Genomic DNA, 97,553 nt, shown 5'->3' with positions numbered 1-97,553 from the left:
AAACCGGCGGACGCTCCACTTAGCAATCGCGTCGAGCTGTTCAGATGAACCGAGCCACCTCTCGGCACTCGTCCAGTCGCGTCGCAGGGAGTTGCTTAAAGCATCCGTTCCTAACGCGGTCACGAAGGCGACCCGTCGGCCCAGTCGTGCCAAATGCATTGCCGTATTCAGCGTATCGCCGCCGTAGCCCAGCGCCCAACCCGAGGTCCCCCTGGGTCTGGACGTCGACAATTCCAGCATGCCCTCACCTACGACCATGATCGTTCGATTCATCTTCGTCATACCTTTTGGCCTACCACATATCTGAAACTGGCCTGCCATAATATCTCATGCTAGGCAGGCAATTAAGAGCGAAACTAGGCCATGCGGTCAGACGCGTATCGAGAGGGGAAACTGGCGGGTGATGATGATCGAAACGATGCGCTGGTTCGGCCCGTCTGATCCGGTGAAACTACGCGATATCCGTCAGGCCGGGGCGAGTGGTGTCGTGACTGCGTTGCACGAGTCTGCCAATGGCGATGTCTGGACGAAGGAGGCAATCGAGGCACGCAAGGCCGAAATCAAGGTAGCCGGCCTCGACTGGTCCGTGGTCGAAAGCCTGCCGGTGCACGAGGCGATCAAGACGCGCGGCCCCGATCAGGATGCGCTGATCGACAATTACCGGCAGAGCCTGACCAATCTGGCGGCGTGTGGCATTCGCACGATCACCTACAACTTCATGCCGGTAATCGACTGGACCCGCACCGACCTAGCGTGGGCGATGCCCGACGGCGCGCTGGCGTTGCGCTTTGAACTGGACGCGGCGGCGGTGTTCGACCTCCATATCCTGCGCCGGGCAGGGGCCGAGCGCGACTATGATCCCGCACTGATCGAACGCGCCGCGCGCCGGTTCGCCGGCATGGACGCGGACGCACGCCACCTGCTGGAAAGAACCATCATCGCGGGACTGCCCGGCAGCGAGGAGAGCTTCGACGTCGACTGTTTCCGCAAGGCGCTCGCCCAATACGACCATGTCGATGCCGAAACGCTGCGCGCCAACCATGTTGCGTTCCTCGAAGCGGTCTGCCCGCTGGCAGATCAGCTCGGCATCCGGCTGGTCGTGCATCCCGACGATCCGCCCTTCGCGCTGTTCGGCCTGCCCCGCGTGGTCAGCACCGAAGCCGATGTGACCGCGCTGTTCGATCGCGTACCCAACCCGTCCAACGGCCTGTGCTTCTGCGCCGGATCCTTTGGCGCACGCGCCGACAACGACCTGCCCGGCATGATCGAGCGGCTGGGCGAACGGATCGGCTTTCTCCACCTCCGCTCGGTCCAGCGCGAGCCTGACGGTGCCTTTCATGAGGCCGCGCACCTCGCCGGCGACGCCGGCATGGTCGCGCTGGTGGAGGCGATCCACAGATTGCAGTCGCGCGAGGGCCGCTCGATCCCAATGCGCCCTGATCACGGCCACCAGATGCTCGACGACCTGTCGAAAAAGACCCTGCCGGGCTATTCGCTGCTCGGGCGAATGCGCGGTCTCGCCGAACTGCGCGGGCTGGAACGCGGGATTGCGCACATGGCGGCGCAACGTTGAGCCGTACGCTCATCCTCTCGCCCGACTGCCTGTTCTTCAGCGATCCCGACCAGCGGTCGATCGCCCGCGCCCTCTATCGCCTGTGAGGTTGTCTGCCGCCACCATGTCCCGGCTACCGGCCACCGTCGCGCGATACGATTATGACCGTGCGGCGCAACGCATCGGCATCGTCCATCTCGGCATCGGTGCGTTCACCCGCGCGCATCAGGCGGTGTTCACCGACCGCGCAATGGCGGCGGGCGACCGCGACTGGGCCATCGTCGGCGCGCCGTTGCGCTCGTCCGCCGTCCGTGACGCCCTGGTGCGGCAGGACGGGCTGTTCACGGTCACCGAAACGGGCGCGGACGGGGCGCGATCGCGGTTGATCGGTTCGGTCCGCGACGTGATCGTCGCATCGGACCCGAACGATGACCTGCACCGTGCGCTCGTGTCGCCCGACGTCGCGATCGTGACCATGACGGTGACCGAAAAGGGCTATCACCGCCGGGCCGACGGATCGCTCGACGTGGCCGCGGTCGAACGATCGCCCGGCACGCTGTACCACCATCTCGCCCGCGCCTTTGCCGGCCGGCGCGATGCCGGCCTTGGCGGGTTGTCGCTGTTGTCGTGCGACAACCTCGCCGATAATGGCGGCGTGCTTGCGGCCTCGCTCGGCATCTGGCTCGATCATGTCGATCCGTCGCTCGGCCGCTGGTTCGAGGGCGAATGCACCTGCCCCTCGACGATGGTAGACCGCATCGTGCCGGCGATCACGCTCGCCGATCTCGACCGGACCGAAGACATGCTGGGCCTGCGCGACGAGGCCGCCGTGCTGACCGAACCCTTTGCGCAATGGGTGATCGAGGACAGGTTTGCCGGCCGCCGCCCGCGCTGGGACGCGGCCGGCGCGCAGATCGTGACCGACGTCGCCCCGTATGAAACCGCCAAGCTGCGGATGCTCAACGGTGCACATTCCGCGCTCGCCTATCTCGGTCTGCGTGCTGGCCTGACCTATGTTCACGAGGCGATCGCCGATGCGGCGATCGGTCCGATCGTCGAACGGCTGATGCGAAACGAGGCCGCCGCCGGCCTGGATGCCGCGCCGGGGCAGAACCTGTCCGCCTATGCCGACGCGCTGCTCGCCCGGTTCGCCAATCCGACGCTGCGTCATGCGCTGCGCCAGATCGCAACCGATGGGTCGCAGAAGATTGCCCAACGCTGGCTGGCGTCGCTCGATGCCAACGGGGTGCAGGGACGGACCTGCCCCGAGACGCTGAAGGCGCTGGCCGCATGGATGCTGCACGTTCGCGGCGATAACGGCCCGGTCGACGACCCGCGCGCCGCCGAGTTCGCGGCCGCATGGGCCGCCGCCGGACGTGACGGCATCATCGGTGCCATGGTCGGCGATCATGGCCTGCTGGCTGGCACATGGCACCCGCGCGCGTGCGACAGGGCGCTGCTGGCGGAAAATCTCGCGACATTCGATACATGATGACCAGCCGACAATCGCAAGGGAGAGCGGGCGTGGACGATTCAATGCAGGCGACGGATCGCGGCCCGCACAAAGCCGGCGGCAACGTCCGCTGGGTCATATGCGCGCTGCTGTTCTTCGCGACGACGATCAACTACATTGATCGTCAGGTCATCGGCATCCTGAAGCCCACGCTACAGGGCGAACTCGGCTGGTCCGAGATCGACTATGGCATGATCGTGTTCTGGTTCCAGGCCGCCTATGCCGTCGGCCTGCTGGCGTGCGGGCCGCTGATCGACAAGGTCGGGTCGAGGTTGGGCTATGCTGCGGCGATCACGCTGTGGAGCCTCGCCGCCATGTTCCATGCGTTCATGCGCAGTCCGGGCGGCTTTGCGCTGGCGCGCGCCGCACTGGGTCTGGGCGAGGCCGCGAATTTCCCCGCCGCGATCAAGTCGGTCGCCGAATGGTTTCCCAAGAAGGAACGCGCGCTCGCCGCGGGCATCCTGAACGCGGGTGCCAATGTCGGCGCGATCGCGACGCCGATCATCGTACCGATCATCACGCTGGCCTATGGCTGGCGCGCGGCGTTCATCATCACCGGGATGCTCGGCTTCGTATGGCTGGTCGCGTGGCTGATCTTCTACCGCGCGCCCGAGCGGCATCCACGCGTCTCGGCGCAGGAGCTTGCCTATATCGGTGCCGATCAGGACAATGACGCGGGCGCCGCACCGATCCCGTGGCGCCGCCTGTTCCGCTATCGCGGCACATGGGCCTTCATCAGCGCCAAGTTCCTGACCGATCCGGTGTGGTATCTGTTCCTGTTCTGGCTGCCCGATTTTTTCGCCAAGCGCCACGGCCTCGACCTGAAGACCTTCGGTCCGCCGCTGATCGCGGTATATCTGCTGGCGGATGTCGGCAGCATCGGCGGCGGCTGGCTGTCGTCGGCGCTCATCAAGCGCGGCTACAGCGTCAATGCCGGTCGCAAGCTGGCGCTGCTCGCCTCCGCAGTCCTCGTCGTGCCGATCGTGTTCGCCAGCACCGTGTCCAGCCTCATCGCCGCCGTCGCGATCATCGGCCTTGCCGCCGCGGCGCATCAGGGCTGGTCGTCCAATCTCTATACGATGGTGTCGGACACCTTCCCGAAAAGCTCGGTCGCCTCGGTGATGGGCATCGGCGGTGCCGCGGGCGCGGTCGGCGGGATGATCATGGCGCGGTATGTCGGCGAGGTTCTGGAGCGTGTCGGCAGTTATGCGCCGGTGTTCATCTGGGCCGGCAGCGCCTATCTGGTCGCGTTGCTGATCGTGCACATCCTGCTACCCAGATTGACCGTGGCACCACCGCAGGGCTGAGCGCCTGCATGTCGTTCAATAGCGTCTGAGCTACGCCATTCGCCGGATGCGCACGTCGTTGCCGGCGTGAGGCAGATCGAGGGTGCGCTCGCTCCCGACACGGTTTCGCCCGTGGCGGGGTCGAGCGTCTGCGCGACAGCGATCCGTCGATGGTGTTCACGCCTATTCTGCGTGAAGGCACCGGGAATGACGCCGGTCGTGCGCAGGGACGCATTCGGGGCAGGGCGGTCGTGGTTGCCGGGCAGACCGGGACGACACCGGTCCGGTCGGCATGACGGCATGACATGCGTACCGATTCAGGCAGCCCGTAGCCGGTGGCCGCGATGCTCGCCGGGCGAAGCCGTGGCCGCGTTCGGGGCAGCCCTGGTCAGCAGCTGCATGAACGTCGGTGGCGTGATTCCGGGTGCGGAACCCCGTCTGCCGGCGTTGATCGGAAATGCTTTCGGTCCTTGTTGCCGGTCGCAAGGGGGCATGCGGCACGACACCCGGATGTCGTCACGATACGGGGGCGGTATATACCGCCGATTCCGAAAACCGACCACACCCCACAAAGTCTAGTCGACAAAAAACCCCGACACCACATGGCTTGGTGTCGGGGGAAGGGGACCCGTAAAGTGTATTGAAAAAGTCGGTCTATTAGTAGCGGAACCTGAAACCAACGGTCACGTTCCGATCATAGATATTTTGATCCATGAACATTTCTTCGAACTGCGCATAACGCGAGTCGAATGCCTTGAAGATGTTCGTAGCCTGAAGATAGGCCGTCATCCCCTTTTTGAATTCATAATTTATCGACGCGTCGACAAAGGTGGCGCCATTATACCATGTCGCCAGCCGTGCGTTGCTGATGGTCGGCGGTGCGGCGTTGTATGCGGCGATCAGCGCGGGATCAGGCGTCGACAGGGCGACATTGGGGGCACGCTGCCCGCGGACGTTCGAGAAGCGTTCCGATCGCCAGTTCGCCGCCACCCGTGCCTGAAGGCCGTACTTCTGAAACCACAGGGCGTAATTTACCGTATATTCGGAGAAATTCGGCAGCGGCAGGCTGTTTCCGTAGAAGTCGGTGTCGAAGCCCTTCGACTGGCCATAGGTGAAGTTCGCATCGGTACCAAAGCCGCTCAGGACGCCGGGCAGGAACGTAAAGGGCATTTTGACGCCCCCTTCGACACCCTGGGTGTACGTGCCGCTGCCATTCACGACCTGCGTATAGATTCCCTGCCGCCGGACGACGCCATCGGCATCCGGCCCTGGTGCCGAGAACGTCTCGGTCCGGGCGAAGGACGAGATATCCAGCCGGTAGACCGCCAGGTTGAGCAGCATTTCCCGTGTGGGATACCATTCGACGCCAAGGTTGTAGTTGGTCGACCGCCATGGCTGCAGGTCCGGGTTGCCGCCACTGGCCGAAAGGAAGATGTTGAATCCATCGGGCAAGGACGGGTCCGTACCGTTGTTCGCATTGCGGCCGATCCGGATCTGCTGACCAAGAATGTTGACGTCCGGCCGGGTAACCGCCTTGTTGACGCCAACCCGTAGCACGACGTTGGGTGCCGGCAGGATACGCAGGTTGAAGTTCGGAAGCGTATCCGAATATTTCCGCTTGAGCCGTTCGGGACCAAGATCGAGCAGAACCGACGTGTTCGCGACGCGCTGGTTCACATCGATCAAACGACGATCGATCGTTACGTCGCTGTCGACCTGCCTGACGCCGACGTTGCCGAAAAATGTCCAACCGAAGAACATCTCGCCCGAAAAATCGAGCTGCGCATAGAATTCCTTGGTCGAAACGCCGTATTTATACTGCTGGCTCGGATCGAACGCCTGCAAAGGCGAATATGTCTGCCCCGCGGCGTTGGTATAGGTAGGAAACATCCGCGACCATGCCCCCAAAGGGTCGGTGCCGAACAATGCCCTCGCTTCCGGCAGCACTACCGATGGAACGGAGGTCAGGCCGAGTTTGGTGTAGCTCCGGTAATATTGCGCCGGCCATGCTGCTTCGATGTCGGGCGCGATACCGGAGATCAGGGTGTCGCGGAACGGCGTGCCGATCGGCGTGGCACTGATATTGGGCGACGACGAATATTGCGCACCGGGTGTGCCCGAATAGGTCGGGGCAAACATAGTATAACCGGCGCTCGCTATGTCCTGCTTGCTGTAACGACCGCCGAACTTGATGGCATCGACAATCGCAATGCGCTGCTTCCAGATGCCATTTGCCGTCGCGCTTAACAGGCGTCCGTGCTGGTCGCTTCCGTTGGCACCGATGTTGTTCAGCCTGAGCTTCGTCGCATCAAACCCCCCGTCCTGCATGTCAATGAAGGGCTGCGGGCCGGTGAAATCGAATCCCATCAGGTAGCCCGGCCATGCGGTAGCGCCCGTTGCGGTCACGGTCGTGCAGTTGATCGTGCATCCTGCCGGCGACGAGATCGTCGTCGGGTTGTATTCGCCATCGATCGAAGCGTTTTCCGTACTGCGGCGGTTCTGGGATGCCTGTAGACGCAAGTCACCCGAGAAATGGCTGTCGCCCTTGTAGTTCAGCTTCAGCATCGTGTTGCGGGATGTGCCAAAAGCGGAATTGTCGCCGGTGCGGCTATAGACACGCACGACGCGCTGTACGCCCTTTTGCACTACCCCGTTCTCACTCACCACCATCGGCGCAAGCCCCGGCTTGAGCGTATCGAACAGCGTACCGCTGTTGTGGAAATAGAAGTTGTGATAGTAATTATTGTCTTCGATTTCCGACGCGAAGGTCTCTGCCGATATCGTCAGATTGGGCATGATTTCATATGCCAGCGATGCGGACAGCGCCGTCCGCTTGCGCACCAGTTCCGCGTCGTTGATGCCGATAATCCGGGGCATCCAGACATAGTTGCCGGCGATCAGGCATCGCAGGTTGTTCTGATCGTGATACAGCTTCACGCCGCGCGCTTGGGCGGCCGTCAGCGCGCGGGGATCGGTGCCGGGTACGATGCCGGTCGGGAACGGGAAGGTCGCGCATGCCGAACCCTTTCCGGTCAGATCGTAGAACCCCTGCGATGGATCGGTCGGATTCTTCATCACGCCGTCCGGGGTGATACGATCCCAGTCGTTGTTGTTGTTGTTGCTGTTGTAATTGGCGCGGGTCGCCTGCGACTGGTTGATCGCTACGAGCGCGGCCCACCGGCCATCCTGGGACTTGTAACCGGTAATCAGGGAGGCATTCGCATTCAGTTTCTGCGAATAGGAACCCCGCTGACCTTCGATGACCCCGGCGATATTCCAGCCCTTGCGCTGGCTCAGAGGCTGCCGGGTTCTCAGGTTGATCGTACCGGCAATGCCACCGGGCAGAATATCGGCCGTGTTCGACTTGATGACGTCAACGCCGGAGATGAGCGAGGCGGGCAGATCGTCATAGTTCGGCTGCGTTGAAACGATATTCCCGGCACCCAGGAACATATCGCCGTTCAGGGTGCTCATTACTTGGGGCAACCCGCGCAGGCTCACCGAAGCGCCTTCACCGGCCGTGCGCGACACCTGTACGCCGGTAACGCGTTGCAGCGAATCGGATATTGTTACGTCGGGCAACCGGCCAATATCCTCGGCCACAATGGAATCGACGAAATTATCGGCGGTCCGCTTGATGTCGATCGATTTGAGCTGCGACGCCCGAACGCCCGTCACGACGATCTCCTGCGCGTTCGCCGCTGTGGCGTCCGCAGGCTTGTCACTCGTGCTATCCGCCTCGACGGCAGCGGCGTCCGACGCAGCATCCGGCCTGACCTGACCATGCGCACCCGCCGCTAGGAACAGACTTACGATGCTGGTGGAGATCTGAAATCTAATCCTCGAGCCGCGTGTAAGCATTGACCGGTACCCCCCCTTTTTTGTTGACGCCATTGCCAATTCTGAACGTAGGCATGGTGACGTTGTCCCGCGATGTCAGCTATCATGGGACCATTGGCATGACAATATTAATTTATATTGTCATGCCATATTGGAAAGGTGCCTTACCGAACGGCGGACGGCGGCATGCAAGTACCGGTAATTCAAAGATTATTGACGGAAGTGTGCGCATGGAACCGTCGCAGGCCCGGACGAAAGTACTGGAGGCTCTCAGCCCGGTCAGTGTGGGCGATGTTGCTGGATGAGCTTCGCGAACTTCCGCAAGCCGATCGCATCGGCAGCGGATGGAGAGATCGCGTTCGCAAGCGTCAGCATCCTGAGCATCCCGCCGCCCATGACATGGGCCTGACGTCGCTGGCGGATAGTGGCGAGAATCTCGCGCGCGACCACGTCCGGCTCGCAAAGATCGACGCCCATCTTGCGCCACATGTCGAAAAACGGCGACTCGGATTCGGTGTTGGAGGGCACGGGTCCGAAGAACGACAGCATGACGTCGGTCCCGGCAAGCTCGCGGTTTGCGCCTTGCACATAGCTCGCCAGCGCGCCGCGGGTCGCCGCATATGCACTCATGAACGGCAGCGCCACCCGGCCGTCCATGGCGCCGCCGATGTGGACAACCACGCCGCCGCCGGCCTGCTTGCGCAGTTCGGGCAGGAATGCCTGTGTCACGAAGATTGGCCCCTTCACGTTGACGGCGAGCAGATCGTCGATGTCAGCCGACGTGTATTCCTCGATGGCCTTGCGTGGCGAGACACCCGCAAGGTTCACGACCGCATCGACCCGGCCGAGGTGCTTGAAGGCCGCCGCCGCCAGCGCCGCCATACTCGCGGGATCCGTGACGTCCGCGCTCTGGTAGATCGCCGAGCCGTCGTCGCGGCCGGTCAGCGCAGCGGCGTCATGCTCTCGCCGCGCGGCCAGTACCAACCGGAAACCCTCGCCCGCGAGGAGCCTAGCCAGTGCGTGGCCAAGTCCTCCGGTCACCCCGATCAGAACGGCGGTGGGCGCATCCTTGCCGTGCGTCGCCGTGGCTGGCGCGGTTCCGGTAGCGCTGCCGGCAATCGCCGGGGCGTTTGCGCTCAGTTGCGTCATTTTTTCATTCCTTTTGATGAAAATATGGATACTGAAATAGTATCTATTAAGGGTAAAAAACTAACCGGAATAGGTGAAAACTAACCGGGCCTCGCCCTGATCCTCGACACCACATCTGCTAGCGTCGTCTGTCGCAGATGCCCGTGGACCGCCTCATGCGTGCCAGCCAGCACGTCGCTCATGACGTCCTTGATGTTGGAACTCACGATACATTCCCGCCGGACAGGATAGCCGTGAATGCCGAAGGCATCCGGGGGATTCACCGCCGAGTAGATATCGAAGAGCGAAATGTTTTCCGGGCTTCGCGCCAGGCCATAACCGCCTGACTTGCCGACCGTCGCGTCGGCCAGTTTCGCCTTCGAGAGTTTGACGAGGATTCTTTTAACGAAAACCGGGTTCGCATTCACGCTGCCGGCAAGGACTTCTGATGCGAAGATTCCCCCGTGATGTGCGATTGCCGCCATCACGTGGACCGCAATCGAAAATTGAGTATTTACCGATGCCATATATAGACACTATATTAGTATCTGCTCCGGGGCAAGTGCCGCGCGCTGGCAGGGCGCAGGACGCGGGGGAGGAGAAGTAACCGACAGGGGTGCTACGGTACGGACGGTCGGACCACGGGCATTTGCCAAGCCGCGACCGTACCGGTCCGCACCTGCCGACCGAACCGCGAATTTGCCGTCTGGAGGGTTGGTTTGACGGGCCGATGTTATCATATCTGCCGCTTCGCAATCCATTCGGGGCATCGCGCGCGAGCGGCTCGACCGCCCATGTTCCCGGACACTGACAGGAATCACCACAGTCGGGTTTTAAACTATTGCCTTGCGCGGTCGGCAGTATGCGATCAATATTGGCCTGACAAATCGGAAATCCGAGTCATACAGAAAGGCGGAAGTGGGCAACTGGCATCGGGGTGACATCGGTCGACGCCTTCTGGTTTCTGGCGCTTCCAATAATGCGATGATCTGCTTACCGGCCAAGCAGGCGCATGGGCAGGCGACCGGAAGCGCGGGTTCCGATAGGGCCACGACCGCCGTATTGTGCGACTGTCCTTCCGCAAACGGATACAGAAGCGCAAGCGGCAGATGCTGCGGTTCGGCGGAACTGCGTATCGTCCTGCAAACGCCGCGACCGTGCCGGTGTGCCGAACAATTCCGGCCTCGTGCCGGTACGGTGCCGGGGTCGTCGCGGTGCTGCGGCCCGTCCGCGCGCCTGCCCGACGGGTGGCGCCCCCAACGGCGGCGGATGTCCGCCTGTGCGGCGCGGATCGTGGCATGAGCGGTGGCGTGGTCACCCTGCGGCGGTACCCGACCAAGCCTTTGCGAGAACGCGGAGGGCATGCGCGACGGGAATCTTCCACCATGCGGAGCGGTTCGATCCGGGACGAAGCGTTCCTTGGCCTGTATGGCTGGTCGGTCGATCCGCTGGTCGCGGATATGTGATCGAACGCCTGGGGGAGCCGCGTCATGCCGCCGGTCCCGACGCGGGACAGGTAGCCATGGGCAACATGATATCCGGTCGCTGACGCGGCCGGTTCGGGGGGCTGGACCGAAACCAGTCGAATACAGGTCTGAATTAAGGCCGAATGCAGGAGAGTATGGATGAGCAAGTTGTACGTAGCGATCGCGACCGTTGCCATGATCGGCGCGCCGACAATCGCGCAGACGGCGACCGGCGATCGGGTGATCGCGTCGGTCAAGGCAACCGACTGGGCCATCACCGGCGACAATCAGGCGCACGAACGCGTTGCCGACGCCAAGGCCGAAGGCGGGACCGCGATTCGCATCACCGTCCCGAACGATGGCGGTTCGACCGCCGGCGCGGCCGTGCAAACCAAGGTCAATACGACGATCACCACCGGCGACAGGGTCCGTGTCACCGCCTGGCTGAAGGGCGTGTCGACCGTCGCGGGCGGACCGGCCAAGGCGATCGTCAAGCTCAAGGATTCAGGGAAGTCCTACGGCATCTACGCCCAGAAGACGTTCGAACTGACCAGCGAGTGGAAGCCCTATTCGGCTGAATTTGTCGCGACGCGTGATTTCGCCGCCGGATCGACCGCCATGGTCGTGCAGTTTGCGGTAGGCCGGCAGGTCGTCGATGTCGGCCAGGCGACGACGACCATCGTCGCCCAGTAACCGTGACGGGTGGCGGATGCGCCGGCGAGTGAGCAACGCCATCCGTCGAACCGTCGTCTGCCGTCGATACCGCCGCCTGTCGGGTCGTGTCTGGTTTGACACGCGGAACGCGCCCTGCCCGTGCTCGACCGGGCAGGGCGCCGATCGGGCCGTGATCGGACCGTGCCAGTCCATATCGTCTGGCGGACCACCGGACCGAGGACCGCTCGACAATGGTCGTATCCCCATGTCCGTAAAGGGCAATCGCTGCGGGAACAGCATTCGAAGGAACCGGTTCACACTGCGGAAACGCCACTCCCCCTAGCTGGGGCGCGTCCATTTTCCGCATCATTCGATTTACACTTGCTGCTAATCGATCGTCAGGCCAATATGAAAATTGGTAAGCTAATTGTACCATGGAGTGGAGGGTTGGTCTGTTGAATCGCTCAATCAAGGGATCCGTGGCGCGGCTCGTGCGGCGGGCTAGGCCCCGGCCATCGGTTGGCCGCTTAGCGCTTGTCGCCGTCGCCATGACCTGCACAAGTGCAGCGGTGCCGGGTGTCGAGCCTGCTGCGGCGGAATGTCAGGCACCGGTGGCGCCTGCGGGATCGAATGTCGTGTCGTCGACCGAGAAGAGGCATGGCTGGTCGTTGCTGTGGGACGGCCGCACGTCCGCCGGCTGGCGAAGCGCCCATTCCGAATCGTTTCCCGCCACCGGCTGGACGATGTGCAACGGTGTACTGGCGATCAACGGCAAGGGCGGCGGTGAGTCGCGCGGCCCCGGCGACATCATCACCACGAAGCGCTACGGCCAGTTCGAACTCCAGTTCGCTTTCCAAATCACGCCCGGTGCCAACAGCGGCCTGAAGACGTTCGTTCAGACCAACATTTCGCCGATCGACAAGGTGACCGGCAAGCCGACGCCGATCGGGTCGGGGATCGGGCTGGAATTCCAGGTGCTGGACGACGAACTGCATCCCGACGCCAAGCTGGGCCGCGATGGTAACCGGACCGTTGGGTCGCTGTACGATCTGATCCCGGCACCGAAGGACAAGGCCGTCCTGCCGCCGGGGCAGTGGAACCGAGGGCGCATCGTCTCGAGCGGACGGCGTCTCACCTTCTACCTGAACGGTCGCAAGACGATCGATGTGGATCGAGGATCCCCCGCGTTCGCGGAGGCAGTCGCACGGAGCAAGTTCAAGAACATCACCGGGTTCGGCGAGTGGGCCGACGGCCATCTGCTTTTGCAGGATCATGGCGACCGCGTCTTCTTCACCGACCTGAAGGTGCGTGAACTGAAGGCGGCGCGTTAGGGCGGGTGACAGCGGGTGCCGGTGTTCTGCAAAAGCCTGTTCGTGATGAACACCCGGTTCTCGCTGGTCGTACCGAACATCTCGGCCGAATCGGGTGAGTCGCTGGCAATCGATATCGGGCGTCGGCTGGTGCAGGACGAGTGTGTCATGAGCCGGTTCGATCCCGACGCCGAAGTGGCGACCATTAACCGGCTGCCCGCGCGCCGCCGATTGCCGCTGAGCGATCGGCTGTTCGCGATCTTGTCCGATTGCCGTGCGCACTGGATACGCACGCATGGCGCGTTCGACGTCACGCTGGGCGCGACGAACGACAATTGGCGCAGCGGCGGGCGTGGGCCCGGCGCGTCCGCGCCGGGCGGCTGGGATCAGGTCGATCTCGATGCGGATCGCCGCACGATCGCGTTCGCGCAGGCCGGGGTCCGGATCGATCTGGGTGGGGTCGGCAAGGGCATCGCTTTGCAAGGCGTCGCCGGACGGATCGCCGCCGCCGGTATCGACCACGCCTTCGTCAGCTTTGGCGACAGTTCGATCCTCATCATCGGGCCACAACCCGGTGGCGCGGCGTGGCGGATCGGCATACGCGACGAAGGCGAACCCGCCGCCAGCCTCCACGCCTTCGACCTGTATGGCGGGTCGGTGTCGACATCCGGCATCGATCCGATCCGTCCGCACCTGATCGAACCGACGGCGCGCCGTGCGCCACGGGGCTGGCGAATGCTGTCGGTGGCCTGCGCCTGCCCGGTCGAGGCCGAGGTGCTGTCGACGGCGCTCATCGTGCGTCCGGCAAAGGAGCGGGCTGCGATTCTCGCCAATTATCCCTCCGTTCAGGCTGTCGAGTTCAGGCGGCGGACCGAAGGCGGCCCCGTGGCCGCGAAGAAGGTATGGTTTCATGGAATATGACTTTAACGGTCCGGTCGGGACACAGGTGCCCAGGGTGGCGCGGCGTGCGTTTCTGCGTGGCCTTGCCGTTTCGATCGGCGGGGCGGCGGCACTGACCGAAGTCCCCTGGCTGTCCCCGCTGCGCGCAGCCCCGGTGGGGCAGGCGGCGTCCGACCGTGTCCGTCTGGGCATGATCGGTATCGGTTCGCGCGGCGGCCTGCTGATGGACAACCTGATGCAGACGCCGGGCGTCGAGATCGCGGGTGTTTGCGACGATTATGCGCCCAACCTCGAACGGGCGCATGCGGCAACGAAACGCAAGGCGTACGCCACCGCCGACTACCGCGCGCTGCTCGACCGCCAGGATATCGACGGCGTCGTTATCGCCACGCCCTTGTACATGCATGCGCCGATGTGCCTCGCCACCCTCGCTGCCGGCAAGCATGTTTTCTGCGAGAAGAGCCTGGCGCTGACGATCGCGGACTGCAAACGCGTGGCGAGCGCCGCGGCGCGTAGCGCACATGTGTTCCAGATCGGCCATCAGCGGCTGTTCGACGCCCGGTTCCACAAGGCGCTGGGCCATATGCGGCGCGGCGACCTGGGGCCGATCACGCAGATCAGGGCCTATTGGCACCGCAATATCGACTGGCGGCGTAAACCGCCGACCCCGGCGCTGGAGCGCAAGCTGAACTGGCGGCTGTATCGTGCCTATTCCGGCGGATTGATGACCGAACTCGGTTCGCATCATCTGCACGTATCCAACTGGATCTTCGACCACCCGCCACTGTCGTGCATCGGCTATGGCAGCACCAATTACTGGCGCGATGGCCGCGAAGTCTTCGACAATGTCAACGCGATCTATCGGTATCCGGGCGATGTCCAGACGATCTACGATTCGCTGAGCTCCAACCGGCACCACGGCATGGAAGTGGAGGTGATGGGGCCGAAGGGTACGATGGAGCTGGAATCCGGCCGGATGTTCTGGGAATCGCCGCCGCAGGCAGTGACGCCACCCGACGTGGCGAACCTCGTCCGGCAGCTCGAACAGGGCACGGCCGGCCCCATGCCGCTCGCCGCGCCCACCTGGACCCCCGAAACCAAGTCCAACAAGGCCGGTGTCCCCATCCTGGCGAACTGGAAGGGCGACGACGGGACCGGCCTGTCGCTGGCGGCCTTCGCCAATTCGGTGCGCAGCGGCGAGAAGATGCCGGGCATGGTCGATCACGCCTATCGTTCCGGTGTCGCCGCGCTGATGGGGTTGCAGGCGATGCTGGAACGACGTGAGGTCATGTGGCCGGGCAACTATAAAATTTGATATTCCAAGGAGAATGAGGATGCGTAAGGACTTCATGCCGCCAAGTTCGGCAACCCTGGCGAACCGCCGGACCTTTCTGGCCGGGGCGGGGGCGGTGGGTGGCAGCCTGCTGGTCACCCCGTCGATCCTGTCGGCGCAGTCGCGGGGCGACAAGGTCAACATCGCCCTGATCGGCATCGGCGGGCGCGGCAAGGATGTCGCCAAGGACCTGAGCGCCACCGGACTGGTCAACGTCGTCGCGCTGTGCGACACCGAAATGGGTCATCCGCGCACCGCCGACGTGATGGCGATGTTCCCCAAGGCCCGGCAGTTCAAGGACTTCCGGCAGATGTTCGACAAGGCCGGTCGTGAATTCGACGCGGTCAGCGTGTCGACGCCGGACTTCTCGCACTTCCCGATTGCGATGCAGGCCATGTCGATGGGCAAGCACATCTATTGCGAAAAGCCGATGGGCCAGAGTTTCCGCCAGATCCAGCTGATGATGGATGCGGCGGCCCGGTACCGGATCGTGTCGCAGATGGGCAATCAGGGCCATTCGGGGGCCGGGTACTTCCAGTTCCGCGAATGGGTGAAGGCCGGCATCATCCGCAACGTCACGCAGATCACGGCGTTCATGAACAGCCCGCGCCGCTGGCATGGCAAGCAGGTGTCCGACTTTCTGCCCGTGCAGCCGATCCCCGACTTCCTCGACTGGGATGCGTGGCAGGCCACCGCGGCACCGCACCCGTTCAACAGCGGCTATCTGGCCGGTGACTGGCGGTCGTGGTTCGATTATGGCGACGGCGCACTGGGCGACTGGGGCGCGCATATCTTCGACAATGCGCATGAATTCCTGCAACTCGGCCTGCCGACGGAAGTGGAAAGCACGAAGATCGAGGGCATGAGCCGCTTCCTGTTTCCGCAGGCATCGACGCTGGTCTTCCGCTTTCCCAAGCGCGGGACGATGCCGCCGCTCGAACTCAGCTGGTACGAAGGGCAGCAGAACCTGCCGCCGTTGCCGGCGAACTTCGGGGCGTCGGTGGTCGATCCCAACATCCCGCCGCCGACGTCGGGCACCATCGAGACCAAGCGTCTCGCGCCGGGCAAGGTGATCTATGGCGAGGGGCTGACGTTCAAGGGCGGATCGCATTCGTCGGAACTGGAGATACTCGGTCCGGCCGGCAAGGCGATGGCGGGCAAGCTGCCGCCCACGCCGGCCTATGCGTCGAGCCATGCGGGCAATTTCCTGAAGAGCGTGATGGGACAGGAGCGGTGTCATTCCAGCTTCGCGATCGCCGGTCCGCTGTGCCAGACCATGGCATTGGGCAACATCGCCCAGCGCCTCAACGCGAAGTTCAGCTTCAATCCGAAAACCCGGCGGATCACCAACAACCGCGTCGCCGATGCGCTGCTGGACGGCAGCAAGCCGCGGCCGGGCTGGGAGCAATACTACCGTCTGTGAGCGGTTCGACCCCGCCCCGGACGTCACCTGTTGTTCAGGTAGCGTCCGGGGCAGGGTAGCATGTTTCCCCAAGGGTCGCCGTCGCGTGATCCGTTGATGCGACCAAGGACTGCTTATCCGCGCCGGCAAACTTGCTGTGCATGGCTGTGCTGGACCTCTGGTCTGCGGGCGTTGATTTCTACCGGAGCGGTGGACGAGCGGCGTTGCCGTGCAAGCCGTGCCGGCGATACGTGCAGCCCGGTGCCGGGGAGTGTTCGAGCAGGAGTACGTGCCTTGGTAAGACGATCCTTCGCCGGCCTGCTGTGGGCGGCATGCCTGTCCGCCAGCGCGGTTGCGGCCCCGGCCGGGACGACCGACACGATGACGGTCCGCGGGCGGTTCCTCTACACCGCGGCGGGGGAGCGCGTGGTGCTGCGCGGCGTCAACGAGATGTTTTCGGCATCCCCCGATCCCACGGGTGAGCGGACCATGCCGGAGATTGCGAAGACGGGGGCCAACGCGGTCCGCATCATGACCAACCCGCGCTATCCCGCGACCAGTCTCGATACGGTCATTCGCAACGCCGTCGCCAACGGCATGATCCCGATCGTCGAATGTCACGCGGCCACGGGCAAATGGGAAAAGCTGGGCGATTGCGTCGCCTACTGGACCCGCGGGGACATCGTCGCAGTGATACGCCGCCATCGCCGCTGGGTGATGGTCAACATCGCCAACGAGGCGGGCAAGGAGGTCGCGAAGGCCGACTTCCTCGCCGGGTATCGTGACGCGATCGCCCGGATCCGGTCGGTCGGCATCGACGTTCCGCTCATCATCGACGGGTCCGACTGGGGCAAGGAATACCGGATGCTGCTCGACAGCTGGGCACCGCTCAACGCGGCCGATCCCCGCCACGCGATCATCGTTTCCGCCCACAGCTACTGGGTCGGCACCGAGGAGGAACGCAAAACGCCGTATCGCGAGATCATCGCGCGCGTGGTTCGCGACGACATACCCTTCATCCTCGGCGAAGGGCCGACCGGCGCGGGGTGGGACTGCAAGGCTTCCCCGTATCGCTGGGCCATGGGCGCGTTGCAGCAGGCCGACATCGGCTGGCTGACCTGGTCGTGGGGCATGGTGCCGAACGGCGATTGCCGGGCGGAGAACCGCTACGACGTGACCGACGGGGGGCGGTTCGGCGCGTGGAAGTCGGAATCGGGGGAAGCGATGATGATCTCCGACCCGGCCAGCATCCGCAACACGTCGCGCCGGCCCTGCTCGATCGACAAGGCGGGAGCCGGCTGCATTCGGTCGGAGCGGAAGCGCCGCACCCGGTAACGGCGTTGCGGGCGGCGCTTCTGCTGCGACGCCGTGACGAACGTCAGGGCTGGGAATGGCACGGAAATCGAGCACCGAAAGGTGTAAGATTTCCGTCAGGGCAGGAGGCCGCGGGGGTACGAACGCTGCCCTAAGTGTTTTCGGTTTTCGCCTTGGTCCGAGGCGCGTGCAACAGCGTAAGCTGCCCCCTCTGAGTTATGACGGTCTGAGTCTAGGCTGCGTGGACAAATTTGAGCCAGTATCTTGCGGTGGCGAGATGGACCATGCCGAGGAAGCTGCTGGCGAGGTGGTCATAACGGGCGGCGATGGCACGGTTGATCTTGAGGTGGCCGAACATGCGCTCGATGCGGTTGCGCTGCTTGTAGAGCGTCCGGTCATGTTCGATTTTCACCCGGCGGTTTGATCGGCCGACGGGTTTGATATTGCGCTTCGCAAGGCCGGCGCGGATGGCGTCGGCATCGTAGCCCTTGTCGGCAAGCAAGGCATCAGGCGTGCGTTCTGGCAGGACGATCAGGGCGTCATACGCCTTGCAGTCTGCCGCCTTACCGCCGGTCAGGTGAAAGGCGAGCGGTCGGCCGAAGGCGTCAGCTAGGCAGTGAAGTTTACTGGTGAACCCGCCCCGCGAGCGGCCAAGAGCACGTTGATGAGCCCCCCTTTTCCGCCCGCTGCCGACACATGGGCGCGAACGGTGGTGCTGTCGATGCTGTAGTGGCCGATGTCGGCCATGATCTCGGCCAAAGTTACTGCCACGATTTCCCAGACCCCGGCCGCGCTCCACCGACGGAACCGGCGATAGATGGTGTTCCAGTTCCCGTATTTGGGCGGCACGTCGCGCCATGGCGCCCCACACCGTAGCCGCCAGAGTATGCCGTTGACGATCGAACGGTTCTGTTCGGGAGGTCTGCCCCGACCCCGGTTCTGGCGCTCGATCGGCAGCAAATCCTTCAGGATGTGCCATTCCGCCTCGGTAAGATCGCCCCGGCTCAAACCTGCCTCCAAAAGACAGCCTTGAATCAACCGTTCTGCTTCGCGTCAACCAGGATCGGTTGCCGTTACACCCTCCCGAGTGCCAGAACGCATTCCATGAAGAACATCCAGATCATCGATGGCGCCGCGAATGCGACCTTCAGCGTGTTCCAAGCCACAGACGAGGAGTTCGCCGCGATCTTCCCCGACGGGCGCGACATGGAGCGGGTCGAAGACTTGATCGAACGAGTTGGCGAAGAGGCCGTAGGTTCCGTGCTGACGCCTGTTTGGAGCCGCCCAATCCTGAAACGTGAGGCGCTCGGGATCCATGGAACCCTGTTCTACGACAATGACGATCGGCGGGAACACATACCGCCATCGAAGCGCGAGGTGGATTGGGATAATCGCTCAGTCAATCAAGCCCAGAGCAATCTGTTCGCCCAGCACCGGTAATTTGTCCACGCCGCCTAGCTCACGATCGTGCTGTCGAGCAGTCGGAACCGAGTTCTACAGCGGNCCGCAACCATACTTACACAACGCCACACATCACATAGCCCGCGTCCGTCAGGACCGCGGGCCAACTTGCGTTCGGCGCGCTTGCCGGTAGGCGAGCGTGATCCATCGTTCGGATTCACCTTCGTGCTGTCCCATCTAGTCTTCTGCGCGGATCGTCTTGATGTCGCTGTCCGCCGCCCAGCGGTGGACGTCCTCGCGGCGTAGCGCCGTCGCCATCAGGTCGGGAAACTGGTCGGGGGTGCAGGCGAACACCGGGATGCCGAGCGCCGCCACCCGCGCCGAGAGTTGCGGATCATAGGACGGCCGGCCGCTGTCGGTCAGCGCGAGCAGGACGACGACGTTCACTCCCGACACCGTCAGCCGCGCCAGTCGGTCGACCAGCGCACTGGCATCACCCCCTTCGTACAGGTCGGTGATGAGTACCAGATGCGCATTCGCCGGCCGTTCGATCCGGTCCGCGCAATAGGCGACGGCACGATTGATGTCGGTGCCGCCGCCCAGTTGCACGCCGAAGAGCACCTCGACCGGATCGGCCAGTTCTTCAGTCAAATCGACGATCGCGGTGTCGAAACAGACCAGTTTGGTCGCGACCACCGGCAGCGACGCCATCACTGCTGCAAAGATCGAGGCATAGACGACCGAACTGGCCATCGATCCCGACTGGTCGACGCACAGGATCACCTCGTCCAGATCGACGATCCGCCGCTGCTGGCGCAAAAAGCCGATCAGGCGTTCGGGGACGATCGTGCGATGCGCCGCCTGATAATGGCGCAGGTTCGCGTGGATCGTGCGGGGCCAGTCGATGTCGGCGAAGCGCGGCCGGGTGGTCCGTCGCGACCGGTCGAGCGCGCCGCGGATCGCATCGGCGGTTTTTGCCTCCAGCCGGGCCATCAGTTCGGCGACGACCTTGGCGATCACGGCGCGTGCCGTTTCCCGCGTTTTTTCGGGCATCACCCCGCGTAGCGCCACGAGGTCGGCGACGAGGTTCACGTCCGCCTCGACGGTCGCCAGAAATTCGGGTTCGAGCAGCATCTGGCGCAGGCCCTTGCGCTCGAACGCATCCTTCTGGATCACCTGCACGACCGGGGTCGGAAAGAATTCGCGAATGTCTCCCAGCCATTTGGCGACGCTCGGCGCCGACCCGCCGAGGCCGCCGCGCCCCTTCTTTCCTTCGTTTCCATCGCCGTAAAGTGCGGCAAGCGCCTGCGCCATGCGTCGGTCGCGTTCGGACAGGGGGTAGCTGACGTCGTCGCTTTCCTCGACGCCCAACGCCAGCGTCCAGCGGCGGCTGCGTTCGTGGTCCTCCGTCATGCCGCCCCCGTCATCAGCGCCATGATGCGCGCTTCATGCACCGGCCATAATGTCGCGGCGCCCGGTAACAGCCGATAGCCGCGATGGTCCTTGCCCGTGCCCCCGAGCGCCGCATCGAGCAGGCGGCGGCGTTCGTTGCGATCGAGGGCTGCGAACACCCGGCGAAACAGCGGCAGGTTGGCGACGAACGCCTCCTCGTCCAGCCCGCCGAGCCACCCGTCGACCGCATCGCGCAGCACGCTGTCGTGGATCAGCCGCGCCCCGGCACCTTCCAGAAATCCCTCGAAGAACCCCGCTGCCTGCGCGACGGGCGTGCCCGGCGACAGCATCCGGCCGAGCAGCGTCGCGGCATCGGTGGCGGTCAGCCGATCGGCTTCGTAGAGCAGCCGCGCGGCGGTGCCGGCGACGAGGCGGGTCGCCTGATCGTCCTCGCCAAGCGTGGCGAGCGCGTCGTGCCAGCGGGTCACGACGTCGGCGTCGAGCTGGGCGAGCTGGATCGCGCTTTCGGCGGCGAGGATCGCCGCCCGCAACGCGCCCGCCGCATCGTCGTCGAGCCCGCGCGCGGCATAGGGCAGGGCGATCGCCGCCTGCACCACGATGCGCGGCATCAGTCCGCCCAGATGCTCGACCGTTCCGGCGCGCGCCTCGCCATAGCGCAGGATGTCGGCCATCGGCGGGAGTGCCGCGAGCAGCGCGTGGCAATCGTCGGTCAGCGCCGCGCGCCGTTCGAGCAGCGCGATGCCGGTTTCGGTCGCCTGGTCGAGATCGGCGACCATCGCGCTGCGGACCAATGCGGCAAGCCTCCCCAGATCGGCCTCGGCGCGCATCGCCTCCCCCAGCCGCCCCGCCGCCGCCTTGGCGATCGTCGAGCCATGGACGAGGTTCTCGACCAGCCGGACCGCATATTCGGGCTGCCATGCCAGCAGCCAGTTTTCGCGGAACGTCCCCCGGCTGCGTCCGGCATCGGCAAGGCGGCCCCATGGCACGTCGAGCGCATTCAACCGGTGCAGCAATGTCGAGCGGGCAAGGCCACTGTCGCTGCGCAAGTCGAGCGTCAGCGCGCGTTCGAGCGCTTCGGGTTTCAGCCGCGTCGCCTTTTGCTGGCGCTGCAGATCCTCCAGCAGCGGCGCGAGCGGGGTGTCGGCGGGGATGACGCCGACCGCCGATCCGATCAGCAGCTCGGCGGCGATATCGTCCCACACCTCGGCTTCGCCGTTGCACAGGCAGGCGATGGCCGCCTCGCGCAATTCCTCGAACCCGGGATGCGGGCGTTCGCGAAGGGCGGTGAGCGCATGCCCCAGCCGCTGCGCCTCGATCACCGAGGCGGTCGAGACGAAATGGCCGCGTGTCCGCATCACCCGCGCGATCCGCGCGAGCCAGATCGAGTCGCGATCCTGCGTCGCACGGGTGTGCCACAGATGGTCGCACCAGCCGGGCGCGACGACGCCGGCGCCATAGCCGCTCGACCGGGCGAGGCGCGGGGCAGTCCAGGGTGCCCATGTCGCCTTCATCTTCGCCTTCGGCCGTCCTTTCAGCAGCGCGCGGTCGGCGGCGAGGCTGTGCCGTTCGGCAAGCGCGGGGACATGCCATGCCCCGCAAACCACCGCGACCGGGCGATCGCTGTCCTTGGCGGCGCGGGCGATCTCGATCCGCATATGCGCCTCGCGTGCCGCTTCGCGGGGCCCAAGCGGGCGGGCTTCGCGGCGCAGCGCGGTCATCGCATCGGCGACGGCGGCGAACACCGTGGTCGATTCCGGATTCTCCTCGATCACGTCGCTCCACCATGATTCGCCATCGGCATAGCCGGCGGCGGCGGCGAGCACGCCGATCGGATCGTACGCGATCGGATCGTCGTCGGCGGTGATTGGCGCATCCCCCTCCGTCTCCCCGTCCGGCGCACCCGGCCGGTCGGCGGCGGGCAGGTCGATGAAACGTAGTTCGGCACCGTGCGCCACTGCCCAGCGTGCCGCCTGATATTCCGGCGAATAGTCGGCGAAGGGAAAGAAGCTGGCGTCGGCAGGATCGTCCTCGGCATAGGTCAGCAGCGCGACCGGGGTCGCCATCGCCGGATCGGCGAGCATCGGCAACAGGTGCGAGGCATCGGCCGGTCCCTCGATCAGCACCGTGCCGGGTTGCAGCGTGTCCAACGCCTCCACCAGCCGGCGCGCCGAGCCCGGCCCGTGGTGGCGGATGCCGAAAAGCAAGACGTCTGCCGGCATCGCGTCAGATCAGGTCGGTGAGCGAGGCGTAATAGCGTTCGAACCCGCGCCGCTTCTTGAGCACGGTTTCGAGATATTCGCCGAGCACCGCCTTGTCCTGCACCGGGTCCTTGACCACCGCGCCGATCATGTTCGCCGCCAGCGTCTCGGGCGTCAGGCGGCCATCGTTGAAGAAGGTCGCCTGGCTGATCCCGCCGACCATCACCCCGATCGCCTCGGCGGTGGACAGCCCGCCCGACGGGGTCTTGAGCGCGATCTTGCCGTCCTCGGTCGAGCCTGAGCGCAGTTCGCGAAAGATCGCGACGACGCGCGCGACTTCCTCGGCGACGTTCTTCGGTTCGGGCAGGTCGAGGCTGCGTGCCATTTCGCCGACCCGCTTGACGATGATCGCCACTTCTTCTTCGGCGCTGTCGGGCAACGGCAGGACGACGACGTTGAAGCGGCGTTTCAACGCCGAGCTGAGGTCGTTGACCCCCTTGTCGCGGTTGTTGGCGGTGGCGATGATGTTGAACCCACGCCGGGCATAGACTGCGCCGTTCAGTTCGGGGATCGGCATCATCTTTTCCGACAGCACGGTGATGAGCGTGTCCTGCACGTCCGATCCCATGCGGGTCAGTTCTTCCATCCGGCATAGCTTGCCGGTTTCCATCGCGCGCATCAGCGGGGTCGCCACCAATGCCTCGCGGCTGGGGCCATGGGCGAGGAGCTGGGCATAGTTCCAGCCGTAGCGGACCTGGTTTTCGTCGGTGCCGGCGGTGCATTGGATCACCATCGTCGAATCGCCGGTGATCGCGGCGGCCAGATGCTCCGATACCCAGGATTTGGCGGTGCCCGGCACGCCGAGCAGCAACAGCGCGCGATCGGTGGCCAGCGTCGCCACCGCCGTTTCGATCAGCCGTCGGTCGCCGACATATTTGGGGGTGATGACGGTCCCGTCGGCGGCATGTCCGCCCATCAGATAGGTGACGACCAGTTTCGGCGAGAGTGACCAGCCGGGCGGGCGACGATCGGTATCGCCGGCCGCCAGCGCGGCCAGCTCACCGGCATAGGTCGTCTCGGCGGGCAGGCGCAGCGTTTCGCTCATCGGGGCAGTCTCCTGTCATCGAGCGCGGCGTTGAGCCGCAGCATGTCGAGCCGGGGGTCGGACGCGATCAGCCCCGCCCGGCCCAGTCGGTCGAGCGCCCGGACCGCGCCGTCGCGCGACGCGAGCAGGCCGAGTGCCAGCAGGTCGGCGGCGGGATCGCCACCGTCGATCGCGGCGAGCAGCGCGGTGCCGGCGGGGGTGGTCATCGGATCGTCGATCGCGCCGCAGCCGCCGGCGATCGACAGCGCGGTCATGAAGCTCGTGGCCGTCGTGCGTAACCATCGCGTGGCGATGGCATGGCGTTGACGCTGGTCGAGACGCGGCAACAGTGCCGTCAGCAGATGAATGTCGTCCGGCGTCGTCAGCGCGTCGGCGACCGCGACGACGATCGGATCGGGGGCGGAGCGGGCGATCATCGACGCGAAGCCATAATCGTTGCGGTGGTCGTCACGCCAGGCCCATGCCGTGGCCAGTCCGTCGGCGGTCAGGGCGAGCGCATCGGCAAAGGCGTCGAACGCGACCAGATCGAACAGATTGCTCCGGCGGGTCGACTGCGCCGGGGTCTTGATCGGTTGCGGCACCACTATTCTGGTCCGACGCAGCAGCCCCTTCGTCTGGACCGAATGGAAGGCGGCCAGTTCCGCGGCATCCTCGCCACCGGTCGCGCCGTGCCCCATGCGGGCGAGCAACGATGCGGCGAGCGCCTTCACGCGCGGCGCGCGGTCGGTGGCGAGGCTTTCGAGCAGCGGCCGGTCGGCATCGGACAGGCCGGTCGCCAGCGTCTCGATCAGGCGGACGCGGTGGTCGGCGGTTTCCTGACCAAGCTTCTGCGCGAGCAGCGCGGTCGCGGCGGCGGGATCGCGCTGGCGCAGCGTGGTGAAGGCGGCGCGACGCGCGGCGGGGCCGAGCCGATCCCAGCTCGCGGCGTCCAGCTCGTCGGCGGCGGTCGTCGCGTCGGATGCCCAGTCCTGCCAAGGTGCATAGACGGCGGGCACCTCGTCGCCCGGTCTGGGCAACCAGTCGCCGGGATGCAGCGTCCGGCCGCGCGCGTCGAGGAAGTCGAGCAGGTGCCGCCGCATCGGGTCGCGCAATTGCTGGAGCAGCCGCCGCGCGCGCGGCCGCAGCGGATCGGCCAGCGGTGGCTGCGCGAGTTGCGGGATGTCGCCGCGCGGTTGGACCCCGCCCACGGGTTCGGCGATGGCGAGCGTGCCGAGATACTGGCCGGACAGCGCGAGCAGGCGCAATTCGGCTTCGGCAGGGTCCTGCCCGAGCAGGTCGCGCCATGCGTCCGGCGCGACCGATGCCGCGCTGCCACCCATCGTCCAGCGGGTGAGCACCGGCCCCAGCATGTCGAGAATATCGTCAGCCATGATCGACCCGTCCCCATGGCGTCCGCGTCGCCAGCAGATCGATCCGGTTGCCCGACCATAGCGCGGCGGCACCGGTCAGGTCGGTGCCGGCGATCAGCCCGTCGGCGTCGCCGGCGAGCGGCAGGCAGAGGTCGCCATCCCGCTGTCGCCACCACGCCGCACCGGCCCGGTCGAACCCGATGCGGCCGGGCGGGAGCAGGACCGGACGTTCGGTCGCCCATGGCTCGGCGAGCAGCGGGTCGGTCAGCGCGGCGGCGAGTGGGCCGTCGATCGCGGGCCAGTCGAGCGGCGGACCGTCGATCAGCGCCGCCTCGCGCCGGAGCAGCAGCGCACGCAGCGGCGAGCGCGCCGGATAGAACACCAGTTCGGCGGGGAATTGCTCGCCCGGCGTGAACACCGATCCACGACGGCCGATGCTGGCCGGAAAGAAATCGAGCAGCATCGCGAAGCGTGGGCCTGTCCCCAAGTTCAGCAGCCATGTCGTCTGCGATACCAGCCCGTCGCGGCGGGTGTGGACCCGTTCGGCGAGGACTTCCCACACGCTCGACACGCGCGGGGCGGACGGGTCGGCCAGCAGCGTCTCGCGATTCTCGGCGGTGGCGACGGCGCGGCGCAGTTCGGGATCGTTGGGCGTGGCGCGACAGGCGCGGGCGAGCAGCACCAGCCGCGCAAGCTCGACCGTCGCCCCGCGCACCCGGTCGCCCGGTGGCAGCGCCAGCAGCCGCGCGGGCAGTTCGTCGATATGGCCGGCGAGCGCCGCCGCCTTGCCGTCGACCAGCCGTGCGCCGATCCGGCGACAGCGCGTCGTCACCTCATCGACGAACCCGCCCAGCCCGAGGCGCAACTGGTCGCCGACCCATCCCTCCAGTGCACCCAGCGCGTCGAGGATCGCGCGTTCGGTGTCCCCGGCGCGTTTGACGGCGGCGGCCTCGCGCTTCGTTTCAGCCTTGGCGTCCTCGACCGGTTCGGGGTCGATGGTGCGGGCGGCGTGAAGGTCCTTGGGCGCAGCAGGAGCGGCGGTTTTCGTCGAGGGCGCGCGTCGCCGGGCCAGCCAGTCGCCGACCCAGTCGGGGGTCTCGGCGGCAGGGAAGGGGACGATCGCCTCGGCATGGAGCCACAGCAGCGCGAGGCTGTGCTTGCACGGAAATTTGCGCGACGGGCAGGTGCATTTATTGCCGAGGTCACGCAGGTCGGCCATCACCCGGTACGGGTTTGCGCCCGATCCGGCGCATTCGCCCCAGATCAGCGCGCCATCGTCGCTCATGCCCACGCCCGACCATTTGCCGGGTTTGACGAGCCCGGCGGCGGCCTTCAGCGACGGCTGATCGGTGGCAAGCCCTTCCACCGCCTTCAAGTCGATCGCCACGCCACCCCCGGACCTTCGTGTCGCACAATGATAGGCTGGATGCCGGAAAGCTCAACGGGCTTTGCGGCGTGCCCCGGTCCGCAGTTCCACGGTCGTCGTGCCCCGGCCGAGCGCGATGGTGTAGCCGCCGCGCTCCGGCACACCGCGTACCGGGCGATAGGGCAGGGCGTCGGGTGCGCTCGCCTCCACCATCAGCCGCGCCGCCGGAGTATGGGCATCGGCCGGGTCGAGCGTCAGCGTGATCGCCCCGGTCGCGGGCACATAGCGCGCCGAGGCGATCTTGCCCGCCGCCAGCGTGATCCATGCCTTCGCCGGCGCGATGAACAGCCGGCTGCGCGCGCCGTCCTTCGGCATGACCGTCAGCGCGCCGTTCGCCTGCGCGAGATTGCCGCCATAGGCCAGCCAGCCGAAGGTCGGATCGTTGACGACATAGGTCGCCGCCGCGATCGCGTGACCATAGAGGCCCATGCCATAGTCGCCCGAATAGGCGTCCCATTTCAGCATGTCGGGCGCGGCATGGAAGGCGGCGGACGAAAAGCCGTCGCGATCGATGTTGGTGATCCCGCCCATCAACCCGCCATAGGCGACGCGCAGCAGGTGCAGGTCGGCCGGGTCCGCCCGGAACGCATCGAACAGCGGCACCGCGTTCAGCGTCGATCCGTAGTGATGGATCTGCCGTTCGATCCGGGGCACCTTGCCGCCGTAGAGAAAGTCCCAATAGCGCCGGGCGTTGCCGTTATAGCCCCAGTGCGGGATCGTCGGATCATAGCCGAGGATCACCTCGCGCGTCGTGTCCGCCTGTGGCTGGTGGCCGAAATAGCGCATCCACGCATAGACTTCGGGCTGGCCGGTCGAATCCCACGCCATCTCGCTGCCGAAGGGATATTTCAGCGCCTTCCAGTGATCGGCGCGGCCGCGCATCAGCGCTTCCATCGCGGTCGCCTGGGCGGTCATCCCCTCGCGCTTCAGGTCGCGGAGGATGTCGAGGAACACGTCGCCTTCCATCAGCCCGAACTGGGCATAATGCGGGGCGTCGCGCATCATCGCCACCGTCGTCGCGTAGGCGCGGTCGAGATACCAGCGCCAGTCGTGCCGCGTCACCAGCCCCGGATGGTTGCGCGCGGTGCGATACAGCACCCAATGGCCGATCGCGACATGCGGATAATTATAGGCGCGGCCGAGGTCGTTCGCGTCCTTCTTCGACCACGACGTCCACGTCGTCCAGTTCGCCGCCGGGTCATAGGCACCGGGATGCAGCGCCGGATCATAGTAGAACAGGCTCTTGCGCACCGCGCCATCGCTCGGCCCGCCTTCGACCTGCAACCGGCCGGCCACGGTTTCGTCAACCATCCGTTCCAGCTTCGCGACCTCGGCGGCGTCGGGGTGGTCGAGCTGCTTCATCATCGCCGCGACCCAGCTTCCGCCGCCGCCCTCGTCGCTCATCCCCGCGATCCAGACGCGCGGTTCCTGTGTCACGATCGCCTTGGCATCATTGTCGTAGGTCAGGATCGCCGGCGATCGGCCGAACGGGTCGCCCGCCCCCTCGAACCATTGTTTCGTCGTCGCGAAGCGGCCGAGATCGGCCATCGTCCGATCCAGCGGCTTGGTGACGAAATAGCTGACCGTCTGCACCGACCCGTCGGCAAAGCCGATCGACACACGCGCCCGGCCCCAGCCGTTCCCGCGCACCGCAATCCGTTGCCACCCGTTCACCTCGCCGGCGCGGGTGAGCGTCATCGCATCGGCCGGTTCGACCGTGATCCGTGCGATCGGCTGCGGCGCCTTCACGAACAGTCTGGCGTCGAGATCGGTCGGCACGACATAGCCCGGCACGCCGATCGCCACCGGCCGTGCGTTGGCGGCAAGCGTCGTCTCGATCGCGCGGATCGTCGGCGACTGGACCAGCCGCACGCCGAAGCTGCGCCGTTCGCCGGGGGCAAGGGTGAAGCCGGTAGGCCGGTTCCATTGGTCGTCGGCCTTTGCCCATTCGCGGCTCGCATAGGCGGCGCTGGCGACCGTCCAGTCGTAGAAGCCTTCGGAGGTTTGCCCGCGCGGGCTGCGGTCGGTGAACGACTGGCCCTTGGCGTCCTTTTCGCTCGGGATCGGCCGCCATGCTTCCAGCGGCGTGCCGGCTTCGGGCAGGACGAGCAGGGCGGGGCCGGCACCGTTCAGCCGCGTGACCTGAAGATAGCCCGCGTCGCGCCCGATATAGGGGTCGACGAAGCTGGCCTGCGCATGTGCTTCGTCGAGGCTGCGATCGGTGATGATGTTGTCGAACACCATCGGCATGCCCATCGCCCCGACCTCGACCGGGACCGTGCCGGGGTTGGCAAGGACGAAGCGCAGCACCGGCATGCCACCGGTATCGATCCACTGGCGCTCGACGGTGAGCGGGATGCCGTCGCCCATGGTCGCGGTGATGTCCGCCGCCGCGACCACGCCGGGCGCGAGAGGCAGCCCACGGATCGGCCGGCGTTGCCTGGCGGACGCGAAATCGCGCCATTCGCCGTCCGGCGTCCGCAGCCGAAGATGCAGGTCGCCGAGATGGACATAGCCATCGCCGGCGCGTTCGGCTTCGCGGCCGGCGGGCACGAAGTCGAACGCCGGATCGGCATCGGGACGCAGGCTGGCCAGCGTCTGCGTATCGCTGCGCAACCGCACCGCGAAGTTGCCGATGCGATAGGGGGTGGTGGCGACCGGCGGATGGACCGGCGTTGCCACACGCTCCTGCGCCGCGACCATCGCCGCCGAACCGGGCAGGACGGCGGCGGTCAGCAGCAGCATCGCGCATGTCGACGACCGGAGCATGTTCATCGGAACCCTTTTCCCCTTGGGCCGGGGCCGAATCAACCCGCACCAGCTTTCCTTATATCGTATACAGAACTACACCGGTCTGGCGAGGGGGGAGCGAACCGGGTGACACATGCTATCGATCGAGCTGCGCCAAGGCGCGGGCGCACCGGCTGGTATCGGGCCATGGCGACGGCGATGCTGCTACCGGCCGGACTGGCGGCGCAAACCGCCCGCCCGGTGGTCGCGCCGGGCAATCCGATCCTTGCCGATGGACGGACCTATTCGACCGATCCGGCGCCGCTGGTCGATGGCGACCGGTTGTGGATATGGGCCGGGCGCGACGAGGCCCCGCCCGGGGTCAATGATTTCATCATGAACGAATGGCAGGCGCTCGCCACCCGCGATCCGGCGTCGGGCCACTGGACGCATTATCCGGCGATCGCGCGGCCCGAGGTGGTCTTCGCCTGGGCGATGCCGGGGCGGGCCTATGCCGGGCAGGTGGTGATAGGGCGCGACGGGCGCTTCTATCTCTATGCCCCGGTCGAGACCCGCGACGCGGCGCAGCGCGACCGGTTCGCGATCGGCGTCGCGGTGGCCGAGCGGATGCCGGGGCCATGGCGCGACGCGCACCCGACCGGGCCGATCGTGTCGCAGGCGCTGCCGGTGCCCAACGCCATCCAGAATATCGACCCGACAGTGCTGGTCGACGACGACGGGCGGGTGTTCCTGTATTGGGGGACCTTCGGCCAGTTGCGCGGGATCGAGCTGGCGGCGGACATGGTGACGCCGATCGGCTCGCCGGTCGCGGTGTCGTCGCTCACCGGCTTCTTCGAGGCGCCGTGGCTGATGAAGCGGCGCGGCACCTATTATCTGCTCTATGCGGGCAATAATGCAGGGCCGGGGTCGCCCTGCACGCCGACGCTGTATCATGCCTGCATCGCCTATGGCAGCGCGCCCACGCCGCTCGGGCCATGGACCTATCGCGGGGTCGTGCTGCGCCCGGTCAGCTCGACCACCAGCCATGCCGGCGCAGTCGAGTTCAAGGGGCGATGGTATCTGACCTATCATACCGCCGATGCGGTGGGCGGCGGACATTTCCGGCGCAGCGTGGCGATCGACCGGATGACATGGGACGACAGCGTCACACCCGCGGCGATCCGTCCGGTCCGGCCGACCCGGCGGCCGCTCCCGCCGCTCCGGCCGACGCGCAACGTGGCCGGCGGCGCGGCCCCGCATGCGTCGAACGAGCCGGTGCCGGTGCAATATTGGCTGCGCGCGCTGAACGACGGGATCGTGCGCGCCGCACCGCTGCCCCCCGACCTGTGGGCCAGCGCGGCCGCGGACGGCGTGCAACGGCACTGGATCGAATATCGCTGGCCACGGGCGGTGACGCTGAATGGCAGTCGCATCCGGTTCTGGGCGGATCGTCCGGCCGGCGCGGTCGACAGAGTGGCTCCGCCGGCCGCATGGCATCTGGAATATTGGCGCGACGGCTGGCACCGGATCGCCGCCGCCTTGCCCGCCGCCCGCGCCGGCGAATGGCCGTCGGTGCGCTTCGCTCCCGTCACCACCCGCTGTCTGCGTGCGGTGCTTGTCGCGTCGGGCACGGCGGATCGCCATGCCGGGCTGGCAGTCGAGGAATGGGAGGCGCTTGCTCCGCGCGCCGCACCGCCACCGCCGCCGGTCGGCGACAGCCCGGCGTGCGGCTGAACGGTCAGCAGACCTCGGCGGTCGAGGCGGGGACCGGCCCCGGCGGGGTGCGCGCCGGATGCTGGTAGAACACGTCGCCGGGCAGGCGGTGGCGCGTGCCATAGACTTCGCCCAGCACGTTGAAGAGCGCCACATCATAGCCGGCCAGATCGTCGTGTGACAGGATGCGTCGCCCGTCGACCACCGCCAGCCGGTTGGAATTGAACCAGATCTGCGTGCCCTCCGCCCAATATTCGTCGAGCGTGACGGCGGCATATTCGCCCTTCCACATGCCCTTCGCCATCGCCGATCGATAGGCCGCCTCGACCCGCCCATAGAACGCCGGATCGGCCGTCCGCGCGGCGGCGAGGATCGCGTGCGAGAATTCATGGACGAAGATATTCTCGCCGTAATAGCGCGTGCCGGGCGTCCCGAGCAGGTTCTCGGTCGCGGCGCTGGTCAGTTGCCCGCCCATGCCGCGCGCCCGGTTGTTCCAGTATTCGCGGTCGCTCAGCCGGCCGATCCGGTCGGGGTAGAGCTTGCGTTCGCAGATCGTCAGGCGCGGATCGTCGATCGCCGGTTTCTTCCAGTCGCGCTGTTCGGGCAGGTCGAGCGTGCCTTCGTCGACACCCATGATCGCCACCCGAAGGCCCGAGGCGATCATCGCCCGGCGCAGGTCGGGCCGGTCGGCGACCATCGCCACCGCGATGTCGCGCGCCAGCAACAGCGCCTCGTCGGGCACCGCCGCCGACGACAGGATCGGGATGCCACCCGCGTCGATGTGGCGGCGATAGAAGGGATCGAGGTTCAGCGCGGGCGGCGGTGCGTCGATCATCCGCGCGGCATAGCCACTGGGCGGGACCTGCGCCGATCCGCTGCCGCCGGCGACCAGCAGCGGCAGGATCGCCAGCCCGTATGTCCAATCCGCCATCCGCCCGTTCCCCGCCGTCGATCGTCCCACCGGCACGATACGCCGATCGCCCGGCACAGACCATGTTCCAACCCGCGACCATTGGGCGAATGTGCCAGCAGGGAGAGGGCGGACGCGATGCAATTGACTGGCATCGCGTCTTGTATGACAATTCTTTTATGATCGCTCTCCTCCTCGCCGCCCTCGCATCGCCCGCCGCTTCCACCGCGCCCCCGCCGGCCGTGGCGCCGGCCGACCAGCGCGCAGCCCCGCTGGCGCGGGCGGTGGCGCTGGCCGACTGGCAGCTCGCGCGGATGAACGACGCGGCGCATGTCAGCCGCGCGACCGGCGAGACGCGCAAACCGCGCGCATGGGAACAGGCGGTGTTCTGGGTCGGCATGACCGCGCTGGCCGATGCCGGCGCGCCGCCGCGTATCCGCGACGCGATTCTGGCGATGGGCCGCGCCAATGACTGGACGCCGGGCGAGAAGCCCTATTTCGCCGACGACCATGCCATCACCCAAAGCTATCTGTGGGCAGCGGCGCATGGCGCGGGGCCGGCGGCGCGCGGTCCCGCCACCGCGACGTTCGACCATATCGTCGATCGGCCCGCCGTCACCACGCTCGCCTTCGCGGTGCCGCCATCGGGCTATGGCGCTACCGAATGCCTGACGCGCTGGTGCTGGTGCGATGCGCTGTTCATGGCACCGCCCGCGCTGGCCGAGCTGTCGCGCCAGACCGGCAATTCCAAATATCGCGACTTCGCGATGCGCGAGTTCTGGGCGACGACCGACTTCCTGCTCGATCCGGTCGAACAGCTCTATTACCGCGACAGCCGCTTCTTCGAACGTCGCGACGCGAAACAGCGCAAGCAGTTCTGGAGCCGTGGCAACGGCTGGGTCTTTGCCGGCATGGCGCGGACCATCCCCCTGCTGGCGAAGGGCAGCGCCGACCGGGTGCGGATGGAAGCGCTGTTCCGCGCGATGGCGGCGACGCTGAAGCGCGTGCAGAAGCCCGACGGCTATTGGGCGCCCTCGCTGCTTGCGCCCGAGGATTCGCCACCCGAATCGAGCGGCACCGCCTTCTACACCTATGGCATGGCATGGGGGGTCAATGCCGGGCTGCTGCCCCGCGCCGACTATGCCCCGGTCGCGCGGGCGGGCTGGGCGGCGCTCGAACGGTCGATCCGCCCCGATGGCCGCCTGGGCTGGGTACAGCAGGTCAGCGACCGGCCCGAAAGCGTGCAGGCCGACGATACCCAGTTCTACGGCGTCGGCGGCTTCCTGCTGGCGGCGACGCAGATCGCCGCGCTCGACCGCGTAACTCGCTGAGGACGCAATACATGGAACGGCGCGAATTTCTGGGAGCGTTGGCGGGCGGCGGTGCGGCGGCGCTGGCTTCCGGTGCAACCGCGCAGTCCGGCGGAACGCTGCCGACCGGAGGCGACGACCGCGCCTGGCTGCTCGCCCTGCTCGACCGGATGGCGACGCCGATCCTCGGGCCGATGTCGCGCGGGCAACTCCAGCGGACATGGACGCCGGCGGTCAGCCCGACATGGGACGGCCGCCCGCTCAAGGTCGCCTATCTGGAGGCCTTCGCGCGGCTGATCGACGGGATCGCCCCGTGGCTGGCGTTGCCCGACAGCGACGACGCGGAAGGGCGGTTGCGGCGGCGGCTGCGCAACCATACGCTCGACGCCTTTGCCCGCTCGGTCGATCCGAACAGCCCCGACCGGCTCGGCTGGGACATCGGCGGGCAGACATTGGTCGACAGCGCCTATTTCACCAGCGCGCTGCTGCGTGCGCCCAAGGCTTTGTGGGACCCGCTCGATACCGCCACCAAACGACGGATCGTCGAGGCGATCAAACGCCAGCGATCGGTATCGCCGCCCTACCAGAACTGGTTGTTGTTCGCCTGCATGAACGAAGCGTTCCTGTTCTCGATCGGCGAGGACTGGGACCCGATGCGAGTCGACATGACGATCAAGCTGTTCGCGGGCGACTGGTATGCTGGTGACGGCTGGTACAACGACGGCGCGGGTTTCCACTTCGATTATTACAACAGCTACGTCATCCACCCGATGATGGTGCAGATACTCGACGTGCTGGCCAAGGGCGGCGCGAGCTTCAACAACCTGAAGCCGCAGGCCGAATTCGACCGCGCGCTGAAACGGATGCAGCGCTTCGGCGAACATCTCGAACGGATGATCGGACCCGACGGGGCCTATGCCGCGATCGGCCGGTCGCTGACCTATCGCATCGCCGCGCATCAGGTGCTGGGGGTGCTGGCATGGCGCGGCTGGCTGCCCGAAACGCTGCCTGGCGGGCAGGTCCGTGCGGCGACGCTCGCCGCCGCGCGGCGGGTGTTCGCCGATCCGGGCAATTTCGACGCGAACGGCTATCTGACGATCGGCTTCACCCGCGCGCAGCCGACGCTGGGCGACTGGTATTCCAACGCCGGCAGCATGTATATCGCGTCCGAAGGGCTGGTCGCGCTCGGCCTGCCGGCGAGCGACCCGTATTGGACCGCGCCGGCGCTGCCATGGACGATGCGCCGCGCCTATGCCGGGCAGGATTTCCGCAAGGACTATCCGGTGGCCTATTGAGCGCGTGGCCGCCGCTGCGACGCGGTGGCGTTGCGGACGGCGGCGAATTCCGATTCCCTGCGCCACTGCGGCCATGCCGTGCCGTTCGCCAGATCGAAGCCGATCCTGCGGACCAGATCGACATCCGCCGCCGCGCCGCGCAGGTCCCAGTCGGCCGACCACGCATCGCACGTCTGGTGATAGCAGCGCATATAGCCGTCGAGCCATGCCTGCCCGGCGGCGCGCCCGCCCGCGACCAGATCGGGCGCGCCGCTGATCGCCATCAACAACAGCGTCGGCACGCCGCGCCGCGCGAGCGAGAAATGATCGGCGCGGTAGAATAGCCCGCGTTCGGGCAAGGCCTCGGGCGTGACCACCCGGTCCTGCGCCTTCGCGGCGGCGGCGAGCGACTCTTCCAGCGTGTTCTGGCCATCGCCGACCAGCAGCACGTCGCGCGCCGGCCCGGCGGTCTGGAGAATGTCGAGCGTCAGGTTGGCGACCGTCGTGGCGACCGGATAGACCGGGTTCGCGGCATAGGTTTCCGACCCCAGTAGCCCGCGCTCCTCGCCGGTCCACAGCGCGAACACCTGCGTCCGCGCCGCCGGTTTCGCCCGCGCGGCGGCGCGCGCGATGGCGAGGACGCCCGCCGTACCCAGCGCATCGTCGTTGGCACCGGGGCGGATACGGCGGCCCTGCGCATCGGGCGCGCCTTCGCCATAGGCATCCCAATGCGCGCCATACATCACGACCTCGTCCGGGCGGGTCCGCCCCGGCAGCTTGGCCAGCACGTTGCGGCTCGTCGCGCGCGTCACCGTGACCGGCAGGTCGGCGGAGAATCCTTCGCCCGACAGCGCGACGGGACGGAAATCCGATCGCCGCGCCGCCGCACGTTGCTGCGCGAGGTCGAGCCCGGCGGCGGCGAACAGGCGCGTGGCCGCGGCCCCCTCGATCCAGCCTTGCAGCATCACGCGCGGGGCGGGGGGACGGGCGACGTCGTAATTCTCGCCCGCCGGCGCGGTGACGGTCGCCCAGCCATAGCCCGCGCCCGGCGTATCATGGACGATCAGCGCCGCCACCGCGCCGCGCCGGGCTGCTTCCTCGAACTTGTAGGTCCAGCGCCCGTAATAGGTCATCCGCCGGTCGCCGAATTTGCCTTTCGCATCGTCCGCTGCCGTCGCCTCGAAATCGGGATCGTTGACGAGGAACACCGCGACCTTGCCCGTCAGGTCGACGCCCTTGAAATCGTCCCAGCCGCGTTCGGGCGCGCTGACGCCGTAACCGACGAATACCAGCGGCGCCTTTTGCACGACGGCGCGATCGACCGGCCGGACGGTCGAGAGATAGACGTCCTTGCCCGGCGTCCAGTCGACGCCGTTGGCGCGCACCGCGCCCTCGCCGATCCGGGTGCGGACCAGCGGCACCGCCTGCGTCCAGCTACCCTCGGGTCCCCCCGGTTGCAGCCCGGCCGCCTTGAACTGCGCGATCAGCCAGTCGATCGTTTTCGTCTCGCCCGGCGTGCCGGGGGCGCGACCGCCGAACGCATCGCTGGCGAGGACCTTCACATCGGCCGACAGCGCGGCGGGCGATACCGGATCGGGCACCGGCGCGGCGGCGAGGAGCGGCAGGGCGGCGAGGGCGAGCAAGGCTTTCATCACCGGCATCCTACCCACGAAGCGTGGCCGTGGCGAGGTGCGCCGGATCAGGGCTGCGGTTCGGCGCGCAGCCAGCCCGTTATCGAATAGCGTCGCGCCGGCGCGGCGCGCGTTACTTCGCTGACGCTATGGTCCTGCGGCACCGCGAACAGCGTCAGCCGGTTGAACCCCGGCGCTACCGCGCGCAGGTCGCCGTCCTTGCGGTGGAACAGCAGCAACCCGCCCCATTCGGGCCGCCACTGCGGGGTCAGCCCGAACACATAGGCGGCGCGGCGGTGCTTGCCCGTCACCGCATCGTCATGGACCGTCAGGAAATCGCCCGGGGCATAGGCCGTCGCCTGCGCATCGGCGAAGCGCACATCGTCGGCGCCGGTGATCGTCCGCAACGCCGCGAGCATCGACGGCGACGACATCCAGCGCGCGAAGCCGCCGAGCGGGGTATCGTCGGCGTCACGGTCACGCCGCGCATCGGACAGGCGGATGCTGTCGAAACGAAACTGGAATCCCGCGCGGGCGGCGGCATAGACCGCGAGGTTGAGCGCCTCGGCACGGTCCGCCGGGATCGCCGCCCATCCGGCGCGGTCGAATTCGGCCACCCGCTCGCCGCTCAACACCAGTTTTCGCCAGTCGCCGCGCTGCCGCAGATGCGCGGCAAGCAGCAGCGCGGTTGCTGCGCGCAACGGATGATCGATCACCACCCGCCCGTCGCGGCGATAGGCGTCGGCAAGCGCGGCGAGATCGAGAGCGGGGTCGAGCGTGAACATCGGTGCGGGTGGCATGGCATCGATCGGCCCGCGAAAGAAGCCCCGTATCGGACGCTCGCGCCTTGCACCGTCGCGCGGCTTGCGCGAAACCCGGTCCACCATGACCCGTCGTCCCGCATGATCGAGCTGCTCGCGCTCAACCCCTCGCTCGACCGGCCGGCGCTGGCCGCGCAGTTCGCCGCCGCCGGGCGGGTGCAGATCCGCGACGTGCTGACCGACGCATCGGCGCGCGCGCTCCACCGGCTGATCGCCGAACGGACGCCATGGGGCATCGCCTATGGCGTGGGGACGGGCAAGCCGGTCGGCCTGACCGCCGCCGAATTCGCCGCGCTCGACGCGCGCGAACGCGGTGCCATCCGCGAAGCGATCGATACGGCGATGCGCGGGCGGGACTATGGCTTTTCCTATGCGCGCTACCCGGTCCTCGACGCCTATCTCGGCCAATGGGCGCCGGGCGGGGGGCACGACATCCTGCTCGAACATATCAACGATACGCCGTTCCTCGATCTGGTGCGCGGCGTCACCGGCATTCCCGAATTGCGCAAGGCCGATGCGCAGGCGACGCTGTTCGCGCCGGGCCAGTTCCTTGCCGAACACAGCGACAGCCATGTCGGCGAGGGATGGCGCATCGCCTATGTCCTGTCGCTGTGCGCGCTCGACTGGCGGCCCGACTGGGGCGGCTATCTCCAGTTCCTTGACGATGATGGCGACATCGTCGCCGGCTATCGACCACGGTTCAACGCGCTCAGCCTGTTCGCGGTGCCCAGCCCCCATGCGGTGAGCTATGTCCCGCCGTTCGCGCCGGTCGGACGCTATTCGATCACCGGCTGGTTCCGCGACCGGTGAGCGCGGCAATGCTCCGCTCGGCGGCGCTGGCGGCGGCGGCACGGGGCGACGATGCCGCCGCCGCGCGCGGCTTCGCACAGGCGGTGGCGGCGTTTCCGGGCGACGCCGCGCTGCTCAACAGTGCCGGAAATTTCCACGCCGGGGCGGGCCGCCCCGCCGACGCACTGGCGCTGTTCGATCGCGCGCTGGCGCTCGATCCGGCGCTGGGGGAGGCGGCGATCAACCGTGCGGTGGTCCTCACCCGTCTCGGCCGGGCGGACGAGGCGGCGGACGCGCTGACCGCGCGTCAGGCGACGCTCGCCGCCATGCCGCGTTACTGGACCACGCGCGCCGCCGCCGAAACTGCGGGCGGCGATCTTCGCGCCGCCGCCGCCAGCCATGCCGAACAGTTGCGCCGCGATCCCGGCAACCGTCGCGCGCTCCACGGCCGCGCGCGCACTGCGCTCGACCGGGGGGATGACGGCGCGGTCGCATGGTATGACGCGGCGCTGGCCGTGACGCCGGGCGACCCGTGGCTGCTCCACGGACTGGCACAGGCGCTGGAGGCGGCGGGCGACCGGGCCGGCGCGCTCGCCCTGTCGGCGCAACTGGCGGGGCAGCTTCCGCAGTGGATCGACGCGCTCGAACTCCATGCCACGCTGCGCTGGGCGGCGGGCGACCGGGCGGAATTTTGCGATCATTATGCGGCGGCGGTGCCGTACCATGCCGATGGCGCGGCCGAGCGGTCATGGGCGGCGATGCTGGCCGGCGTCGATCGCCACGCTCCGGCGGCCGAGATACTGGCGCGCAGCCGGGCACGGATCGGCGCGCGCGATCCGTTGTTGCTCGACGAGGCGGTCTATCGCGGCGAAGCGGGGGACGATGCCGGCGCGGCGGCAATCTTCGCGACCGCGCCTCCCGCCACGCCCGACTGGCAGATCGCGGCGGCACGACAGGCGCTGCGCACCGCCCGGCCCGATGTGGCCGAGGCGTTGCTGGCGCAGGCGCTTGGCGTTCGCCCGGACGATGTGATGGCATGGAGCCTGCGCGACCTGGCATGGCGGGTGATGGACGATCCGCTCCACCTCTGGCTGCACGGCGATCCGGTGCTGGTGCAGGAACGTCTGCTCGACCTGTCGCACGATGCGCACGCCGCCGCCGTTGCCGTGCTCGACACGCTGCACGACCGCGCGGCGATGCCGATCGGCCAATCGGTCAAGCTCGGCAGCCAGACGCGCGGCGCCCTGTTCCAGCGGGACGAACCGGCGGTGCGGGCGGTGGCGCAGGCGGTCGAGCGGGCGATCGAACGCTATCGCCATGCCCTGCCGGATGCCGATCCGGCCCATCCGCTGCTGCGATCACGTGATGCGCCGTGGCGCGTCGCCGGAAGCTGGTCGATCCGCCTGAGCGGGGCGGGGCGGCACGCCCCCCACGTCCATCCCCATGGGCTATTGTCGTCGGCGGCCTATTTCGCGGTGCCAGCAGGCGATCCCGGTGTGCTCGAACTGGGGCGGCCACCCGCCAACCTGCGGCTCGACCTGCCACCGCTGCGCACCATCGTCCCGCGTGTCGGGCATTGCGTGCTGTTTCCCAGCACCCTGTTTCACGGCACCCGCCCGATCGCGACGGGCAAGCGGATGACCGTCGCCTTCGACGTGGGCTCGCGCTGACACGAAAAAAGGGGCACCCGCGTTGCCGCGGATGCCCCCTTTTCGTTCGTCGTTGACGGCGGCGTCAGAACTGAAGCCGCGCACCCACGAAGAAGTCGCGACCCAGCACGTCATAGGTGCCGGGGAAGGTGTTCGCCTGTTCCTGAAGCGATCCGAGCACTTCGGGCTTCTGGTTGGTCAGGTTGTTGACGCCGATCGTGATCTGCAGCCGGTCGGTCGCCTTGAACGCGGTCGACAGGTCGAAATAGTTCACCGCGCCGATCCGGGCGTTGGGGAACAATGCCGGGTCCTGCGGCGTGCGCACCAGTCCGACGAAGGTGTTGTCGAGGCGACGGTCCTTGACCGGACCCCGGTAACGCCAGCGCAACGACAACACCATCGGCCCGTCCGAGACGCTCAGACGGGCGGTATGAACCCACTTCGGCATCGGGTTGAGCGTCGGTACGTTCGGCACCGATCCTTCGCCGATCGTCTCGCGCTCTGGAATCGCCGCCACCGACGTGCTGCGGAACTTGTCGAGATAGGTGCCGAGGAACGAGACGCTGACGTTCGAGCGATCCCCGCCGGTGATCGAGAAGTCGACCGGCAGCGAATAATCGGCAGCAACGTCGATGCCCGAGGTCTTGAGCGTCGCGATGTTGGCCGACAGCACGTTCGGGTTACGCCCGCCCGACGTTTCGCCGATCGCCCCGGTCGTGGTGTTGCGCACGCCCTGGAAGATCGAACAGATCGGGTTGGTCAGGTTCTGCGCGACGGTGAAGCAGAGCGACAGCGCGTCGTTCAGGCCACCGCCGAAGGTCGCGATCGTATCCTCGACCTTGATGTTGAAATAATCAACCGTCACGTTCAGCCGCGGGATGAAGCTCGGACGGAACACGACACCGGCGGTGTAGGTGTCCGACGTTTCTTCCGACAGGTTGGGATCGCCGCCGAAATTGGCCTGGATTTGTGCGTTCGGCTGTACCGCGCGGGTAAAGACGTTGGCCGCCGGCACGCCGTTGGCGATGCAGAGCTGGCGGACCGCTTCGGTCCGGTTGCCGGCCGCGCCACGATCCGAACAGGGGTCCTGCGCGGCGGGGAAGCCGGTCGAGTTGCCACCGAACAGGTCCTGCACGTTCGGCGCACGCACCGCACGGGCATATTGACCGCGCAGCGTGATGTCGCGGATCGGCGAAAGCTGCGCACCGCCGGCATAGGTCCACACGCCACCGACGGCGTCGAGCGAATAGTCCGAATAGCGCGCGTTGCCGGTCAGTTCGAGCTTGTGGATGAAGCCTTCGCTCACCAGTGGCACGCGCAGTTCGCCGAACACTTCGCGCACGTCATATTCGCCGCTGGTCGGCTGACCCGCGTTGAAGCCCGCGACATCGCCCGACGACAGGAAGGTGTCGGGACGATAGCTCGCCGACATGCCGCGATATTCGACGCCGGCGGCAAAGGCGACCGGATCGACGCTGTTGCCGACCGTGAAGAGGTCGCCGTTGATCGACGCGACGAAGTTGCGGATGTCCGAACGTTCGAGGTTGGTCGAATTGACCGTGACGTAGCGGATCGCCGCCGGATCGGCGAGGCCGAGCCCGAAGACGTTAAGCGGAACGCAGCCAGCGGTCCGCGCTGCGGCGGCACGGCAGCGCAGGGTGCCGTTGACGATTTCCGTCTCGGTCGCCGCCGCGAAGCGGCTGCGCGAGATATTGCCCTGCTGATACTGCTGATTCTCGGTCCGGGCGTACATATAGTACACGTCGAAGCGCAGATTGTCGGTGATGTTGCCACGCAGGCCGCCGAGCAGGCGGAACGCGGTGCGGCTGGCATCGACGTTGCGCGGGCCGGACTGGTTGAAGCGGAAGTTGACGTTGGTGGTGACATACCCGTCGTTGTCGGTATCGAGCGGACGCAGCAGACCGCGCGTCTGTTCGTTGAACCACGGGCTGGCGATCTGCAGGTTCAGCGCCTGGCCGATCGGGGTCGGCGCCAGTTCCTGCGGCACCGAATTCTTGACGAAACCGACTTCGGTATAGCCGGTGATGTTGTCGGCCAGTTCATAGCTGCCATAGCCGCCGAGCAGATAGCGCTCCTGCGGCAGCATCAGATAGTTGTCGGGCGCGAAATTGTAGAGATCGGCCGGATCGTTGAACGCGCGCGTGCCGCCGCCGGTCGGATTGAACACATAGCCAAGCGACGCGCCGCCGGTGGTGATGCCGGGCAGGGTGGCAAGCGGGGTCGACGCCGAACCCTGCGGGATCAGGCCGACTTCGCCACCGCGCGATGCGCAGGTCGCGAGCGCGCCGCCGAAATTGGTGCCGATGCCGGTGGTCGAATTGGTCGATCCGGGAACGATGCAGCCGTCGCCCGCCGCGTTGCGCGAGAAGCCGCGCGCATCCTGGAAGATCGGTTCGCGGCGGGTGTAGTTGGCATAGACCGTCACCGATCCCCGGCCGTCGGCGAACTTCGATCCGACCGCGAAATTGACGTCATAGCGCGCGCCGTCACCCTGTTCGGTCAGCGCATATTGCCCGCCGATGATCGCGCCGTTTAGGTCCTGGCGAAGATTGAAGTTGACCACGCCGGCGATCGCGTCCGACCCGTAGGTCGCCGACTGGCCGCCGGTCAGCACCTCGACGTTCTGAAGCATGAACTGGGGAATGGTGTTCAGATCGACGATCTGGTTGGTGTCGTACGACATCCAGCGGCGACCGTTGACCAGCACCAGCGTGCGCGTGGCCCCCAGGTTGCGCAGGTTGAGCGTCGCTGCGCCGCTGCCGGGATTGTTCGAAAAGCCGGTGGTGCCGGGCACCGCCTGCGGCAGCGTGTTGATGACCTGTTCGACGTTGATCGCGCCGGTCAACTGGAACTCTTCGGCCGACACGACCGCGATCGGGCTGGGCGAGGTCAGGTCACGCCGCTGGATGCGCGATCCGGTGACGACGATCGTCTCGTCGCCCGATCCGTCGCCGGTGCCGGCTTCCTGTTGCAGCCCGGTGCCGACCGTCGGTTCGGCGACCTGTGCCTGTGCCGGCGACGTCAGCGCGATCGCCGCGCCGGCGAATACGGTGGTCGTCAGCAATCGCGAGCGAAATGCTACCATGTAGGATGTTCCCCTGTTGTTTTTCCGATGCGCAGCGTCTGCGCATCAAAGGGCCTGCGTGGCATTGTGCGGTCTGCCGGCCCCTGATCGTTACTAGATCAACTACCCTGACCAATCGCAACCGGCGGAAGGGGAACAATATATATTCGTCACGGATTGTGTCTTTATAGTTACATAGATAATCGAGATACAGGTTTCAGAAACATTCTGTAACAATATGGAAGTATTTATTACTGGATAAGTAAGAATAGCGGTCGGCTCTTTCGACTGCGAAGAAGACGCACTCGATAGAATTTGATCCATGAATGTCGGGTCTTTGATCCTGGCAGTTGCTGGTACAGCATCGGCGCAAGCACCAAGAATACATGATGGGACAGGTTCTACACGCGAGGACCCGGTCGACATGGGCGATCCCCGGCTTTTGCCGGGCGGGCGATACGGCACGGCATCGTCAGGAGAAACCGAGGGCGCTGGCGAAGCGGTGCGCTATCAACCGGAAGGCCGTCGCCAAGTGAAAGCGGCGCACGGTGGTCGAGGGATGTGCAGACAGGTCCAAAGGCCTCACATCCGACGGTGTCGACCATTTTGGAGGCGGTGGTTGTTGCCTTTCGACGGCATCGGCCATTCGCGGGAGAAGGCGACCGATAACAGGGTCGCATCAACTAATGAGGGAGAACCTCGTCACCGGCAGGCATATATGGCTGATGCTTGCGCTGGTGACCCCTACGGGATCAAAAGCCAACATTGCAGAACGGCAGAAAACCGCGGTTTCTTGTGTGGCTTCTCCATGGCCGCTGTACCAGCGACAGCTACCTCGCGCTGTACCTTCGGCATGCCCGCGCCGCGACGACGCCGCGACGCGAGCGACGTACGAGTTTCCGGATGGATTGCCCATCCGCCATTCCAGGTGCTTAGGCGGGCCGTGCCTGTCGCCAGACGAACGGGTCAGGGTATCTGCGTCGGGCGACATAGCTGAGGCTGCTCTGCTCGTAGAGCCAGCGCATGCGGGTGGGTAGGCCATTTGCGTCGCGTGGCCATCGTCAAAAGTTACGCTAGATGTTGCTTTTCGACCGTCTAGGTGTCACATCGCAGCGATGGATCAGAACGATCGCTTCAGGACTGCGCTTTGGGCATTCGTAGGCCGGCAGCAGAGCAAGACTGCTGCGGCCATCGAACTCAAGGTGACCCGCACCGACCTTTATCGATACATTTCCGGGGACACGGTGCCACGGCCTGAACGAATGAGAAAGATGATGTCGAGAATGGCGGCGGGCGTGGTCCCACATGCCTCCGGCGCCATCGATATTCCGCCGATGTCCGAAGAAAACGTTACGCAGATGCGTGACATGCTGTTACACTTGGCGTCACTGCTCGACCTTGACCTGGCGAGCAGGCGCGTCAATGAACGGAAGGGCGGCTGATCGCTTGGATTCGGCCGTGGCGGTGTATCGATGAGTAGAGCGGACCTGGTGATCCAGCTGGCGGAAGCCGGCGCACAGAACGATCATGCCAAGCTGGAGCGGACAGTGGCCGCGCTGGTTGCGGAGGCGCGCGCAAAGCAGCATCATACACTCGCCGACCGACTCTCCAAGGCGCTCGGTGCCGTGGCGCCGCCGTCGCGCCAGGCTCCTCGAGCGGTCGGAGGTACGTTCCTGCCCGACAAGGTCCGCGATCTCGTCATCGAGCGCCCCGCCCGGCGCAGCCTCGACGATCTGGTGCTGCCGCCGGAGGTCGAGGCGCAGGTTCGCGACCTCGTCGAGGAGCAGCACGAGGCCGACCGCCTGCGTGCGAACTCGCTCGAGCCGCGTCACAGGGTCATGCTCGCTGGCCCGCCGGGCAACGGCAAGACGACCCTCGCCGAGGGCATCGCCTCCGCGCTTGGCGTCCCGTTCCTGACCATCCGCTACGACGCCGTGATCGACAGTTACCTCGGCGAGACGTCTGCGCGGCTGAAGCGTGTCTTCGAATTCGCCCGTTCGACGCCCTGCGTCCTGTTCCTCGACGAGTTCGATGCGCTCGGCAAAGAGCGCGGCGACATCCACGAGACCGGTGAGATCAAGCGCGTCGTCTCATCTCTTCTCCTCCAGATGGACGATCTTCCTTCCTACACGGTGATCGTCTGCGCCTCCAATCATCCCGAGCTGCTCGACCGCGCCGTATGGCGGCGCTTCCAGCTGCGCCTCGAGCTGCCGATGCCGACGCGCGCCGACTTCCGGCGCTGGCTCGAGCATGTCGGCGCCGACCGGAAGGCGCTGGGCATCGATCCGGCCGCGCTAGCGCGCGACCTGGAAGGCGGGAGCTTCGCCGAGGCGGAGGAGTTCCTGATGGACGTTAAGCGCAAGATCGTGCTCGCGAAGGGGTCGCCCAAGGCCGTCGTCACGCAGCAGCTGAAGGCGTGGAAGGGGCGGTTCGGCCCCAAGGCGGGAGAGAACGTAGGGGATGGCGCGGGAGATACTGCCGCTCGGGCGGGATAGAACGAAGGAGCACGACTTCATCAAGGGTCAGCCGGACCGGCGCAAGCGCCGGAACGTTCCGGTCGATCAGCAGGTGCAGCGGCTCGGTCCGGTGCTCGAGAAGAGCTTCAGGGACATCCTCGATCGCGACGACATCAAGGTCGCCGACGATCCATCCGCGTTGGCCCCGGAGCGAGCCTTGGTGATGGAGATCATCGGATCGCCCGCGCGCTTCGTCAACGCGGCGAGCAAGGTCGGGCTGGAGTGGCTGGCCGAGGAGGTCGCAGTCCTTCACGGCGTCAGGTCGTACTTCGATCCCGGCTCCGATCCGCTTGAGCAGGATGACGAGGATTCCGGCTTGGACGAGCAGGACGGCGTGCTGACGGAAGCGGACGGCGACTTCCTGCTGGACGACGACGTTCACCCGGCCGACGAGATGCCCGGTACGCTGTATCTGGGCATGCCGACCAAGGCCACGTTCGAGACGCTGCGGAAGCTCTGGGACCTATACGCGGCAAAGAAGAAGCCGCCGGATCACCACGGCGACTGGTGGAAGCTGTTCGGACTGCTGCATCAGCTGCGCCCCTGGGGGCCGCAGGATCGGATCGCCGAGACGACGCGGCGACGCCTGACCGACGAGCGGTACCGCCCAGCGGGTCAGGACCTGCGGCTCGAGGTCGACCTCTGGTACCGCGGCGATGCCGCGCGGCGCGACGAGGCGGCCGCCGACTTCCGATCGGCGGTCGAGACCCTCGGCGGCAGCGTGCTGGACGAGTTCCGCGTCGACGAAATCCGCTACCATTCGATGCTGGTCCATCTGCCCGGTAGCGCCATCGATTCGATCGTCGCGCGGACGGGACCGATCGCGCTGGACGACGACGTCATGTCGATCCGCCCGCAGAGCGCCTTCCGGTTCTCCGTCGAAGAGCCCGTGACCGAGCAGGTTCCGGACGAAGAGGACGGCGACGGCGATCCCGACCGCGCGTCGATTGGCGCGCTGATCGACGGCTGGCCCATCGAGAACCACGTGAAGCTACGCAATCGTCTCGACGTCGTCGAGCTGGACGTCGCCGACAGCCTCGCGCCGGTGACCAAGCGATATCACGGCACCGCGATGGCCTCGCTGATACTGCGCGGCGACCTGCACGAGGACAATCCGCCCCTCCGGCGCAGGCTGAAGGTGGTGCCCGTGCTTGCGCCGGACGGCGGGGTAGAAACACCGCCGCGCGACAGACTGGCGTTGCGGCTGATCTATCGCGCGGTAGAGGACCTGAAGGCCGGAACGGGCGGCCAGGAGCCGAGCGGCCCCGACGTGGTGATCATTAACCATTCGATCTGCGACGAGGCGTTCGGCTTCGCGGGAGCGGTGAGCCCCTGGGGCCGGCTGCTCGATCATCTCGCGTGGAAGTACCGCGTGCTGTTCGTGGTGAGCGCGGGCAACATCGTCGATCCGTTCGATCTGCCCGCCTATCCGACCTCCGCCGACATGAGGAAGGCGTCGGCGGAGCACCGGCAGGCCGAGATGCTGCGCGGCGTCGACGGGGCCAAGGCAAAGAGAACGATGTTTTCCCCTGCGGAATCGGTGAACTCGCTGACCGTAGCTGCCGCACACAGCGACGGGTCGACGCTGACGCTGCCTGCCAACAAGACCGACCCGTACGGTACGCTGGCGGCACCGAACCTCGGGTCGGGGCTTGGTCACGGCTTCAACAGGTCGGTGAAGCCGGACGTGATGCTGCCAGGGGGGCGGCAGGTGGCCCACCCGACGGAAGGCGGCATCCTGCAGGTTCATGGTCGCGAATTTGCCGACTACATCGGCCAGCGGGTGGCGATGCCCGATCCGACGCTCGGGCGGCTGGACTTCACCCGCATGTCGTCGGGCACGAGCAACGCGGCAGCGCTGGCGACGCGCGCGGGCATGCTGATCGGCGACGTTCTCGACGACTCGCCAGCGCTCAACGCGTCTGGACCCTGGTACCGCCGTGATACTGCGCCGTGCGTGCTGAAGGCGCTCATCGCTCATGGAGCCGGCTGGGGCGAACTCGGTCGCACGATGATCGACATCCATGCGCCGGCGGGCCATCACGAGCGTCGCAAGGAGGCGGTTGCGCGTGCCATGGGGTATGGCGCGGTGGATCCCGAGCGCCTCTTCGGCGCTGGTGGGCACCGCGTCACGCTGCTCGCGGAGGATCACATCGTCAAGGACGAGCGCCACATGTGGCGCGTTCCGCTGCCCGACGAGCTCCGGTCCTATGCGGAGTTCAGGCGCATCGTCGTGACGCTTGCCTGGCTGACGCCCGTATCGCCGAACAGCTCGCAGTACCGCACGGTCGGGCTGTCGCTGCTAGGCGGAACGGGCAAGTCGGACCTGTGGGAGGGCGTACACCGCGTCGGCCACCAGCCGGCGATCGGCTTCGGCCGTCGTGGGACCCTGATCCACTCCGTCTACGAAGGCGACCGCAAGGCCATTCCGTTCGGCGAGGACGGCGGGTTCGAGATCAACGTGCAGGCCGTCTCGAAGATGCCCGGCATGACGGCCGTGAAGATACCATATGCTCTCGCCGTCACGATCGAAGTGGCGGACTCCATCAACGCGGACATCTCGGCATCCGTACGGACCCGGGTGCTGCCGCAGGCACAGGTAGGTAGCCGATGAGCGATTTCGACGAGGAGCGCAGCCTCGGGTACCAGCCCGACGATCAGGTGGCCGATTATCTGGAGGCGATCGGCGATACCGAAGGCGCCGCGCTGCTGCGCGAAGCGGGCATTCGTGGCCAGGGGATCGGGCGGCTGCTCGGCAAGGCCTGGAGCCACACCTCGCACGTCGTCGGCTTCGTCGAGGAGAGAAACGCCGGCGAGCCTGCTGCGGCGCAGGTGCCGATCCGGCCCGCCTTCGAGGCCGAGGCGGATCCGTCGCTGATCGGCACCCAGATCAAGGTGACGCTCGACGTCTTCCAGGTTCACGAATACCCGGGCCTGAGCCCGCACAGCGTCCTGTTCGACTTCCAGGGGCGCGACCAGGCTGGAAGCGAGGCGCAGGACCTGCAGTTCGCCAGCGTGCTGAACGTCAACAGCCATGATCGGGCGGCGGTGAATGGCGTGCCGATCTTCACCGGCCTGACCGTCCCCGGGGACGGACTGTCCTTCAAGGCTACGACGATCCGCATCGGCAGCAGCAGCGACCAGGCGATTGTCGACGTCCTTGAAAGCTCGGCGTTCAAGGAAGGACTGAAGCTCATGGGCACCCTGCAGCCCGCGCTGCCGCAGCTTGTCGGCCTTGCCGCCGGAATCACGAAGAACATCTCCAACCGTTTCCTGAACAGGCAGATCCAGAGCTTTGACCTCGGTCTGGATTTCGGGGCGAACCCCTCGTCGATTCGCTTGCGGCGCGGATCGTATGTCGTCGTCCAGGTTCCCGGACGCGACTCATGGCGGTGGGGCGACTGGAGCCTCGACCGGCACACGATGGGCGTCGTCGACTCCGAGGGGAAACCGGCACCGTTCAACGTCATCGTCTTCGGCGTTACCGGCAGCACCTCGACGGAGGCTCGATCCGCCGTGAGGTCCGACGGGCAGACTGCGCTGGACACCTCGAGAAACGCTTGACGCTGGTCTGCAACGCCGGGCCGGCGGCCGATGAGATGAGGCGCTTCGGCCTTCCGGACGCGTAGATTTGTTCCTTCACGGCAGCGCTGCCGGGTACTGACGGCAGCTGCTCGGGCCGGATGCCCCGGATCCGGCGCAAAGAATCTGCGTCCGAGCTGTTCCCGGAATGTTCACTCCGTCCTACAAAGGCGGGATGAACTTACCGCGAGGAAGCATGCCACACCTGACGCTGCACGAGCTGCCGTTCGAGATGGTGTCGAGCGAGGCGCGGCTTCTGGTCGAGACGACGCCGGCCGGCTTTCCGTCGCCGGCGCAGGACGACATGGAGGAGCCGATCGATCTCGCCGCCTGGCTGATCGACCACCCCGCGGCGAGCTACGTCATGCGCGTGGCCGGCCACTCGATGGTCGATGCGGGCATCGCCGACGGCGACCTGGTCGTGGTGAGCCGAGCAGTGGAAGCGCGTCCCGGCGACATCGTCGTCGCGCTGGTCGACGGCAGTCGGACGATGAAGCGTCTCCGTCGGTCGGCGGGACGCCTGTGGCTGGTGCCGGAGGCGGAGGGCTACGAGCGCATCATCGTCGACGAGACGGTCGAGGTGTGGGGCGTCGTAGTTGCGTTGGCGCGGCGGTACAGGCGGTGAGCACGATCGCGCTCATCGACTGCAACAACTACTATGTCAGTTGCGAGCGCGCCTTCGACGCCAGCCTGTCCGGCGTTCCGGTGGTGGTGGCCAGCAATAACGACGGCTGCGCGATAGCCCGGTCTGCCGAGGCGAAGGCCCTTGGCGTGAAGATGGGCGATCCCATCCATCTGATCCGCGACCGCCTGACCAAGCACGGCGTCGTGGTCCGATCGTCGAACTACACCTTGTACGGTGACATGCAGCGTCGCGTCGTCGCCGCGGTGGAGGACTTCGCAAGCGAGGTGGAGATCTATTCGATCGACGAGACTTTCCTCGACCTCGAACCGTTCGCCGACCGCGATCTCGTCGATCACGCCAATGCGATGCGGGACCAGGTGCGGCGCTGGACGACGATTCCGACCTGCGTGGGCATCGCACCCACGAAGACGCTGGCGAAGCTGGCGAACGCCGCCGCGAAGAAGAATCCCCTGTTCGACGGCGTCGCCGATCTGCGTGACGAGACGATCAGATCGTGGGTGCTGGACCGATTCCCCGCTCGCGACGTCTGGGGCGTCGGCAGCGCCACCGCAGCGAAGCTGGCGGACCTGGGCATCGTCACGGCCGGGCAGATCCGTGACATGCAGATGAAGCAGGCGCGTGGTCTGGGCACCGTGGTGCTCGAGCGGCTCGTCGCCGAGCTTCAGGGTGTCGCCGCCAGCGCGGTCGAAGTCATCGAGCCCCAGCGCAGGGGCATGGCGGTGACGCGTAGCTTCGGAACTCCGGTGCACGACATCGATACGCTCATGGGCGCGGTCGCACAGTATGCGATGCGGGCGGGCGAGAAGCTGCGGCAGCATGGGCTGGTCGCCGGCCAGCTGACGGTCTTCTTCCATACCAACCGCTTCAAGACCGGGGCTGGCCAGTACCAGGGGGCGAGGCGGGTCACGCTGCATCCCATGACGGCGGACTCGCTCGAACTGCTCTCCGCCGCGCGGCGGGGCGTGGAGGCGGCATGGCGCGATGGCTATGCCTACACCAAGGCGGGCATCATGCTCGACGACCTGGTTGCCGCCGATCTCCGACCGCGCACCCTGTTCGAGGGCGACACCGATCGGCGCGTGCGGCTGATGACGGCGCTGGACGAGGTCAACGGACGGTTCGGCAAGTTCACGGCGGTGCCGGCGGCGCAGGGGTTCAGGCGGGACTGGAAGATGCGCGCCGAGAACAAGTCGCCGGCGTGGACCACCAGCATCGACGACGTGCCGCTGGTACGCGCCGACTGATCGTGCTGGTCGCGTTCATGTGGCCGACCTATAAGAGCCCCATGACGCTTCGCCGCATCATCCGCGCATCGGCGCTGCTCCTACTCGGCATGATGATGCTCGTGCGCATGGGGCCGCTGTGTGAGTCCATGGCGATGGCTGCGCCTCCGACCTCCGGACCAGTCGCGATGGCGGATTGCGACCGTCCGGCCCCAACCCATCGGTCTGCGGGCAAGGCCGCGGTTGGCGCGTGCGCCGGGGCCTGCCTGGCCACCGAAGCTGATCGGCAGATCGCTGCTGCCGAACCCGGACTGCAGCCGGCACTGCATGCGTCTTCGCTGCATCCGCCGCTAGAGGGCCTTTCCGGTGCTCCGGTTCCACCACCTCCGCGAAGCGCGTGATCGACCGAACACACCAACGATCACGTAATTCGAGGAATGCTTACATGAAGACGATCAGGTTCATCGGCGCGGCTGTCGCGCTCGCGCTCGTTCCCGCCACCGCGTTCGCGGCGGCCGACTGCTGTGCCGACAAGACGTGCTGCAAGGACGGCGCCGACTGCTGCAAGGACGGCAAGGGCGATTGCTGCAAGGACATGAAGAAGGGCGGCGATCACGCCGGCCACGACATGTCCGGCATGAAGATGCCTACGAAGTGAAGCTGCCGGCGGGGGCCTGCGCTCCCGCCGCTCAGTCCTGACCGTCGGGGACGGTGCCGCCGTTGGTCCGCCATGGCCGGTTCCGCCCCGGCAGTCTCAGACGAAGCGTAGCCGCCCGTCCGCGGATGCCGTCGACGGTCCGGTTCATCGCCCGTGCGATGTCGCCGATCTGCTGACGTGCGGCGATGCGTCGACGCAGATCGTCGTCGTCCTCGTCCGACCATCGTCGGGGCGGTCTTCGTGCCGCAGGCGCGTCGTCAGGCATGGACCTCGTGCCCGTCTCCGCATGGTTCGCCCGGTGCTTCGGTCTGCACGGTGACGTGCGAGATGTCGAAGCGCTGGTCCAGCATGGCCGCGACGCCGAGGCGGACGGGGTCCGGATCGCAGCCCTGTCCCAGCGTCACGTGCACGGTGCAGCTGACGTCGTCGTTCGACATCGACCAGACGTGGAGGTCGTGGAGTCCGGCGACGCCCGGCACGGCTGCGATGGCGGCGCGGACCTCGGTCAGCCGCAGGCTTGATGGAACACCCTCGAGCAGCACGTTGGTGGTGTCGCGCAGCAGTATCCACGTCCGCGGCAGCACCCACAGGCCGATCGCCACCGCAACCACGGGATCGATCCAGGTCCAGCCGGTGAACCGGATCGCCGCGGCGCCCGCGATGACGCCGATCGAGCCGATCATGTCGGCCCACACCTCGAGGTAGGCGCCCTTGACGTTGAAGCTCGCATCCTTGCCCGCGGTCAGCAGCCGCATGGATATCAGGTTCACGACCAGGCCGATCGCCGCGACGATCATCATGCCCCAGGACTGGATCTCCTGCGGCTCGGTGAACCGCCTGATCGCCTCCACGAAGACGTAGATCGCGATGCCGAACAGCAGCACCGCGTTGAAGGCGGCGGCAAGGATCTCGAAGCGTCGGTAGCCGAACGTCCGCTTCTCGTCCGGCGCCTTGCGTCCCAGCCGGATCGCAAGCAGCGCGATCACCAGCGCCGCGACGTCGGTCATCATGTGCGCGGCGTCGGACAGCAGGGCGAGGCTGTTGAAGACGATGCCTCCGATCACCTCCGCCACGAGATAGGCGGAGGTCAGGGCGAGCGCCCAGCCGAGCATCTTGGCGTTGGCGCCTGTCGTGTGGTCGTGCGAGTGCCCGGCCGAGCCGTGGTCATGCGCCATGGTGCGCCTCCTCGAGTGTTTTTTGGGTTACGGTGTCGGCGCGTCGCCATCCGCCGAAGCGGGCGTAGAGCGTCGGCAGGACGAACAGGGTCAGCAGCGTCGCCGAGATGAGGCCGCCGATGACGACCGTCGCCAGCGGCTTCTGCACCTCCGCGCCCGCACCGTGGCCTAGCGCCATCGGTACGAAGCCGAGGCTGGCGACGAGCGCCGTCATTGCGACGGGGCGAAGACGGGCTAGCGCCCCATCACGGGCGGCCTGCACCCGGTCGATGCCCCGCGCCATCAGGTCATGGATGGACGACACCATGACCAGCCCGTTGAGCACTGCGATGCCGGAGAGCGCGATGAAGCCGACGGCGGCGGACACGGAGAACGGCATTCCCCGGAGGACCAGCGCCAGCACGCCGCCGACGAGTGCCAGCGGCACGCCGGTGAAGACGATCACCGCGTCGCGCACCGAGCCGAGCGCGCCGTAGAGCAGCAGCATGATGACCGCGAAGCAGACGGGGACGACGAGCAGCAGCCGGTCGCGGGCGGAGGCCAGGTTCTCGAACTGCCCGCCCCATTCGACGTACGTGCCCGGCGGCATCTTCACCTGCGCGTCGATCGCGGCACGCGCGTCCGCCACCACACCCGCCACGTCGCGGTCGCGGACGTTCGCCTGCACCACGACGCGGCGCTTGCCGTTCTCGCGGCTGATCTGGTTCGGGCCGTCGACGACCGCGATGTCGGCGACCGTCGACAGCGGCACGAAGCCACCAGCTGAGGTCGGCACCGGCACCTGCGCCACCTCGGTCAGGTCCGATCGCGACGCTTCGGATAGGCGGATCACCACCGGGAAGCGGCGGTCGCCCTCGAAGATCACGCCCGCCTCGCGACCACCGATCGCGGCGGCGACGGTGTCCTGCACGTCGCCGGCCGTGACCCCGATCCGCGACATCGCCATGCGGTTGGGGCGGATGTCAAGCATCGGCAGTCCTTCGGTCTGCTCGACCCGCACATCGACGGCACCGCGTGTCCTGCGCAGGACGTCGGCGATGCGGTCGGCCGCATCGTTCATGCCGCCGAAGTCGTCACCGAACACCTTCACCGCGATGTCGCCGCGAACGCCCGCGATCAGTTCGTTGAAGCGCATCTGGATCGGCTGGGTGATCTCGTAGGCGTTGCCCGGCAGCGTCGAGAGCCGCTTCTCCATCCGCTTCACCAACTCCTCCTTGGCAAGTCCGGGGTCGGGCCATTCCGCACGCGGCTTCAGGATGACGAAGGTATCGGTGGCGTTGGGCGGCATCGGGTCGGACGCGATCTCCGACGTGCCTGTGCGGGAGAAGGCGAAGCGCACCTCGGGCTGACGCGCGAGCATCTTCTCGACCTGGAACTGCATCGCCTGGCTCTGGTCGACCGAGGTGCCGGGGATGCGGACGGCCTGGACGAGGATGTTGCCCTCGTCGAGTTGCGGCAGGAATTCCTGTCCGAGCGTCGTGAACGCGACGCCGGCCAGCGCCAGCGCACCGACTGCGACGCCGAGCGTGACGCTCGGCCGCCCCATCGCCTTGCCGAGACCCGGCTCGTAGCGGCGACGCAGCCAGCCGATGACCCGGCTTTCCTTCTCGTCGACCGGTCGGCTGAGCCAGATGGCGATGGCAGCGGGCACGAAGGTCATCGACAGGATGAAGGCGAAGACGAGCGCGATGATAACGGTCAGCGCCATCGGCTCGAACATCTTGCCCTCGACGCCGGTGAAGGTGAGCAGCGGTGCATAGACGAGGATGATGATCGCCTGACCGTAGACGGACGGGCGGATCATCTCGCGGGCCGAGGCCGCGACAAGGTCGAGACGCTGTCTAAGCGGCAGCGGCTCGCTGCGGCCGTGCTGGGCGTCGCCGAGCCGGCGGAGCGCATTCTCGACGATGATGACGGCGCCGTCGACGATCAGGCCGAAGTCGAGCGCGCCAAGGCTCATCAGATTGGCCGATACGCCTGCCCGCAGCATGCCCACGCTGGTCAGCAGCATGGTGATCGGGATGACGAGCGCCGCGATCAGCGCCGCGCGGAAGTTGCCGAGCAGCGCGAACAGCACGACGATGACGAGCAGCGCGCCCTCGGCGAGGTTGCGCGCGACCGTGGCGATGGTCGAGTTGACCAGCTCGGTGCGGTTGAGCACCGGCTTGACCACCACGTCAACGGGCAGCGCGCGGCCGATTGCCTTCAGCCGTTCGCCCACGCCGGTGGACACGGTGCGGCTGTTCTCGCCGATCCGCATGACGGCGGTGCCGACCACGACCTCATGGCCGTTCTCGGAGGCGGAACCCATGCGCAGCGCCTGTCCGGTGCGGACCGTGGCAATCTGGCTGAGCAGGATCGGCACGCTCTCACGCGTGGCAATCACGGTCCGCGCCAGTTCGTCGGCGTTGCGCACGCGACCATCCGCACGGACGGCCAGCCCTTCGCCGTTGCGGTTGACGACGCCAGCCCCGGCGCTGGTGTTGTTGCGCTTGAGCGCTGTCGCGAGATCCTGAAGCGTGATCTTCATCGCCGCCATGCGCTGGATGTCGGGGACGACCAGATATTGCTTGGTGTAGCCGCCGAGGCTGTCGACCCCGGCCAGGCCCGCGCTGCTCTTCAGCTGCGGGGTGACGATCCAGTCCTGAACGGTGCGAAGGTAGGTCGCCTTGTCTGCGGCATCGACGAGGTGGTCACCCTCCGGCGTGATGTAGCTGCCGTCTTTCTGAAGACCGGGCTCGCCGTTGCGGTGGTTGACCTGGTCGAGCTCGCGATACTCGACTGTCCACATGAAGATGTCGCCGAGCCCGGTTGCGATCGGCCCCATCTCCGGGTTCACCCCCTCGGGCAGGCTCTCCTCCGCCGTACGAAGCCGTTCGGCGACCTGCTGTCTCGCAAAGTAGATGTCCGTCTTCTCGTCGAACACCGCGGTGACCTGGGCGAAGCCGTTGCGGCTGAGCGAGCGGGTGTATTCGAGGCCGGGAGTGCCGGCGAGCGCGGTCTCGACGGTGAAGGCGACCTGCTTTTCGATCTGGTCCGGCGAGAGCGCTGGCGCGACGACATTGATCTGCACTTGGTTGTTGGTGATGTCGGGGACGGCGTCGATCGGCAGCCGCTGGATGGCGAACACCCCGGCGAGTGCCGAGGCGAGCGTCAGCAGCAGGACAAGCCAGCGCTTTTCGACGGCGAAAGTGACAATACTGGCGAGCATGGCCTAGTCCTCGTCCTTGGCTTCGCCCTTGCCGAGTTCGGCCTTCAGCGTGAACGAGTTGGTGGAGGCGATGCGCTCCTCGCCGGTCAGGCCGGCCATGACGGTGACCGAGCCGCCGTTGGTGCGGCCGAGCGTCACCGGGGTCGCCTCGAAGCCCGACGGCGTGCGGACGAAGACATGCGGCTTGTCGCCGATCATCTGCACGGCGGCGGACGGCACGGCGACGCTGCGATCGCCGGTCGCGGGCAGCAGCACCGAGACGCTGACGTTCTCGCCGACGCGCCACGTGCCGCCAGCGTTTTCGATGGTCGCGATCACCGGCACCAGCCGGGTGGTCTCGTCGAGGATCGGCGAGACGAAGGTCACGCGGCCCTCCTGGCGTCGTCCGGCCGACGCGACCTCGACGCGCGCCCCTGGCGCGACGCGTCCGGCATCGGCGGGCACCAGCGACATGGTCACCGACACCTTGGCCAGGTTCGCGACACGGAAGATCTCCGCGTCGGCGGCGATCTGCTGGCCCAGCGTCGCCGAGCGGGCGATCACCTGACCCGAGATGGGCGAACGGACGGTAATACGGTTGAGGGCGCCGCCGCCGCCACCGGTGGCCGACAGCTGCTGACGGGCGAGACGCAGCGCGATGTTCGCCTCGGTCGCGGCGGTGCGGGCAGCCACGAGGTCCTGCTCCGGCGACACCCGCTCCGCAAACAGGCGCTGCTCGCGTCGGAGGTTCGACTGGGCCAGCTTGGAGCGGGCGCTCGCCGCTTCCACCTCGGCGTTGAGGCTTGCGGCTTCGCGGCTTTCGATGACAGCGAGCGTTTCCCCGCGCCGCACCGGCTGGCCAAGATTGCGCGTAAGCGAGACCAGCCGGCCGCCGATGGCGGCCGAGACCACCTGCACGCCCTGCGGGTCACCCTCGATGGTCGCGGGGAGCTCGATCGCGCCGGCGACGCCGCCGACGGTCGGACGGGTGACTTCGATGCCTGCGTCCGCGATCTGCTGCGCGGAGAGCGTGGCGCTCATCGGATCGCCCGTGGCTGCCTCTTTGGTCTCCCCGGCCTCGCCGGCGTTCTCCGTTGGCTCCGCCGAGCGGTCGCAGCCGGAGACGGCGAGCGCCAGGACGGCCGGTATCGCGGCCTTCATGATGCGGTTCATCGTTGATTGTCCTTGGGAAGCGGCGCGGCGGCGGTCAGCCGATCCAGGCGCGCCTGCGCGTCGTGATGGGCGGCCAGCGCGTCGATCGCGGCCGTGCGGGTTTCGAGCAGCGTGCGTTCGGCATCGAGCAGATCGAGCTGCCCGAACTTGCCTTCGCGGTAGCCGATGCGGGCGATGCGGGCGGCCTCGGTCGCCGCGGCAAGCGCCGGTCCAGCGGCGTTGCGCGCCGTAGTCGCGGCGTTTTCGGCTTCGGCCTGCGCCGTCGCCACGTCCTGCTCGGCATCGAGCAGCGCGACGCGCCGCTGCGCATCTGATTGCTCGCGCTGGGCTTCGGCCACGGCGATGCTGGCGCGCCCGTTGTTGAAGACGTTGAGAGGGATCGAGATCCCGAACACCGCGGCGACGTCGTTGGTCTGCTCCAGTCGCCGCGCGCTGGCGCTGACCGTGAGGTCGGGCACCCGCTGGCTTCGCGCCAGTCGCACTTGCGCGCTCGCCGTGTCGAGGTCGGCGCGCGCCGCGGCGACCGTCAGGGTCCCGGAAGTCGCCATCGGTCGCATCGTGCCGGTCGAAGGCACCGCGTCGAACCAGCTGCGATCGAGCTCTCCCACCGGCATCCCGAGCAGCCGGGCGAGATTCCCGGACGCAGCCACGGCCGATCGTCGCGTCCGTTCGAGCGCCCCCTCGGCGGCAACGCGGGCGACGTCCGCGCGCTGCTCCTCAAGCGGCGATGCGCGGCCTGCCTGCACCCGCACGCGGGCGGCACGCAGCACTTCGGCCGCGATGCCTACCTGATCCTCCGCGATGATGACCCGACGCTGGGCGGCGGCGGCGGCGTTGTAGGTCTGCGTGACCCTCAGCCGCAGGTCGGCGCGCGTGATCTCGGCTTGGAGACCGGCACGTCCGATCTGCGCCTTGGCGACGGCGATGCGGGCGCCGCGCTTGCCGCCGAGCTCCAGCGGCAGCGCGAGGCCGAGCGTCGTCTCCGACGATCTGAGCCCCCGATAGATGCCGGTGCCGGCGACGTTCTCCGCTTCGCCGACGATTGACGGGTTGGGACGAAGGCCGGCGACGAGGCGCTGTGCTTCGGCGGCACGGATGCCGGCCGCTGCAGCGTCCTGGAATGGCGACGACGCGCCCGCCCTGTCGAGCGCCTCGGCGAGCGTAAGGACCGGCGCCGGGGCGACGATCCGGTCGGTCTGGGCCTGCAGCGACGATGCGCAGGCTCCTGCGGCCAGGACGGCCGCGATGATGCGATGCATGGAATGCTCCTGACGGTAGTGCGTGGACGCGCATCCGCGCGCCCGAACGACGCGTCAGGCCTGCGGAGGTCGGAGAGCCGCTTCCGGGTCGTGCCCGCTCAGCGCGCGGCTGAGATCAGCTGGCGGCAAGGTCGATGCCGCGAGGATCGGGATCGCCGCCGTCTCGATGATCGGCGTGTTCACGTGGTGCTCGTGGCAGCTCGCGTGGTGGTGCGGGTAGCCCTTGTCGGCATCAGCCGGGACCTCGTCGCCGTCGCCGGGCGCGTGGGCGGCCATCTCGGTCCTGCTCATCTCGACGCCGCCTGCTTCGGCAGCATGCGCCATGCCGGCCCACGTCGTAAGGACCAGCATCATGCACGCCAGGAAGGGCACGAGCTTGCGCATGCCTTTTCCTATCATTCCGCCGCCACCGTGTAACCCCGTCCATTCGGGACGAGTTCGGATCGCGCCTGCATGATGATCTGCACGCCGCCGCTGATGCCGAGCACGGCCATGATGCCCGCCACGATCAGGTCGGGCCAGGCGGTGCCGGTCCCGAACACGCCGGCTGCGGCGAGCACCACGGCGACGTTGCCGATCGCGTCGTTGCGCGAGCAGATCCAGACCGAGCGCATGTTCGCGTCGCCGGTGCGATAGCGATACAGCATCAGCGCGACACCGGCGTTCGCCACCAGCGCGATCACGCCGACCACACCCATGATCCCGGCCTGCGGCGTACCGCCGTGCCTGACCGACCACAGTGCCGCTGACAGGACGTAGACGCCGAGGATCGCGAGCGTCGCGCCCTTGAGCAGTGCCGCCCTCGCTCGCCAGGCCAGCGCCATGCCGGCCACGCCGAGACTGATCGCGTAGTTCGCGCTGTCGCCGAGGAAGTCGAGCGCGTCCGCCTGCAGCGCCTTCGATCCGCCCGCCACGCCCGCGACGATCTCGGCGGCGAACATGGCGGCGTTCACGCCGAGCGCGATCCAGAGCGCCCGCCGCCACGTGGGATCGGCGGATGTCCCCTTGTTCGATGATGCGCAGCAGCTGCCGCAGGCCATGGTCGTCGCCCTTCGTGTTCGTCGTGCGACGTCTTATATGGACCCTGTAGCTGCTACAGGGTCAAGAGATGAATGCACTGACGATCGGCAAGCTGGCGGAAGCGACCGGCACCAAGGTGGAGACGGTGCGCTACTACGAGCGCGCGGGACTGATCGCCCCTCCGGCTCGGACGGCAGGCAACTACCGGTCTTATCGGCCGGAGGATCTGGAGCGGCTTCGCTTCATCCGCCGCACGCGCGATCTCGGCTTCTCGCTGGACGAGGTGCGCGCGCTGCTCGACATGGCCGTTCAGCGCGATCGGGACTGCGGCACGGTGGACGCACTGGCCAATCGACACCTGGAGGAGATCGACCGCAAGATCGCCGACCTGACGGTGCTTCGGCGCGAACTGGCCGGAGTCATCTCAAGTTGCGCCGGCGGCACCATGGCGGAGTGTCGCATCCTCGAGGCGTTCGCCCCGGGAGCCCGCTGATGAAGGCGGAGGCCATGTACGTTCCCGCCCGAGCCGCCTTCGGCAAGCTCGTATCGGCTGCGGAAGTCGTCTCCGTTGGCGCGAGTGGGATACCCAGCCCCACGCCGCAGCACTACTGGGCATCGGTACTCTTCACCCGTTTGGTGGTGACGGCCAAGAGCATCCAGACGCTGACGCCGACGATGGGCCCGAACACGCACGTGGATTTCAGCGCGGTGGCGTCGATCGCGCGCAATCTGGCCGAATGCTACCTGTTCTTCTTCTTCCTGTGCATCGACGACGTGCCGCAAGATCAGAAGGACTCACGCATCATCCTTCTCAACCTTCACGACGACGGGTCGAGGGCGAAACTGTTCGCAGAGCTTGGTGAGGAGGAGATGGACGAAGAGACGCGTGCACTCCGAAATGTCGTCCGGACCGACCTGGAGACGAGGTTCGCCGCAAATCCCTATCTCGCGGCGCTACCGGAGAAGAGGCGGCGGGAACTCTTGAAGGGCGAAAAGACGCCTTTCGTCCAGGATGACGTGATCGACCGGACCGACCTCGACAAGAAGGGGTTCCGCTTCTTCTACCGGTTCCTGAGCAACCACACCCATACGGGCCCGGTCGCCTTCTACCGGATGAGCGAGCACGGCCGGGGGGCGGGGTTCCGGAACGAGAAGGACACCTTCTACATGGCTTCCGCGCTGGACTTCGCGGCGATGCTGATGAGCCGGGCGATACGTGACATGTCAGGACTGTTTCCAGAGGCCGAGGAGAGAGGGCGTAAGGCGCGTTCGGTTAAGATCAGAAAGCCGGGAAAGAAGGTATTTAGCCGCCGGCGGTGACCGCAGCAGGAGATCATCGTGCGATGGCGATCGCCGAGTGGTCTATGGATGGATCAAGGAGAACCCCGCGCTCCTTGCGTTCTGAATAGCGGTCGACAAGCTGTGTTGAGTGGGGTCGTAGAAGCACAGTGAAGCGCACCAGCTCCTCCATCACGTCGACGATGCGGTCGTAGTAGCTGGAGGGCCGCATGCGATCGTCGTCGCCGAACTCCTTGTAGGCCATCGCAACCGACGACTGGTTCGGGATCGTGAACATTCGCATCCAGCGGCCAAGCAGACGCAGCGTGTTGACGCTGTTGAAGGACTGCGACCCGGCCGACACCTGCATGACGGCGAGAGTACGGCCCTGCGTCGGGCGCATTCCACCCATCGAAAGCGGCAGATGGTCGATCTGGGTCTTCATGACCCCCGTGATCTGGCCATGCCGCTCCGGGCTGCACCAGACGTGGCCCTCCGACCACATCGACAGTTCGCGCAACTCGTGCACCGCCGGGTGGTCGTCACCCGCTATCCTGTCGGGCAGCGGCAGGTCGCTGGGATCGAAGATGCGCGTCTCGGCGCCGAACAGCTGCAGTAGACGCGCCGCCTCCTCGACGCAGAGGCGGGAGAACGAGCGCTCGCGCAGCGACCCGTAGAGCAGAAGGATGCGCGGCGGTAGCTGATCCGACCCGAGACCCAGCGCCGGTCGATCGATGACGAAGGATCGGTCGAGAGCCGGCATGTGCGTCGGATCGGTGATGGTGCGGAGAGGCATGTGGGTAGCTCCAGTATGGCTGGTCGCGGTCAGGCGGCTCGCGGCGCAAGCAGGATCACGCAGGTGCCCACCAGGCACAGCGCGGCGCCAGTGACGTCCCATCGGTCTGGTCGGACACCCTCTACGCTCCACAACCAGAGGAGCGATGCACAGATGTAGATGCCGCCATACGCAGCATACGCTCGGCCTGCCGCGTCGCTGTCCACTCGGGTGAGCAGCCATGCGAAGAGGATGAGCGACCCGATGCCCGGGGCGAGCCAGAGCGGTGACTTGCCCATCCGGAGCCACGCCCAGAAGGCAAAGCAGCCGGCGATCTCGGCGAGTGCCGCGGCAATGTAGACGATGGCGGTCATGCGATGGAGAGCCTCAGGGCAAGGGCGGCGAGCGTGATGAGCAGCACGGGCACCGTCAGCGTCACCCCGACCTTGAAGTAGTAGCCCCAGCCGATCTTGACGCCCTTCTGGTCGAGGACGTGGAGCCACAGAAGCGTGGCCAGCGACCCGATCGGCGTGAGCTTGGGGCCGAGATCGCAGCCGATGACGTTGGCGTAGATCATCGCGTCCCGCACAGTGCCTGTGGCGTGCGACGCGTCGATCGACAACGCGCCCACCAGCACGGTCGGCATGTTGTTCATGACCGACGACAGCACGGCCGCGATGATGCCGGTGCCGAACGCCGCGCCCCAGACGCCGCCTTCGGCGGTGCGGTCGAGCAGCGTGGCGAGATGAGTGGTAAGACCGGCGTTCCGCAGACCGTAGACGACGAGATACATGCCCAGCGAGAAGATCACCACCTGCCATGGAGCGTCACGGATCACCTTGCGCGTCTCGATGACCTTGCCCCGGGCGGCGACCGCCAGCAGCAGCAGCGCACCGACCGCCGCCACTGCGCTGACGGGCACGCCGAGCGGATCGAGCACGAAGAAGCCGACGAGCAGCAGCGCAAGGACGATCCAGCCAGTGCGGAAAGTCGCCGGGTCGCGAATGGCGTCCCCCGGCAGCCGAAGCTGCCCGACGTCGTATTCGGCAGGGATGTCGCGCCGGAAGTAGAGCGTCAGGACGAGCAGCGTGGCGGCGATCGCGGCGAGATCGACGGGCACCATGACCAGCGCATATTCGCCGAAGCCGAGGCGGAAGAAGTCGGCCGAGACGATGTTCACGAGGTTCGAGACGACCAGCGGCAGGCTGGCTGTGTCTGCGATGAAGCCGGCAGCCATGACGAAGGCGAGCGTCGGCTTCGGACCGTAGCCCAGTGCCCGCAACATCGCGATGACGATGGGGGTGAGGATGAGCGCCGCACCATCGTTGGCGAAGATTGCCGAGACGGCGGCACCCAGCAGTACGACCAGTGCGAACAGGCGTTGGCCATGACCGCCAGCCCAACGGGCGACGTGGAGCGCGGCCCACTCGAAGAAGCCAGCGGCGTCGAGCAGCAGGCTGACGACGATGATCGCGACGAAGGTGGCGGTGGCGTTCCAGACGATGTTCCAGACGACCGGGATGTCCGACACTGTGACGACGCCGGCGATCAGCGCGACCGCCGCGCCGCCCACCGCGCTCCAGCCTATGCCGAGGCCGCGGGGCTGCCAGATGACGAGCGTGATGGTGACGACGAAGATGAAGAGCGCGGCGATCATCCCGCCACGCGGTTCCCAGTGGCATCGACGACCTGCTCGCCGTCCTCCTTCGCGAAAGCGCCGATCTGCGCGTCCGGCAGGATGTCCAGCACCGCTTCCGATGGACGGCAGAGGCGCACGCCGAGCGGAGTCACGACCAGCGGGCGGTTGACGAGGATCGGGTGATCCATCATTGCGTCGACCAGATCCTCGTCGCTGATCGCCCCGTTGTCGAGACCCAGCTCGGCGTACGGCGTACCCTTCTGTCGGAGCAGCTGGCGCGGGGTGATGCCGGCGCGCTCGATCAGCTGGACGAGCATCGTGCGGGACGGCGGCGTCTTCAGGTATTCGACGACGTGCGGCTCGACGCCGGAGTTGCGGATCAGCTCGAGCACGTTGCGCGACGTGCCGCAGGCGGGATTATGGTAGATCACGATGTCGGTCATGTCGGTGCTCCGCGTCAGCAGCAGGTGAGTTCGGCGAGCAGTGGCTCGCACAGTTCGGCACTTCCCTGACAGCAGTCCCTGGCCAGGAAGACCATGAGCGCGCGGAGTGCGGCGATGTCCGCCCGCTGGATCTGGTTGCGGCCGTTCTTCTCGGCGCGGACGAGGCCGGCCTTGGCGAGCACGGCGAGATGAGTCGAGAACGTGCTCTGCGTCAGGCCCAGCGTCTCGACGAGTCGTCCGGTGGACAGCCCGTCCGGTTCATGCCGGACGAGCGTCCGGAAGGTCGCCAGCCGGGTCGGGTGCGCAAGGGCGGCCAGGGCGACCAGTGCATCTTCGTCTTTCATCCATCGGCAATAGACGATGGATGCTGTAAGTCAAACCCCATCGGTATTTGACGATGGGTGTCTGGGCAAGGCCATCGTCACCATGGGCATGTCCACGCGGAGACAAGTCCCCAGGCCGGCCGTTCTCGCGTTCAGCTCCGTCGCCGCGCGTACCATGATCGGCAGGTTGTCGAGCATGTCATGGCGCAGGACATGGGTGAGCGGAATGTGCTCGCCTGTCCTGACCGGCGGAAGTGGCATACCCCACACGTGCAGCGTCCCGAACGCATGATGGTACCAGACGCCCTCGCGGAGACGGATCACGCACCTGAGTCCCTCGGGCGCGAGATACGCCTGGATGTCGACCTTGCGATCGGGCGACCGGATGGACTGATCCTGCCAGATCGGCCCATCGACCAGACGCGCGAGGAAGTCTTCCACACGCGTGCCGGTGGCCCCGAGCGCCGAGACGATGACGACCGGCATATCGAGCCGGTCGCCTTCGAATGCCTGGCCGGGGAGAGATTCTGGCCCTGGGGTCAGTGGAACCATGCCGCGCGTCGCGTCCCCCGGAGGGCGGCGGCTCACGGCCGTTCCGCCTCGTCATGGGAGATCGCCAGTGGCCCAGCATGGTGGGGCGGCTCGTGCGACTGCCGTTCCGTGTGACCGGCAAAGACGAGTGTCATGAAGTGCTGCGTCAGTGCGGTGGGACCCCTCCCCGTCACGAGCTCCCCCCAGCTCGTCCAGCGATCCGACCGATCGATCATCCACCGGAACGCCCGGTCGCGCAGCATTGCGTCCGGGAACGGCAGGTGCCAGATGGTCCGGGCCATCGGAATGGCGTCTCTGGGGTTGCGGGTCAGGAGCGATATGCTCTCGCTGCCGAAGATCTTTTCCCGCACGAAGAGGTACGGAAGCGCGCCATCGACCTTCGCTTCGAACAGGTGACGATCGTACTCGTCGTCCATGTACGGATCGCGGTAGAACCGGACCGCCGCAGCGCCGATCGGGATCGCGTTCAGCTCGATCGGGCGGGTGGCGGCGAGCATGCGCAGCACGGCGATGCCCTCGGCGCTCGGCTTGGCGATCAGGGGATCGTTCCGGAAGTCGTTGTCGACGAGGCCTTCGGCCTGCATCCAGTATCTCCAGAAGCGGGCGTAGAGATGGTCGCCGTCGAAGATGGAATACGTCTGCTCCGGTAGGGCGACGATGCCGCGATGCATGGACGCCAGCATCGCGAGCATCAGCTCGAGCTGCTCGTCCTGGACCTGTCCCGGTCCACGGCACATGCGCAGACGCCCCGACCAGAACGCGCTGCGGATCGAAAGCCACGAGCGCCCCTCCTCGTCGATGACGGTGACGCCGCCGCCGGGCGACGTCGCCGTCCGCATCCAGTACCCCCAGGGCAGGTCCGGGGAATGGCGATAGTCGCTCATGGCCGCGCCTCCGCCCTGGCGAGATCCGCGGCGAGCTCGGTGCACCGGTCGAGGACGTATTCCGCGTTCCTGTAGGTCTGCGTGACGCCGAGCTGGCGCGCCTCCGCGGCATGGGCCGCGTGGTCCGGCACCAGGTCGTCCGGCTGGTCGCACGAGAATCCGAACCACCACGCCGTGTCATGCGCACCGGCCACGTCGGGCTTGACGTGGCAGATCGAGACCGCTTCCGGTCCTCGCTCGTCGCAGGCCCTCGCATAGTCGAGGCCGCCGTGGGCGCGCACCTGCTGCGGGGGGACGGCTTCGGCGGTCCACCCGGCCAGCGGGTGGTCGGGCGGCACGGCGACGAAGCCGCCGAGGTGTCCTCCGGGCATGCGGCGGATGATGCATGCGTACCCGGTGTGGGGATCGGTCCAGGCGAGCTTGTCTGCCTCCTGCTGCCACGGACCAGGCGCCTTTGCCGCAAGACCGGGGACGCGGTAGGCCACGTCCATCCGCTGACCGGCTACGACGATGTCGGTCCGGGGCATGATCGCCGGCGGCGTCACGGCGCTGCGCTTAGCCATTTGCGCCTCCTGCGACCGCGATCGCTACCCACAGCCCGCCGGCGACGATACCGCAGCCGACGAGGAGGATGAAGAGCATGGCCGCAAGCAGGGCCGAGGTGCCGAGAGCGCCGGGGCCGCGCGGGATCGTTAGGATCTCGCGGCACGCAGCGAGGGTGGTACCGATCGATCCGCAGCCGGCCAGTGCCACGCCGATGCCGAAGAAGAAGAGCGGATCCATCACGCTTCTCCCGCGAGCAGGGGCGTCTGGTGCCCGCGGGCGGTCTGCCACCAGTCCACGGTCGACAGCGTCGTCTGATTGAGCAGCGAGCCGCGCTCTGCCAGCCAGGTGCTGGCCACCCAGATGCGGGTCTCGGGTTCGCGGGTGATATAAGGTTCTGACAGCGCCTTCAGCAGCATGACGGTCCCGATCGGATTGATCTGCCGGGCGGAGAGAGCCGCGCAGCTGCCGGCGATGTCGTAGCTGATGCCAAGCGCCATCGCGTCCATCGAGAAGAAGAGGTGAGCCAGATCGTTCCACGTCGGGGCGAGCTCGTCCTCGTGGCTCGTCGCCAGCTCCGCGATGAGCGCGGGCGGCGCGAGCCGGCTGACCGAGACGATCGAGACCACGGCGGTCTCGACGATGCGCGCGTCGGCCAGGAAGGTGGTGCAGGAGCTCGTGCGCCACCAGGACAGCGGGCCCGAACCCCTGTCGCCGAGCGCCTCGAGCTGGTCTTCGAAGGCGATGTTCCTCATGTCGTGGACTCCGTCCGGGCGCCGGAATCGAGGCGCCGTGATTTCTGGATGGATCATCTATCCAGAAATCGCAGAACGTAGCGGGAACGATTTCGACTCATGAGGTGAAGGAAAATTTGTGAAAGGACTCCATCAGGCCTTCGGTATGGTCCACTTGTCGTCGATGTGGACGACGATGCCGCCCCTGATGTCGAGCTTGCTGAGAAGTGGCGACACGCTGGTGCGCGAGACCTCTGCGCCGAAGCGATCCCTGATGGCATGGATGATGTCGGCCACGCCGAGCGGTTCGGGCGAGTTCCGTAGCACCTCGAGGATCATGTCTTTGTGCGTGCGGCCGTGCGCCTGGCGGGCGCTGTAGCCGCCCAGGCGTCGCGACGCGCTCTGCCCCGCCCCGAGCGCGTAGCCTTGGCCGAGAGCATAGATCTCTTCCGAGGTGACCAGCTTCTCGAGAGCCTGGTCCATCTCGGCCTCGCTGACGTCCTCCGCGAACCGCATCGCCGCTTCGTCCAGGAGCCGCTCGCGCGAGATGCCTCTGGGTCCAGCACGCGCGACGAGCACGAGCATGGTGTCGGCGATCGTCCGGTCCATCCTGACCGCCCGGTCGACGTCCCCGATATCGCCCATGCCGGTGAGCCGGCCAAGCTCGATCAGCGCGTCGCGCCTGCTGCCGCTCAGCTGGTCCGCGAGGTCCAGCGCCGTGTCGATCTGGGCAGTCAGCGCGATGATGCGCTGCGCCTCTGTCACGATCCGTGACGATAGCTCCCTGTCTATTGGCATGCCTTCTTCCTTTCGAACTTCGGTAACAGAGGACAAGTAGAGGGTGGTCGCCGGAGGATTTATTTTGACTCACGCAGCCGCGATCGTCATGGTCGCGGTATGACCGAATCGCCCCCTGCCGCAGCGACCCGCTACGCCACCTTCGATCTTGACGAGGTGCGCCGTGAGAAGGCGGCTCTGGACGAGCAGATCGCGCGGCTGACGCGGCGACGGGACGGCCTCGCTGGCGTCCTGATGATGGCCGGAGATGCCACCTGCGATCTGGCCGGAGGCGACGTCGCCTGCGTGCCGCCGGTCGCTTCTTCCGGCGGGAAGCGGCCCACGCACCGGGCGATGCTGGTCGACGTCCTGCGGGACGCTCCCGGACCCATGGGCGTGCGCGAGCTGATCAACGCAGTTCAGAACCGGTTCGGCGAGGCCATCCCGCGCACGAGCGTGTCGCCGCTGCTCCGCAAGCTCGCGCGCCGGGAGGAGGTCGAGCACGTGCCGGACCTGGCCAAGTGGCGGATCGGTGCCGCCAGCGGCGAGGTCGTAAGGTTCCGCGGCCCGAAGGTCGCGGCGAGGGACGCGGCGTGACGGCCGCAGTCGCAGGAACGCCGATCGAAGACGCCTAGCGCGCCGCCGATCATGTCCATCCGGAAGGAAGGTGCGGGGCCGCCGTAGGAGCGGCAGGCCCCGCGGACCGCTCTTGCCGGACCCCACCACCGTAAGGAGAAGGTCATGAAGCCGACTTGAGGTTTATCCCGAAGACGACATCCGGCTGAAGCGGCTGCGATCCGAATCGCACGCGGCACCCCGGACGTCAACACTCGTCACGTCCGACCGCGACGCCCGTTTTCAGGATGAGACGGGAACCGTTCACGTTGTGTTCGGTTCTTGGCCGACTCCCATGCGGTCTTCGAAGGACCGTGGAGACCTATGGGTTTCCACGGACGGGATCGGCCGCCTTCCTGTCAGGAGCGGCGGTCGATGCAGCACGACGATGACGACGAGATGGCCAGTGACGCTACCGTCGCACGAGCGCGGCTGCCCGACTGGCCGAGACTGATGCCGCTCCGGCTCGCGTGCGCCTACTTCGGCGTATGCGACAAGACCTTCCGTTCGCTCGGCATCGCGCCGCGGCGGATCGGGCGGCGCGTGCTCTGGGACCGACGCGATCTCGACCGGTTCGCGGACGGTATCGCACCTAGGACGGCGCGACCTACGGACTCGAGCGCGGGCATGCGGGCGATGGAGCGGCGGTTTTATGCGAGAATGAACGATGCCAAAACCGGAACTGCCGGCGGGTAGGCCCGCCTATACCTACGTCGTGAAGGGCAAGTACTGGCGCTTTCGGTACAAGGGCGACAACTTCGCTCTACCCGGCAAGCCGGGCGAGCCGAAGTTCGAGGACAAGTACGACGAATTCGTAGCGCTGGTCGTCAAGCCCGTAACGCTCGCCTCCAGGCCGGGGCGCGGCACCTTCGACTGGGTCATGGCGAAATTCTTCGAAGACGCTGAATTCCGCGCGCTCGCGACCCGGACGCAGAGCAACTACCATGCCTTCGGTAAGCACGTGTCGAAGTATCTCGGCGACTGCATGATGGGGATCACCACCGTGGAGATGCTGGGCGAGGTGCGGAATGCCATGACCCTTGGCTACGCCGACGTCCTGCGTCGCTTCGTGAGCCGACTATATGTTTTCGCGAGTGATCGTGGCTACGTTCTTGCGGGTCTGAACCCCGCGCGCTGCCTCCGCTCCATCAAGCGCAAGCCTAAGAAAGGTCACGAGCCGTGGAGCATCGAGGAGATCAACCTCATGCTGAAGCACGCCGAGGGTGCCATCCGCACGCTGATCATCATCGCCCTCTGCACTGGCCAGCGGCCGGGCGACGTGGAGCGCATGGAATGGTCACAGGTCCTCGATGACATGGTTAGGGTTCGTCAACAGAAGACAGGCGAGCTGATGACGATACCCGCGCATCCTCTGCTGCGGGCCGAACTGGCACGGCTGCGATCGGAGGGGCCTGTCGAAGGCGTGATCGTCAGGAAGGAGTCCGGAGGTCCGATCGGAGATTGCGGATTCGGATACCGGATGAAGAAGCTGGTCAGGAGCATTCCGAACATGCCGCGGCGGACGCCACATGGCAGTCGCTATGCCACGGCGGGACTGCTGCGCGATGCGGGGTGCGACGTCGACCAGATCTGCTCCATCATCGGGCACCGTACGTACGAGATGTCGGTGAAGTACTTCAGGCGGCGGAAGCTCGCGATCGAGGCGATGGGCAAGCTCGTCGGGCACGGCCCCCTGCATGTTCCCTCCTCGCCGATGGTCGTCGCTGGCGTGGCGCGCGCGATTCGTAGTGAAGCCGGTGCGCTGTCGTGCGGATCCGCGGCTACAGCGCCGGTATGTCGCTACCTCGAACCGGTGATGCCTGCCGTATCGACGTGCGAGGCCGTCCTGGTCTGATCCGGCATGCGTCGCAGGGACGGGTCGCGTGGCGCCGCCCCTTTCCGTTTCCCGGCTGCTCCCGGGATGCGGATCCCCTACGTGCAAAACAATCTGCAAACTTCGGCAGGAATGCAGGCCTGAAGCAGCCTTTCACCATAGCCACTAAAAAAAGGGAAGCCGCTGATTTTCGCCGAAGTTTGCAAAGACGATTGGAGTCATCCGGAAATGGATGGGAACCACGATCGGCTGCTCTAACGACGGCTTCCTATGCGAGCGACGAGCTTCCGAACCAGGTCGTCCCAGTCGACTTCCGTCGCTGCCGCCGTAATGGCATCCTAGTCGACGGCTGTGAATACGATCCTGTCCAGGTTACGCTTCAGCGAGGGCAGGCCAACACCGCTGCCGTACTTCCCGCCTACGCTGGTCGGCGCGTGACCGCAGAGCTGGTCGAGGATCCGCTCCTGGATCTCCGCTTCGCGCCCCTCGTCCTTGAAGGTGTGGCGGAACGAGTGGAACACGAGGCGCGGGTCGTCGGCGACGATCTTGTCGATGTACCGTCCCGCTCGACGGCTGGCCTCCTGGGTCACCTTGCTGAAGACGTTCGGCGCCAGATCGGGGAAGAGCAGGCGTTGCCCGGCCTTCCTGAGCGCATCGACGTAGCGTTCGAATCCGATCTCAAGCAGGCGGTCGTGTATCGGCACCACGCGCCGCGATCCCTCGGTCTTGACCGACTTCGCGATCGTGGGGGCGCCGTCGTCGTCCTGGTCATCCACATAGTCGTCGATGTCGACGTGCAGGACGCCGTCGCGCGCGACGATGTCAGCGACGTGGGCCTGACCCATCTCCTCGATCCGTGCGCCGGAGGTCACGCCGAACAAGAAGATCCAGTACAGGGTCAGATCGCTCACCTTGGTGGTGCGGTTGAGCAGTCGCGTCGGCTGGAGAAACAGCTCGCTGCCGAACAGCGTCGCCAGCTCCTCGCTCCGGAATCTGCGTCGACGGATCTTCGGTCGTCCTGCGCCCTCCACGGTAACTCCGCGTCCGACGTTGTGCTCGAGCCAGCCTTCCTGGCTCGCGAAGCCGAGAAGCGCCTGTACCGCGCCGATCCGTTTTTTGACGGTGGTGGCACCCACTTGCTTCAGCGCCGTGCCTGCGTACTTCGCGACGCGGTCTGGAAACGGAAGGATTCGGTCCGCCTTGGGCATTCCGAGTGGCAGGCCGCGTGCAGCGTCGCGGTAGTCGAGAAGCATGTCCTTGGTGAACGACGAGACGGCGATATCGCCGTAGAAGGCCACGAGATCGGCGATCGCGACCTTGGTGTCGTGGATCGTCTGCGGGCGCGGCGTACGGGCGGATGCCCAGCGATCGAGCAACTCGCCGAATCGAAGGCCGGAGTCGAGTCGAGAGCGTGATTGCGCCTGAGGCGGATTGTTGACCGCGTCGTGAAAGCGCCGATTGTCCTCCTCGACCCGGACGTTCCAGGCGTCCATGAGCGCGAACTCGTTCTCGGCTATGCGCTTGATCGGCGGGGTGGCGAACCTGAACAGCGGGTCGAGGATCTCGTCGCATGCCTTGATCCAGACCGATCGGGGCCGGTCGCGCACGAAGTCGAGCCACTGATCGCCGACGAGCAACCTTCCACGCTTCGAGGAAAGGTCATCGGAGCCGCCCGCCAGTATGGGCGTCCCGCGATCGGCGATGAAGCCGTGCATCCGTACGCAGACGTCTTCAAGATAGAAGGTCCGGTTAAGAGAGTAGAAGGGGTGGAAGGGATTCCGGGCGTCATATGTCGCGAGGTACCGCCCGACGATATCGGTCGCACGCTCGGCGGAGATCTCGTCGAGAGATCGGGCGGCGAGCATCCGCTTCTCGGCCTCGTTCATCTTGGCCTGCAGACGGGCGTTCGCCGCGACGAAGAGACGGGCCGCCTCCGCAGGGTCCCTCGTACCGAGTGATTCCTTGTAGACCGGGCCGCCGCCCATCTCGGGACGCAGCCGTTCGGGTATCTGGCGCCGGAGGTAGTATATGCCGCTTGGATGTTTCCAGGGGGTGGCCATCTGAACCATTCGTGTCTCGCTGTACCTGCTCGCTGTACCAGCGGGCGGTGAAGACACCGTAAATCCTGGATTCCTGCCGCTGACAGCGGTGCTGGTGACCCCTACGGGAATCGAACCCGTGCTTCAGCCGTGAAAGGGCCGCGTCCTAACCGCTAGACGAAGGGGCCTTGAAGGCGTGGAGGGCCGGTTAGGGGAGGCCCGCCGATCGGTCAACCGAAAAATTGCGACGATCGCATCAATCGCATCAATCGGCCCAGGCGAGGTCGTCGATATGCAGTTCCGCCGCCGGGCGGCTGCCCCAGTCGTCGAGCTTCGCACGACCGGCCAGCCACAGGCGGCGGTGCTTGGGTGCGCCCAGCAGCGCGCGGCCGAGGTCGGTGTCGGCGGCGCGGAAGGCAACGCCCTTGAACCCGCGCCCGTCGTCGCCGCTCACGATCGCGCGGACATGGCCGTTGCCGACGATGTCCGCCTTGACGATGCGCACCGGCCCCGCCGCGACGCGCGGCTGCGGCCAGCCCATGCCGTATGGCCCGCCGACCGCCAGCGCGTCGATCAACAGCGGGTTGAGCCCGCCCGGTGCCAGCACCGCGTCGACCAGCAGCGCGCGATCCTCGCGGGCGCGCTCCACCCCCGCGTGCAACCGGTCGTGCAGGAAGTCGCCGAGCGCGGCGATCCCGTCCTCGGCGACGGTGACTCCGCCCGCCGCCGCATGGCCGCCGCCCGCAACGATCAAACCGATCTCCTTGGCGGCAAGGATCGCCGCGCCGATGTCGACGCTGGGAATCGAGCGTGCCGATCCCTTGGCCACGCCCTGTTCGTCGATCGCCAGCACCAGCACCGGCCGGCCGAGCCGTTCCTTCAACCGCCCGGCGACGATGCCGATGACGCCGGGATGCCAGCCCCGGCTGGCGACGATCACGCAGCCGCGCCCCTCCTGTCCGGCCGCCAGCAGGTCGGCGGTGGACTGGACGTCGCCTTCGATCAGGCGGCGCTCGTCGTTCAGCCGGTCGAGCTCGATCGCCAGCGCTTTGGCTTCGTCGGGGTCCTGCGTCGTCAGCAGCCGGACGCCCAGATCGGACTTGCCGACGCGCCCGCCGGCGTTGATCCGTGGCCCGAGCGCAAAGCCCAGATCGGTAGCGGTCGGCGCGCGGGTCAACCGCGATGCCTCGATCAGCGCGGCGATGCCGATGTTCTGCCGCCGTGCCATCACCTTCAGCCCCTGCGCGACGAACGCCCGGTTCAGCCCGCGCAACTGCGCGACATCGGCGACGGTGCCGAGCGCGACGAGATCGAGCAGGTCGAGCAGCTTCGGCTCCGCCCGATCCGCGAAATACCCTTTCGCCCGCAGCGTCCTGAGCAGCGCGGCGCCGAGCAGGAACGCCACGCCCACCGCCGCCAGATGGCCGTGCGCCGCCCCTTCGCCCTCGTCGAGCCGGTTGGGGTTCACCACCGCCAGCGCCGGGGGCAGGGCGATGGTGCATTGGTGATGATCGACCACCAGCACCTCGACGCCCGCATCGCGCGCCGCTTCGAGCGCCTCGAACGCCTGCGCGCCGCAATCGACGGTGACGATCAGCGTCGCCCCCTCCGCCTGCAACCGCAGCATCGCGCCGGCGGTCGGGCCATAGCCTTCCAGTTGCCGGTCGGGGATATAGGCGCGCGGAACAAGGCCCATGTCGCGCAGCAACCGCACCAGCAGCGCCGCCGACGTCGCGCCGTCGACGTCATAATCGCCGAAGATCGCGACCTGTTCGCCCGAAACGACCGCCTGCGCCAGCCGATCGGCGGCGCGGTCCATGTCGCGGAAGATCGACGGATCGGGCATGAACCCCCGGATACTGGGGGTCTTGTGCGCCTCCAGCGCGTCGCGCGGACAGCCGCGCGCCAGCAGGATGCGGGTGACGAGATCGTCGGCGACGAACCCGTCGTCGCACACATCCCCTTCAAGGCCGCGCCAGCGCCACGGCTGGCCAAGGATCGAGCGATGCACATCAAGGACGGGACGCATCGCCCCCACCTAGGCGCACGCGGCCCCGCTGTCATCTCCCTCTGGAAATCCGGGGGCGAAGGGCGCAAAGGCGTGTCCATGAAGCGCAAGACCGGACAAGACCGCAGCATCACCGCCCACTGGCGTCCCGCAACGCAGGCCGTGCGCGGCGGCACCGCGCGCAGCGAATATGGCGAGACGTCGGAAGCGCTGTTCCTGACCTCGGGCTATGCCTATGACTGCGCGGGCGATGCCGCCGCGCGCTTCGCCGGCGAACAGGCGGGCATGACCTATTCGCGGCTCCAGAACCCGACCGTCGAGATGCTCGAAGAACGCATCGCGTTGCTCGAGGGGGCGGAAGCCTGCCGGACGATGGCCAGCGGCATGGCGGCGATGACCGCGTCGCTGCTGTGCCAGTTGTCGGCGGGCGATCACCTCGTCGGCGGCCGCGCCGCCTTCGGGTCGTGTCGCTGGCTGACCGACACGTTGCTCCCGAAGTTCGGGATCGAGACGACCGTCGTCGATGCGCGCGACACGCAGGCGTTCATCGACGCCAGCAAGCCCAACACGAAAGTGTGGTTCTTCGAGACGCCGGCCAATCCGACGATGGACGTGGCCGATCTGACCGCGATCTGCGCGGTGGCGCGCGAACGCGGGATCACGACCGTGGTCGACAACGCCTTCGCCAGCCCCGCGCTGCAACGGCCGATGGATTTCGGTGCCGACGTGGTCGCCTATAGCGCGACCAAGCTGATGGAAGGGCAGGGCCGCGTCCTCGCCGGGGCGGTTTGCGGGACGAGCGCCTTCATCAACGACGTGCTGCTGCCCTTCACCCGCAACACCGGGCCGACGCTTAGCGCGTTCAACGCTTGGGTGGTGCTGAAAGGGCTGGAGACGCTCGACCTGCGCGTGATGCGCCAGTCGGACAATGCGCTGGAGGTCGGCCGCTTCCTCGAAGCGCGCGTGCCGAAGATCAACTTCCCCGGCCTGCCGAGCCATCCGCAGCACGACCTCGCGATGCGGCAGATGAAAAAGGCCGGGCCGATCTTCTCGTTCGAGCTGGATGGCGGGCGTACCCAGACGCACGGGCTGCTCGACGCGCTGCAACTGATCGACATCTCGAACAACATCGGCGATTCGCGCTCGTTGATGACCCACCCCGCCTCGACCACCCATTCGGGGCTGGCCGAGGACAAGAGGCTGGAAATGGGCATCGGCGAGGGGATGATCCGCATCAACGTCGGGCTGGAAGACCCGGCGGACCTGATCGCCGATCTCGATCAGGCGCTACGCGCGGTGTCGCTATGATGAAGGCGCTGTTCCCGCACGAGGCGACGACGGCGGGAATCGCCGTGCGGGTATCGGCGACCTATCTGCCCGAACAGTCGCAGCCGCAGTCCGGGCGCTGGTTCTGGGCCTATCACATCCGTATCGAGAACGGCTCCGACCGCACGGTGCAGTTGCTCACCCGCCACTGGATCATCACCGACGGTCGCGGCGAGCGCCACAGCGTCGAGGGCGAAGGGGTGATCGGCGAACAGCCGGTGATCGAGCCGCAGGGCAGCTTCGATTACGTGTCGGGCTGTCCGTTGACGACGCCGACCGGCGCGATGCAGGGGAGCTATCATATGCTGGCGGACGACGGTACGACCTTCGACGTGGCGATCCCGCGCTTCAACCTGCTGGCCCCGGCGGTCGGCGCATGAAGCGTACGCATCTGCCGCTGAACGGCCTGCGCGTGCTCGATGCCGCCGCGCGCCACCTGTCGTTCACCCGCGCCGCCGACGAACTGGCGGTGACGCCCGCCGCCGTCGGGCAGCAGGTCCGCGCGCTCGAGGATACGCTGGGCGTCGTCCTGTTTCGCCGCACCACGCGCGGGCTGGAACTCACGCCCGAGGGCGAGGCGGGGCTGTCGGCGCTGCGCGGCGGGTTCCTGCAATTCGAGGAAGCGGTCCGCGCGATGCAGGCGGGCCAGTCGTCCAAGTCGCTGACCATCGCCGCGCCGCGCGACGTGACCCAGAAGTGGCTGCTGCCACGCCTGTCGCGCATTGCCGCTGCGGACGGCGAGTTGCGGTTCGCGCTGGTCGCCGCCGACGACGCGGTCGACTTCACCGAAGCCAACCTCGACCTCGCCGTCCGCTGGGGCGAGGGGCCGGGCGCGCAGGAAGGCGAGGCGCTCGAATCGGACGGCATGGTGACGGTCGAGCGTGCCGGCGGTGGTGCCGACACCCGCATCGGCTGGCCCGGCTGCTCGCCCGAGGACGCGACGGCGCTGGTTCGCGTCGCCGACGCCGGCCTCGCGATCGACGCGGCGGCGGCGGGGCTGGGCCGCGCGACCGTCCCCGAACTCCTCGCCCGCGACGACATCGCCGCCGGCCGGCTGGTCGTGGTCGGCGAACCGAAGGCCGGTCGGCTCGGCTACTGGCTGGTCGCACCGCTGCCGCAATGGCGGCAGGCGAAGGTCAAGGCGCTGGTGGATGCGTTGGTGGGGTAGCGCGGCTGGCATCGGCGGTTTCGGGAAGGAGAACGGGATGCAGGACGCGGTGATTCGGGACAAAGCCACCTTAGCACGGGTCGTGGCTGCGGCCGGCGGCGGTCCGCATTACGTCTATCTCCTGCGCAAGCCGGACGGGGAACCGTCGTTCGGTGGCGTCGGCACGCCATTTTATGTGGGGATTGGGCAGGGAACGCGGCTGTTCGCGCATGAGGAAGCGGCGCGCGATCCGGCCTGCGCCGGAGCCAAGGCGGATGCGATACGCGCTATCTGGGCCGCAGGCGGCAACGTGATCCGTACGATCGACAGCGTGCACACGGTTGAGCCGTGGGACCGCGAGGAGGCGTTGATCCACGCCATCGGTCGTCTGGCGGAAGGGACCGGGCCGCTGACCAACGCCCAGACCTATGCCCGTTCGCATAAGATCGACGGGATCGAACTGCGCAAATATGCCGCCGATGCGCTCGCTTCGGGCGATCCGAATGCCATTCCGGCAAAGTTCAAGCTCCGGCATACCCGGTTGATGGCCGGGCCGAACGCGCCGCGATCGCGCACTAGCGTTTTTGGCAAGATATACACCGTTGTGGAAGCCAACCCCGGCAGCACCGGTGAAGAGCTTGTCTGGCTGCTGCAGGCGGTGGATTTCACCAGCAACAAGTCCGCCTATACACAAGGTGGGCAGGTTTCGGCGGCATGGTTGGTCGGCTATATAGAAGGCGGATATTTTCGGAGCGATCGCCAGCATCTTCAGGCGTATCGGGAATAGCGGGCGCGGTCACTTGGGCCGGCCGGCCCCGCCGCGCAAAGCCCCCGTTGCACCCCGCCAACCCATTCTACCCACCCGCCGCCTTGCCGAGACGCGCCGGCTACGCCATCTGACCTTCATGCACACCGCCACCGACACGCTCGCCCTCATCGGCAATACCCCGCTCGTCCGCCTCAAGGGGCCGAGCGAGGCGGCGGGGGCGGAGATTTTCGCCAAGTGCGAATTCGCCAATCCCGGCGCCAGCGTGAAGGATCGCGCGGCGCTGTTCATCGTCGAGGATGCCGAGGCGCGCGGGGCCATCCAGCCGGGCGGCACGATCGTCGAGGGGACCGCCGGCAACACCGGCATCGGCCTGGCGCTCGTCGCCAATGCCAAGGGCTACAAGACGATCATCGTCATGCCCGAGACGCAGAGCCGCGAGAAGATGGACACGCTGCGCGCACTGGGCGCCGAATTGGTACTGGTGCCCGCCGCGCCCTATTCGAACCCCGGTCATTTCATCCACACCAGCAGGCGGATCGCTGAGGAGACGCCCAACGCGATCTGGGCGAACCAGTTCGACAATATCGCCAACCGCCGCGCGCACATCGTCGGCACCGCGCCCGAAATCTGGGAACAGATGGACGGACGGATCGACGGCTTCACCTGTGCCGCCGGGACCGGGGGAACGATCGCCGGCGTCGGGCTCGGCCTCAAGGAAAAGGACGAGCGCGTCCGTATCGCGCTCACCGATCCGCATGGCGCGGCACTGTACGACTATTATGCCCATGGCGAGCTGCGCTCCGAAGGATCGTCGGTCGCGGAAGGGATCGGGCAGGGGCGGATCACCGCCAATCTCGAAGGCGCGCCGATCGATACCCAGTTCCGCGTATCGGACGAGGAAGGCATGGAATGGGTCCGCCGCCTGCTCGCCGAGGAAGGGTTGTGCCTTGGCCTGTCGTCGGGGATCAACGTCGCCGGCGCGGTGCGGCTGGCGCGGCAACTGGGGCCGGGCAGCCGGGTCGTGACGATCCTGTGCGATACCGGCTTTCGCTACCTCTCGACGCTGTACAACCCCGAATGGCTGGCGGCCAAGGGGTTGGCGGTCGACAGCGCGGCCGCTTCGGCGTAACCGTTGCGCGCGATGGTGCCGCGAACCGACCAGTCCCAGATATTGCAGCGACTGCGCGTCGGCGCGACCGGGCTCGTGCTCGTCGTGCTGCTGATCGTGCTGGCGAGCGCGCTGTTCCGCTCGGCGATCGACGAAGCCCCGATCGGCGATGACGCCGCGCTGCTCAACGAAGCCGCGAATACGGCGGTCGTCGATGCCGCCCCGTCGGCCAACCCGGATGAGCCGCTGGCCGAACTCGGCGTGTCGCCGGGTGTCGCGCCGGGCAATGCGGCGGCACCCGCACCCGCGCGATAACGCCGTCCCGGTCGGCCCGCCGCTCTTGGGCGTTTATTGATCCAGATTATCCGCAGTTTTCCGCCAATCACGTCGTACGTTCGGGCGGTCGCAATCGGCGGGTGGGGGCTCCTCCCATAAATACCCCCGGCGAATGATGCGACTTGCCATAGAACAAACCAAGTACATCCCATTTGTTTTCATCCTTTTGGCGCTTTCTCCCATTTCTGCCCAATTTTGCCCATTGTTGCCCAATCATGTTTTTGATACGTCCGTATGCGTCACAGGGGGCAGGTCCTGCGATCGTCATTTTCAATCGTGCGGCGTGTATTTGGTCGGACGAGACGGGTGTCCTGCGTAACCGAATAGGGGCTACGTGTCGGACAGGGAACTCTACCTGAGCTATGGGCTTCAGGCGGTCGACGCGAAGGGTCGCGTCGCGGTTCCTGCCAAGCTGCGCTCGGTGCTGGAGAAGAACGCCGACTCCCGCGAACTGCTCATCAAACGCCACGCCAAACATGCCTGCCTCAGCGCGTTCGACGCCGCCTGGCCCAAGATTCTGTATTCGCGCGCGCCGCAGGGCAGCGACGAGGACATCGACACCGACTATAACGTCGCCGGCAAGGCGTTCGGCAATCTCGAAACCGCGCCGTTCGACAGCGCCGGGCGGTTCGTCCTGCCGACCTTCTATCGTCGCCGTTCCAACATCGACAAATGGGCGTTCTTCCACGGGCGCGGCGATACCTTCAACATCTGGGACCCGTTCACGCTGATCGCCGACGAGGGCATCGACGGCGACACGCGCGAGCTGTGCGAATTCCTGATGGAAGAAAAGGGGCTGCAATGACCGCCGCTCCGCATATCCCGGTCCTGCTGGTCGAAGCGGTCGCCGCGCTGGCGATCCAGCCGGGCGAGGTCCATGTCGACGCGACCTTCGGCGCGGGCGGCTATACCCGCGCGATGCTGGCCGCCGGCGCGAGCGTGATCGCGTTCGATCGCGATCCGACCGCTCATGCCGCCGCCGCGCCGCTGCTGGCGGAGGCCGGCGATCGGCTGACGCTGATCGAGGCGCCGTTCTCGGCGATGGCGGGCGAGCTGGCGGCGCGCGGGATCGACCAGGTCGACGGCGTGGTGATGGACATCGGCGTATCGTCGATGCAGCTCGACCAAGCCGATCGCGGCTTCTCGTTCCAGTATGACGGGCCGCTCGACATGCGGATGAGCCGTTCGGGCCAGACCGCAGCCGAATGGCTCAACGAGGCCGCCGAGGCCGAGATTTCCGACGTGCTCGACCGCTATGGCGAGGAACCGCGCCACCGCCGCGTCGCCAGCTTCATCGTCGGCGCGCGCCCGTTCGCGCGGACCGGCGAACTTGCCGCCGTCGTCCGCCGCGCGCTCGGCCACCGTCCGCACGAGAAGAAGGACCCGGCGACCCGCGCGTTCCAGGCGATCCGCATCCACCTGAACGACGAGCTGGGCGAACTGACCGCCGGGCTGGGCGCGGCGGAGCGGGTGTTGCGGACCGGCGGGCGGCTGTCGGTGGTCAGCTTCCACAGTCTGGAGGACCGCATCGTTAAGCGCTTCCTGCGGGAACGCGGCGGGGCGATGCCGGCCGGATCGCGCCACCGCCCGCTGGTGGTGCAGGGGCCGGATGCGACCTTCGGCCACATCGCCAAGGCGGTGCGGCCAAGCGACGAAGAAACGAGTATCAATCCGCGCGCGCGTTCAGCGACCTTGCGCGCGGCCATTCGCACGGCGGCGGCGCCGTGGAGTTCGAACGGGAGTTAGGGTGCGATGGGGACGTTCGGGTTCGGAACGCTCGGGAAACTGGTGATGGTCGGGATCATGGCCCCGGCCTTTTATCTGGTGATTTCGCAAGGGGCGGCGGAGCGCGCGCGCGTCGAGGCGGTCGAGCGATCGATCGTGCAGGCGCGCAAGGAGATTCGCGACCTCGAAACCGAGTTTGATACCCGCGCCAATCTGGCGCAGCTCGAACGCTGGAACGGCGACGTGCTGGCGCTCGCCTCGCCGCGTGCCGAACAATATGTCGGCGGTGAGCATCAACTGGCGTCGCTGCCTGGCCGGACCGAAAGCGGCAATGTCGCGCTCGCCTATGTCGTGCCCGCCGCGCCGATGGAATATATCCCTGCTCCGACCGAACCGGCCGCCGCCCCGGTGACGACGCCTGCCGTTGCCACGTCGGCCGCTGCTACCCCGGCCGTCAGCCCCAGGGCCACCACCCCCGCGCCCGCCGCCAAGGCCGCGCCGCGCCCGACCGGACCGGTCCAGACCGCCGCCGTCGCCCATGCCAAGGCGCGCGCGGTGGCGATGCTCGACCGCACGCTGCTGAGCGACTCCACGCTTGGCGACCTGTCCCGTTCGGCCCGCAGGGAAGCGACGCTCCGGTGATCGTTGTCGTGGCTCCGCCGCTGCACCAGCAACGTTCCGACGGCACGCGCCAGTCGCTGGTGGGCATCGCCCATTACCGGCTCATGGTGCTCATGCTGCTGTTCGCCGCCGGCGTCGCGGTGGTGCTCGGGCGTCTCGCGATGCTCGGGATCGCCGCCGAACCGCATTCGGCGATCGCCGCCGAAGCGGCACTGGTGCCGTTACGTGGCGATCTGGTCGATCGCAACGGCGCGCCGCTTGCCCGCACCATCGATGCGTGGTCGATCGCGGTCCGCCCCGACAAGGTGATCGGCGACAAGCGCGAGCTGGCCAATCGTCTCGCCGAACTGATGCCCGAACAGAATGCCGCCTATTATTATGCGCAGCTCATGGCGGATCGCGGCTTCGTCTATCTGAAACGCCGCGCACTGCCGCAACTGGTGCAGGCGGTCAACGCGCTGGGCGAACCGGGCATCGCGCTCGGCCGCGAGCCCGAGCGGCTCTATCCGCAAAGCGCGATGGCGGCGCATGCGCTCGGCTATCTCGACATGGATGGTCGCGGCGTGCGCGGCATGGAGAAATTCCTCAACGCCCGGTTGATGAATCCGGGCGAGCGCGGCCATGCGGTGGCGCTCAGCCTCGACCTGCGCGTGCAGGCCGCGCTGGAGAGCGAACTCGCCAATGCGATGGCGGTGTTCCAGGCGCGCGGCGCCGGCGGCGTGGTGCTCGACAGCGATACCGGCGAGGTGATCGCCATGACCTCGCTGCCGACGTTCAATCCCAATGCCGTCACCGCCAACACCGGGCAGATGAACACGGTGACGCAGGGCGTGTACGAACTCGGATCGGCGTTCAAGCCGCTGACTATGGCCGCAGCGCTCGATACCGGCGTCGCCCCGTCGCTCGCCAAACGCTATGACGCGACCCAGCCGCTGTTCATCGGGGGTTTTCGCATCCGCGACGACCATGCGCAGAAGCGCTGGCTGAACATCCCCGAGACGCTGGTCCATTCGTCGAACATCGCGACCGCGCGCATCGCCGACGAAATGGGGCCGGAGCGGATGGCGAAGCTGTTCCGCTCGCTCCATTTCGATACCGCGCCCGACATCGAACTGGAAAAGGCCCGGCCGATCTGGCCGCATTTCTGGGCGCGAACCACGACGATGACGACCGCCTATGGCCATGGCATTGCCGTCACCCCGCTGCACCTCGCCAGCGCCTATGCCGCGCTGGTCAACGGCGGCATCTGGCGGCCCGCGACGATGCTGAAACTGCGGCCCGGGCAGGCGCCGGCCGGCCGCCGCGTGTTTTCGGAGGATACCAGCGCCAAGATGCGCGGGCTGCTCAGGCTGATCGTCACCGACGGCACCGGCCGCAAGGCCGAAGCGCCGGGCTTCCGCGTCGGCGGCAAGACCGGCACCGCCGAAACGGTGGGCGCGGGCGGCGGCTATTCGAAGAAGGTCAACGTCTCGACCTTCGCCGCCGTGTTCCCGATGGACCGGCCGCGCTATGTCGTGATCGCGATGCTCGACAGTCCGAAGGGCACCAAGGAAACCTTCGGCTTCACCACCGCCGCATGGACCGCCGCCCCGGTCGTCAGCCGGGTGATTTCGCGCACTGGCCCGCTGCTGGGCGTGATTCCCGATGCGAATGCCGATATCGACATGACGCCACTCCGCAGCCTGCTATGGCATGCGCCGGGTAGCAAGAAAGTGGCGGCGAACGCGGAATGAGACTGGGACAGATCACGGGTGGCGACGAAGCGGCGGTGGTGACGGGCTTTGCGATCGATCATCGCAAGGTCGCCCCCGGCACCATCTTCGGCGCGTTCGAAGGGGCGCGGGTGAACGGGGAAGATTTCATCCCCGCCGCCATCGCCAGCGGCGCGATCGCGGTCGTCGCCCGGCCGGGCGCGCTGGTCGAGGGGGCGCTGCACATCGCCGCCGACGATCCGCGCGAGGCCTTCGCCCGCGCCGCCGCGACCTTCTTCGCACCGTTCCCGCCGACTTGCGTCGCCGTCACCGGCACCAACGGCAAGACCAGCACGGTCGAGATGGTCCGCCAGCTCTGGCGGATGCAGGGCCACCACGCCGCCTCGATCGGGACGCTGGGCGTCACCACCGCCGACGAACGGGTGACGACCGGGCTGACCACGCCCGATGTCGTCACTTTCCTGTCGAACGTCGCCGGCTTGGCGCGCGAAGGCGTCAGCCATCTGGCGTTCGAGGCGTCGAGCCACGGCCTGTCGCAGTACCGCACCGAAGGACTGCCGGTGCGCGCCGCCGCCTTCACCAATCTCAGTCGCGATCACCTCGATTATCATGGCGACATGGCGCGCTATCTGACCGCCAAGCTGCGCCTGTTCGCCGAAGTGCTGGCCGACGACGGGGTGGCGGTGGTGTGGGTCGACGATCCCCATGCCGACCGGGTGATCGATCTGGCACGGGTGCGCGGCAACGCGCTCATCACCGTCGGCGAACATGGCGAGACGCTGAAACTGGTCGGCCGCGATCCCAGCCTGCTCGGGCAAACGCTGACGATCGAGGCGGAGGGCGCGACGCATATCGTCAAGCTGCCATTGATCGGCGCGTATCAGGCGGCGAACGCGCTCACCGCCGCCGGGCTGGTGCTGGCCACCGGTGGCGATCTTGCCGCGACGTTCGCCGGGCTGGCGCGACTGCAACCGGTACGCGGCCGGCTGGAGCGCGCGGTAATTCTCGAAAACGGCGCGCCGGTCTATGTCGACTATGCCCATACCCCCGATGCCCTCGAAGCGGCGATCGCCGCGCTGCGCCCGCATGCCGACAACCGCCTGATCGTCGTGTTCGGCGCGGGCGGCGACCGCGACACCGGCAAGCGCGCGCCGATGGGCGAGGTGGCCGTCACCCGCGCCGACGTGGCGATCGTCACCGACGACAATCCCCGCACCGAAGACGCCGCCGCGATCCGCGCGCAGGTATTGGAAGGCGCGATCGGCGCGACCGAGATCGGCGACCGCCGCGAGGCGATCCGCGCCGCCTGCGCGATGGCGCAGGCCGGCGACATCGTGCTGATCGCCGGCAAGGGGCATGAACAGGGGCAGATCGTCGGTGACATGGTCCTGCCGTTCGACGACGTACAGGTGGCGCGTGACTGCGCCCGCTGATCTCTGGACCGCCGCCGCCATCGCCGCGGCGACGGGCGGCACCGCCTCCGCAGACTTCGCGGTCGGCGGCGTCGCCTTCGACAGCCGCGAGGTCGGCCCCGGCGACCTGTTCGTCGCGCTTTCGGGCGAGGCGACCGACGGCCACCGTTTCGTCGAACAGGCCTATGCGCAGGGTGCCGCCGGCGCGCTGGTATCGCGCGCCGTCGACGGGCCGCATGTGCTGGTCGCCGACACCACCGCCGCGCTCGACCTGCTCGCCAAGGCATCGCGCGCGCGCAGCCACGCCAAGGTGATTGGCGTCACCGGATCGGTCGGCAAGACCGGGACCAAGGAAGCGCTGTTCGCCGCGCTCGACCGCGTCACCCACGGGCATGCGCACCGCTCGGTCAAGAGCTACAACAACCATACCGGCGTGCCCTTGAGCCTCGCCCGCCTGCCCGCGCGGGCGCAGGCGGCGGTGTTCGAAATGGGCATGAACCATGCCGGCGAACTGGCGCAACTGACCCGGCTGGTCCGCCCCGACGTGGCGGTTGTCACCACCATCGCGCCGGCGCACACCGAATTCTTTACCGGCGAGGACGCGATCGCCCGCGCCAAGGGTGAGATTTTCGAGGGGCTGACCCCCGGCGGCACCGCGATCGTACCGTTCGACAGCCCGCATCTCGGCACCTTGCAGCAGGCGGCAGCCGGCCATGCCGGACGGATCGTCACCTTCGGCCTGCGTGACGGCGCCGATGTGCAGGCGATCGAACATGCCCGCCTGCCCGGCGGCGGCAGCTTCGTTACCGCGCGCATCGGCACGCGCGAGATCAGCTATACGCTTGGCCCTCCGGGCGACCATTGGGTGGCCAATTCGCTTGCCGTCCTCGCGGCGGTCGACGCGATCGGCGGCGACCTCGGGGTTGCCGGGCTCGCGCTCGCCGATCTGGAGGGCCTCGCCGGACGCGGTGCCCGCACCACCATCGCAGTCGCGGGCGGCGAGGCGCTGCTGATCGACGAAAGCTACAACGCCAACCCCGCCTCGATGCGCGCGACGCTCAAGGTCCTCGCCGCCGAACGCGCCGATCGCCGCATCGCCGTGCTGGGCGAAATGCGCGAGCTGGGCGAGGCGTCCGACGCCTATCATGCCGCGCTGGCGGTGCCGATCGACGAAGCGGGCGTTTCGCGCGCCGTGCTGGTGGGGCAGGGGATGCTCCCGCTCGCCAGAGCGCTTGAGGGGCGGATCGAAACCGTCCATGTGCCCGATGCCGCCGCCGCCGCCCGGGTCCTCGCCGACCTGCTGGTGCCCGGTGACGCGGTACTCGTGAAGGGATCGAACGGGGTGGGGCTGGCGCGTGTCGTCGCCTCCCTGATCGCGCAGAAGGCGCCGGGGCAGGGCTGATGTTGTACGAACTCGCGGAATATCTGGGCTTTCCGGGTGTCCTCAATCTCTTTCGCTATCTGTCGTTCCGCACCGGTGCTGCGACGGCGACCGCCTTGTTCATCGGCCTCATCATCGGGCCGAAGTTCATCGGCTGGCTGCGCGTGCGGCAGGGCAAGGGCCAGCCGATCCGCTTGGACGGCCCGCAGACGCATCTCGCCAAGCGCGGCACGCCGACGATGGGCGGGCTGATGATCCTCACCGCGCTCGCCTCGGCGGTGCTGTTGTGGATGGATCTGTCGAACCCGTTCGTCTGGGCATGCCTGTTCGTGACCTTGGGGTTCGCGGCGATCGGCTTCCTCGACGACTATGACAAGGTGCGCAAGGCCAGCACGGCGGGCGTCTCGGGCCGCACCCGGCTGCTGCTCGAATTCCTGATCGCGGGCATCGCGAGCTGGATCATCATCCGCCAGACGGGGACGATGCTCTACGTGCCGTTCTTCTCGGGCGTCGCGATCGATCTCGGACCGGTCTATATCCTGTTCGCCGCCTTCACGATCGTGTCGTTCGGCAATGCGGTGAACCTGACCGACGGTCTGGATGGCCTTGCGACGATGCCGGTCATCATCGCCTCGGTCGCGTTCATGCTGATCGTCTACATGGTCGGCAACGCGAAGTTCGCCGCCTATCTCGGCATCCCGCATGTGCCGGGCGCGGGCGACCTCGCGTTGTTCTGCGGCGCGATCGTCGGCGCAGGCCTTGCCTTCCTTTGGTACAACGCGCCCCCGGCGGCGGTGTTCATGGGCGATACCGGCAGCCTTGCCCTGGGCGGCGCGCTGGGAACGATCGCGGTGTCGTCGCATCACGAGATCGTGCTCGGCATCATCGGCGGGCTGTTCGTGGTGGAGGCGCTCTCCGTCATCATCCAGGTGTTCTGGTTCAAGCGCACCGGTCGCCGCATCTTCCGCATGGCGCCGATTCACCATCATTTCGAACAGCTCGGTTGGGCGGAGGCGACCGTCGTCATCCGTTTCTGGATCGTCGCGTTCGTGCTGGCGCTGGCCGGCCTCTCGACGTTGAAGCTGCGGTGATGACGGCCACCGCCTGGGCGGGCAAACGCTATGCGGTGCTGGGCCTCGCCCGCTCCGGCGCGGCGACGGTGCGCGCGCTGCTGGCGAGCGGCGCGGAAGTGACCGCATGGGACAACGACGAATCCAAACGCTCTCCCTCTCTCCGCTCGCGGGGAGAGGGTCGGGGAGAGGGGCCTTCTTCTACGGCACCATCTGCGCCTTCTCCTCTCCCAACGCTAGTTTTCGCCGATCCGTTGGCGATCGACCTCGCCGGGTTCGACGGCGTCGTCGTCTCGCCCGGCGTGCCGCTCAACCGCCACCCGATCGTCGCCCACGCCGGCAGCGTGCCGATCCTCGGCGACATCGAACTCTTCGCACAGGCCCGCGCCGATCTTCCGCCGCACAAGGTTGTCGGCATCACCGGCACCAACGGCAAGTCGACCACTACCGCGCTGATCCACCACATCCTGTGCCACGCCGGCATCCCCGCACGGATGGGCGGCAACATCGGCCTGCCGATTCTCGAACAGGACCCGCTGCCGACCGGTGGCATCTACGTCCTCGAACTGTCGAGCTACCAGATCGACCTGACCTACAGCCTCGACTGCGACGTCGCGGTGCTGCTCAACATCACGCCGGATCATCTCGATCGTTATGCCGGGTTCGATGCCTATGCCGCATCGAAGGCCCGGCTGTTCGCGATGCAGTCCACCGGCCATACCGCGATTATCGGCACCGGCGACGCCCCCTCCCGCGCCCTCGCCGAAACCCTCGGCGACCGGGCGATCCGCATCGCCGTGCCCGATGACCTGCCGGCGTTCGGCCCTGCACTCGCCGGCCCGCATAACGCCCAGAACGCGCTGACCGCCATCGCCACCTGCGAGGCACTTGGGCTGGACCGCGCGACCATCGACGCCGCCCTTCGGACCTATCGCGCGCTCCCGCACCGGATGGCCCATGTCGCCGACGTCGCGGGCGTGGCGTATGTCGACGACAGCAAGGCGACCAACCCCGAATCCACCGCGCCCGCGCTGAATGCCTTTGCGCGCATCCACTGGATCGTCGGCGGTCTGGCCAAGGGCGACGACCTCGACGCCTGCCGCCCCGGCTTCGGCAACGTCGTGCGCGCCTATACCATCGGCGATGCTGCCGATCGTTTCGCCGAACTGCTCGGCCCCGACATGCCGGTCGAGAACGCCGGTACGCTGGATCAAGCGGTACGATCGGCCGCGACGCAGGCGCAGACCGGCGATACCGTACTGCTGTCGCCAGCCTGCGCCTCGTTCGACCAGTTCAGCGATTACGAAGCGCGCGGGCGGGCCTTCGCGGCGGCGGTGGAGGCATTGCGATGACCGGACCCGTGGCCCGTCCCCTCCGTCAGCGCGTCGACACGTTGCAGGGCCGCACCACCCGCTCGCCGATCGGCGCGTGGTTCCGCGAGGTCGACCGCGTGCTGCTGCTGATCGCGATGACGCTGATCGCGATCGGGCTGGTCGCGGTCGCCGCCGCCTCGCCGGCTTCGGCGGTGCGCTATTCGGGCGGCGACGTGACGGTGCCGCCGATGATGTATTTCTGGCGGCAGGCGGGATGGATCGGCCTCGCCTTTCCGGTGATGATCGTCGTGTCGATGCTGCCGGTCACGCTCGCCCGTCGCCTGTGCCTGCTCGGCTCCGCGCTGCTGATCGTGGCGCTGGCCGCCACGCCGTTCGTGGGCGTGGAGGCGAATGGTGCCAGGCGCTGGGTCAATCTGGGCGTCGGCCAGTTCCAGCCGTCCGAATTCCTCAAACCCATGTTCATCGTCACGACCGCATGGCTGCTGTCGCTGCGCGCGAAGGACCCGCAACTGCCGATGCTGTGGGTCACGGGCGCGCTGACCGCGCTGATCGCCGCATGCCTGATGCTCCAGCCCGATTTCGGCCAGACGGTGATCTTCTGCGGCGTCTGGGCCGCGCTGCTCGTCATCGCCGGGATTCAGCTTCGGGTCATGGCGCTGCTGGCCGCCGCCGGCATCGGACTGCTCGCCGCCGCCTATACTTTCTACGGCACCGCGCGCGTGCGGATCGACGGCTTCCTGTTCCCCGATCCCGAAAAGTCGGCGACCGACAGCTATCAGGTCGACATGGCACATGCCGTGCTGACCGCCGGTGGCGTCACCGGGACGGGGCCGGGCGGCGGGCGGATCAAATTCAAGCTGCCCGAGGCGCATACCGACTATATCTTCGCCGTCGTCGGTGAGGAATTCGGCCTGATCGCCTGCGCCATTATCGCGCTCATCTTCCTCGCCATCGTCGTGCGCGTGTTCGTGCGGCTGCTGGACGAGGAGGACGCCTTCAAGCTGCTCGCCGCCGCCGGCCTGGCGGTGCAGTTCGGCGCGCAGGCGCTCATCAACATGGCGGTTAACGTCGGCATCGCGCCTTCCAAGGGGATGACGCTGCCGTTCATCTCCTATGGCGGGTCGTCGATGATCGCGCTGTCGATCGGCATGGGCCTTCTGCTCGCTTTCACCCGCCGGAACCCGTATCTGACGCGCTCTCCCTATGGACCGCAGCGCTGGAGCGGAGCGAAATGAGCAAGCATTATGTCCTGGCAGCAGGGGGCACCGGCGGCCACATGGTCCCCGCCGCCGCGCTGGCGACCGAACTCATGCGGCGCGGCCACCGCGTCGCCTTGGTCAGCGACGAACGCGGCGTGCGCTTTCCCGACCTGTTCGACGGGGTGCAGACGCATGTCCTGCCCGCCGGGCGGCTGAGCGGCGGGCCGATCGGCTGGGTAAAGGCGGCACGGCAGATGCTGGCGGGTCGTGCGATGGCGATCGAACTCTACAAGACCTTCCGCCCCGCCGCCGTCATCGGCTTCGGCGGCTATCCGGCACTCCCGGCGCTGCTCGGTGCCTTCGCGCAAAAGGTGCCGACGATCATCCACGAACAGAATGCCGTGCTCGGCCGGGTCAACCGGCTGGTCGCGGGCAGCGTCGCCGGCATCGCCACCAGCTATGAACGGGTCGATCGGCTGAAGGAAAAATACGTCCCCAGGACGCACCTCGTCGGCAATCCGGTGCGCGAGAGCGTCCTCGCCCTGCGCGACCGGCCCTATCCGGCGGCGGATGAGGACGGCATCTTCCGCGTCCTCGTCACCGGCGGCAGCCAGGGGGCGAGCATCCTGAGCCAGGTCGTTCCCGACGGCCTCGCGCTCCTGCCGCTCGCATTCCGCCGGCGGATGCAGGTGACGCATCAGGCGCGGATCGAGGACATCGATTCGGTGCGCGCCAAATATGCCGAACACGCGATTCCCGCCGAGATCGCGACCTATCTGCCCGATCTGCCCGACCGGCTGGCATGGGCGCATGTCGTGATCGCCCGCGCCGGCGCCTCGACCATCGCCGAGCTGACCGCCGCCGGCCGCCCCGCGATCCTCGTGCCGTTGCCGTCGGCGACCGACGATCACCAGACCGCGAACTGCCGCGAGATCGTGAATGCCGGCGGTGGTCGCTCGATCCCGCAAAGCGCGTTCACCGCCGCCGAACTCGCCAAGCAGATCCAGAAGCTGGGGCTCGACCCGGCGGCGCTGACCAATGCGGCGGCGCGGGCGCGCAGTTGCGGCCGCCCGTTCGCGGTGCGCGACTTGGCCGACCTGGTCGAGAGCATCGACGCGCCCAAGGTCAAAGTGGGCAAGACCACCCCTACCAACCGAACTCAGGAGGCTTTCGCGTGAAGGGCGTTGCGACCGACATCGGCACGATCCATTTCGTCGGCATCGGCGGCATCGGCATGTCGGGCATCGCCGAGGTGATGCACAACCTCGGCTACAAGGTGCAGGGGTCGGACGTGGCCGAGGGCTATGTCATCGATGGCCTGCGCGCACGCGGCATCGACGTGCAGATCGGCCACCGCGCCGAGAATGTCGAGGGCGTGGCGGTGGTTGTCACCTCCACCGCGATCCGCCCGGGCAATCCCGAACGCGATCACGCGCTGGCCAAACGCATTCCGGTGGTGCGCCGCGCGGAAATGCTCGCCGAGCTGATGCGCCTCAAATCCACCGTCGCGGTGGCGGGCACGCATGGCAAGACCACCACGACCTCGCTGATCGCGGCGCTGCTCGATGCCGGCGGGGTCGACCCGACCGTCATCAACGGCGGCATCATCAACTCCTATGGCTCGAACGCACGATTGGGCGCGTCCGACTGGATGGTGGTCGAGGCGGACGAGAGCGACGGCAGCTTCCTGCGCCTCGACGGGACGATCGCGGTCGTCACCAATATCGATCCCGAACATCTCGACCATTATGGCAGCTTCGATCGCGCCAAGGACGCCTATGTCGAGTTCATCGAGAACGTGCCCTTCTATGGCGCAGCGGTCCTCTGCCTCGACCACCCCGAAGTGCAGGCGCTGATCCCGCGCATCCGCGACCGCCGCATCGTGACCTATGGCTTTTCCGCCCAGTCCGACATTCGCGGGGTCGACGTGGTGGCGGGGCGTGACGGCAACCGCTTCGACTGCGTGGTGCGCGACCGCGACGGCAATGCCCGCACGATCGCCGGCATCCACCTGCCGATGGCCGGACGCCACAATGTCCAGAACGCGCTGGCGGCGATCGCCGTCGCGGTCGAACTGGGGCTGGACGACACGACAATCGCGCAAGGGTTCGCCAAGTTCGGCGGGGTGAAGCGCCGCTTCACCAAGGTCGGCGAGGTGGCGGGCATGACCGTGATCGACGACTACGGCCACCACCCGGTCGAAATCCGCGCGGTGCTCTCCGCCGCGCGTGAGGCGACCGGCGGGCGGGTGATCGCCGTGGTCCAGCCGCACCGTTTTTCGCGGCTGGGCGCGCTGATGGATGAGTTCGCGCAGGCGTTCAACGATGCCGATGCGGTCCATGTCCTGCCGGTCTACGCCGCTGGCGAAACCCCGGTCGACGGCGTCAGCGCCGAGGCGCTGGTCGACGGCATCCGCCTGCGCGGCCACCGATCGGCCCAGGTCGCCCCCGACAAGGACGCGCTGGCCGCCGCGCTGGCGGCGGAGGGCCACGACGGCGACCTGATCGTCTGTCTGGGCGCGGGCGACATCACCAAAATCGCCGCCGGCCTGCCCGCCGCTATTCAGGCGCGGCTCGCATGAGCGACTGGTTTTCCACCGCCGTCGAGATGCAGCGCGAAATCCTGCGCGCGCAAAAGGCGCAGATCGAAGCGGCGCAGAAGCTGCTCGACAGCGCCGAAGCGAAAGACCTGTCGGCGATCGGCAAGCAGGCGGTCGACGCGCAGGCGGAGGCGTGGACCGCATGGGCGCGCTTCTGGGGCGTGGGAAAATGATCGGCATGCCGTCCGTCCGGGGGCGGCTGACCGCCAACGCGCCACTCGCGCCGCTGGTGTGGTTCAAGGCGGGCGGGGCGGCCGACTGGCTGTTCGAGCCGGCGGACGTCGACGATCTGTGCGCCTTCCTGCGCGATCTCGACCCAAGCGTGCCGGTGATGGGCCTTGGCCTCGGCTCGAACCTGATCGTCCGCGATGGCGGCGTCCCCGGCGTCGTCGTCCGCCTCGGCAAACCCTTCGCCAAGGTTGTCGCCGACGGTCTGACGCTCACCTGCGGCGGCGGCGCCAGCGGCATCCTCGTCTCCTCGACCGCGCGCGATGCCGGCGTCGCGGGCGTCGAGTTCCTGCGCTCGATCCCCGGCACGGTCGGCGGCTTTGTCCGCATGAACGGCGGCGCCTATGGCCGCGAGGTCGCCGACGTGCTGGTCACAGCGCAGGTGGTGAAGCGCGACGGCACGCTCGTCACCCTGTCGAACGCCGACCTCAACTACCGCTACCGCCACAGCGACCTGCCCGACGGCGCGATCGTCGTCGCGGCGACGTTCCGTGGGCAAGCTGGCGACCCCGCCACGATCCAGACCGAAATGGACCGCATCGCCGCGGCCCGCGAGGCCTCGCAACCGCTGCGTAGCAAGACCGGCGGCTCGACCTTCAAGAACCCCAACGGCCACAAGGCATGGGCGCTGGTCGATGCGGCCGGGTGCAGAGGTGTTCGCAAGGGCGACGCGCAAGTATCGGAAAAACACTGCAACTTCCTGCTAAATACGGGCGCCGCCACCAGCGCCGAGATCGAGGCCTTGGGCGAGGAAGTCCGCACGAGGGTGCTGGCGCAATCCGGCGTGACGCTCGAATGGGAAATCCAGCGGGTGGGCCGGGCGTGATGGCGGATGCGCCCTATCGGCCGGGCGGGGTCGTAATGAGACGCAAGCCGGTCAATCCGAAGTCGCAGGCGATCGCCGACCGGCATCGGCGCGCCGGGGAACGGCGGCGGCTCCGCGAACTCGGACGACATGTCGTCCAGCGTGGCTATACGGTTGGCCGCACCGAATATGATGGCATCGATCTGTTCTACAGCATCGGCTTCCCCCGGTCGCTCGGGCAAGGCGACGTCGTGACTGCCGATTGTGACGACGTCTCGCCCTATGAATTGATCGAGGCGTTGGTCGACCAATGTCGAGCCGGATTGCGGATGGTCGATGGTTTCGAGGTTGTCGGCTTGATCGCCGGGCGTACCTGCGTCCTGCGGCTGGTCCATGCCGACTACCGGAAAGCCGAACTCTTCGCAGAAGCGATCGATTTCCGGGTATCGGAAGGCTTCAGTCCCGAACCTGACATCTTCCAGCTCATCCTGCCCGATCCGACCTGTTCCCAACCCGCACTCTATCAACCGAGGCAAGCATCGTGACCGACCCCCTCAACATCGTCGTCCTCATGGGGGGCTGGTCGTCCGAACGCGAAGTCTCGCTGATGTCGGGCGCGGGCGTCGCCGCGGCGCTGGAATCGCTCGGCCACCGCGTCACCCGCATCGACATGGACCGCAACATCGCCGCCCGGCTGACCGACGCAAAGCCTGATCTCGTCTTCAACGCGCTCCATGGCTCGCCGGGCGAGGACGGCACGGTGCAGGGCATGATGGACCTGATGGGCCTGCGCTATACCCACAGCGGCCTCGCCACCTCGGTCATCGCGATCGATAAGGTGCTGACCAAGCAGGCGCTGGTCCCCGCCGGCGTGCCGATGCCCGGCGGGCGTATCGTCCAATCGGAAGAATTGTTCGAGCGCGATCCGCTGCCGCGCCCCTATGTCCTCAAACCGGTCAGCGAAGGATCGTCGGTCGGCGTCGCGATCGTGACCGACGAGAGCAACTACGGCAACCCGATCGCACGCGACGCGAAGGGGCCGTGGGGCGAATTCGACGAACTGCTCGCCGAACCGTTCATCCGTGGCCGCGAACTGACCACCGCCGTGCTCGGCGAGCGCGCGCTCGGCGTCACCGAGTTGAAGCCCAAGACCGGCTTCTACGATTACGACAGCAAATATACCGACGGCATGACCGAGCATGTCTGCCCCGCCGACATCCCCGACGATGTCGCGCAGGCGTGCATGGCCTATGCCGTCACCGCCCACCGTGTCCTCGGCTGCAAGGGTGCCTCGCGCACCGACTTCCGCTGGGATGACGAGCGTGGGCTGGACGGGCTGTTCGTCCTCGAAACCAATACCCAGCCGGGGATGACCCCCCTGAGCCTCGTTCCCGAACAGGCGCGCCACATCGGCATGTCGTACGAGGAACTGGTCGGCTGGATCGTCGCGGAGGCGGTGCGATGACCCAGACCACGCGCCGCGTCTCGCAGACCCGCACCGTCAAGCCCAAACGCCGGGTCCAGCCCAAGCGCCCGGTCCGCGCGTCGGTGCTGGATCAGGCGGTGGCGGCGCTGCCCGGTGGCGCCGCGACCGCGCGCAAGATCGTCGGCTGGAGCCTCACCGCCGGAGCCGGCGCGATCGCGCTGGCGCTGGCCAACTGGTTCGGGCTGTTCGGCGCGATCGGCATCGGCGCGGCCGAGGCGGTGGGTGCTGCGGGCTTCCGCGTCGAACAGATCGAAGTGACCGGATTGAAGCGGATGGACGCCACCTCGGTCTATGCCGTGGCGCTCGACCAGCGCTCGCGCGCGATGCCGCTGGTCGATCTCGACGCCACGCGGCAGAAACTGCTCGACTATGGCTGGATCGCCGACGCCCGCGTCTCGCGCCGCCTGCCCGATACGCTGGTGGTCGACGTCGTAGAACGCGATCCGGCGGCGGTGTGGCAGAACAAGGGCCGACTGATGCTGATCGATTCGGGCGGCGTCCTGCTCGACGGGGTGCAGCCGGGCCGAATGCCGCGCCTGCCGCTGGTGATCGGGGAGGGGGCCAATGCCCAGGAACCGGCCTATCGCAAGCTGATGGGCGCGGCGCCCGCGTTGAAGCCGGTGGTCAAAGCGGCGGTCTGGGTCGGGAACCGAAGATGGGATCTGGTGTTTCAGACGGGAGAGCGTCTGATCCTGCCCGAAGGGGAGGATGACTCGGCGCGCGCGCTGGTCAAGTTCGCCCAGCTCGACGGAACGCTGGGACTGCTCGGCAAGGGCTATGAACGCTTCGACCTGCGCGATCCGTCCAAGCTGGTCGTGCGGATGAAGTCGGCCACCCCGAACGACGCGGGCGAAGCGGACGAGGCGACCATCAATGCGGCGGCGATCCCGCCCGACGTCGGATAACCGCCAGGGGGGACATATGGCGAAGGCAGCACCGGAAGGCGTCATCACCGCGCTCGACATCGGCACGTCGAAGGTGTCGGCGCTGATCGCCAGACCGGGCGAAGGCGGCGAATTGATCGTGCTCGGCACCGGCCAGCGCGAGAGTCGCGGCGTCAAGCGCGGCTATATCGCCGACATGAAAGCGACCGAGACGGCGGTCCGCGAAGCGGTGGAGCAGGCCGAACGCATCGCCGGCTTCAATATCGAAGATGTGTGGGTCAGTTTTTCGGCCGGCGGCCTTGTGTCCGACATCGTCAAGCTGGAGGTCGATCTGGGCGGTCACCGTGTCGAGCAATCGGATATTGATGCGCTGCTGAAAGCCGGCCGCAACGCGATCGATCCGGGGCAGCGCATGGTGCTGCACGCGCAGCCGATGCGCTACACGCTCGATGGCCTCGGCGGGGTGAAGGAGCCCAAGGGCCTCCACGCCGATCGGCTGGGGGTGGAAATCCACGTCGTCGCGACCGAAGGCTCGCCGGTCCGCAACCTCGACCTGTGCGTGCGTTCCGCGCATCTCGAAACCAAATCGATCGTGGCCGCCCCGGTCGCGACCGGTCTTGCCTGTCTGTCGGAGGAAGAGCGCGAACTGGGCGTCGCGCTGGTCGAGATCGGTGCGGGGATCACCAATGTCTCGGTGTTCGCCAATGGCGTGCTGACCGGTCTCGCCTCGATCGCGATGGGCGCGAGCGACATCACCGACGACGTCGCCTCCGCCTTCGGCACCAACCGCGCGCAGGCCGAACGGCTGAAATGCTTCTTCGGCTCGGCCAACATGAGCCCGCGCGACAATCACGACATGATCGATGTCGCCCCGGTGCGCACCGACGAGGATTCGGAAGGCACCCGCATCACCCGCGCGCAACTGATCGCGGTGATTCGCCAGCGACTCGACCGGCTGGTGGCGGAGATCGGCAAGGAACTGCGCCGGCTGAATTTCGACGATCCGGTCGGGCGACAAGTGGTGCTGACCGGCGGCGGCGCGGAATTGAAGGGCATCGCCGATTACGCGCAACAGGCGCTCGGCCGCCCGGTCCGCGTCGGGCGCGCGCGTGGCCTGACCGCGCTGCCCGAAGCGCATTCCGGCCCCGGATTCGCGACGCTTGCCGGGCTTGCCATGTTCGCCGCCTCCAATCCGGTCGATCTGCGCGCGCTGCCGTCGTCCGGGCAGATGGTGGCGCGGCCGACCACCGGCGCGTTGTTTCAACGACTTCTGACCGCCTTTCGCACGAACTATTGACTTTTTGCGCTGATTTGACCGGTGGGGGACTAGGATCGTCTGCCCGCTTGATGCACAACCCTTTTTTGGAATTGCGCCCGGTGCCGACCGGGACAGGGAGACCGAGTGATGAGCATCGAATTTCTGGCCCCCGACGTGGATGAGCTCACCCCCCGGATCACCGTGATCGGCGTCGGCGGGGCGGGCGGCAATGCCATCGCCAACATGATCCGCGCCGAGGTGCAGGGGGTCGAATTCCTCGTCGCCAACACCGATGCGCAGGCATTGAAACAGTCGTCCGCGCCGCAGCGGATTCAGCTCGGTGCCAAGATCACCCAGGGGCTGGGCGCCGGCAGCCGTCCCGAAATCGGCCGCGCCGCCGCCGAGGAGACGATCGAGTCGGTCCAGAAAAGCCTCGAAGGCGCGCATATGTGCTTCATCGCCGCCGGCATGGGCGGCGGCACCGGCACCGGGGCCGCCCCGGTGATCGCCAAGGCCGCGCGCGAGATGGGCATCCTGACCGTCGGCGTCGTGACGCGCCCGTTCGCGTTCGAGGGCAAGCGCCGCGCCAAGTCGGCCGATGCCGGTATCGAGGAACTGCAGAAGTATGTCGATACGCTGATCGTCATTCCCAACCAGAACCTGTTCCTGATCGCCAACGCCAACACGACCTTCAAGCAGGCCTTCGAAATGGCCGACGAAGTGTTGCAGCAGGGCGTGCGCGGCATCACCGACCTGATGGTCATGCCCGGCCTCATCAACCTCGATTTCGCCGACGTGCGGTCGGTGATGCAGGAGATGGGCAAGGCGATGATGGGCACCGGCGAGGCCGAGGGCGACAATCGCGCGATCGAGGCGGCGCAGCAGGCGATCGCCAACCCGCTGCTCGACGGCGTGTCGCTGAACGGCGCCAAGGGCGTGATCGTCTCGATCACCGGCGGCGACGACATGCGCCTGCTCGAAGTCGACGAGGCGGCCAACCACATCCGCGAGCTGGTCGACGACGACGCCAACATCATCTGGGGTTCGGCGTTCAACAGCGATCTGGAAGGCAAGATCCGCGTGTCGGTCGTGGCAACGGGCATCGAGGACGAGGCCCCGTCGAAGGCGGTGCCCGCGCCGGCGCAGGCCGAACCGACCCGCGCCTTCACCTTCAACGCGCCGCGCCGTCCGGCCGCCGCGCCGGTCGCGCCGAGCGGTGCCGCCGCCGAGCATCTGCAGGAAGCGCCGGCCCCCGCGCCGATCGAGCGGTTCCCGCAGGGCATCGTGCAGCCGTCGGTGTCGGAACGGGCCGTGCCGCATTCGACCTATGACGCACCGCCGCCCCATGTCGACGAGGATGAACTGGTCCTTGGGGCAGAGGCCGCCACGCCTGTGCCCGCACCGGCTCCGGCACCCGCCAGCGACTTCGGCGCCAGCCCGAGCGAAGGCCGCCGCCGCTGGCTGAACCCGGAAACTCCGGCGGAACCGGCGCGCGAGGAGGCTCCTCCGGCGCGCAAGCCCGGCGGCACGCTGTTCGAACGCATGGCCAATGCCGGCCGCGCCCCGGCGCGCGGCGGCGACGACAAGGAACCGCTCGACATCCCGCGCTTCCTCCACCGCCAGAACAACCAGTAAGTTACGGCCGACCGGCCTCCCAAGGAGGCCGGTCGCGTCCAGTCGGGTTTCTTCGTCACCCCGGACTTGTTCCGGGGTCCACCCAGCCGGCAACGCTGCTGCCCGAAGCCTGGGGCCGATCGACATTCAG

Annotated in this window: 85 protein-coding genes, 1 tRNA gene and 1 pseudogene; 51 read left to right on the top strand and 36 right to left on the bottom strand. The window is 67.2% G+C overall.

The features are described from left to right. Positions 1–273: PfkB family carbohydrate kinase (locus tag ASE78_RS18085; protein ID WP_235514849.1), on the bottom strand; the 273-nt coding region annotated here is incomplete at its 3' end. Between the two features lie 130 nt (positions 274–403). Here ASE78_RS18085 and uxuA point away from each other — a divergent pair. The 3 genes from uxuA to ASE78_RS02625 all read left to right on the top strand — a co-directional run bounded on the left by uxuA (position 404) and on the right by ASE78_RS02625 (position 4,372). Then, positions 404–1,573 (top strand): mannonate dehydratase, encoded by a 1,170-nt coding sequence (uxuA, locus tag ASE78_RS02635; protein ID WP_056492835.1) that lies wholly within the window; start codon positions 404–406, stop codon positions 1,571–1,573. A 103-nt stretch (positions 1,574–1,676) separates the two neighbouring features. Next, a complete protein-coding gene (locus ASE78_RS02630; protein ID WP_056492831.1) occupies positions 1,677–3,044 on the top strand; it encodes a mannitol dehydrogenase family protein in 1,368 nt (455 codons plus the stop codon). A gap of 44 nt (positions 3,045–3,088) precedes the next feature. Beyond that, the gene (locus ASE78_RS02625) at positions 3,089–4,372 is read left to right on the top strand and encodes an MFS transporter (protein ID WP_056492827.1); all 1,284 of its coding nucleotides are present in this window, start codon (positions 3,089–3,091) and stop codon (positions 4,370–4,372) included. Positions 4,373–5,008: 636 nt separating this feature from the next. On the opposite strand, the gene ASE78_RS02620 is transcribed toward ASE78_RS02625, so the two are convergent. The 3 genes from ASE78_RS02620 to ASE78_RS02610 form a co-directional block, all read right to left on the bottom strand. Beyond that, complete coding sequence (locus ASE78_RS02620; protein WP_162236453.1) at positions 5,009–8,212, bottom strand: TonB-dependent receptor; 3,204 nt, start codon at positions 8,210–8,212, stop codon at positions 5,009–5,011. 258 nt (positions 8,213–8,470) lie between these two features. Continuing rightward, on the bottom strand, positions 8,471–9,340 hold the full coding sequence (locus ASE78_RS02615; protein ID WP_056492821.1) for an SDR family NAD(P)-dependent oxidoreductase: 870 nt from the start codon (positions 9,338–9,340) through the stop codon (positions 8,471–8,473). 80 nt (positions 9,341–9,420) lie between these two features. Further along, on the bottom strand, positions 9,421–9,846 hold the full coding sequence (locus tag ASE78_RS02610) for an Rrf2 family transcriptional regulator (protein ID WP_082466954.1): 426 nt from the start codon (positions 9,844–9,846) through the stop codon (positions 9,421–9,423). A 1,134-nt stretch (positions 9,847–10,980) separates the two neighbouring features. On the opposite strand from ASE78_RS02610, the gene ASE78_RS02605 reads away from it, so the two are divergent. The 6 genes from ASE78_RS02605 to ASE78_RS02580 all read left to right on the top strand — a co-directional run bounded on the left by ASE78_RS02605 (position 10,981) and on the right by ASE78_RS02580 (position 17,719). Next, positions 10,981–11,478: a carbohydrate binding domain-containing protein gene (locus ASE78_RS02605; RefSeq protein ID WP_162236452.1), complete on the top strand. Its 498-nt coding sequence runs from the start codon at positions 10,981–10,983 to the stop codon at positions 11,476–11,478. 509 nt (positions 11,479–11,987) lie between these two features. After that, complete coding sequence (locus ASE78_RS02600; protein WP_056492812.1) at positions 11,988–12,770, top strand: DUF1080 domain-containing protein; 783 nt, start codon at positions 11,988–11,990, stop codon at positions 12,768–12,770. A 45-nt stretch (positions 12,771–12,815) separates the two neighbouring features. Next, positions 12,816–13,670 carry an FAD:protein FMN transferase gene (locus ASE78_RS02595; protein WP_156351247.1) on the top strand — a complete coding sequence of 285 codons (855 nt, stop codon included), beginning with the start codon at positions 12,816–12,818 and terminating at the stop codon, positions 13,668–13,670. Positions 13,671–13,803: 133 nt separating this feature from the next. After that, positions 13,804–14,964: a Gfo/Idh/MocA family protein gene (locus ASE78_RS02590; RefSeq protein WP_162236451.1), complete on the top strand. Its 1,161-nt coding sequence runs from the start codon at positions 13,804–13,806 to the stop codon at positions 14,962–14,964. A gap of 19 nt (positions 14,965–14,983) precedes the next feature. Then, positions 14,984–16,405 (top strand): Gfo/Idh/MocA family protein, encoded by a 1,422-nt coding sequence (locus ASE78_RS02585; RefSeq protein ID WP_200910977.1) that lies wholly within the window; start codon positions 14,984–14,986, stop codon positions 16,403–16,405. Positions 16,406–16,678: 273 nt separating this feature from the next. Beyond that, entirely contained in the window at positions 16,679–17,719 is a 1,041-nt protein-coding gene (locus ASE78_RS02580; RefSeq protein WP_162236450.1) for a cellulase family glycosylhydrolase, read from the top strand. A gap of 211 nt (positions 17,720–17,930) precedes the next feature. On the opposite strand, the pseudogene ASE78_RS18080 reads toward ASE78_RS02580, so the two are convergent. Beyond that, positions 17,931–18,658 (bottom strand): annotated as a pseudogene (locus tag ASE78_RS18080) (IS5 family transposase). A gap of 144 nt (positions 18,659–18,802) precedes the next feature. Between ASE78_RS18080 and ASE78_RS02565 the strand changes: the two are divergent. Beyond that, complete coding sequence (locus ASE78_RS02565; RefSeq protein WP_056492794.1) at positions 18,803–19,138, top strand: hypothetical protein; 336 nt, start codon at positions 18,803–18,805, stop codon at positions 19,136–19,138. 198 nt (positions 19,139–19,336) lie between these two features. On the opposite strand, the gene ASE78_RS02560 is transcribed toward ASE78_RS02565, so the two are convergent. From ASE78_RS02560 to ASE78_RS02535, 6 genes are read right to left on the bottom strand one after another with little or no spacing between them, the layout of a single operon-like run. After that, the gene (locus ASE78_RS02560) at positions 19,337–20,512 is read right to left on the bottom strand and encodes a VWA domain-containing protein (protein ID WP_056492791.1); all 1,176 of its coding nucleotides are present in this window, start codon (positions 20,510–20,512) and stop codon (positions 19,337–19,339) included. Further along, a complete protein-coding gene (locus tag ASE78_RS02555) occupies positions 20,509–22,731 on the bottom strand; it encodes a DUF5682 family protein (protein ID WP_056492788.1) in 2,223 nt (740 codons plus the stop codon). The genes ASE78_RS02560 and ASE78_RS02555 overlap by 4 nt, the downstream gene beginning before the upstream one ends. 4 nt (positions 22,732–22,735) lie before the next feature. Continuing rightward, positions 22,736–23,815 carry an ATP-binding protein gene (locus tag ASE78_RS02550; protein WP_056492785.1) on the bottom strand — a complete coding sequence of 360 codons (1,080 nt, stop codon included), beginning with the start codon at positions 23,813–23,815 and terminating at the stop codon, positions 22,736–22,738. After that, positions 23,812–25,185, bottom strand: coding sequence for a DUF5691 domain-containing protein (locus ASE78_RS02545; RefSeq protein ID WP_056492782.1), 1,374 nt, complete (start codon positions 25,183–25,185; stop codon positions 23,812–23,814). Before ASE78_RS02545 ends, ASE78_RS02550 begins: the two co-directional genes overlap by 4 nt. After that, positions 25,178–26,551 (bottom strand): SWIM zinc finger family protein, encoded by a 1,374-nt coding sequence (locus tag ASE78_RS02540; RefSeq protein ID WP_056492779.1) that lies wholly within the window; start codon positions 26,549–26,551, stop codon positions 25,178–25,180. Before ASE78_RS02540 ends, ASE78_RS02545 begins: the two co-directional genes overlap by 8 nt. Before the next feature lie 51 nt (positions 26,552–26,602). Then, a complete protein-coding gene (locus ASE78_RS02535) occupies positions 26,603–29,365 on the bottom strand; it encodes a DUF5695 domain-containing protein (protein WP_056492777.1) in 2,763 nt (920 codons plus the stop codon). Between the two features lie 162 nt (positions 29,366–29,527). Here ASE78_RS02535 and ASE78_RS02530 point away from each other — a divergent pair, with 162 nt between their 5' ends. Next, positions 29,528–31,054: a family 43 glycosylhydrolase gene (locus tag ASE78_RS02530; RefSeq protein WP_056492774.1), complete on the top strand. Its 1,527-nt coding sequence runs from the start codon at positions 29,528–29,530 to the stop codon at positions 31,052–31,054. Between the two features lie 4 nt (positions 31,055–31,058). Here ASE78_RS02530 and ASE78_RS02525 read toward each other — a convergent pair whose 3' ends face one another. Further along, positions 31,059–31,964, bottom strand: a complete 906-nt coding sequence (locus tag ASE78_RS02525; RefSeq protein ID WP_235514848.1) for a glycoside hydrolase — start codon at positions 31,962–31,964, stop codon at positions 31,059–31,061. A 158-nt stretch (positions 31,965–32,122) separates the two neighbouring features. Between ASE78_RS02525 and ASE78_RS02520 the strand changes: the two genes are divergently transcribed. After that, on the top strand, positions 32,123–33,274 hold the full coding sequence (locus ASE78_RS02520; protein WP_082466952.1) for a glycoside hydrolase family 105 protein: 1,152 nt from the start codon (positions 32,123–32,125) through the stop codon (positions 33,272–33,274). Between the two features lie 11 nt (positions 33,275–33,285). Further along, the gene (locus ASE78_RS02515; protein WP_056492771.1) at positions 33,286–34,548 is read left to right on the top strand and encodes a DUF2264 domain-containing protein; all 1,263 of its coding nucleotides are present in this window, start codon (positions 33,286–33,288) and stop codon (positions 34,546–34,548) included. Here ASE78_RS02515 and ASE78_RS02510 read toward each other — a convergent pair. Next, the gene (locus ASE78_RS02510; RefSeq protein WP_156351246.1) at positions 34,542–36,179 is read right to left on the bottom strand and encodes a M28 family peptidase; all 1,638 of its coding nucleotides are present in this window, start codon (positions 36,177–36,179) and stop codon (positions 34,542–34,544) included. The genes ASE78_RS02515 and ASE78_RS02510 overlap by 7 nt on opposite strands. Before the next feature lie 47 nt (positions 36,180–36,226). Continuing rightward, complete coding sequence (locus ASE78_RS02505) at positions 36,227–37,045, bottom strand: 2OG-Fe(II) oxygenase (protein ID WP_235514847.1); 819 nt, start codon at positions 37,043–37,045, stop codon at positions 36,227–36,229. A gap of 15 nt (positions 37,046–37,060) precedes the next feature. Here ASE78_RS02505 and ASE78_RS02500 point away from each other — a divergent pair, with 15 nt between their 5' ends. Both ASE78_RS02500 and ASE78_RS02495 read left to right on the top strand, forming a co-directional pair. Then, the gene (locus tag ASE78_RS02500) at positions 37,061–37,789 is read left to right on the top strand and encodes a 2OG-Fe(II) oxygenase (protein WP_056492768.1); all 729 of its coding nucleotides are present in this window, start codon (positions 37,061–37,063) and stop codon (positions 37,787–37,789) included. Next, a complete protein-coding gene (locus ASE78_RS02495) occupies positions 37,786–39,438 on the top strand; it encodes a putative 2OG-Fe(II) oxygenase (RefSeq protein ID WP_156351245.1) in 1,653 nt (550 codons plus the stop codon). The genes ASE78_RS02500 and ASE78_RS02495 overlap by 4 nt, the downstream gene beginning before the upstream one ends. A 64-nt stretch (positions 39,439–39,502) precedes the next feature. Here ASE78_RS02495 and ASE78_RS02490 read toward each other — a convergent pair whose 3' ends face one another. Continuing rightward, positions 39,503–42,523, bottom strand: a complete 3,021-nt coding sequence (locus tag ASE78_RS02490) for a TonB-dependent receptor domain-containing protein (protein ID WP_082466951.1) — start codon at positions 42,521–42,523, stop codon at positions 39,503–39,505. 1,094 nt (positions 42,524–43,617) lie between these two features. On the opposite strand from ASE78_RS02490, the gene ASE78_RS02485 reads away from it, so the two are divergent. From ASE78_RS02485 to ASE78_RS02455, 7 genes are all read left to right on the top strand, one after another. Further along, positions 43,618–43,944, top strand: coding sequence for a hypothetical protein (locus ASE78_RS02485; RefSeq protein ID WP_056492759.1), 327 nt, complete (start codon positions 43,618–43,620; stop codon positions 43,942–43,944). A 48-nt stretch (positions 43,945–43,992) separates the two neighbouring features. Beyond that, on the top strand, positions 43,993–44,997 hold the full coding sequence (locus ASE78_RS02480) for an AAA family ATPase (RefSeq protein WP_200910976.1): 1,005 nt from the start codon (positions 43,993–43,995) through the stop codon (positions 44,995–44,997). Then, positions 44,963–47,632 carry a S8 family peptidase gene (locus ASE78_RS02475; protein ID WP_056492753.1) on the top strand — a complete coding sequence of 890 codons (2,670 nt, stop codon included), beginning with the start codon at positions 44,963–44,965 and terminating at the stop codon, positions 47,630–47,632. Before ASE78_RS02480 ends, ASE78_RS02475 begins: the two co-directional genes overlap by 35 nt. Next, positions 47,629–48,582 carry a hypothetical protein gene (locus ASE78_RS02470; protein WP_056492750.1) on the top strand — a complete coding sequence of 318 codons (954 nt, stop codon included), beginning with the start codon at positions 47,629–47,631 and terminating at the stop codon, positions 48,580–48,582. Before ASE78_RS02475 ends, ASE78_RS02470 begins: the two co-directional genes overlap by 4 nt. A gap of 214 nt (positions 48,583–48,796) precedes the next feature. After that, a complete protein-coding gene (locus ASE78_RS02465) occupies positions 48,797–49,225 on the top strand; it encodes a LexA family protein (RefSeq protein WP_056492748.1) in 429 nt (142 codons plus the stop codon). After that, positions 49,222–50,490, top strand: coding sequence for a Y-family DNA polymerase (locus ASE78_RS02460; RefSeq protein WP_056492745.1), 1,269 nt, complete (start codon positions 49,222–49,224; stop codon positions 50,488–50,490). Before ASE78_RS02465 ends, ASE78_RS02460 begins: the two co-directional genes overlap by 4 nt. A 424-nt stretch (positions 50,491–50,914) precedes the next feature. Further along, a complete protein-coding gene (locus ASE78_RS02455) occupies positions 50,915–51,127 on the top strand; it encodes a hypothetical protein (RefSeq protein WP_056492742.1) in 213 nt (70 codons plus the stop codon). A 31-nt stretch (positions 51,128–51,158) separates the two neighbouring features. Here ASE78_RS02455 and ASE78_RS02450 read toward each other — a convergent pair whose 3' ends face one another. Genes ASE78_RS02450 through ASE78_RS02420 form a run of 7 tightly spaced genes read right to left on the bottom strand, consistent with a single transcriptional unit; the run spans position 51,159 to position 58,964 of the window. Continuing rightward, entirely contained in the window at positions 51,159–51,392 is a 234-nt protein-coding gene (locus ASE78_RS02450; protein ID WP_056492740.1) for a hypothetical protein, read from the bottom strand. After that, complete coding sequence (locus ASE78_RS02445; protein ID WP_056492735.1) at positions 51,385–52,302, bottom strand: cation diffusion facilitator family transporter; 918 nt, start codon at positions 52,300–52,302, stop codon at positions 51,385–51,387. Before ASE78_RS02445 ends, ASE78_RS02450 begins: the two co-directional genes overlap by 8 nt. Next, positions 52,292–55,513, bottom strand: coding sequence for an efflux RND transporter permease subunit (locus tag ASE78_RS02440; RefSeq protein WP_056492732.1), 3,222 nt, complete (start codon positions 55,511–55,513; stop codon positions 52,292–52,294). The genes ASE78_RS02445 and ASE78_RS02440 overlap by 11 nt, the downstream gene beginning before the upstream one ends. A gap of 3 nt (positions 55,514–55,516) precedes the next feature. Further along, complete coding sequence (locus tag ASE78_RS02435; RefSeq protein WP_056492729.1) at positions 55,517–56,665, bottom strand: efflux RND transporter periplasmic adaptor subunit; 1,149 nt, start codon at positions 56,663–56,665, stop codon at positions 55,517–55,519. Continuing rightward, entirely contained in the window at positions 56,662–57,924 is a 1,263-nt protein-coding gene (locus ASE78_RS02430) for a TolC family protein (protein ID WP_056492728.1), read from the bottom strand. Before ASE78_RS02430 ends, ASE78_RS02435 begins: the two co-directional genes overlap by 4 nt. 54 nt (positions 57,925–57,978) lie before the next feature. Continuing rightward, positions 57,979–58,308, bottom strand: a complete 330-nt coding sequence (locus ASE78_RS02425) for a hypothetical protein (protein ID WP_056492724.1) — start codon at positions 58,306–58,308, stop codon at positions 57,979–57,981. Between the two features lie 11 nt (positions 58,309–58,319). Next, a complete protein-coding gene (locus ASE78_RS02420) occupies positions 58,320–58,964 on the bottom strand; it encodes a cation transporter (RefSeq protein ID WP_056492720.1) in 645 nt (214 codons plus the stop codon). Between the two features lie 68 nt (positions 58,965–59,032). Between ASE78_RS02420 and ASE78_RS02415 the strand changes: the two genes are divergently transcribed. Together ASE78_RS02415 and ASE78_RS02410 are read left to right on the top strand one after the other, a co-directional pair. Next, positions 59,033–59,437 (top strand): MerR family transcriptional regulator, encoded by a 405-nt coding sequence (locus ASE78_RS02415; protein WP_056492717.1) that lies wholly within the window; start codon positions 59,033–59,035, stop codon positions 59,435–59,437. Continuing rightward, positions 59,437–60,264 carry a DUF5677 domain-containing protein gene (locus tag ASE78_RS02410; protein WP_056492714.1) on the top strand — a complete coding sequence of 276 codons (828 nt, stop codon included), beginning with the start codon at positions 59,437–59,439 and terminating at the stop codon, positions 60,262–60,264. Before ASE78_RS02415 ends, ASE78_RS02410 begins: the two co-directional genes overlap by 1 nt. Positions 60,265–60,277: 13 nt before the next feature. Here the strand turns inward: ASE78_RS02410 and arsH are convergent, their stop codons facing one another. The 11 genes from arsH to ASE78_RS02355 form a co-directional block, all read right to left on the bottom strand. After that, on the bottom strand, positions 60,278–61,018 hold the full coding sequence (gene arsH / locus ASE78_RS02405) for an arsenical resistance protein ArsH (protein ID WP_056492711.1): 741 nt from the start codon (positions 61,016–61,018) through the stop codon (positions 60,278–60,280). A gap of 29 nt (positions 61,019–61,047) precedes the next feature. Then, on the bottom strand, positions 61,048–61,371 hold the full coding sequence (locus ASE78_RS02400; protein WP_056492708.1) for a YnfA family protein: 324 nt from the start codon (positions 61,369–61,371) through the stop codon (positions 61,048–61,050). Beyond that, entirely contained in the window at positions 61,368–62,654 is a 1,287-nt protein-coding gene (locus tag ASE78_RS02395; RefSeq protein ID WP_056492703.1) for an arsenic transporter, read from the bottom strand. Before ASE78_RS02395 ends, ASE78_RS02400 begins: the two co-directional genes overlap by 4 nt. Continuing rightward, the gene (gene arsC, locus ASE78_RS02390; RefSeq protein WP_056492700.1) at positions 62,651–63,079 is read right to left on the bottom strand and encodes an arsenate reductase (glutaredoxin); all 429 of its coding nucleotides are present in this window, start codon (positions 63,077–63,079) and stop codon (positions 62,651–62,653) included. The genes ASE78_RS02395 and arsC overlap by 4 nt, the downstream gene beginning before the upstream one ends. Before the next feature lie 14 nt (positions 63,080–63,093). Then, the gene (locus ASE78_RS02385) at positions 63,094–63,423 is read right to left on the bottom strand and encodes an ArsR/SmtB family transcription factor (RefSeq protein ID WP_056492697.1); all 330 of its coding nucleotides are present in this window, start codon (positions 63,421–63,423) and stop codon (positions 63,094–63,096) included. 30 nt (positions 63,424–63,453) lie between these two features. Continuing rightward, the gene (locus tag ASE78_RS02380) at positions 63,454–63,954 is read right to left on the bottom strand and encodes a hypothetical protein (RefSeq protein ID WP_156351244.1); all 501 of its coding nucleotides are present in this window, start codon (positions 63,952–63,954) and stop codon (positions 63,454–63,456) included. Between the two features lie 32 nt (positions 63,955–63,986). Then, the gene (locus ASE78_RS02375) at positions 63,987–64,838 is read right to left on the bottom strand and encodes a hypothetical protein (protein ID WP_056492690.1); all 852 of its coding nucleotides are present in this window, start codon (positions 64,836–64,838) and stop codon (positions 63,987–63,989) included. Beyond that, complete coding sequence (locus tag ASE78_RS02370; RefSeq protein WP_056492688.1) at positions 64,835–65,401, bottom strand: hypothetical protein; 567 nt, start codon at positions 65,399–65,401, stop codon at positions 64,835–64,837. The genes ASE78_RS02375 and ASE78_RS02370 overlap by 4 nt, the downstream gene beginning before the upstream one ends. After that, positions 65,394–65,621, bottom strand: a complete 228-nt coding sequence (locus ASE78_RS02365; RefSeq protein WP_056492684.1) for a hypothetical protein — start codon at positions 65,619–65,621, stop codon at positions 65,394–65,396. Before ASE78_RS02365 ends, ASE78_RS02370 begins: the two co-directional genes overlap by 8 nt. After that, complete coding sequence (locus ASE78_RS02360; RefSeq protein ID WP_056492681.1) at positions 65,621–66,136, bottom strand: hypothetical protein; 516 nt, start codon at positions 66,134–66,136, stop codon at positions 65,621–65,623. Before ASE78_RS02360 ends, ASE78_RS02365 begins: the two co-directional genes overlap by 1 nt. A 132-nt stretch (positions 66,137–66,268) precedes the next feature. Then, entirely contained in the window at positions 66,269–66,880 is a 612-nt protein-coding gene (locus ASE78_RS02355) for a hypothetical protein (protein WP_156351243.1), read from the bottom strand. A gap of 132 nt (positions 66,881–67,012) precedes the next feature. Here ASE78_RS02355 and ASE78_RS02350 point away from each other — a divergent pair, with 132 nt between their 5' ends. The 3 genes from ASE78_RS02350 to ASE78_RS02340 all read left to right on the top strand — a co-directional run bounded on the left by ASE78_RS02350 (position 67,013) and on the right by ASE78_RS02340 (position 69,362). Next, complete coding sequence (locus tag ASE78_RS02350; RefSeq protein WP_056492675.1) at positions 67,013–67,489, top strand: hypothetical protein; 477 nt, start codon at positions 67,013–67,015, stop codon at positions 67,487–67,489. 393 nt (positions 67,490–67,882) lie between these two features. Beyond that, positions 67,883–68,203, top strand: a complete 321-nt coding sequence (locus ASE78_RS02345) for a helix-turn-helix domain-containing protein (RefSeq protein WP_056492672.1) — start codon at positions 67,883–67,885, stop codon at positions 68,201–68,203. After that, positions 68,175–69,362 (top strand): tyrosine-type recombinase/integrase, encoded by a 1,188-nt coding sequence (locus tag ASE78_RS02340; RefSeq protein ID WP_056492669.1) that lies wholly within the window; start codon positions 68,175–68,177, stop codon positions 69,360–69,362. The genes ASE78_RS02345 and ASE78_RS02340 overlap by 29 nt, the downstream gene beginning before the upstream one ends. 317 nt (positions 69,363–69,679) lie before the next feature. Here ASE78_RS02340 and ASE78_RS02335 read toward each other — a convergent pair whose 3' ends face one another. The 3 genes from ASE78_RS02335 to recJ form a co-directional block, all read right to left on the bottom strand. Continuing rightward, positions 69,680–71,410 (bottom strand): site-specific integrase, encoded by a 1,731-nt coding sequence (locus tag ASE78_RS02335; RefSeq protein ID WP_082466950.1) that lies wholly within the window; start codon positions 71,408–71,410, stop codon positions 69,680–69,682. An 83-nt stretch (positions 71,411–71,493) separates the two neighbouring features. Beyond that, positions 71,494–71,568 (bottom strand) — tRNA-Glu (locus ASE78_RS02330). Positions 71,569–71,645: 77 nt separating this feature from the next. After that, on the bottom strand, positions 71,646–73,409 hold the full coding sequence (recJ, locus tag ASE78_RS02325) for a single-stranded-DNA-specific exonuclease RecJ (protein WP_056492663.1): 1,764 nt from the start codon (positions 73,407–73,409) through the stop codon (positions 71,646–71,648). Positions 73,410–73,487: 78 nt separating this feature from the next. On the opposite strand from recJ, the gene ASE78_RS02320 reads away from it, so the two are divergent. The 24 genes from ASE78_RS02320 (at position 73,488) to ftsZ (ending at position 97,423) form a co-directional block, all read left to right on the top strand. Further along, positions 73,488–74,696, top strand: coding sequence for a trans-sulfuration enzyme family protein (locus ASE78_RS02320; protein ID WP_056492660.1), 1,209 nt, complete (start codon positions 73,488–73,490; stop codon positions 74,694–74,696). Beyond that, on the top strand, positions 74,696–75,094 hold the full coding sequence (apaG, locus tag ASE78_RS02315; protein WP_056492657.1) for a Co2+/Mg2+ efflux protein ApaG: 399 nt from the start codon (positions 74,696–74,698) through the stop codon (positions 75,092–75,094). Before ASE78_RS02320 ends, apaG begins: the two co-directional genes overlap by 1 nt. Continuing rightward, complete coding sequence (locus ASE78_RS02310; protein ID WP_056492655.1) at positions 75,091–75,882, top strand: LysR family transcriptional regulator; 792 nt, start codon at positions 75,091–75,093, stop codon at positions 75,880–75,882. The genes apaG and ASE78_RS02310 overlap by 4 nt, the downstream gene beginning before the upstream one ends. Positions 75,883–75,919: 37 nt before the next feature. Further along, positions 75,920–76,648 carry a GIY-YIG nuclease family protein gene (locus ASE78_RS02305; RefSeq protein WP_056492652.1) on the top strand — a complete coding sequence of 243 codons (729 nt, stop codon included), beginning with the start codon at positions 75,920–75,922 and terminating at the stop codon, positions 76,646–76,648. A gap of 118 nt (positions 76,649–76,766) precedes the next feature. Further along, on the top strand, positions 76,767–77,759 hold the full coding sequence (locus tag ASE78_RS02300) for a cysteine synthase A (RefSeq protein WP_056492649.1): 993 nt from the start codon (positions 76,767–76,769) through the stop codon (positions 77,757–77,759). A 12-nt stretch (positions 77,760–77,771) separates the two neighbouring features. Continuing rightward, positions 77,772–78,053, top strand: a complete 282-nt coding sequence (locus ASE78_RS02295; protein ID WP_230772610.1) for a hypothetical protein — start codon at positions 77,772–77,774, stop codon at positions 78,051–78,053. Between the two features lie 355 nt (positions 78,054–78,408). Next, on the top strand, positions 78,409–78,879 hold the full coding sequence (locus ASE78_RS02290; protein WP_056492642.1) for a division/cell wall cluster transcriptional repressor MraZ: 471 nt from the start codon (positions 78,409–78,411) through the stop codon (positions 78,877–78,879). After that, positions 78,876–79,820 (top strand): 16S rRNA (cytosine(1402)-N(4))-methyltransferase RsmH, encoded by a 945-nt coding sequence (gene rsmH, locus ASE78_RS02285; protein ID WP_056492639.1) that lies wholly within the window; start codon positions 78,876–78,878, stop codon positions 79,818–79,820. The genes ASE78_RS02290 and rsmH overlap by 4 nt, the downstream gene beginning before the upstream one ends. Positions 79,821–79,826: 6 nt before the next feature. Next, complete coding sequence (locus ASE78_RS02280) at positions 79,827–80,441, top strand: hypothetical protein (RefSeq protein WP_056492636.1); 615 nt, start codon at positions 79,827–79,829, stop codon at positions 80,439–80,441. Continuing rightward, positions 80,438–82,153 carry a peptidoglycan D,D-transpeptidase FtsI family protein gene (locus tag ASE78_RS02275; protein WP_055756817.1) on the top strand — a complete coding sequence of 572 codons (1,716 nt, stop codon included), beginning with the start codon at positions 80,438–80,440 and terminating at the stop codon, positions 82,151–82,153. Before ASE78_RS02280 ends, ASE78_RS02275 begins: the two co-directional genes overlap by 4 nt. Next, positions 82,150–83,565, top strand: a complete 1,416-nt coding sequence (locus ASE78_RS02270; RefSeq protein WP_056492633.1) for a UDP-N-acetylmuramoyl-L-alanyl-D-glutamate--2,6-diaminopimelate ligase — start codon at positions 82,150–82,152, stop codon at positions 83,563–83,565. Before ASE78_RS02275 ends, ASE78_RS02270 begins: the two co-directional genes overlap by 4 nt. Next, the gene (locus ASE78_RS02265; RefSeq protein WP_056492630.1) at positions 83,549–84,946 is read left to right on the top strand and encodes a UDP-N-acetylmuramoyl-tripeptide--D-alanyl-D-alanine ligase; all 1,398 of its coding nucleotides are present in this window, start codon (positions 83,549–83,551) and stop codon (positions 84,944–84,946) included. The genes ASE78_RS02270 and ASE78_RS02265 overlap by 17 nt, the downstream gene beginning before the upstream one ends. Then, positions 84,946–86,016: a phospho-N-acetylmuramoyl-pentapeptide-transferase gene (mraY, locus tag ASE78_RS02260; RefSeq protein WP_055756809.1), complete on the top strand. Its 1,071-nt coding sequence runs from the start codon at positions 84,946–84,948 to the stop codon at positions 86,014–86,016. The genes ASE78_RS02265 and mraY overlap by 1 nt, the downstream gene beginning before the upstream one ends. Beyond that, entirely contained in the window at positions 86,013–87,347 is a 1,335-nt protein-coding gene (gene murD, locus ASE78_RS02255; protein WP_056492627.1) for a UDP-N-acetylmuramoyl-L-alanine--D-glutamate ligase, read from the top strand. Before mraY ends, murD begins: the two co-directional genes overlap by 4 nt. Further along, positions 87,344–88,564, top strand: a complete 1,221-nt coding sequence (locus ASE78_RS02250; RefSeq protein WP_056492624.1) for an FtsW/RodA/SpoVE family cell cycle protein — start codon at positions 87,344–87,346, stop codon at positions 88,562–88,564. Before murD ends, ASE78_RS02250 begins: the two co-directional genes overlap by 4 nt. Beyond that, positions 88,561–89,706, top strand: a complete 1,146-nt coding sequence (murG, locus tag ASE78_RS02245; RefSeq protein WP_056492620.1) for an undecaprenyldiphospho-muramoylpentapeptide beta-N-acetylglucosaminyltransferase — start codon at positions 88,561–88,563, stop codon at positions 89,704–89,706. The genes ASE78_RS02250 and murG overlap by 4 nt, the downstream gene beginning before the upstream one ends. Continuing rightward, positions 89,703–91,109 carry a UDP-N-acetylmuramate--L-alanine ligase gene (murC, locus tag ASE78_RS02240; RefSeq protein ID WP_056492617.1) on the top strand — a complete coding sequence of 469 codons (1,407 nt, stop codon included), beginning with the start codon at positions 89,703–89,705 and terminating at the stop codon, positions 91,107–91,109. Before murG ends, murC begins: the two co-directional genes overlap by 4 nt. Then, positions 91,106–91,300 (top strand): hypothetical protein, encoded by a 195-nt coding sequence (locus ASE78_RS02235; RefSeq protein WP_056492614.1) that lies wholly within the window; start codon positions 91,106–91,108, stop codon positions 91,298–91,300. Before murC ends, ASE78_RS02235 begins: the two co-directional genes overlap by 4 nt. Positions 91,301–91,305: 5 nt before the next feature. Further along, on the top strand, positions 91,306–92,181 hold the full coding sequence (gene murB / locus ASE78_RS02230) for a UDP-N-acetylmuramate dehydrogenase (protein WP_056492885.1): 876 nt from the start codon (positions 91,306–91,308) through the stop codon (positions 92,179–92,181). A 35-nt stretch (positions 92,182–92,216) separates the two neighbouring features. Next, entirely contained in the window at positions 92,217–92,705 is a 489-nt protein-coding gene (locus ASE78_RS02225; protein ID WP_156351242.1) for a hypothetical protein, read from the top strand. A gap of 26 nt (positions 92,706–92,731) precedes the next feature. After that, positions 92,732–93,625: a D-alanine--D-alanine ligase gene (locus ASE78_RS02220; protein WP_056492882.1), complete on the top strand. Its 894-nt coding sequence runs from the start codon at positions 92,732–92,734 to the stop codon at positions 93,623–93,625. After that, the gene (locus ASE78_RS02215) at positions 93,622–94,551 is read left to right on the top strand and encodes a cell division protein FtsQ/DivIB (protein WP_056492608.1); all 930 of its coding nucleotides are present in this window, start codon (positions 93,622–93,624) and stop codon (positions 94,549–94,551) included. The genes ASE78_RS02220 and ASE78_RS02215 overlap by 4 nt, the downstream gene beginning before the upstream one ends. A gap of 16 nt (positions 94,552–94,567) precedes the next feature. Next, positions 94,568–95,827 carry a cell division protein FtsA gene (gene ftsA / locus ASE78_RS02210; RefSeq protein WP_055756795.1) on the top strand — a complete coding sequence of 420 codons (1,260 nt, stop codon included), beginning with the start codon at positions 94,568–94,570 and terminating at the stop codon, positions 95,825–95,827. A 108-nt stretch (positions 95,828–95,935) separates the two neighbouring features. Further along, a complete protein-coding gene (gene ftsZ / locus ASE78_RS02205; RefSeq protein WP_056492879.1) occupies positions 95,936–97,423 on the top strand; it encodes a cell division protein FtsZ in 1,488 nt (495 codons plus the stop codon). Positions 97,424–97,553 lie beyond the last annotated feature (130 nt).

The sequence above is a fragment of the Sphingomonas sp. Leaf25 genome, from assembly GCF_001421635.1.
GTDB lineage: Bacteria > Pseudomonadota > Alphaproteobacteria > Sphingomonadales > Sphingomonadaceae > Sphingomonas.
The sequence above is the reverse complement of the archived record's forward strand: the minus strand, read 5'-3'. Positions and strand labels throughout refer to the sequence as shown.

Bases quoted from the DNA above. Each gene is read 5' to 3' on its own strand.
- ASE78_RS02520 (WP_082466952.1), top strand. From the start codon at position 32,123: ATGATCGCTCTCCTCCTCGCCGCCCTCGCATCGCCCGCCGCTTCCACC.
- ASE78_RS02420 (WP_056492720.1), bottom strand. From the start codon at position 58,964: ATGGCCTGCGGCAGCTGCTGCGCATCATCGAACAAGGGGACATCCGCC.
- ASE78_RS02510 (WP_156351246.1), bottom strand. From the start codon at position 36,179: ATGAAAGCCTTGCTCGCCCTCGCCGCCCTGCCGCTCCTCGCCGCCGCG.
- mraY (WP_055756809.1), top strand. From the start codon at position 84,946: ATGTTGTACGAACTCGCGGAATATCTGGGCTTTCCGGGTGTCCTCAAT.
- ASE78_RS02470 (WP_056492750.1), top strand. From the start codon at position 47,629: ATGAGCGATTTCGACGAGGAGCGCAGCCTCGGGTACCAGCCCGACGAT.
- ASE78_RS02600 (WP_056492812.1), top strand. From the start codon at position 11,988: ATGACCTGCACAAGTGCAGCGGTGCCGGGTGTCGAGCCTGCTGCGGCG.
- ASE78_RS02620 (WP_162236453.1), bottom strand. From the start codon at position 8,212: ATGCTTACACGCGGCTCGAGGATTAGATTTCAGATCTCCACCAGCATC.
- ASE78_RS02505 (WP_235514847.1), bottom strand. From the start codon at position 37,045: ATGGTGGACCGGGTTTCGCGCAAGCCGCGCGACGGTGCAAGGCGCGAG.
- ASE78_RS02415 (WP_056492717.1), top strand. From the start codon at position 59,033: ATGAATGCACTGACGATCGGCAAGCTGGCGGAAGCGACCGGCACCAAG.
- ASE78_RS02525 (WP_235514848.1), bottom strand. From the start codon at position 31,964: ATGGCGGATTGGACATACGGGCTGGCGATCCTGCCGCTGCTGGTCGCC.
- ASE78_RS02530 (WP_056492774.1), top strand. From the start codon at position 29,528: ATGGCGACGGCGATGCTGCTACCGGCCGGACTGGCGGCGCAAACCGCC.
- ASE78_RS02365 (WP_056492684.1), bottom strand. From the start codon at position 65,621: ATGGATCCGCTCTTCTTCTTCGGCATCGGCGTGGCACTGGCCGGCTGC.
- ASE78_RS02220 (WP_056492882.1), top strand. From the start codon at position 92,732: ATGGGGGGCTGGTCGTCCGAACGCGAAGTCTCGCTGATGTCGGGCGCG.
- ASE78_RS02385 (WP_056492697.1), bottom strand. From the start codon at position 63,423: ATGAAAGACGAAGATGCACTGGTCGCCCTGGCCGCCCTTGCGCACCCG.
- ASE78_RS02435 (WP_056492729.1), bottom strand. From the start codon at position 56,665: ATGAACCGCATCATGAAGGCCGCGATACCGGCCGTCCTGGCGCTCGCC.
- ftsA (WP_055756795.1), top strand. From the start codon at position 94,568: ATGGCGAAGGCAGCACCGGAAGGCGTCATCACCGCGCTCGACATCGGC.
- ASE78_RS02250 (WP_056492624.1), top strand. From the start codon at position 87,344: ATGACCGGACCCGTGGCCCGTCCCCTCCGTCAGCGCGTCGACACGTTG.
- ASE78_RS02585 (WP_200910977.1), top strand. From the start codon at position 14,984: ATGCGTAAGGACTTCATGCCGCCAAGTTCGGCAACCCTGGCGAACCGC.
- arsC (WP_056492700.1), bottom strand. From the start codon at position 63,079: ATGACCGACATCGTGATCTACCATAATCCCGCCTGCGGCACGTCGCGC.
- ASE78_RS02625 (WP_056492827.1), top strand. From the start codon at position 3,089: ATGCAGGCGACGGATCGCGGCCCGCACAAAGCCGGCGGCAACGTCCGC.
- ASE78_RS02465 (WP_056492748.1), top strand. From the start codon at position 48,797: ATGCCACACCTGACGCTGCACGAGCTGCCGTTCGAGATGGTGTCGAGC.
- ASE78_RS02440 (WP_056492732.1), bottom strand. From the start codon at position 55,513: ATGCTCGCCAGTATTGTCACTTTCGCCGTCGAAAAGCGCTGGCTTGTC.
- ASE78_RS02300 (WP_056492649.1), top strand. From the start codon at position 76,767: ATGCACACCGCCACCGACACGCTCGCCCTCATCGGCAATACCCCGCTC.
- ASE78_RS02270 (WP_056492633.1), top strand. From the start codon at position 82,150: ATGAGACTGGGACAGATCACGGGTGGCGACGAAGCGGCGGTGGTGACG.
- ASE78_RS02490 (WP_082466951.1), bottom strand. From the start codon at position 42,523: ATGGTAGCATTTCGCTCGCGATTGCTGACGACCACCGTATTCGCCGGC.
- recJ (WP_056492663.1), bottom strand. From the start codon at position 73,409: ATGCGTCCCGTCCTTGATGTGCATCGCTCGATCCTTGGCCAGCCGTGG.
- murG (WP_056492620.1), top strand. From the start codon at position 88,561: ATGAGCAAGCATTATGTCCTGGCAGCAGGGGGCACCGGCGGCCACATG.
- ASE78_RS02595 (WP_156351247.1), top strand. From the start codon at position 12,816: ATGAACACCCGGTTCTCGCTGGTCGTACCGAACATCTCGGCCGAATCG.
- ASE78_RS02295 (WP_230772610.1), top strand. From the start codon at position 77,772: ATGGTGCCGCGAACCGACCAGTCCCAGATATTGCAGCGACTGCGCGTC.
- ASE78_RS02360 (WP_056492681.1), bottom strand. From the start codon at position 66,136: ATGAGGAACATCGCCTTCGAAGACCAGCTCGAGGCGCTCGGCGACAGG.
- ASE78_RS02615 (WP_056492821.1), bottom strand. From the start codon at position 9,340: ATGACGCAACTGAGCGCAAACGCCCCGGCGATTGCCGGCAGCGCTACC.
- ASE78_RS02370 (WP_056492688.1), bottom strand. From the start codon at position 65,401: ATGGCTAAGCGCAGCGCCGTGACGCCGCCGGCGATCATGCCCCGGACC.
- ASE78_RS02340 (WP_056492669.1), top strand. From the start codon at position 68,175: ATGCCAAAACCGGAACTGCCGGCGGGTAGGCCCGCCTATACCTACGTC.
- ASE78_RS02235 (WP_056492614.1), top strand. From the start codon at position 91,106: ATGAGCGACTGGTTTTCCACCGCCGTCGAGATGCAGCGCGAAATCCTG.
- ASE78_RS02345 (WP_056492672.1), top strand. From the start codon at position 67,883: ATGCAGCACGACGATGACGACGAGATGGCCAGTGACGCTACCGTCGCA.
- ASE78_RS02485 (WP_056492759.1), top strand. From the start codon at position 43,618: ATGGATCAGAACGATCGCTTCAGGACTGCGCTTTGGGCATTCGTAGGC.
- ASE78_RS02430 (WP_056492728.1), bottom strand. From the start codon at position 57,924: ATGCATCGCATCATCGCGGCCGTCCTGGCCGCAGGAGCCTGCGCATCG.
- ASE78_RS02425 (WP_056492724.1), bottom strand. From the start codon at position 58,308: ATGCGCAAGCTCGTGCCCTTCCTGGCGTGCATGATGCTGGTCCTTACG.
- ASE78_RS02375 (WP_056492690.1), bottom strand. From the start codon at position 64,838: ATGAGCGACTATCGCCATTCCCCGGACCTGCCCTGGGGGTACTGGATG.
- ASE78_RS02400 (WP_056492708.1), bottom strand. From the start codon at position 61,371: ATGACCGCCATCGTCTACATTGCCGCGGCACTCGCCGAGATCGCCGGC.
- ASE78_RS02515 (WP_056492771.1), top strand. From the start codon at position 33,286: ATGGAACGGCGCGAATTTCTGGGAGCGTTGGCGGGCGGCGGTGCGGCG.
- rsmH (WP_056492639.1), top strand. From the start codon at position 78,876: ATGACCGCCGCTCCGCATATCCCGGTCCTGCTGGTCGAAGCGGTCGCC.
- ASE78_RS02225 (WP_156351242.1), top strand. From the start codon at position 92,217: ATGAGACGCAAGCCGGTCAATCCGAAGTCGCAGGCGATCGCCGACCGG.
- ftsZ (WP_056492879.1), top strand. From the start codon at position 95,936: ATGAGCATCGAATTTCTGGCCCCCGACGTGGATGAGCTCACCCCCCGG.
- ASE78_RS02560 (WP_056492791.1), bottom strand. From the start codon at position 20,512: ATGACGGAGGACCACGAACGCAGCCGCCGCTGGACGCTGGCGTTGGGC.
- arsH (WP_056492711.1), bottom strand. From the start codon at position 61,018: ATGCCTCTCCGCACCATCACCGATCCGACGCACATGCCGGCTCTCGAC.
- ASE78_RS02535 (WP_056492777.1), bottom strand. From the start codon at position 29,365: ATGAACATGCTCCGGTCGTCGACATGCGCGATGCTGCTGCTGACCGCC.
- ASE78_RS02215 (WP_056492608.1), top strand. From the start codon at position 93,622: ATGACCCAGACCACGCGCCGCGTCTCGCAGACCCGCACCGTCAAGCCC.
- ASE78_RS02475 (WP_056492753.1), top strand. From the start codon at position 44,963: ATGGCGCGGGAGATACTGCCGCTCGGGCGGGATAGAACGAAGGAGCAC.
- ASE78_RS02305 (WP_056492652.1), top strand. From the start codon at position 75,920: ATGCAGGACGCGGTGATTCGGGACAAAGCCACCTTAGCACGGGTCGTG.
- apaG (WP_056492657.1), top strand. From the start codon at position 74,696: ATGAAGGCGCTGTTCCCGCACGAGGCGACGACGGCGGGAATCGCCGTG.
- ASE78_RS02350 (WP_056492675.1), top strand. From the start codon at position 67,013: ATGACCGAATCGCCCCCTGCCGCAGCGACCCGCTACGCCACCTTCGAT.
- ASE78_RS02335 (WP_082466950.1), bottom strand. From the start codon at position 71,410: ATGGTTCAGATGGCCACCCCCTGGAAACATCCAAGCGGCATATACTAC.
- ASE78_RS02550 (WP_056492785.1), bottom strand. From the start codon at position 23,815: ATGAGCGAAACGCTGCGCCTGCCCGCCGAGACGACCTATGCCGGTGAG.
- ASE78_RS02280 (WP_056492636.1), top strand. From the start codon at position 79,827: ATGGGGACGTTCGGGTTCGGAACGCTCGGGAAACTGGTGATGGTCGGG.
- ASE78_RS02630 (WP_056492831.1), top strand. From the start codon at position 1,677: ATGTCCCGGCTACCGGCCACCGTCGCGCGATACGATTATGACCGTGCG.
- ASE78_RS02565 (WP_056492794.1), top strand. From the start codon at position 18,803: ATGAAGAACATCCAGATCATCGATGGCGCCGCGAATGCGACCTTCAGC.
- ASE78_RS02380 (WP_156351244.1), bottom strand. From the start codon at position 63,954: ATGGTTCCACTGACCCCAGGGCCAGAATCTCTCCCCGGCCAGGCATTC.
- ASE78_RS02610 (WP_082466954.1), bottom strand. From the start codon at position 9,846: ATGGCATCGGTAAATACTCAATTTTCGATTGCGGTCCACGTGATGGCG.
- ASE78_RS02605 (WP_162236452.1), top strand. From the start codon at position 10,981: ATGATCGGCGCGCCGACAATCGCGCAGACGGCGACCGGCGATCGGGTG.
- ASE78_RS02395 (WP_056492703.1), bottom strand. From the start codon at position 62,654: ATGATCGCCGCGCTCTTCATCTTCGTCGTCACCATCACGCTCGTCATC.
- ASE78_RS02410 (WP_056492714.1), top strand. From the start codon at position 59,437: ATGAAGGCGGAGGCCATGTACGTTCCCGCCCGAGCCGCCTTCGGCAAG.
- uxuA (WP_056492835.1), top strand. From the start codon at position 404: ATGATGATCGAAACGATGCGCTGGTTCGGCCCGTCTGATCCGGTGAAA.
- ASE78_RS02320 (WP_056492660.1), top strand. From the start codon at position 73,488: ATGAAGCGCAAGACCGGACAAGACCGCAGCATCACCGCCCACTGGCGT.
- ASE78_RS02545 (WP_056492782.1), bottom strand. From the start codon at position 25,185: ATGGCTGACGATATTCTCGACATGCTGGGGCCGGTGCTCACCCGCTGG.
- ASE78_RS02310 (WP_056492655.1), top strand. From the start codon at position 75,091: ATGAAGCGTACGCATCTGCCGCTGAACGGCCTGCGCGTGCTCGATGCC.
- ASE78_RS02455 (WP_056492742.1), top strand. From the start codon at position 50,915: ATGAAGACGATCAGGTTCATCGGCGCGGCTGTCGCGCTCGCGCTCGTT.
- ASE78_RS02500 (WP_056492768.1), top strand. From the start codon at position 37,061: ATGATCGAGCTGCTCGCGCTCAACCCCTCGCTCGACCGGCCGGCGCTG.
- ASE78_RS02445 (WP_056492735.1), bottom strand. From the start codon at position 52,302: ATGGCGCATGACCACGGCTCGGCCGGGCACTCGCACGACCACACGACA.
- murB (WP_056492885.1), top strand. From the start codon at position 91,306: ATGCCGTCCGTCCGGGGGCGGCTGACCGCCAACGCGCCACTCGCGCCG.
- ASE78_RS02555 (WP_056492788.1), bottom strand. From the start codon at position 22,731: ATGCCGGCAGACGTCTTGCTTTTCGGCATCCGCCACCACGGGCCGGGC.
- ASE78_RS02450 (WP_056492740.1), bottom strand. From the start codon at position 51,392: ATGCCTGACGACGCGCCTGCGGCACGAAGACCGCCCCGACGATGGTCG.